This window comes from Gordonia sp. UCD-TK1, assembly GCF_001691435.1.
Taxonomy (GTDB): Bacteria; Actinomycetota; Actinomycetes; order Mycobacteriales; family Mycobacteriaceae; genus Gordonia; species Gordonia hongkongensis.
In genome coordinates, this window is sequence record NZ_LZMP01000046.1 from 57,672 (window position 1) to 173,014 (window position 115,343).

A 115,343-nucleotide genomic window follows, 5' to 3' on the forward strand; every position below is an offset into this window, starting at 1 on the left:
GGATGTCGCGACAAACAACGGCCGCTACCACCGAACGGCTGGGACCACCAACGGCTAGGACGAAACCCACAGTGCAGACGCATGACATCCGGAAGCGCTTTCTGGACCACTTCATCAAAGCCGGGCACACCGAGGTGCCGAGCGCTTCGCTGCTCCTCGACGACCCCAATCTGTTGTTCGTCAATGCCGGCATGGTCCCGTTCAAGCCGTTCTTCCTGGGTGAGCAGACGCCCCCGTACTCGCGGGCGACCAGCGTGCAGAAGTGCGTCCGCACCCTCGACATCGACGAGGTCGGCATCACCACCCGCCACAACACCTTCTTCCAGATGGCGGGCAACTTCTCCTTCGGCGACTACTTCAAGCGCGAGGCCATCACCTTCGCCTGGACGCTGCTGACCAACAGCGTCGACGACGGCGGTTTCGGTATCGACCCGCAGAAGCTGTGGCCGACGGTCTATCTCGACGACGACGAGGCCGAGGCCATCTGGCGCGACGAGATCGGCGTGCCGGCCGAGCGCATCCAGCGACGGGGCATGAAGGACAACTACTGGTCGATGGGCGTCCCGGGTCCCTGCGGGCCGTGCTCGGAGATCTTCTACGACCGCGGACCCGAGTACGGCGTCGAGGGTGGGCCGGAGGCCGACGAGGACCGCTACATCGAGATCTGGAATCTCGTCTTCATGCAGAACGTCCGCGGTCCCGGGGGCGGCAAGGACAACTACGAGATCCTGGGCCCGCTGCCCAAGCAGAACATCGACACCGGTATGGGCGTCGAGCGCGTGGCCTGCATCCTGCAGGGCGTCGACAACGTGTACGAGACCGACCTGTGCAAGCCGATCATCGACCTCGCCGCGGAATTGTCCGGACGTGCATACGCCGCCGGTTCGCATGCCGACGACGTCCGGTTCCGGGTCGTCGCCGACCACGCGCGGACCTCGGCGATGCTGATCGGCGACGGCGTGCTGCCCGGCAATGACGGCCGCGGGTACGTCCTGCGCCGCCTGCTGCGTCGGGTCGTCCGGTCGATGCGGTTGCTCGGCGCCGGTGACAATCAGCCGACCATGGGCACGATCATCGGCAAGGTCATCGACCTGATGTCACCGTCATACCCCGAGCTGGAGACGCAGCGCCGGCACATCGTCGACGTGGCCGTGGGCGAGGAGACCTCCTTCTCCAAGACCCTGGCCGCGGGGTCGAAGCTGTTCGCCGACGCGGCGACCGCCACCAAGAGTGCGTCGCGTACGACCATCACCGGTTCCGACGCGTTCACGCTGCACGACACCTACGGCTTCCCGATCGACCTCACCCTGGAGATGGCCGCCGAGGCCGGTCTCTCGGTGGATCAGGAGGGCTTCACCGCCCTGATGGCCGAGCAGAAGCAACGCGCCAAGGCCGACGCGACCGCCCGCAAGACCGGGCACGCCGACCTGAGCGTCTACCGGGACTTCCTCGATCGCGGGCCGACCGAGTTCACCGGCTTCGACGAGCTGGTGTCGGAGGCACGGGTGCTCGGCCTCGTCGCCGACGGCGCACGGCTGCCGGCGGCGTCGGCCGGCCAGGAACTGACGGTCGTCCTCGACCGCACCCCGCTCTACGCCGAATCCGGTGGGCAGATGGCCGACGTCGGCACCATCACGACCGGGTCGGGAGTGCGCATGTCGGTGACCGACGTGCAGAAGGTCGGCAAGTCGGTGTGGCTGCACAAGGTCCGCATCGACGAGGGGGAGATCGAGGAGGGCGACGAGGTCCTCGCGGCGGTCGACACCGCGTGGCGTCACGGCGCCACGCAGGGCCATTCCGGCACCCACATGGTCCACGCCGCGCTGCGCGAGGTCCTCGGCCCCGGCGCGACGCAGGCCGGTTCGCTGAACCGTCCCGGTTATCTGCGCTTCGACTTCAACGCCAGCGGCCCGGTGACCGAGGCCCAGCGTCGGGAGATCGAGGAGATCAGCAACGCCGCGGTCGAGGCGAACTATCAGGTCAACACGTTCGAGACGGGTCTGTCCGAGGCCAAGGCGATGGGCGCGATGGCGCTCTTCGGCGAGAACTACGGTGACGTCGTCCGCGTCGTGGAGATCGGCGGGCCGTTCTCCATGGAGCTGTGCGGCGGCACGCACGTGGCGTCGTCGTCGCAGATCGGACCCATCACGCTGATCGGGGAGTCCTCGGTCGGTTCGGGTGTCCGGCGCGTCGAGGCTTACGTCGGCATGGACTCGTTCCGGTTCCTGTCGAAGGAGCGTGCGTTGCTGGCCGGCCTGGCGTCGTCGCTCAAGGTCCCGTCGGAAGAGGTGCCCGGCCGCGTCGAGCAGCTCGTCACCAAGCTGCGTGACGCGGAGAAGGAACTCGAGCGGGTACGTGCCGAGGCGGCCCGGGCCGCGGTGTCCGGTCTCCTCGACACGGCGACGACCGTCGGTGCCACCCTCGTCGTCGAGGGACGGGTGCCGGGCCTCGACGCCAACGGGTTGCGCTCGGTGGTGACCGACCTCCGCGGCCGGGTCGCCGACCGCCAGGCGGTGATCGCGCTGTTCTCGCCGAACGGTGACGGACCGGATGCCAAGGTGCCGTTCGTGATCGCCACCACGGCGGCTGCCCGTGACGCCGGGGTCAAGGCCGGTGACCTCGTCAAGGAGGTCGCGCCGTTGGTGGGCGGTCGTGGCGGTGGCAAGCCGGATCTGGCCCAGGGCGCGGGCACCGATCCCGCGGGGATCGACGCGGCACTGACGCGAATCCGCGAGTTCGTCGCCTGATGCCGCATCCGCACACCCGGGCCGACGGTCACCAGCGGACCCGCGGGCGACTCCTCGGGATCGACGTCGGGAGCGTCCGGATCGGCGTCGCCGTGTGCGACCCCGACGGCATCCTCGCCACACCGGTCGAAACGGTGCGTCGAACCCCTTCGCGCACAGACGATCTCGACCGCATCGCGGCGCTGGTCGTGGAGTACGAGGCTGTCGGCGTCGTCGTGGGGCTGCCGAAGACGCTCAAGAACACCGCGGGGGCGGCGGCCGAGACCGCACAGGAATTCGGGGACCGTCTCGCGACCCGGATCGACCCGGTGGCCGTGCACTGGCACGACGAACGTTTCACGACGGTGACCGCACAGCAGGCACTGCACGCCAGCGGCCGGACGGTGAAGTCCTCGCGCGCGGTCATCGACCAGGCCGCGGCGGTCGCTATTCTGCAGGGGTGGTTGGATGCGCGACGGTGAGTCAGGGGAGCCTCCGGTGACCGATGATCGGCGTCGCACCCGGCACCGAGACGGCCAGGGACGCCGTGCCGAGGGCATGGATCCCGAGCGTCTGCGGTACTTCACGCAGTCGGCCGACGGGTCGCCCCACACGCGGCACCGCCGCCGGCGCGCCGGTGGCGAGAATGCCGAACCGGCTCCCCGGCGCCCGGCCCCGCCGAATGTCCCGCCCGCCGAACAGGCGCGGCCGGTATCCGGCACGCCCGGCCCCCGCGCGACGCCGGTCCGCATCCCGCCGGGGCAGCCGCCCACCCCGCCGCCGCCGGTGGCACCACCGCGGCCCGGTCCGCCGCAGCCCGGTCCGCCGCAGCCCGGTCCATCAACGGCTGCCGGGGGTCCGGTCGAAGACGACGTCGACACCGACTTCACCATGGCCCGTCCGGCCGCTCCGGCGCCTCCGGCCCGGGGTCCTCGCCCCGACGAATCTCGTTCTTTCCCGGACGATCACGCCGCGGAGGAGTTCACCGCTGCCGACTACGAGCCGGCGGGTCACGAGACAGAACGCCATGACGCCGAGCTGTACGACACCGGGCGCTACGACACCGGTGGCCACGAGACCGGGCGTTTCGAGACCGGGCGTTACGAGACGCCGGGCACCGCACGCCCGATCCGCGACGACGATCGCGTCGCCCGACGAGACCGGCGCTTCGACGAGCACGACGAGCACGACGACTGGTGGCCCGGCGCCGACGACACCGAGTCCGACCAGCAACAGCGCCGTACGCCGCGCCGCAAGCGCAGCCGGGGCAAGCGTCGTGCGGTCCTCGCCGTCGCGATCGTCTTCATGCTCGCGCTGATCACCGGGGTCGGCTACTACGGTGTGCGCGCCACCGGCCTGCTCGAGTCGCGCAAGGACTACACCAACGCCGCCGGTTCCGGCGATGTCGTCGTCGACATCCCGGACAACTCCACGCTCGCCGACTTCGGCCGCATCCTCGTCGACGCCGACGTGGTGGGCAGCGTGCGGGCGTTCGTCGACGCCGCCGGTGGACAGCCGATGTCCGGCGGCCTCTACAAGATGCGCACCCAGATCCCGGCCACCACGGCCGTGGAGATGCTGACCGCCGACGGCGCCGTGCACCGCGTCGGGCGGGTGGTGATCCCGCCAGGGCTGCAGCTCGACTCGAAGACCGGTATCGACGGCAAGGTCACCCCGGGCATCTTCCAGCTCATCGAGAACGCCACGTCGTTCTCGTTCAACGGGCAGCAGGAGGGGGTGACGGTCGCCGACCTCGAGAAGGCCGCCGCCGAGACCACCCCGGCCGAGCTCGGTGTGCCCGAGTGGGCCGAACAGAACGTCGCCGAGATGACGGGCGATCACCGCCGGATCGAGGGGCTCATCGCGCCGACCACCTGGGAGCGCATCGAACCCGATCACACCGCCACGCAGATCCTGCGGGAGATGATCTCCAGCAGCGCGACGATGTTCGAACAATGGGGACTGCTCGACCGCAACAACTCCGGACTCGAGCCGTACGACACCCTGATCGCGGCGTCGATCGTCGAGCGCGAGGTCCGGCATGTCGAGGATGCGCCGAAGGTGGCGCGGGTCATCCGTAACCGCCTCGACCGCGACCAGCTGCTGCAGATGGACTCGACGCAGAACTACACCGCGGACATCACGAACATCGATGTCGACGGCGAGGCGTACAAGAACGACAACGAGTGGAACACCTACCGGTACAAGGGGTTGCCGCCCACGCCCATCGCGGCGGTCGGGGTGCCCGCCCTGGAGGCGATGCTCGACCCGGCACCGGGCGGATGGCTGTACTTCGTCACCGTCGACACCGCCGGGACCACGTTGTTCGCGAACACCTTCGAAGATCACATCCGCAACCGCCAGGTCGCCTGCCGCAACAAGCTGGTGGCCACCGGCTGCAGCCAGTGAGCAGCAGCGGACCCGCCATGAACACCGTGCCCGCCGGCATCCGCTCACCGCACGGTGACCGCCGTCGGGCCGCGGTTCTGGGGTCGCCGATCACGCACTCGCGCTCGCCGCGTGTCCATCTGGCCGCCTACCGGGCACTCGGGCTCGTCGACTGGCGGTACGACCGGATCGAGTGCACCGCCGACCGTCTGCCCGAGATCGTCTCGGGAGCCGACGTCGACTTCATCGGGTTCTCGGTCACCATGCCCAACAAACGCGCTGCCCTCGAGTTCGCCACCGAACGCACCGAACGCGCCGAACTGGTCGGGTCGGCGAACACCCTGGTGCGCGTGGCGACCGGTTGGCGCGCGGACTGCACCGACATCGACGGCGTGTCGGGAGCGCTCACCGACCTCGCGGTCGACGCGGACCTCGCCGCCGGGACCTCACCGGTCGCCGTGGTCGTCGGAGCGGGTGGCACGGCACTTCCGACCATCATGGCGCTCGCCGAGACGGGCATCACCGACGTCACGGTGGTCGCCCGCGACGCCGGCCGGGCCGCGGCCGTCCTCGAACTGTGTGAGCGGTTGGGGATGAACGGAGACGTCGTGCCCTTCGAACCCGCCGAGGCGCTGGCCCGAAGGTGTCGCGAGTCCGCGGTCGTCGTGTCGACGGTGCCGGCCGACGCGGCCGTGGTCCTGACGCCCGCCGTGGCGCGGGCACGCAAGGTCGTGGACGTGATCTACGACCCCTGGCCGACTCCGCTCGCGTCCGCGGTCGACGCGGCCGGTGGAACCGTGGTCGGCGGTCTGGTCATGCTCGTCAACCAGGCATTCCGGCAGGTCGAGCAGTTCACCGGGCTGCCCGCACCCCGCGACGTGATGGTCGCGGCACTCACCGCCGACTGATCCCGGGGGAGCTCCGACTCCGTCCACAGGACGTGCCGGTTGTGGACGGGCGAACGGTGCCGGTCGATCACCCCGACATGCTCGACCGATGGCCGAGTGCGTGATCCTGATCTGGCTGTCGGTCATCGCGGTGACCGACGCCGACACCCGCCGGATCCCGAACGTGCTCGTCTGGCCCGGTATCTGCGGTGCGGTGGGCGCGTGCGCAGTCCACCCCGGCGCGGCGGTGGCCGCGCTCGTCGCCGCGGCCCCGTACGCGCTCGCCTTCGGGATGCGATGGTGCGGCGGTGGGGACGTCAAGCTCGCCATCGCGTGCGGTGCGCTCGCCGTACGGTGGGACGCCGCCCTGCTCGTGGTGGCGCTCGCCTCGGTCATCGCGGTGGGCACGGTGGTCGGGCATCGCGTGGGTCGCCGGGACCCCGCCGGCCGCGGGGCTCATCCGCACGGACCCGCGCTCGTCGCCGCCACGATCGTGGTCGCCGGTCTGTTGTGACGCGTGCTACGCGTGGTTCGGCGGCGCCGCCGTCGGTCCGGGCTCGGCAGCATGGAACAATCGATCACTGTGTTGCGCTGGATAACTGCCGGAGAATCCCACGGTCCCGCCCTGGTCGCCATCGTCGAGGGCATGGTGGCCGGTGTCGAGGTCACCTCGTCCGACATCGCCGGGCAACTGGCACGCCGCCGGCTCGGCTACGGCCGCGGTGCGCGGATGAAGTTCGAGGCCGACCAGGTCACCGTGCTCGGCGGGGTTCGTCACGGCCAGACCATGGGCGGCCCGGTCGCGATCGAGATCGGCAACACCGAGTGGCCCAAGTGGGAGACGGTGATGGCGGCCGATCCCGTGGACGCGGCCGAACTCGAGGGGAGTGCCCGTAACGCACCGCTGACGCGTCCCCGCCCCGGGCACGCGGACTACTCGGGAATGCTCAAGTACGGCTTCGACGACGCCCGTCCGGTGCTGGAGCGCGCGAGCGCCCGGGAGACCGCGGCGCGTGTCGCCGCGGGCACGGTCGCTCGCAACTTCCTCCGCCAGGTACTGGGCGTCGACGTCATCTCCCATGTCATCTCCATCGGCGCGAGCGATCCCTACGTCGGCCCGCCGCCGCGCATCTCCGACCTCGAGGCCATCGACGCCAGTCCGGTCCGGGCGTTCGACGCCGATGCCGAGACGTCCATGATCGCCGAGATCGAGGCGGCGAAGAAGGACGGCGACACCCTCGGCGGCGTGGTCGAGATCGTCGCCACGGGGGTGCCCGTCGGCCTCGGCTCGCACGTCAGCGGCGACACCCGCCTGGACGCCAAGCTGGCGGCCGCCCTGATGGGCATCCAGGCGATCAAGGGCGTCGAGGTCGGCGACGGCTTCACCACCGCCCGCCGGCGTGGCAGTGAGGCCCACGACGAGATGGTGCCCGGTGCCGACGGTGTCCTGCGATCGACCAACCGCGCGGGCGGACTCGAGGGCGGCATGACCAACGGCGAGGACCTGCGCGTCCGCATCGCGATGAAGCCGATCTCGACGGTGCCGCGAGCGCTGTCCACGATCGACATGTCGACCGGGGAGACGGCCAGCGCCATCCATCAGCGTTCCGACGTCTGTGCCGTGCCCGCGGCGGGCGTCGTCGCCGAGGCGATGGTCGCGCTCGTCGTGGCCCAGGCCGCTCTCGAGAAGTTCGGCGGCGACTCGGTGACCGAGACCGGCGCGAACCTCGCCGCCTACCGGGCTGCCGTCGACGCGCGTCCGCCCCGGGCATGACCCAGCCCCCGGCACCCCCGACCCCGACGCGTCCGACGACCGGTCGCCGCCCGGCGGCCGTACTGATCGGTTTCATGGGAGCCGGGAAGTCCACCGTCGGTCGCATGCTCGCCGACCGGCTCGGCGTCGACTTCATCGACACCGACATCGAACTCGTCCGGCGCACCGGCCGCAGCATCCCGGAGATCTTCGAATCCGACGGTCTCGAGGGATTCCGGACGATCGAGGCGAACGTCGTCACCGATGTCCTGGACAATCACGGCGGGGTGGTGTCGCTCGGCGGCGGCGCGGTGACGACCGCCGGGATCCGCGAGGCACTGGCCGACCAGCGCGTCGTATACCTGCGGGTGTCGCCCGATCGCGGGTACGACCGCGTGTCGGGTACCGACCGCCCGCTCCTGGGGACGGACGACCCCGCCGCTCGGTACGCCGAACTGCTCGCCGAGCGGATACCCGTCTACGAGGCGGTCTGCACCTTCGACGTCGACGCCGACCCCGACCCCGACGCGGTGGCGGACGCCGTGGTCGTCCAACTCGCCCGTGAACTGATGTGAGGAAGCCGAGTATCACCGTGAACGAACAGGCAGCGAACGAACCCATCGCCATCCGGGTCAACGCCGGCGCACCGTACGACGTGACCATCGGCCGGGGACTCCTCGGTGAGGTGGCCGCGGCCGCGCAGGGCGCCGACCGCATCGCGATCCTGTATCAGCCGCCGCTGGCCAAGACCGCCGAACAGATCCGAGAGTATCTGGCGGACAAGGGGTTCGACGCCCATCGCGTCGAGATCCCCGACGCCGAGGCGGGCAAGGACCTCTCTGTCGCGTCGTTCTGCTGGGAGGTGTTCGGCCGGATCGGCCTCAAACGTAACGACAAGGTCATCAGCCTCGGCGGGGGAGCCGCCACCGACCTCGCCGGGTTCGTCGCGGCGACCTGGATGCGCGGCATCGGGGTCATCCACATCCCGACGACCCTGCTGGCGATGGTCGACGCCGCCGTGGGCGGCAAGACCGGCATCAACACCGAGGCGGGCAAGAACCTCGTCGGCTCGTTCCACGAACCCGACGCCGTCCTGATCGACACCGGCACGCTCGAGACCGTCCCGCGCAACGAGATCGTCGCCGGACTCGCCGAGGTCATCAAGACCGGGTTCATCGCCGATCCGACGATCCTCGACATCATCGAGGCCGACCCCGAGGCCGCCCTCGACCCGACGTCGCCGGTACTGCCCGATCTCATCCGGCGCTCGGTGCAGGTCAAGGCCGACGTGGTGTCCGCGGACCTCAAGGAGTCGTCGCTGCGCGAGATCCTCAACTACGGGCACACTCTCGGCCACGCGATCGAGCGCCGCGAGCGTTACCGCTGGCGTCACGGCGCGGCGGTGTCGGTGGGTCTCGTGTTCGCTGCCGAACTCTCGCGCCTGGCCGGCCGCCTCGACGACGCCACGGCGGATCGGCACAAGGCGATCCTGGATCTCGTGGGGCTGCCGACGACCTATGACCCGGATGCGTTCGCCGATCTCCTGCAGGGGATGGCGGGGGACAAGAAGAACCGTTCCGGCGTGCTGCGTTTCGTCGTGCTCGACGGACTCGCCAAGCCGGGCCGGCTCGAAGGGCCCGACCCCGGCTTGATCGCCGCTGCCTACTCGGCAGTGGCCGGTGGCTCAGCGGAGAAGAGTACGTCGGTGCTGCTCTAGTCCAGCGCTGCACAAACCCACCCCTTTTCCGCAAACCCAGCCCGTCCGAGCGTGGTGAGTTTGTGGAAAAGGGGTGGGTTTGCGGGTAGACGGACGGTCAAGGCAATGTCAGCGGATCTCCCGAGTTGGAGCATCCGTGTCGGCATGACGATCCTCGTGCACCGACCAGTCGTCGTCGGCTGCGCCCTTGTTCTGGTCGCGCCGGACGAGGAAACGGCCGATCGCAGCGCCGACGAAGGCCGGGACGAAGACGAGCAGTGCGGTGAACGACGCCCCGGCGATGAGCTCGATGAACAGGCTGGCCTGCCCGATGCCGGCCAGGACGACCGTGCCGAGGATCCAGGAGATCAACCCGGCGAGGACGCCGGCGAGGACACCGGCCTGCAGCCAGCGCACGGTCAGATCCTCGTAGTCATCGGGATCCGGGTTGGCGCGGGCGTCGCGGATGCCGTCGTAACCACCCCACACCAGGGCGATGAGCACGACGACCGCGATCGCGATGGTGCGCCAGATCGTCGAGTTCAGTGGCGCCTGCACCACGGCGAATCCCAGCAAGACGCGGGCAAGGACGTGAACTGCGGTCATCGTCAGACCGCGCACCAACCACGAAGACATGCGCGTCATCTTACGCACGGGGGTGGTGACAGCGGACACACCTGGTCGAAGTGGCCGGGTTTCGCGGGTCGGGCGGGTTCGCGCGGCTGGGGCGCCGGCCGTAGCGTGGCCAGGGTGCCGATCAACCATGACACCGCAGGCCGCCGCGCCCGGCTGCGTGCCGAGCTGCGTACCGCGGACGACCCGGTCTCGTTCTTCGTCGTCTCCGACCTCGTCAACGTCCGCTACCTGACCGGGTTCACCGGCTCCAACGCCGCCGTGCTGATCGACGTCGACGATCCGGCCGGCGACCGGATCGCCACCGACGGCCGGTATCTCACCCAGGTCGCCGAACAGGTGCCGGACGTCGAGCCGATCATCGAACGCGCGGCGGCGCGTGCCCTCGTCGACCACGCCCGGGCCGCCGGGGCGGGTCGCGTCGGCTTCGAAGCCGACACCGAGACCGTGGCCGCCCACCGAGCGCTGTCCGCGGCTGTCGGGGACTCCGGGATCGAACTCGTCAGCACGACCRGTGTCGTGCAGAACCTCCGCGCGGTCAAGGAACCGGGGGAGATCGAGCTGCTCCGGGCGGCGTGCGCGATCGGGGATGCGGCCCTGGCGCAGATCATCGCCGACGGCGTCCTGCGGGCCGGGACGACCGAGCGGCAGGTCGCGCGTGCGCTCGAGTGGGAGATGTATCGCCTCGGGGCCGACGGGATCGCGTTCGAGACCATCGTGGCCGCCGGCGCCCACTCGGCGATCCCACATCATCGGCCCACCCACACGGCTCTGGCGGACGGCGATCTGGTCAAGATCGACTTCGGCTCGGTGGTCGGCGGGTATCACTCCGACATGACCAGGACCTTCGTCCTGAGGCGCGCGGCGTCGTGGCAGCGGGACCTCTACGAACTCGTCGCCACCGCACAGGCCGCCGGCCGCCGGGCCCTCACGCCCGGGGCCGACCTGCGGGCGGTCGACGCCGCGGCCCGCGACGTGATCGCCGACGCCGGCCACGGCGAGAACTACGTGCACGGTCTCGGTCACGGAGTGGGGTTGGAGATCCACGAAGCGCCGGGAATCGGCAAACTCGCGGCGGGTACACTGCCATGCGGTGCTGCGGTCACCGTGGAGCCCGGTGTCTACCTACCCGGATGGGGTGGGGTCCGGATCGAGGACACATTGGTGGTCACCGACGGCGACCCCGACCTGCTGACCGCCACCGACAAGACATTCACCGTCATCTGACTGCAAGGGAACGAAAACCACATGGCATCCACCGCCGACTTCAAGAACGGCCTCGTGCTGCGCATGGACGACCAGCTCTGGCAGATCATGGAGTTCCAGCACGTCAAGCCGGGCAAGGGCCCCGCGTTCGTGCGCACCAAGATCAAGAACGTGCTGAGCGGCAAGACCGTCGACAAGACCTTCAACGCGGGCGTCAAGGTCGAGACCGCGACCGTCGACCGTCGCGACATGACCTTCCTCTACAACGACGGCACCGACTACGTGTTCATGGACGCGCAGGACTACGAGCAGTTCTCCTTGCCGCCGGCCACCGTCGGCGACGGCGCCCGCTTCCTGCTGGAGAACATGACCGTGCAGGTCTCGCTGAACGAGGGCAACCCGTTGTTCGTCGAACTGCCGGTCACGGTGGAGCTGATCGTCGCCCAGACCGATCCCGGACTCCAGGGCGACCGTTCCACCGGCGGCACCAAGCCCGCCACGCTCGAGACCGGCGCCGAGATCCAGGTTCCGCTGTTCATCAACACCGGTGACAAGCTCAAGGTCGATTCGCGCGACGGCAGCTATCTCGGCCGCGTCAACTCCTGACCTGTGAAACAACCCGGAACCCGACACAAGGCGCGGCGGCGCGCGGTGGACCTTCTCTTCGAGGCCGAGGCCAAGAAGGTCAGTCCCGCGCAGCTCGTCGCCGAACGTCGTGAATACGTCCGCTCGGACGAGAGCGTCGGCTCGATCCACGACTACACCGCGACCGTGATCCAGGGACTCGCCGAGGACCAGGGTCAGGTCGACGCGGTCATCTCGTCGTATCTGCGTGACTGGACCCTCGAACGCCTCCCGGCCGTCGACCGCGCCATCATGCGACTGGCGACGTGGGAGCTGTTCAACTCCCTCGACGTCGACACGATCGTCGTCGTCGACGAGGCGGTCGAACTCGCCAAAGAACTCTCGACCGACGACTCGCCGGCCTTCGTGAACGGCGTGCTGGCCAAGATCGCCGAGCTCGCGCCGCAGGTCCGGGCAGCCGCTTCCGCCGAACCCGGTGGGGCCGCACCCGGACGGCCGGAGCCCAACTGATCCGCACCGGGTGTGGCGTACGTCGCGGGAATTCGTCGGCGTCGCCGCCCGGTGTAGAGTGTCGCGAGACAGACATCCTTTAACGATCCGTCCTGCGAGGCGGAGAAGGAGGTCGGCCTTGGCCAGCCCCGCTCCCAGGGTGCTGCTCGATGCCGCTGACGTGTCGCGCACGATTGCCCGTGTCGCACACCAGGTCATCGAGAAGACTGCTCTGGACTCGCCCGACGCACCTCGCGTCGTCCTCATCGGAATCCCCACTCGCGGAACATCTCTCGCCACCCGGCTGGGTGCCAAGATCGGCGAATTCGCGGGCGTCGACGTGCCGGTGGGATATCTCGACATCACGCTCTACCGCGATGATCTGCGCGGCAAGCCACACCGCCCGCTCGAGCGGACGATGGTGCCGGCCGGTGGCGTCGACAGCGCCATCGTGATCCTGGTCGACGATGTCCTCTACTCCGGACGGACGGTCCGTGCCGCGCTCGATGCACTGCGCGATCTCGGTCGTCCCGCGGCCGTGCAACTCGCGGTCCTCGTCGACCGTGGCCATCGCGAACTCCCGTTGCGCGCAGACTATGTCGGCAAGAACATCCCGACGGCCCGCGACGAACAGGTCTCGGTCCATCTCGTCGAACACGACGGCATCGACGAGGTCGTCCTCGCCTCGGCGTCGAATCCGATTGCCGCGGAGAGTGATTCATGATGCGGCATCTGTTGTCGACGCAAGACCTCAGCCGTGACGATGCCACCGCCCTCCTCGACGACGCCGAGCGTTTCGAGCAGGCCCTGACCGGGCGTGAGGTGCGCAAACTGCCGACGCTGCGCGGTCGGACGGTGATGACCGTGTTCTACGAGAACTCCACCCGCACCCGGGTCTCCTTCGAAGTCGCGGGCAAGTGGATGAGTGCCGACGTCATCAACGTCAGTGCTTCGAGTTCCTCTGCGGGCAAAGGGGAGTCGTTGCGCGACACGGCCAAGACCCTGCACGCGGCGGGCGCCGACGCGCTGATCGTCCGGCATCCGGCGTCGGGTGCGCCGGCCCAGATCGCCGACTGGACGACCACGCCCGACGGTGACGGTCCCGCGGTGATCAACGCCGGCGACGGAACGCACGAGCATCCCACGCAGGCGCTCCTCGACGCGCTGACCCTGCGACAGCGGCTCGGTTCGCTCGAGGGCAGGCGGATCGCGATCGTCGGCGACATCATCCACTCCCGCGTCGCGCGGTCGAACGCCCACCTGCTCTCGACGCTCGGCGCCGAGGTCGTCCTGGTGGCGCCCCCGACGCTGCTGCCGGTCGGGGTGGACCAGTGGCCGGTGAGCGTCTCGGGAAGTCTCGACGCCGAGCTGCCGGCCGTCGACGCCGTCATGATGCTCCGCGTCCAGGCCGAACGCATGAACGGGGGGTTCTTCCCGAGCGCCCGCGAGTACTCCGTCCGGTTCGGGCTCAACGACCGGCGACTGGGATTGCTGCACGACGACGCGGTGGTCCTGCATCCCGGTCCGATGTTGCGCGGTATGGAGATCGGCTACTCGGTGGCCGACTCGCCGAAGGCGACCGTTCTCGAACAGGTCCGTAACGGCGTGCACGTCCGCATGGCGGTTCTGTTCCGGCTGCTCGTCGGCTCTGATTCCGCGGGAGCACGCCTGTGACCGCCCACGACATCGTGTCAGGAGATGTGAAGTGACCGCCCGCACCGGATCCGTTCTTCTCCGCGCCGTCCGTCCGTACGGCGAGGGAGAGCCGATCGACGTCCTGGTCGTCGCCGGCGTCATCAGCGAGATGGGTTCCGCGGTCACAGCGCCCGACGGCACCGAGACGATCGACGGCAAGGGCGGCGTGCTGCTGCCGGGGTTCGTCGACCTCCACAGCCACCTGCGGGAGCCGGGCCGCGAGGACACCGAGACCATCCGGTCGGGTTCGGCAGCCGCCGCGCTCGGCGGTTACACCGCGGTCTTCGCGATGGCCAACACCAGCCCGGTGGCCGACAACTCGACCGTCACCGACAACGTGTGGCGGTCCGGGCGCGAGGTCGGACTCGTCGACGTGTACCCGGTCGGCGCCGTGACCGTGGGTCTGGGCGGCAAGCAGCTCGCGGAGATGGGCATGATGGCCGCCGGTGCCGCCGGCGTGCGGATGTTCAGCGACGACGGCAAGTGCGTCGACGATCCGCTCCTGATGCGCCGTGCGCTCGAGTACGCGACCGGGCTCGGCGTCCTCATCGCACAGCACGCCGAGGAGCCGCGACTGACCGTCGGTGCCGTTGCCAACGAGGGGCCGACGGCCTCGCGCCTCGGTCTGGCGGGCTGGCCGCGTGCGGCCGAGGAGTCGATCGTCATCCGCGACGCCCTGCTCGCGCGCGACGCGGGTGCGCGCATCCACATCTGCCACGCCTCGACCGTGGGTACTGTCGAACTGCTCCGCTGGGCCAAGGACCAGGGGATCGCGATCACCGCCGAGGTGACCCCGCATCACCTGCTGCTCGACGACTCGCGGCTGGAGACGTACGACCCGGTCAACAAGGTGAATCCGCCGCTGCGCGAGGTCCGCGACAAAGAGGCGTTGCGACAGGCGCTGGCCGAGGGGATCGTCGACTGTGTGGCCACCGACCACGCCCCGCACGCCGCGCAGGAGAAGTGTTGCGAGTTCGCCCAGGCCAAGCCCGGCATGCTCGGCCTGCAGACCGCCCTGCCGATCATCGTCGAGACCCTCGTCAAGCCCGGCCTGCTCGACTGGCGCGGCGTCGCGCGAGTGATGAGCGAGCGGCCCGCGCAGATTGTCGAACTCACCGATCAGGGTCGTCCGATCGAGGTCGGCGAGCCGGCGAACCTGGCCGTCGTCGACCCGGACACGTCCTGGGTGGTGCACGGTCCCGAGCTGGCGAGCTTGTCGGCCAACACCCCGTTCGAGTCGATGACCATGCCCGCCACCGTCACCGCGACGGTGCTGCGCGGCGTGGTGACGGCCCACGACGGGCAGGTGACCCGATGACCGCGAGACCCAGGCGTGGACTGGTACCGGCGATCCTCGCGGTGCTGGTGGTCGCCTCGGTGCTCGCGTCGCTGCTCGGATACGGCAAAATCGTCTTCAACGCCTGGTTCATCGGCGTGGTCGCACTGCTCGCCCTCGGGGTGGCGTCGGTGTTCTACCTGCTGGCGACCGGGAATCGGAAGAAGACCGCGGCGCAGGCCGACGTGATCGGCACGCTGCCGACGATCCCCACCGAGCCGGGCGCGGTACTCAGAGGTCCAGATACCGGCCTCTACCTCGGCAGCACCATCGCGCCGAGCTGGCAGAACCGGGTGACCGTCGGTGACATCGGCGACCGGGCGTCCTCGGTGCTGACCGAGTTCGAGACGGGCATCCTCATCGCGCGTCAGGGAGCCAGTGACCTCTGGATTCCCCGGGAATCGATCACCGCGGTCCGGACCGAACGCGGCATCGCGGGCAAGGTGATGACCGCCGACGGCGTCCTCGCCATCCGCTGGGTCCTGCCCAGCGGCACCGAGATCGACTCCGGGGTGCGCGCCGACGACAAAACGATCTACCCCGGCTGGGTGAGCGCCTTCGCCGGGACGCATGACAGTGGACACGGGCCACAGGGACAAGGGGCACAGGAATGAACACAGCGGTCTTGGTGCTGGAGAACGGCCAGGTGTTCACCGGCCGGAGCTTCGGCGCAGTCGGCCAGACCCTTGGCGAGGCGGTGTTCTGCACCGCGATGACCGGCTATCAGGAAACCCTGACCGATCCGAGCTACCACCGGCAGATCGTGGTCGCCACGGCGCCGCAGATCGGCAACACCGGCTGGAACACCGAGGACGGCGAGAGCACGGGCAGCGCCGGGAGCACCGGCGTCGACGGTGACTCGGGCAAGATCTGGGTCGCGGGGTATGCGGTTCGCAACCCCACCCGACGCGTCTCCAACTGGCGCGCGACGACCTCCCTCGCAGAGGAGCTGGACCGTCAGGGCATCGTCGGGATCGGCGGTATCGACACCCGCACCGTGGTGCGCATCCTCCGCGACCACGGGTCGATGAAGGCCGGGATCTTCTCCGGCCCGGCGCTCGCCGACACCGACGAACTCGTCGCCCGCGTGCGCAACCAGCCGGACATGAAGGGCGCCCGGCTGGCCGACGAGGTCACCACCGACAGCGGTTACGTGGTCGAACCCCTCGACCAGCACCGGTTCACGGTGGCCGCCATCGACCTGGGCATCAAGACCAACACGCCGCGGATGTTCGCCGAACGCGGCGTCCGCACCCACGTGCTGCCCGCGACCGTCGCGCTCGACGCCATCGCCGACCTCAAGCCCGACGGGGTGTTCCTCTCGAACGGTCCCGGCGACCCGGCCACGGCCGACGACATCGTCGAACTCACCCGCGGGGTGCTCGGCCAGGACATCCCGCTGTTCGGCATCTGCTTCGGCAATCAGATCCTGGGCCGCGCGCTCGGCCGGTCGACCTACAAGATGAAGTTCGGCCACCGGGGCATCAACATCCCGGTCGTCGACCACGCCACCGGCAAGGTCTCGATCACCTCGCAGAACCACGGCTTCGCGCTCGAAGGCGAGGCGGGCGAGGAGTTCGACTCCGACTTCGGCCGCGCCCGGGTCAGCCATGTCTGCGCCAACGACGGCACCGTGGAGGGCGTCGAGCTGCTCTCCGGCCGCGCCTACTCGGTGCAGTACCACCCCGAGGCGGCCGCCGGTCCCCACGACGCCGCCTACCTGTTCGACAAGTTCGTCACCCTGCTCGAAGGGGACAAGTCCCAAGGAGCGAGTGCCTGATGCCGCGCCGCGAAGACATCAACCACGTCCTGGTCATCGGGTCCGGGCCGATCGTCATCGGTCAGGCCTGCGAGTTCGACTACTCCGGCACGCAGGCCTGCCGGGTCCTCAAGGCCGAGGGCCTGCGGGTCAGCCTGGTCAACTCGAACCCGGCCACGATCATGACCGATCCGGAGTTCGCCGACGCCACCTACATCGAGCCGATCACAGCCGAGTACGTGGAGAAGGTCATCGAGGCCGAGCGCGACGCCGGGCATCCCATCGACGCCGTGCTGGCGACCCTCGGCGGTCAGACCGCGCTCAACACCGCTGTCGCACTGCACGATCGCGGCTCGCTGGAGAAGTACGGCATCGAGCTGATCGGCGCCGACTTCGACGCCATCCAGCGCGGCGAGGACCGGCAGATGTTCAAGGACATCGTCGAGAAGGTCGGCGGGGAGAGCGCGCGGTCCCGCGTCTGCCACACGATGGACGAGGTGCGGGACACCGTCGCCGAGCTCGGGTTCCCGGTCGTCGTCCGGCCGTCGTTCACCATGGGCGGTCTCGGCTCGGGAATGGCTTACGACGACGAGGACCTCGACCGGATCGCGGGCGGCGGTCTCGCCGCCTCCCCGACCGCGAACGTCCTCATCGAGGAGTCGATCCTCGGGTGGAAGGAGTACGAGCTCGAGCTCATGCGCGACAACCGCGACAACGTGGTGGTCGTCTGCTCCATCGAGAACCTCGACCCGGTCGGCGTCCACACCGGCGACTCGGTGACCGTCGCCCCGGCGATGACGCTCACCGACCGCGAGTACCAGATCATGCGCGACCTCTCCATCGACATCCTGCGCGAGGTCGGCGTCGACACCGGCGGCTGCAACATCCAGTTCGCCCAGGACCCACGCGACGGCCGCCTCGTCGTCATCGAGATGAACCCGCGCGTGTCGCGGTCGTCGGCGCTCGCGTCGAAGGCCACCGGCTTCCCGATCGCCAAGATCGCCGCGAAGCTCGCCATCGGGTACAGCCTCGACGAGATCGTCAACGACATCACCAAGGAGACGCCGGCCTGCTTCGAGCCGACGCTCGACTACGTCGTGGTGAAGGCTCCGCGGTTCGCGTTCGAGAAGTTCCCGGGCGCCGACGACACGCTGACCACCACGATGAAGTCGGTGGGCGAGGCCATGAGCCTCGGTCGCAGCTTCGCCGAGGCGCTCGGCAAGGTCATGCGGTCGCTGGAGACGAAGGCCGGCGGCTTCTGGGCCGAGCCCAACCGCCCCGACCCGGCGACCGTTGACCTGCCCGCACTGCTCGAGGACATCAAGACCCCGCGCGACGGCCGGTTGTACAAGCTGATGCTCGCCTTCGAGGCCGGCGCGACGATCGAGGACCTCTACGAGGCCACCGCGATCGATCCCTGGTTCCTCGCCGAGATCGGCGGGATCGCTGCGCTCGGAGCGGAGATCCGCGACGCCGACACACTGGACGAGCCGTTGCTGCGCGAGGCCAAGTCCACCGGCTTCTCCGACCGTCAGATCGCCGCTCTGCGTTCGGATTTCGCCGACGAGGCAGCCGTTCGCGCCCACCGGATCGGGCTGGGCGTGCGGCCGGTCTACAAGACCGTCGACACCTGCGCGGCTGAGTTCGAGGCGAAGACGCCGTACCACTACTCGAGCTACGAACTCGACCCCGGGGCGACCAGTGAGATCGCGCCCCAGACGGAGCGCCCCAAGGTCCTGATCCTCGGTTCGGGCCCCAACCGCATCGGTCAGGGCATCGAGTTCGACTACTCGTGTGTGCACGCCGCGCTGACCCTGTCCGACGCCGGGTACGAGACCGTCATGGTCAACTGCAACCCGGAGACGGTGTCGACGGACTACGACACCGCCGACCGCCTCTACTTCGAGCCGCTGACGTTCGAGGACGCGCTCGAGGTCTACCACGCCGAATCGCAGTCGGGAACCGTCGAAGGTGTCATCGTCCAGCTCGGCGGCCAGACGCCACTCGGTCTCGCGCACCGTCTGGAGGAGGCCGGGGTGCCGATCGTCGGCACCAGCCCGGCGGCCATCGACCTCGCGGAGGATCGCGGCGAGTTCGGGAAGGTGCTGACCGAGGCGGGGCTTCCGGCTCCAGCGTTCGGTACCGCGACGAGCTTCGACGAGGCCCGCGACACCGCCGCCCGGATCGGGTACCCGGTGCTCGTCCGGCCGTCGTACGTCCTCGGTGGACGCGGCATGGAGATCGTCTACGACGAGAAGTCCCTGGAGGACTACATCTCTCGCGCGACCGAGCTGACCCCGGATCATCCGGTACTGGTCGACCGGTTCCTCGAAGACGCGGTGGAGATCGACGTCGACGCCCTCTGCGACGGCGACGAGGTCTACATCGGCGGCGTCATGGAGCACATCGAAGAGGCCGGAATCCACTCCGGTGACTCGGCGTGCGCGTTGCCGCCGGTCACTCTCGGCCGCGCCGACCTCGAGATGGTGCGGACCTCGACCGAGGCGCTGGCCAAGGGCATCGGCGTCAAGGGTCTGCTCAACGTCCAGTACGCGCTCAAGGACGACATCCTCTACGTTCTCGAGGCCAACCCGCGTGCGAGCCGAACGGTCCCGTTCGTCTCCAAGGCCACCGCGGTGCCCCTCGCCAAGGCGTGTGCGCGCGTCATGCTCGGCGCGTCGATCGCCGATCTGCGGGAGCAGGGCATCCTGCCCGCCACCGGCGACGGCGGAGAGGCTCCGGCGACTGCGCCGATCTCGGTGAAGGAAGCTGTGCTGCCGTTCAACCGGTTCCGTCGCCATGACGGCAGCGGGGTCGACAACCTGCTGAGCCCCGAGATGAAGTCGACCGGTGAGGTCATGGGCATCGACGCCGACTTCGGTCGCGCATTCGCCAAGTCGCAGACCGCCGCCTACGGCTCGCTCCCGACCAGCGGCAAGATCTTCGTGTCGGTGGCCAACAAGGACAAGCGGGCGCTGATCTTCCCGGTGAAGCACCTCGCCGATCTGGGGTTCGACATCCTGGCCACCGAGGGGACCGCGGACGTGTTGCGCCGCAACGGGATCAAGTGCGAGACGGTGCGCAAGCACTTCGAGGCCGCCGAGGGGCAGCGCACGATCGTCGACATCATCCGGGCCGGCGAGGTGACGATGGTGATCAACACCCCGTATGGCAACTCGGGGCCCCGCGTCGACGGCTACGAGATCCGGAGCGCCGCGGTGTCGGTGAACATCCCGTGTATCACCACGGTGCAGGGTGCCTCGGCCGCCGTGCAGGGCATCGAGGCCGCGATGACCGGCGACATCGGGGTGAGGTCGCTGCAGAACCGGCACGCCGACCTGGCCGGCCGCTCGTGACGGACGCGTCCGGGTTCGGCGGCCGCTACACGAGGGCGGTCGCCGAGCGCGGGCGTCTGTGCGCCGGGATCGATCCCCACGCCGCGTTGCTCGAGGAGTGGGGCCTCTCGGTGGACATCGACGGACTGTCGGCGTTCGCCGACATCTGCGTCGAGGCGCTGGGTCCGGTGGCCGCCGTCATCAAACCTCAGGTCGCCTTCTTCGAGCCGTTCGGGTCCGCGGGGTTCGCGGTACTGGAACGCGTCATCGCGGGCTGCCGCGAGGCGGGCGCCCTCGTCATCGCCGACGCCAAGCGCGGTGACATCGGTTCGACGATGGCCGCCTACGCGCAGGCCTGGTTGTCCGAGTCGTCGCCGCTGTGCGCCGACTCGGTCACCGCGTCTCCCTACCTGGGTTACGAATCCCTGCGCCCTGCACTGGATCTCGCGCGGTCCGGCGAGCGCGGCGTCTTCGTGCTGGCGCGGACGTCGAACCCGGAGGGCGGCGAGCTCCAGCGGGCGCAGGTGGGGGAGCGGACGGTCGCGCAATCGATCGTCGACGCCGCGGCCGCCGAGAACACGGACGGGACCGCGACCGTCGGTCTGGTCGTCGGGGCGACACGTGAGCACGGGCTCGATCTCGCCGGCTTCCGCGGCCCGATCCTGGCCCCCGGGCTGGGTGCCCAGGGTGCGACGGCCGCCGACCTGCCGATTGTGTTCGAGGGGGCCGACCCGGCCTGGGTGCTGCCCGCCAGTTCGCGCGGCGTGCTCCGAGCCGGGCCCGATCCCATCGCCCTGCGCGACGCTTTCGTCCGCGCCCGGGACGAGGTCGAGGCCGCGCTGGGCTGAGGTGCGGTCAGGAGTCGCGGGTTCGGGAGACAACCGGCGGTCGCCACGGCGAGGCCCGCTCCGGCGACCGCCAGTATCGACGACGATCGAATCGATCGATGCGGATCACTGCCCACCGGCGATAACTCTCCGCAGCACCGGCCGTTTGATCGACGTATCCGAATAGAGGGTTTCGTCACGACCGAGCGCTGCGATCTCATCGGGCGCGATGACAGGCTGAGATCCCGCACCTGCCGTTTGTACCGGATTCGGTCCGTTGAAGAAGACGTAGTAGCCGTCCGAGCCGCGGTCGGGATCGCTCGTAATGAACCCTCGGTAGCAGATGTTGGTCGTACCGGCCGCGGCGTTGAGCACTGAGCTGTCACTGGACATTGCGATGTAGATGAGGCGGTCCCAACGTCCGGATGGGGACCAGCCCGCGCGTCGGGCTATGTCGTCCAGACTTGTCGTGATGCCGGCGGTCGCTGCGAGTTCGTCAGCCACCCTGAAGAAGTCGGCCGACGGACCCAATGGGGCATCGTTGCTCCACAGGAAGAACTCGCGCGAGCACTCCTCCTGGGGCTTTTCGCCGAGCCTCGGGATCGGAAGGCACGCGGCCGCACCCAGGGCGGTCATCACAATGACGACGACGAGTGTCACACTGCGGATGCGTTGTGCAGTGAGCGTAATCTGCCCGGTCACGTGGTCGGCGCCGGCAACGGGATGTCTGTCTTCAACGCAATTCCTGTCTCATGTTTCGCGACCTTGTCGCTCCACTCGATCTCTCCGTTCTCGTCCAAGACGACCGTGCGGCCTTCGGTTATGGCTTTGTCCACCAGCTCGGCGAGCCTTTGCGGGTCTGCGTCCGGATTCTCGGTCGCGATCCGTCGTCCCACCTCGTTGTTGTAGAGATCCATGGCCTCACGGCTGGCTGGGTTTCCGCCTAGGCCTTCATGAGCAGTCGCGAACCTCGTCGTCCACTCCTGACCGAAACGGTCGGTCATGAGCGCGTTCCAATACGTGTGGCGGAACGCGTCACCGTGGCCGTCTGCCAGTGAGTTCTCCCGCCTGTCACGATTCGGATGCCGTGCGGTGGCAACGGCATCCGCCTTCCACTGGATCTGGAAGAAGTCGTAGACGGCTCGCCAGCCCGTCACCGGTGTCGCCCCCATCTCGGCGAGCATGGTGACTTCCTCGGGCGTCATGAGGGTGGGCTTGAACGTCGGATCGAACCTGCGGATCGTGTCGAGCAGGTCGCCCGACGGCCACAGGCGCGCTCCGCCCTTGGACGCGTCGACCTGATACTCGCGGAGGATCTCGGCGAGCCGGGGATCGGAGTGGTGACCCGCCGCTCCTGCTTTCACGGAGTCGGGGAGTTTCTCGAGGATCCGTCGCAGCCCTTCGGACCCGACCTTGTCGATCTCCTCGATGCGCCGCAGAGAACCGCGGATCTCCTTGGTGAGGTAGCTCTCCAGTGACTCCTTCTGCACGATCTTGACCTGGTAGGCCAACTTCCAGGTCTTCAGCCATTCGAGGTTCGACTTCGTCGAGTAGACCTCCCCGTCACCGGCGACGGCGAGTTCGAATTCCGAGCCGAGTGCCTCGGCCTTCTTTGACCTCACGTTCGCGATCTCGCCCTCCATCGACGCCAAGAGGGAATCGAACTTCCCGGCCAGCGACTCGATCACGGTGGCACTGCGATCGGCAGCGTCCGCGTGCGCGTTCGACGACTCCCGGGCGTCCCGTCCGCCGTCACTGCGCCAGGTACTCCAGTGAGCCGTCGAAGGTCGTTGCAGCTGCTCTGGCCGTACCCCTCAAGTCGGCGGACTTCGACGTCAACCGGCCACTGACCGTCTTCGCGCTGCCGAAGTCCCACGCCAGCACCTTCTCGACGGTGTACGCGACTTCATCCGACACCGCTCAGCCTCCCGCACGCATCTTCTCGCCCAGTTCGCGCACCCGCGCCGGAACCACCTTCATCAACCGCCCCCGATCAGCTACTTCCCCGAAAGTCAGATCATGCTAGCCGCGTGCACCGACGACGGCGGGCAGCTCTCCCCAGGGATGCCGTGGGACCGCCCGCGACACGCGCGGTGCCTCGGCCCAATCCCAGAATTTCCGGCCACATCACTGGTGTCACACGCGTCTCAGTCGAGGGACGTCCGGGCGAGAGGTCGTTCGCTTTGCTATCGACCACCTTGTCGCACGATGTTGCCCTGACCTGCGAGAATGTCACGAAACACGTAGTCAGCGCGGTGGGGGAGGCACTGAATCGGTGCTGTGCTCCCGTGAACGCACACGAGGCCCTACAACATGAGAAAACGCTCCGAAAACGGGGGGTCGCACTCGCAAATGCCTGCTCACGTGGGTACGGTCGCATTCGCCGCCAACATTTTGATGGCGTCGGCCGGGTGAAGACCCGGCTGACAGGCCGGCGATGGCGATCCAGCCTCGGTCGCACGGCAACAGAGCCTCGGACGCCCCCGGGCGAACGATGCAGTCCCACTCGAGAACGAAAGACGGAGGAACCCCGTGGCCCTTCCCCAGTTGACCGATGAGCAGCGCGCCGCTGCGTTGGAGAAGGCAGCTGCCGCTCGTCGCGTCCGCGCGGAGCTCAAGGAGCGCCTCAAGCGCGGTGGCACCGATCTCCAGCAGGTGCTCAAGGATGCCGAGAACGACGAGATCCTGGGCAAGATGAAGGTCTCGGCCCTGCTCGAGGCCCTGCCCAAGGTCGGCAAGGTCAAGGCGCAGGAGATCATGACCGAGCTCGAGATCGCCCCGACCCGCCGCCTGCGTGGTCTCGGCGACCGTCAGCGCAAGGCTCTGCTCGAGAAGTTCAGCTCCTGAGCGTGAGCAACCGAACCGGATACGGCAGCGGAACGAACCCGTGGACGCGGCGGTGAACCACCGCCCGGACCACGAGGGAACCGGACGCACGAGGGGTCGACTGATCGTTTTGGTCGGCCCCTCGGCCGTCGGCAAGTCCACCGTGGTCGCAGGGGTCTGCGCCGCGGTACCCGATGTCTACTTCAGCGTCTCGGCGACAACCCGGGACCCACGGCCCGGCGAGGTCGACGGCCGCGACTACCACTTCGTGTCCGCGGGCGACTTCGACAAGATGATCGCCGCCGACGAACTCCTGGAATGGGCCGAGATCCACGGCGGGCTGCAGCGCTCGGGCACCCCCATCGCCCCTGTGCTCGCCGCTCTGGAAGCCGGCAAACCGGTTCTGGTCGAGGTCGACCTGGTCGGTGCGCGCAACGTGGTGGCCCGGCTCCCCGAGGCGATCACCGTCTTTCTCGCGCCGCCCAGCTGGGACGAACTCGTCGCCCGCCTGACCGGGCGGGCCACCGAGACGCCCGAGGCGATCGAGCGCCGACTCGCCACCGCGCGCACCGAGATGGCCGCGCAGGACGAGTTCGACCACGTCATCGTGAACAGCGAAGTCGACCGCGCCGTCGATGAGTTGGTATCCTTGCTGGTCGGACCTGAACAGCCGGCCGCATCTGCGACCTGACCGGCCCTTTCCGACACCCAGACCTCGACGCAGGAGTTCGTGTGAGCACCCCGACCAATTTCGACATCACCGAGATCGCCGACGCACCGGCCTACGACACGCCGCTGGGGATCACCAATCCGCCGATCGATGATCTCCTCGACCGCGCGTCGTCGAAGTACGCACTCGTCATCTACGCAGCCAAGCGTGCGCGCCAGATCAACGACTACTACAACCAGCTCGGCGACGGCATCCTCGAGTACGTCGGCCCGCTGGTCGAGCCCGGCCTCCAGGAGAAGCCGCTGTCGATCGCGATGCGTGAGATCCACTCCGACCTGCTCGAGCACACCGAGGGCGAATAGTCGTCGTCGGTGATGACCAAACCGACCGGAACCCGGCGCCGCATCCTGATCGGCGTCGGCGGCGGGATCGCGGCCTACAAGGTCTGCTCGGTGATCCGACACTTCACCGAGTCCGGCCATGACGTCCGCGTCGTGCCGACCCCGGCTGCGCTCGAGTTCGTCGGCAAGGCGACCTTCGAGGCGCTGAGCGGTAACCCCGTCTCCACGACCGTGTTCGACGACGTCGACGAGGTCGCCCACGTCCGGCTCGGGCAGGGCGCGGACCTCGTGGTCATCGCCCCGGCCACCGCCGACCTCATGGCCCGCGCCGCACAGGGGCGTGCCGACGACCTGCTGACCGCGTCGCTGCTGACCGTGCGGTGCCCGGTGCTGTTCGTACCCGCGATGCACACCGAGATGTGGGAGCACCCCGCCACGCAGGCCAACATCGCAACGCTGCGGTCGCACGGCTCGGTCGTGATGACACCCGCGTCGGGCCGTCTCACCGGCACCGACTCGGGCCGCGGTCGTCTACCGGATCCGCAGGAGATCGCCCTGGTGGGCGAGCTGTTGCTCGATCGCGCCGACGCACTCCCGTACGACCTTGCCGGCGTCCGCGTGCTCATCAGCGCCGGCGGAACCCGGGAACCGCTCGACCCGGTCCGGTACCTCGGCAACCACAGCTCCGGCAAACAGGGCTTCGCGCTGGCCCGCGCCGCGGCCCAACGCGGCGCGAGCGTCACCGTCGTCGCCGGGTCCACCGCCGACCCGGGCGACCCGGCCGGGGTCACCATCGTGCGGATCTCCACCGCCGAGCAACTCGCCGACGAGATGACCAAGCGCGCCGCCGACGCCGATGTCGTGATCATGGCCGCCGCGGTCGCCGACTTCCGACCGGTTGCGGTCGCCGAGTCGAAGATCAAGAAGGGCGACGAKGGGCCGGCGCCGATCCACCTCACCACCAATCCCGACATCCTGCGCGGACTCGTCACCGCACGCGACGAGGGCCGCATTCCCACTGCCACCGTGATCGTCGGGTTCGCCGCCGAGACCGGCGATGAGACCGGCGGTGTCCTCGACCACGGCCGCGCCAAGCTCGCCCGCAAGGGCTGCGACCTCCTCGTCGTCAACGCCGTCGGCGACGGCAAGGCCTTCGGGACCGAGGACAACACCGGCTGGTTGCTCGCCGCCAACGGCGACGAGACCGCCTTGCCCTTCGGGTCGAAAACACTCATGTCGAGTCGGATACTTGACGAAGTGCGGCAACTGGTGCCTGATGGTCGAGGAGCTCGACCGACCGATTAGGTTGGAAACATCCCCGGCCAGTCGGACTGGCCGACACCGCCAGCGGCGCGGCGACCATCGACGCGCGTAGATCTCGAGAGGATCTGATGACCACCTCGTCACGCCTGTTCACGAGCGAATCCGTCACCGAGGGACACCCCGACAAGATCTGTGACGCGATCAGCGACTCGATTCTCGACGCCATCCTCACCGACGATCCGAAGGCGCGTGTCGCGGTCGAGACCCTCGTGACCACCGGACAGGTGCACGTCGCCGGCGAGGTCACGACCACCGCCTACGCCGACATCCCCAAGATCGTTCGCGACAAGGTCCTGGAGATCGGGTACGACTCGTCGACCAAGGGCTTCGACGGCGCATCGTGCGGCGTGAACGTCGCCATCGGTGCGCAGTCCCCGGACATCGCGGGTGGCGTCTTCAACTCGCACGAGAGCCGCAGCGGCATCTCGGAGGACGAGATCGACAGCCAGGGTGCCGGCGATCAGGGCCTCATGTTCGGCTACGCCACCAACGAGACCCCGGAACTCATGCCGGTTCCCATCGCGCTGGCCCACCGCCTGTCGCGGCGCCTCACCGAGGTGCGCAAGAACGGCACGCTCCCGTACCTGCGCCCCGACGGCAAGACGCAGGTCACCATCGAATACGACGGTGACACCCCGGTCCGCCTCGACACCGTGGTCCTGTCGACGCAGCATGCCGCCGACATCGACCTCGACAATCTCCTCGCGCCGGACATCAAGAAGCAGGTCGTCGACGCGGTGCTCGCCGAGATCGATCTGCCGACCCTCGACACCACCGACTACCGTCTGCTGGTCAACCCGACCGGCAAGTTCGTCCTCGGCGGTCCGATGGGTGACGCCGGTCTGACCGGCCGCAAGATCATCGTCGACACCTACGGCGGCATGGCCCGTCACGGCGGCGGCGCGTTCTCCGGCAAGGACCCGTCGAAGGTCGACCGCAGCGCGGCCTACGCGATGCGCTGGGTGGCCAAGAACGCCGTGGCCGCGGGACTGGCGAACCGCATCGAGGTCCAGGTCGCCTACGCGATCGGCAAGGCCGCACCGGTCGGCCTGTTCGTCGAGACGTTCGGCACCGAGAAGGTCGATCCGGCCGTCATCGAGCGGGTCATCACCGAGAACTTCGACCTGCGTCCGCTCGCGATCATCCGCGACCTCGACCTGTTGCGCCCGATCTACGCACCGACCGCCGCGTACGGCCACTTCGGTCGCACCGACGTCGACCTGCCGTGGGAGCGGACCGACCGCGCGGAAAAACTGCGGGCCGCCGCGGGTCTGTAGACCCTCTGCGGAAGTACTCTCACTGACACCCAAAGGAGCACGGGTCCCGGCCGCCGAGCTGCCGGTGGCCCGTGTTCTTCCTGTTCTGGGGCTCGCGCACCTCGACCGCCCCTTCGATTACCTGATCGACGTCGACCAGGACGTGGACGCCCAGCCCGGTGTTCGTGTCCGCGTGCGATTCTCGGGTCGGCTCGTCGACGGCTACCTCCTCGAGCGCATCGAGAAGAGCGATCATCCCGGCAAGCTGGGCTGGCTCGACCGGGTCGTGTCCGCCGAGCCGGTACTGACCCCGCAGCTGGCGACGCTGTGCCGCGTGGTGGCCGATCGGTATGCGGGCACGATGGGTGACGTCGTGCGCCTGGCCATACCGCCGCGGCATGCGCGTACCGAGAAGGAGACGACGCCCGACCCGGCTCCCGTCGTCGCATCGCCCGAACTCGCCGACTGGCATCGATATGCACTGGCCGACTCCTACGTGGAGAACCTGGCCGACGGTCATCCGCGGGCCGTCTGGCAGGCCCTACCGGGGGAGGACTGGCCGCGCCGTCTCGCCGAACTCGCCGCGGCGACCCTCGCAGCGGGACGCGGGTGCATCCTCGTCGTCCCCGATCAGCGTGACCTCGATCGGGTGTGGGCCGAGTGTGAGCCGTTGATCGGCGACCGTGGGGTCGCGCTGTCCGCCGGACTCGGACCCACCGTGCGCTACCGCCGATGGCTGGCCGTGCGCCGCGGTGCCGCGCAGCTGGTGATCGGTACCCGAAGCGCGGTGTTCGCGCCGGTCAAGGACCTGGGCCTGGTCGTCGTGTGGGATGACGGCGACGACAGCATGGCCGACCCGCGGGCGCCCTACCCGCATCCCCGCGAGGTGGCGGTGCTGCGGTCGCACCACGAGCGGTGCGGCCTGCTGCTCGGCGGGTTCGCCCGGACCGCCGAGGCGCAGGCGCTGGTGGTCTCGGGCTGGGCGCACGACCTCGTCGCCGACCGCACGACGGTCCGCACCCGCAGCCCCCGTGTCCAGGCCATCTCCGACGACGACCGGCAGATCGCCCGCGACCCCATGGCCCGGTCGGCGCGCATCCCCGAAGTCGCGTTCGACGCGGCGCGGTCGGCGTTCGCCGCCGATCGTCCGGTGATCTTCAGCGTCCCGCGCCGGGGTTACGTGCCGTCGCTCGCATGCACCCGCTGCCGCGAACACGCGCGGTGCCGGGCCTGTCACGGACCGTTGCAGCTCGATGCCGACCAACGACTGAGCTGCCGCTGGTGCGGACGGCCCGAACGGTCCTTCCGTTGCCCGGAGTGCGGCAACACCTCGGTGCGCGCGACGGTGACCGGTGCACGCCGGACCGCCGAGGAGCTGGGACGTGCCTTCGCCGGCGTGCCGGTGCTGACCAGCGGCGGCAACACGATCCTCGACGAGATCGAACCCGGCGCACGGCTCGTCGTCGCGACGCCCGGCGCGGAACCGGTGGCCCCGGGCGGATACGGCGCCGCGATCGTCGTCGACACCTGGGCCCAGCTCGACCGGGCCGACCTGCGTGCCGAAGAGCACGCGGTCCGGCGGTGGATGGCGCTCGCCGCGATGGTGACCCCGCACGGTGACGGTGGGCGAGTGGTCATCGTCGCCGACTCGGCGCTCGCACCCGTGCAAGCCCTGATCCGTTGGGACCCGGTGGGTTTCGCCTCGATCCAGTTGCAACAGCGCGTGGAACTCGGATTCCCCCCGGCGGTGACGATGGCCTCGGTCGACGGGCCGACCGGTGTGATCACCGACTTCGTCGAGCACCTCGAGTTACCCTCCGACGCCGATGTTCTCGGCCCGGTGCCGTTGCCGCCCGGCGTCCGCCCACCGGCCGGCAGTGCCGAGTGGGAGGCCGCCGCGGACGACGAGATGGATCGCATCCTGGTGCGGTTGCCGCGCAAGCACGGACGGCTCCTCGCCGAGGCGCTCGTCGCGGGCCAGGTGCGCCGCAACACACATCGACAGACCGGGCCGATCCGGGTGCAGATCGACCCGCCTACGATCGGATGAATGCGCATCGTTTTCGCCGGGACCCCCGAGGTCGCCGTGCCGTCGTTGCAGGCCCTCATCGACTCGCCCTCACATGAGGTGGTCGGGGTCATCACCCGGCCCGACGCCGTGTCCGGCCGCGGCCGCAAGGTGATGCGGTCACCCGTCGGACAACTCGCCGACAAGCATGCGCTTGAGGTGATCACCCCGCGCCGGCTGTCGGAGCCGGAGGTCGACGACGTGCTCCGGCGCTGGGCTCCCGACTGCGGTGCCGTCGTGGCCTACGGCGGGCTCGTATCGCCCGGACTGCTGGACCTGCCGCGCCACGGTTGGATCAATCTGCACTTCTCGGTGCTGCCCGCCTGGCGCGGTGCCGCTCCGGTCCAGGCCGCCATCGCCGCCGGCGACGAGGTGACCGGGGCCAGCACGTTCCGGCTCGAGAAGGGTCTCGACACCGGTCCGGTCTTCGGGGTGCTCACCGAGACCATCCGACCCACCGACACCAGCGGTGATCTACTCGGGCGTCTCGCCGATGCCGGGTCGGGACTGTTGCTGTCCACGCTCGACGGCCTCGAGGCCGGTGAACTCGCCCCCGAACCGCAGCCCACCACGGGGGTGAGCCACGCGTCCAAGGTCGAGGTCGAGGACGCGCGGATCCGCTGGGAACTGCCGGCACACATCATCGATCGCCTGGTTCGCGCGTACACACCAGCACCCGGACCGTGGACCAGCCTCGACGACGCGCGGATCAAGGTCGGGCCGGTGTCGGTCGCGTCGGCCGACGATCCCGGTCTGCCCGATGCGGCGCGGGACGGCGGCCTGGCGCCCGGTGCACTCGCCGTCACGAAGAAGGCGGTGTTCGTCGGAACCGGTTCGCAGCCGGTGAGACTCGGCACCGTACAGCCGCCGGGGAAGAAGCCCATGCCCGCCGCCGACTGGGCTCGTGGCGCGCGCCTGACCGACGGGACGGTCCTGGGATGAGCGGCAAGTTCCGGCAGAAGGACCTCGATCCCGCGCGCGTGGCCGCCCGCGACACCCTCCGCGCGGTGCGCGAACGCGACGCGTATGCCAACCTCGTCCTGCCGAAGATGCTGCGCGAAAAAAAGATCGAGGGACGAGACGCCGCCTTCGCCACCGAGCTGGCCTACGGGGCCGCGCGGGCCCAGGGTCTGCTCGACGCGGTGATCTCCTCCGCCGCGAAACGGCCGGTCGCCGACATCGACGGCACGGTGCTCGACGTCCTGCGACTCGGCACCTATCAGCTGTTGCGGACGAGGGTCGGCGCACATGCGGCGGTCTCCACGTCGGTTGACCTGGTGCGCGCCGAAAACGGGATGGGGCCGTCCGGTTTCGTGAACGCGGTGCTGCGCAAGGTCTCCCAGAAGGACGAGGGCATGTGGGTGGAAGAGCTCGCACCGTCGCCCGCGGACGATCTCGTCGGCTATCTCGCCTTCCAGTACGCACATCCGCGCTGGATCGCGGAGGTGTTCCGCGACGCTCTCGGTGGTTCGGCGGGACAGCTGCAGGCGGCACTCGCCGCCGACGACGAGCGACCGCCGGTACATCTCGTCGCTCGTCCGGGGTTCATGACCGCCGAGGAACTCGCCCTCACCAGCGAGGGGGAGGTCGGCGACTACTCCCCGTACTGCGTGTACCTCCCGGGCGGCGATCCCGGCGACGTCGCCGCGATCCGTGAGGGGTACGCGGGTGTCCAGGACGAGGGCAGTCAGCTGATCGCCCGTGCGGTGACCGTGGCCGAGGTCGCCGACGACGGTGGGCGGTGGCTCGACATGTGCGCCGGCCCCGGCGGGAAGGCCGCATTGATCGGTTCGCTCGCCGAGATCGACGGTGCCCGACTCGATGCGGTCGAGGTGTCCGAGCATCGCGCCGGCCTGATCTGCAAGGTCGTGTCCGACCTCCCGGTCACCATCCATGTCGCCGACGCCCGGTCCAGTGGGCTCGACGCCGGTTACGACCGCATCCTGCTCGACGCTCCGTGCTCGGGGCTGGGCTCGCTTCGCCGACGACCCGAATCCCGCTGGCGCCGGACCACTGCCGACGTCGACGAACTCGTCGTCCTGCAGAAGGAGCTCCTCGCCGAAGCGCTGCGTCTCGTGAAACCCGGTGGCATCGTGGTCTATTCGACATGTTCGCCGCACCCGGCCGAGACGACGGCGGTGGTGGCCGACGTCCTGGCGTCGACGGACGGTGTGCGCCAACTCGACGCCCGCCCGTTGGTGACGGTGGGCAAGCTCGGCCCGGACCTGTTGGGCGACGGACCCCACGTTCAACTCTGGCCGCATGTCCACGGCACCGACGCCATGTTCCTGGCGGCGTTGACGCGGGACTAGTTCCGGGTCAGGACGTTCTGCTTTCCACGAGGGTGGCGAGCGCAGCGGTGACCGAACGCCAGCCGTCGTAGAACCCGAGTTCCTCATGGCGGTCACGATCGGACGGACTCCGATGGCGCACGACGACGCTGTACTCGGTTCCGTCTGCGTGCTCGGCCAGCGTGATCTCGGCGGTCATGGGGACCGGAGCCGGTTCGGCAGGGCGCCACGAACTGTCGACGGCATTCGTGAACACCAGGCGCTCGTGGAGATCGACGACGAGGAAGACGGCATCCATGTGCGGGACGAAAGTGGTTCCGTCGTCGCTCATCCGGGTCACGAGCCCACCGCCCGGTTCGGGTTCGAGGCGGTCGACGCGGGTGACGGTCGGAGCCGGTGTCCACCACTTGGCGAAGTTCTCCGGCTGGGTCCACGCCTCCCAGATGCGTTGTCGCGGAGCACCGATCACCCGGTGCAGGGTCAGGTCGAGTTCTGGGTCGATCATGGTGTCTCCTCGGTGTCGGTCACGAAGTCTTCGAGACGGTCGGTGCGTTCGGTCCACACGGTGCGCTGATGTTCGAGCCACGTCGACAGACGGCGCATACGGCGCTTGTCGAGGGTGCACATCCGTGTGCGTCCGACCTTTCTGGTCAAGACGAGCCCGCTGTCCTCGAGCACGCGCAGGTGCTTCATGAACGACGGCAGGGTGATGGGGAAGGGTTCGGCGAGCTCGCCGACGCTGGCCGGCCCACGCCCCAGGCGTTCGACGACGGCGCGACGCGTGGGATCGGCGAGCGCGCCGAAGATCTCGTCGAGTGCGCCCGAACTATATGCCATGTGGCTAAGTGTTGCAGGTCCCATCGCTTAACTCAATGGCTAAGCGAAAATCTGGCATCGGCCTTGTGGAAAGTGCATCGCAATGTGCTGCTTTTCAGATACCATCGAATGTATGTACGAGGACTATTCGGACGCAACTGGCCTCTTGGCTACCGAGCATCTACGGTCCATCGTGGGTGGGCTGTCGGCAATGCCCGTGGGTCTCGAGGAGGCGGAGTCGGTGGATCGGCTCACTCTTCTAGAAGAGATCAAGTCGGCATGCACGGCGGCCCAGGTGCGTCAGACCGCGAATCTACGCGCTGCGCGCAGCCGACGAAGCCGCACGGAACGTACCGGAGCGCCGGCGCGGTCGCGGACTCGCCGCCGAGATCGGTCTTGCGCGCAAGGTCTCGCCCCGAAAGGGAAGCCGGTGCCTCGGATTCGCCCGCGCCCTGGCGCACGAGATGCCCCATACGATGGCGGCACTGACTTCCGGTGTGCTCACCGAGTGGCGGGCCACGATCCTGGTACGCGAAACCGCTTATCTGACACGTGAAGCGCGTGAGGAGATCGACCGCCGGATCTGCGCCGATCCCGCAGCGCTGGTGGGGGTGTCCGACCGCGAGATCGAGGCATCGGCCAAGCGCCACGCCTACGAGTTGGAGCCCGAAGCGGTGGTGGCACGTAAATCAAAAGCCGAGGAGGACCGCCGCGTCAGTGTGCGACCCGCGCCGGATCTGATGACGCAACTGTCGGTGCTGCTGCCGATGGCGGACGGGATCGCGGTGTACGCCGCGTTGAAGAAGCACGCCGACTCAGTGGTCGGACAGGACGACCGAAATCATGCACAGGTCATGACCGACACCCTGGTCGAACGTGTCACCGGACGCGCTGTCGCAGAGCCGACACCGATCGCGCTCAATGTCGTTCTGTCCGAACGGTCCTTGTTCGGCGTAGACGATTCGGCCGCCGACGTCCACGGATACGGACCGATCCCGGCGACGGTCGCGCGGCTACTGGTGGCCGATTCGGTGTCGCCCGAGGGGGACACCGCCTCGACGATGCGGAAGTTGTACGCGAGACCGTCCGACGGCGCGTTGGTGGCGATGGAGTCACGGGCACGAGCTTTCCCAACCACCCTCGCCCAGTTCATCCGGATGCGTGACCAACGGTGCCGGACTCCCTACTGCGGTGCACCGATCGTCGAGGTCGACCACGCCACACCCCATCGGCGCCACGGCCCGACGAGCGCGGTCAACGCTGATGGAACCTGCGTCCTGCACAACCGCGCCAAGGAGGCCCCCGGTTGGTTCTACGACGTGAAGATGGTCGACGGCGTCCGCGTCATCGACGTGATCACCCCGACCGCGCGACGACACCGCAGTGTCGCTCCACCCGCGATCGGGCATCAACCGCCAGGACGCAGCGGCGTCGAAACCAGCCTGATCCAGATACTCGCAGCGGCGTCATTGTGGATGGCGAACGCACAGTCCGGTGATGCTGTACTAGGTTGTTCGTCGTGGCGGTCCGCCACGTCGTTGTCGGTGCAAACTCGGGGGTTTGTATGGCTGAGCGGTTCGGTGTCGAGGAGCTGGGTGTCATCACCGGCGTGGGCGATGCGCTTGCTCGATGCTCCTCGGAGGCGCGAGCCCTGTGGAGTGGGAGGTCCGCCTTCGACGATGCGTCGGGGGCGATGCCGGCGTCGGCCATCGGTGGTGCGTGCGCCGGCAAAGACGACACCGTCCGTTCACTGCTGGGCCGCGCGGCGGCGAGGATGGACCAGGTGTCGCAGACCTGCTACCAGGCCGCCGGTGACGTCGCTGATACCGAGGAGTCCCTGGCCAGCGGCTTCCGTGCCATCAGCGAGTTCTGATGTCGCGTCCGTCGCGTTCCGTCGTCAACGGCTGGGACCTGATGTCTCTGGATGCGGTCGCGACTGCGCTCGACGCGGCCGTGGATGACCTGAGGGATCTCACCCAGAGGATGGCCGAAGCGCCGATGAAAGCGGGTGACTCCAAAGGGTGGGTGGGGGACTCCCAGCGGGGTTGTGAGACGCGCACCGACTCCGATCGAACCGAGATCAACAAACTCGGGGCCGACATCACCCGCGCCGCCACTGCGCTCCGGGATACGTCGTCTGCGATCAGTCCGAATCGCACCACCGCACTGGTTCGAGCGCTCGGGCTGGAACGGGACGAGTTCAGCGTTGCCGACGACTGGACGGTACGAGACACCCGAGACTATGCGGCCGAGCTCAAGGGCGTGGAGGCGGGAAGTGCGACCGAGCGCTCGATTCTCGACGCTCAGGCCGCCCGAGCGGAGGAGGCGAAGACGGCGACCCTCTCGTTGCATTCCCTGGCCGATCAGATGGGCGAGGACGATCGCAACGGGGCGAGAGTTCTCGCGGCAGCCTTTGGCGATGCCGAAGGTAATGCGCCACTCGCGTCGAGCTACTCGCCCGGCCAGGCGAGCATCGATGTCCAGGCCATCATGAGTGGTAGTGCCACGAAGGAGCAGAAAGATCGGTTCTTCCGTGCGACCAGCCTGACCGCGGAACAGCGGGCCGCGTTGGCCCGCGGGGACTTCGCGGAGATTTCGAAGGAGCAGTTCGATTACCTGAAAGCGATCTACACACCGAGTTGGGGTGGCGGACCCGAGGGGCAGCCGCTGTCTCTTGATGCGCTGAAGTCGTTCGGCGACAGATACATCGGCGCAGAGCGAGAGAACCTGAAACGAGGTCTCGGCGACGGCGTCTATCTGCTGGGGAACCCGAACTTGCGGACCAGACAGACCGATTCGAATTCGATCGCCGAGGTCTTGGGGACAAATACGCCACTCGTGGCAGGAGGATTGAACCAACTCCCAGCGCCGATACGGGACCTTCTGAGTGGTCCGGCAGCGTCGAAGGCGAGCATCTCCAACGATCCGTCTGGCGTAGACGGTAGCCGGATGATCGAGGTCACCCGGCTCGGCTCTGTTGACGACTTCAACGACCTCATGGATGTCCTGGAGCACCGGTCAGAGGACTCGGGTCTCGCCTCGTACGGGTCGCAATCTGTCCAGCTCGGGAGCGACGTCGACAGGGCGATCATTGCTCGTGCGAGCGAGATTGCCGGCGGGGACGTAAACGAGCGTTACATCACCGACCGGAACGAAACCATCTCGCACCCGTCCGTCGAGAGGCTGCTCGACAGAATGCTGGGAGTCGCTGGGTCCGACCACATTGCCGTCCACGATGCGGTGGTGGGGGCCACAGGCGGCTCGCACTCGTCGATGCCGGCAGTTCACAGTCTTGATGGGGGCGAGAAGCCCTACGACCCATCGCTGGCAATGAAAGAGCTATTCCAGTTCGACTGGGCAGACAAGGCAGGACGTGAACACGACGGGATCAACCGGTTGTTCAATTGGATGCCCGAGGTCGCCAGCACCCCAGATGGTGTGTCTGCCGAGCGCATGGCCGACGGCGTCAGATCCGGTCAGATCGCGAGCGAGCTGGCAAGGATCATCGCCGAGAACAAGAGTGACTTCGAAGACATGAACGGCGGGTCCGCTTCATTGGGTGAGGTCAACCCCGAACTGACGAGAACGCTTGCGCGAGCAGTCAGTCCGTTTCTGGCCGAACTGGCCGAGGTGGACCCGACGCTGTTCGACACTCGCGGTGTAACCGCCCTCGGCGAGGCGAATCAGTTCAAGTCGTTGTTCCAAATCCTCACCTCGGACCCGGAAGCCGGGCGCGTGATGAACACAAGCGCGCTCTGGCAAGCCAATGTGCTTGAACAGGTGTTCGGTAGCGACCCAGAGCGCACTGATCTCGGGGAAAAGGTGGCTCGACTACACGGTGGAATGACCGCCGGTATGAACGCGATGCTAGACGAAGATACTGCCGACCGGCGTTATGACGCGGCGCGCGACTACGCCCTGCACGGCGCCGCGTTCGATTCCGTGAAGTCGCTCGCAACAGGTATTCCCGGGTTGAGCCCGGCTATCAAGGGTGCGATTGACATAGCGGCTCCCTCGCTCAAGCTCGATGTCACCGGCTTACCGCCGAATCCTGAGGATGTTGGTTCAGCGACTGAATTCGCTTCTTTGCGCGCTAGCTTGTACAAGAACACAGACCTGGACCTGGTGTACCGAGAGATGCTCGAGGGCTACATATCCAGTCATCCGGAGTTTCTCGAGACGGATTCGTTCCGGTCCATCTATGGATCTCAAGCCTATGATCAGGATTTTCTGGACTCAGTTGCAAAGGACGGCCTACCGCCAGGCTGGGACGGAATCGCTCTCAAATCGGTTGTTCAGGAGCTTGTCGGAGCCCGCGGCAGCTATTTCTTCACCGACTACAACAACCAACTGGCAAGGATGAACGATAAAAACTTCGCGGACGGCGCGGGCTGGTGAGGCGATCCGCGCCACCCGCTGCAGTTGGCATGGCCGTGATGATGGCCCTCGCAATCTCGTCTTGCGGTTCGAGCGACAGTCCGGATGTGGGCGTGACCACGCCCGCGCATAGCGCTGTTCGGCCACCCGGATTCGATGTCACCTTCCGCTGGGTGGGGAACGACGAGTTCGATCCACTCTCTGCTGAAGGAACCTTCGTGCGCGCGTACGTGGAGTCGTTCTACCTTGCGCGAGAGGGGCAGTCCACGAAGTGGGCGTATCCGGGGTTCGTGAACGCATCGGCACCGGGGATTGAGCAACGAGTTCGCGCGATCCCGAGCGAAAGCGCTGAGGGCGGTCTCGTGGGGACGTCCGTATTCGTCGCGTCCAGGCGGGAGCGACTGGGTCCGCAAGACGAGATCGTTCTGTGCGAGTACGGTTACGCCTCTAGTGACAACTCAGGCGGGGCGGGAGCCTGGACCACTTACCCAAAAAGTGCAGTCCCATCCGTGATCACCTTCACTCGGTCGGGACAGGCGCCGCCCGCTCGGCAACGTGGCGCCGCTCGTGAGGCACGACTGGACGTATTCGGGGGGTGGCGAGCCGACCACTTCGAATTCGCAGCCGTCGGGCGCGACAACTCTGCGGAACTGGAGATCTGTCGAACGCACCCGGTCCCCGAAGGTGTGCTGCCTGAAGACGCGGTTAGGGGAACCGGCCCAACCCCGCGCCCGCCTGAGCCCCCGTCCCCCGGCTGGCCGGCGAACGGCGTCTGAGACGCCGGCACGCTTTCGTCCGTAGCGGAACCCGCGTCCTACACTTGTCGACCATGTGCACCGCCGGTACCGCGCCCATGATCGCCCCGTCCATCCTGTCCGCGGACTTCGCGAATCTCGCAGCCGAGGCCGCTGCGGTGGCGCAGCCGGGGGAGACCCGCGCCGACTGGTTGCACGTCGACGTGATGGACGCGCACTTCGTGCCGAACCTGACCCTGGGACTGCCGATCGTCGAGAGCCTGTTGAAGGCCACCGACATCCCGCTCGACTGCCACCTGATGATCGAGAACCCGGAGCGATGGGCGCCGCCGTACGCCGAGGCCGGAGCGCACAACGTGACCTTCCACGCCGAGGCCACCGAGAACCCGATCGGCGTCGCCCGCGACATCCGCGCCGCCGGGGCCAAGGCCGGGCTGTCGATCAAGCCTGGTACCGCGCTCGAGCCGTACCTGGAGATCCTGCGCGACTTCGACACCTTGCTGATCATGAGCGTCGAACCGGGGTTCGGCGGTCAGAAGTTCATCCCCGAGGTCCTCGACAAGGCCCGCGCCATCCGGAAGTTCATCGACGCCGAAGACCTGCGGCTCCTCGTCGAGATCGACGGAGGCATCAACGCCGACACCATCGAGGAGGCCGCCGAGGCCGGCATCGACTGCTTCGTCGCCGGTTCGGCCGTCTACGGCGCGAACGATCCCGGACAGGCCGTCGCCGCACTCCGCGAGTCGGCCGCCGCCGCACGGGCACAGACCCAGGGCTGAGCCGATGGACATCGCCGCCGCCATGGAACGCGCCATCAGCGCGTCCCGGGAGGCGATGGGGATCAGTTCGCCCAACCCACCCGTCGGCGCGGTCATCCTCGCGGCCGACGGCACCGTCGCCGGCGTCGGGGCGACACAACCACCCGGCGGGCCGCACGCCGAGGTGATGGCACTGCGAGCCGCAGGCGAGTCGGCGCGCGGCGGAACCGCGATCGTCACTCTCGAACCGTGCAACCACACCGGCCGGACCGGCCCGTGCGCGCAGGCGCTCATCGAGGCCGGGATCGCCGAAGTCCATTTCGCGGTGAGCGACCCGAATCCCGTTGCCGCCGGTGGTGCCGAGACGCTACAGGCCGCCGGGGTGCGCGTCACCGGGGGAGTTGCCGCAGAAGACGTCGAGAACGGACCACTCCGTCCGTGGCTCACCCGGCAGGATCTGGGCCGTCCGCACGTCACCGCGAAGATCGCGTCCGGTGTCGACGGCCGGATCGCAGCGCCCGACGGCACCAGTCAGTGGATCACCGGCCCGGAGGCCCGCGAGCACGCGCACACACAGCGCGCCCGGATCGACGCCATCGTCATCGGTACCGGTACTGCGCTGGCCGACAACCCCACGCTCACCGCGCGCACCGCCGCCGGCGCACTGCACCCGCACCAGCCCGCGCGCGTGGTCCTCGGTCACCGCGACATCCCGGCCGACGCCCGGCTCCGGGATCCGGCCGGCGGACCGCTGGTCCGCATCGACTCCCACGACCCCGCCGACGTCCTCGCCGCGCTGCCCGACGCGCTGTGGGTGCTGGTCGAAGGCGGGCCACACATCCTCGGCGCGTTCTTCGCGGCGGGCCTCGTCGACGAGGTGCACGCCTACGTCGCCCCGCTGGTGCTGGGTGCCGGTCGCAGTTCGGTCGAGATCCCGGGCGTGACCACCCTCGACGACGGCCAGCGGTTCAGCACGAGATCGGTGACCCGACTCGGAGAGGACGTCCTCGTCACACTGTCGCGACCGTCGACCACCCCGCGCGACAGCTGAGCGGGACGACATGCCCCCGATGCATTTCGCTCACCGGAATCGCAATGCGACTGACATCGCCGACCGTGCTAGCGTCGATGTCACCAGTTCTCGGGGCGGGGTGGAAATCCCCACCGGCGGTGATGAGGGTGCGGTGGATCCGCATCGTCCAGCCCGCGAGCGCCTGCCACCAGGCAGGGACAGCAGATTCGGTGCGAATCCGAAGCCGACGGTCACAGTCCGGATGCGAGAGAACAGGCGACACGAGGCCGCCCTGTCTGCTCCGAGCGAGCAGGAGGAGTGCGTGTTCACCGGAATCGTGGAAGAACTCGGCGTCATCGCCGACCGCGAGGATCTTTCCGACGCCGCCCGATTCACCGTCCGCGGGCCCGTGGTCACCGCCGACGCCGGTCACGGCGACTCCATCGCCGTCAACGGCGTGTGTCTGACGGTCGTCGACCTCCGTCCCGGTGAGTTCACCGTCGACGTGATGGGCGAGACCCTGCGCCGGAGTTCGCTGTCCGACCTCGCCGCCGGAAGCACCGTCAACCTCGAACGCGCAATGCCCGCGAACGGCCGCTTCGGCGGCCACATCGTGCAGGGACACGTCGACGGCACCGGCACGATCGCCGCGGTCAACCCGTCGGAGAACTGGACGGTCGTACGGATCGCCGTGCCCGCGGCGCTCACCCGGTATCTCGTCGAGAAGGGTTCCATCACCGTGGACGGGGTGTCCCTCACCGTGTCCGCGGTCGGCGGGTCCGGCGACGACTCCTGGTTCGAGATCTCCCTGATCCCGACGACCCTCAACGAGACCAACCTCGGCGCCGCCCGACCCGGCACCGTGGTCAACCTCGAAGTCGACGTCATCGCCAAATACGTCGAGCGCCTTCACCTGGGTTCGGACACGACTGGTACTCCTGATGTAGCGGGGGCGAAATGAGCACAACGAGTGAGGTTCTGATGAGCGAGTCACCGCGCGAGGGGAACGACGCGACGGCAACCGAGGGTGGCGGCGCCGTCGCCTTCGACACGATCGAGCGCGCCATCGCCGACATCGCCGCCGGCAAGGCGGTCGTCGTGGTCGACGACGAGGATCGTGAGAACGAGGGCGACCTGATCTTCGCGGCGGAGAAGGCGACCCCCGAACTGGTGGCGTTCATGGTGCGCTACACCTCCGGCTACCTGTGCGTCCCGCTCGACGGCGACGCCTGCGACCGGCTCGGCCTGCCGCCGATGTACTCGATGAACCAGGACAAGCACGGCACCGCCTACACCGTGACCGTCGATGCCCGGGAGGGCATCGGTACCGGTATCAGCGCCGCCGACCGCGCCACCACCATGCGTCTGCTGGCCGACCCCGACGCCGCGGCGGCCGACTTCACCCGACCCGGCCACGTCGTCCCGCTGCGAGCCAAGGAGGGCGGCGTGCTGCGTCGTCCCGGGCACACCGAGGCCGCGGTCGACCTCGCCCGCCTGGCCGACCTCGCCCCGGCCGGCGTGATCTGCGAGATCGTCAGCCAGAAGGACGTCGGCTCGATGGCGCAGACCGACGAGCTGCGTGTGTTCGCCGACGAGCACGACCTCGCACTGATCTCGATCGCCGACCTCATCGCGTGGCGCCGCCGTCACGAGAAGCACGTGGTCCGCGTCGCCGACGCCCGGATTCCCACCCGGCACGGCGACTTCCGTGCCGTCGGCTACTCCAGCGTCTACGACGACGTCGAACACGTCGCGCTCGTCAAGGGAGACGTCACCGGCGAGGACGGCGAGGGCCACGACGTCCTGGTCCGGGTGCACTCGGAGTGCCTGACGGGCGACGTCTTCGGGTCGCTGCGCTGCGACTGCGGCCCGCAGTTGGACGCCGCGATGGAGATGGTGGCCGACGAGGGCCGCGGGATCATCCTGTACATGCGCGGGCACGAGGGTCGCGGGATCGGGCTGTTGCACAAACTGCAGGCCTACCAGCTGCAGGACGCGGGGTCCGACACCGTCGACGCCAACCTGGAACTGGGCCTGCCCGCCGATTCGCGGGACTACGGACTCGGTGCCCAGATCCTCGTCGATCTCGGCGTACGGTCGATGCGTCTGCTGACCAACAACCCCGCCAAGCGCGTGGGGCTCGATGGATACGGTCTGCACATTGTCGACCGGGTCGCGATGCCGGTGCGCGCCAACGCCGAGAATCTGCGGTACCTGCGTACCAAGCGTGACCGGATGGGCCACGATCTGATCGGGCTCGACGATCACGTCCAGCCCACCGACGGCGCGTCCGAAGGAGCACCTGCATGAGCGGCCACGGAGAGCCGACCCTCGAACTCGCCGACGCCGGCTCGCTGCGTCTGGCGATCGTCTCGTCGCAGTGGCACGAGGTCGTCTGCGGCGCGCTCCTCGACGGTGCCATCCGGGCCGCGCGCGACAACGGCGTCGTCGACCCGACCATCGTGCAGGTGGCCGGCGCCATCGAGCTGCCCGTCATCGTGCAGGCACTCGCGCGGACGCACGACGCGGTCGTCGCGCTGGGCGTCGTGATCAAGGGTGAGACACCGCATTTCGAGTATGTGTGTGACGCGGTGACCGCCGGCCTGACACGGGTGTCGCTCGACGAGTCGACCCCGGTCGGCAACGGAGTCCTGACCGTGCTCACCGAGGACCAGGCGATCGCACGGGCCGGACTCCCGGGCTCGACGGAGGACAAGGGCGCACAGGCGACGGTCGCCGCGCTGGCGTCGGCGCTGACCCTGCGCGCGCTCGCGCGCGGCGAAACCCTCCCGGTGGCGGTCGGAGGAGCATCGGCGTGAGTCCCGCGGACACCCCGCCGACCGACTCCACCGGCTGGGACCTGGTCTACCGGCCCCGCAACCTACCGCGGTGGGCCATCGCCGCCGCGGTCGTGGTGATGGCCATCCACATCACGTTCGGTCTGCTGCTCACGATCGACGACGTCGGAGTCCGCAATCTCGGCGGTTCCGACCAGATCGCGATCATCCTCATCGGCGTGCTCATCTCGGCAGCCATCCTGCTGTTCACCCGCCCGCGACTGCGCGTCGGAGCCGCCGGCGTCGAGGTGCGCAACCTGGTGTCGGCGCGGCTCTTCGAATGGGACCGTGTTCTCGGTCTCACCTACCCGGAGCAGGGTTTCGGGGCGTGGCTGCTCTTCCCGGCCGATGAACACATCACCGTCCTGGCCGTTCAGGCCGGTGACGGTCAGCGCGCCATCGACGCGATGGGTCGATTCCGCGAACTCGAGGAGCGCTACCGCGGGACTGTCCGGCCCGGACACTAGCCTGGAACACGTGGCCGACCCGACTACCTACCGACCCGCCCCGGGGTCCATCCCGACCGATCCCGGGGTGTACAAGTTCCGCGACGAGCATCGTCGTGTCATCTACGTGGGCAAGGCCAAGAACCTCCGGTCGAGGCTGACGTCGTACTTCGCCGACATCGCCTCGCTGCACCCCCGCACCCGTCAGATGGTGACGACGGCCGCCTCCGTCGAGTGGACGGTGGTCGGCACCGAGGTCGAGGCGCTGCAGCTCGAATACAACTGGATCAAGGAATTCGACCCGCGCTTCAACGTCCGCTACCGCGACGACAAGAGCTACCCGATGCTCGCGGTCACCCTGAACGAGGAGTACCCGCGCCTGTTCGTGTACCGGGGTCCGCGCCGGCGTGGCGTGCGCTACTTCGGTCCGTACGCGCACGCGTGGGCGATCCGCGAGACGGTCGACCTGCTGACCCGGGTCTTCCCGGCCCGGACCTGCTCGGCCGGTGTGTTCAAACGGCATCGGCAGATCGACCGCCCGTGTCTGCTCGGCTACATCGACAAGTGCTCCGCCCCCTGCGTCGGGCGGGTGGATGCCGAGGAACACCGGGAGATCGTCGAGGACTTCTGCGATTTCCTCGCGGGCCGCACCGACCTGATGATCCGCAAGATGGAACGGGACATGAACGTCGCGGCCGAGGAGCTCGACTTCGAGCGTGCCGCGCGGTTGCGTGACGACATCGGTGCGATGCGACGCGCCATGGAGAAGCAGGCGGTCGTGCTCGGCGACGGCACCACCGCCGACGTGATCGCGCTCGCCGGCGATCAGCTCGAGGTGTCGGTCCAGGTGTTCCACGTCCGCGACGGACGGGTGCGCGGCCAGCGCGGATGGGTGGTCGAGCGCAGCGACAACGGCACCGACGGCGATGTGGTGGGGGAGTTCATCACCCAGTTCTACGGCGCCCAGGTCGATTTCGACGCCACCGTCGACGTCGGGACCGATCGGGCACACGGGGAGTCGATACCTCGTGAGGTGCTGGTGCCGGAGTTGCCGTCCGACGCCGAGGAGCTCGAGGAGTGGCTGTCCGGTCTCCGCGGCAGCCGGGTGCGGTTGCGGGTGCCCCAGCGCGGCGACAAGAAGGCGCTGTTCGAGACCGTCGCCCGCAACGCCGGCGAAGCTCTTGCGCAGCACAAACTCCGACGCGCGGGCGATCTCACGACCCGATCGGCGGCGCTCACCGAACTGCAGGAGTCGCTACTGCTCGATCAGGCGCCGCTGCGCATCGAGTGCGTCGACATCTCGCACGTGCAGGGCACCGATGTGGTCGCCTCCCTCGTGGTCTTCGAAGACGGTCTGCCGCGTAAGTCCGACTATCGGCACTACTCGATCCGGCACGCCGCTGGCGAGGGCCGATCCGACGACGTCGCGTCCATCGCCGAGGTCACTCGACGCCGGTTCCTGCGCCACCGCACCGACCGCGATGCGCCGCCACCGGTGTCCGGCGAGATCAGCGCGGCGGCCGACACCACGGCGCAACCGCGGAAGTTCGCCTACCCGCCGAACCTCTTCGTCGTCGACGGCGGTGCGCCCCAGGTGCACGCCGCCGCGGCGGTCCTCGACGAACTCGGCATCACCGACGTCTCGGTGATCGGGCTCGCCAAACGCCTCGAGGAGGTGTGGGTGCCCGGCGACGACGACCCGATGATCCTGCCGCGCAACAGCCAGGCACTGTTCCTGCTGCAACGGGTGCGCGACGAGGCCCATCGGTTCGCCATCACGTTCCACCGCAGCAAGCGCAGCAAGCGCATGACCGAGTCGGTGCTCGACGGGGTCCCCGGCCTCGGCCGAACCCGCCGCACCGCGCTGGTGACCCACTTCGGTTCGGTTGCGCGCCTGCGCGAGGCATCGTTGGATGAGATATCCCAGGTGCCCGGGATCGGCCTCACCACGGCGCGTGCGGTCCAGACCGCGCTCTCCGGCGAGGTGGCGGCGCCCGACCAGACCCCGAACCCGGCCCCGATCCCGGAGCGGGCCGAGAAGGAGATGACGGTGGCGACCGGTGACGCGGGACGAGGTGCCGATGAGTGACCACACCGAAGTGCAGAGCGCGGCGATCGCCGAGGCGAACGACACCGACTTCACCGTCCTGTTCGTGACGGGGATGTCCGGCGCGGGACGCTCCACCGCGGCGAACGTGCTCGAGGACGACGGCTGGTACGTCGCCGACAACGTGCCTCCCTCGCTGATCTCGACGATGGTCGGGATGGTCCGCGAAGACGATCCGGCGATCACCCGGCTCGCCATGGTCTTGCGCGCGTCCGACGCCAACCTGGCCCATCAGCTCGAACAGCTGCGGGACCGTCTCGAAGAGTCCGGGATCCGGACCCGGCTCCTCTACCTCGACGCCAGCGACCAGGTGCTGGTTCGCCGTTTCGAGCAGGTTCGTCGCCGACATCCGTTGCAGGGCAAGGAAACCCTCGTCGAGGGGATCGCCCGCGAACGGGCGATCCTCGCCCCGATCAAGAACGTGGCCGATCTGGTGGTGGAGACGTCGGCGCTGACGGCGGCCAAACTGCGCGCGATCGTCGAGGGCGTCGCGCCGGGCGACACCGAACCGCGGCTGTCGATCGCGGTGCAGTCGTTCGGCTTCAAGTACGGTCTGCCCATCGATTCCGATCTCGTCGCCGACGTCCGCTTCCTGCCCAATCCGCACTGGATCGACGAACTGCGCGATCACAACGGCCGGGAGGCGCCGGTCCGCGACTACGTCCTCGGCCAGCCCGACGCCGACGGATTCCTCGATCTCTACACCGGCCTGGTCTCGATCGTGGGCCGCGGTTACCTGCGAGAAGGCAAGCGCTACATGACCATCAGCGTCGGCTGCACCGGCGGCAAGCACCGCAGCGTCGCCATCGCCGAGGAACTGTCGGCTCGGTTGCGCCGCGCCGTCGACGACGCCGGCCACGCGTCCTATGACGTCCGGGTCATGCATCGCGATCTGGGGCGCGAATGAGCTCCCGGGAACCCCGGATCGTCGCCCTCGGCGGCGGTCACGGCCTGTACGCGACGCTGACCGCGATGCGCTATTTGAGCGCCGACATCACGGCGGTGGTCACCGTCGCCGACGACGGGGGGTCGTCGGGACGGTTGCGCGCCGAACTCGGACTCATCCCGCCCGGTGACCTGCGAATGGCGCTCGCCGCGTTGATGAGTACGCCCGACGGGTTGCCGGACCCACAGGCCGCCGACGGCCCCGCGGCCCGCCGCCGGCACGAACTGTGGGCCGAGGTGCTCCAGCACCGCTTCGGCGGCCGTGGGGCGCTCGCCGGGCACCCCATCGGCAATCTGCTCCTCGCCGGACTCACCGAGGTGCTCGGCGACACCGTGGGGGCCCTCGCCGAGTTGCGGGAGATCTTCGGCATCACGGGGCACGTGCTGCCGATGTCGACCGTGCCCCTCGACATCGAGGCCGACGTCTCGGGACTCGAGGCCGATCCACGCATCAGTCGCGAGATCCGGGGACAGGTCGCGGTGGCCACCACGCCCGGCAAGGTGCGCCGCGTCCGGCTGTTGCCCGGCGACCCACCGGCCTGCGAATCGGCGCTGACCGCAATAGAATCGGCCGACCTGCTGATGCTGGGGCCGGGCTCCTGGTTCTCGAGCGTGATCCCGCACGTGCTCGTCCCCGAACAGTTGAAGGCCTTGCAGCGCAGCAGCGCTCGCAAGGTCCTCGTGGTCAATCTGGCCCCCGAGCCGGGGGAGACCCCGGGGTTCTCGGTCGAGCGCCACCTCCACGTCCTGCACGCCCATGCGAACACCTTCCGCGTCGACCACGTCCTCGTGGACGCGTCGTCGGTGCCCGCGGGACGGGAACGCGATCACCTCGTGCGTGCGGCCGGATTGTTCGGCGCGGAGCTGAATGTCGGAGACGTCGCGGTGCCGGGCCGGCAGGTCCATGACCCGGCGAAAGTCGCCGCCGTGGTGAACGAACTGTGCGAAGGTGAACTGACCCGTTACTCTGACCGAGCGGACGCCTGATTCGGGCGATGTCTCCGCGATTTTCACTCGAGGGACGTGTGGTCTGTTGACAGGAGGACAGGTACCGGTGGCGATGACGGCGGCGGTGAAGGACGAACTCAGTCGCCTGTCGGTGACTCAGGTGAGTTGCCGGAGAGCCGAGGTGTCCGCGCTGCTGCGTTTCGCCGGCGGTCTGCACATCGTCGCGGGTCGCGTGGTGGTCGAGGCCGAGGTGGACATGGGCAACGTGGCGCGCCGGTTGCGCCGCGAGATCCACGACCTCTACGGCTACGCCTCGGACGTCCACGTCCTGCGCGGTGGCGGGCTGCGGAAGTCGGCGCGCTACATCGTGCGGATCACCAAGGACGGCGAAGGCCTGGCACGACAGACCGGGCTGCTCGACCTGCGCGGCCGCCCGGTGCGCGGCCTGCCCGCCCAGGTCGTCGGCGGTAGTGTCGCCGACGCCGAGGCCGCCTGGCGCGGAGCATTTCTCGCGCACGGCTCGCTCACCGAGCCGGGCCGGTCGTCGGCCCTGGAGGTCAGCTGTCCCGGGCCGGAGGCGGCGCTCGCCCTCGTCGGCGCGGCCCGACGCCTCGGTGTCACGGCCAAGGCCCGCGAGGTCCGCGGGGCCGACCGCGTCGTCATCCGCGACGGCGAGGCCATCGGGGCGTTGCTGACCCGGATGGGGGCCCACGACACGAGGCTCGTGTGGGAGGAACGCCGGATGCGGCGCGAGGTGCGCGCCACCGCCAACCGCCTGGCCAACTTCGACGACGCCAATCTGCGTCGATCGGCGCGTGCGGCGGTCGCCGCCGCGGCCCGCGTGGAACGCGCGCTGGACATCCTCGGCGACGAGGTGCCCGACCATCTGATCGCGGCCGGACAGCTCCGGATCACCCATCGGCAGGCGTCGCTGGAGGAGCTCGGTCAGCTCGCCGACCCGCCGATGACCAAGGACGCCGTCGCCGGGCGCATCCGCCGCCTGCTGTCGATGGCCGACAAGAAGGCCCGCCAGGACGGCATCCCCGACACCGAATCCGCGGTGACCTCCGAGCTGCTCGACGAGGCCTGACACGGACCTGCGGTGTGCCGAGCCGAGGGTCGCCTACTAGGCTGGTGGCGACGTGGGCGAAGGCGTGACCACTCAGGTGTGCTTCGCTGACCGCTCACGCGCGGCCAGACCGGGCTTGACCACCAGGCCCGACCATGAATACCGCTAAGGAGCACAACTGTGACTGTTCGGGTAGGCGTCAACGGATTCGGCCGGATCGGCCGCAACTTCTTCCGTGCCGTCGAAGCGCAAAAAGCTTTGGGCACCACCGACATCGAGATCGTCGCGGTCAACGACCTGACCGACAACGCGACCCTCGCGCACCTGCTGAAGTTCGACTCCATCCTCGGTCGCCTGTCCGACGACGTCACCCTCGAGGGCGACGACACCATCGTCGTCGGGGAGCAGAAGATCAAGGCCCTCGAGGTCAAGGAAGGTCCGGCCGCCATCCCGTGGGGCGACCTGGGCGTCGACGTGGTCGTCGAGTCGACCGGCATCTTCACCGCCCGCGCCAAGGCTCAGGGACACCTCGATGCCGGCGCCAAGAAGGTCATCATCTCCGCCCCCGCCTCGGACGAGGACATCACCATCGTGATGGGCGTCAACGACGACAAGTACGACGGCAGCCAGAACATCATCTCGAACGCCTCGTGCACCACCAACTGCCTCGGCCCGCTGGCCAAGGTCCTCAACGACGAGTTCGGCATCGTCAAGGGCCTCATGACCACGATCCACGCCTACACCCAGGACCAGAACCTGCAGGACGGCCCGCACAAGGACCTGCGTCGCGCCCGCGCCGCCGCCATCAACATCGTGCCGACCTCGACCGGTGCCGCCAAGGCCATCGGCCTGGTGCTCCCGGAGCTGAAGGGCAAGCTCGACGGCTACGCGCTGCGTGTCCCGATCCCCACCGGTTCGGTCACCGACCTCACCGCCCAGCTGTCGAAGACCGCCACCGCCGAGCAGATCAACGCCGCGCTCAAGGCCGCTGCCGACGGTCCGCTCAAGGGCATCCTGAAGTACTACGACGCACCGATCGTCTCGTCCGACATCGTCACCGACCCGCACAGCTCGCTGTTCGACGCCGGCCTGACCAAGGTGATCGACGACCAGGCCAAGGTCGTGTCCTGGTACGACAACGAGTGGGGCTACTCCAACCGCCTCGTCGACCTCATCGGTCTCGTCGGCAAGTCGCTCTGACCCACCCCCAACGACCTTAGGAGTCAACGCCTCATGGGTGTTCCCACTCTGAAAGACCTTCTGGACGAAGGTGTTTCGGGCAGGGGTGTGCTGGTCCGGTCGGATTTCAACGTCCCGCTCGACGGGTCGACGATCACCGATCCGGGTCGCATCCTCGCGTCCCTGCCGACGCTCAACGCGCTCATCGACGCCGGTGCCAAGGTGATCATCACCGCGCACCTGGGTCGTCCGAAGGGCGAGCCGGATCCGAAGTTCTCGCTGGCACCGGTGGCCGCCCGCCTCGGTGAGGAACTCGGCCGCAACGTGCAGCTCGCCGGTGACGTTGTCGGCACCGACGCGCTGGCCCGCGCGGAAGGACTCACCGACGGCGACGTCCTGCTGCTGGAGAACATCCGCTTCGATCCGCGGGAGACCGCCAAGGACGACGCCGAGCGCGAGGCGCTCGCCAAGGCGCTGGTCGAGCTCGTCGGCGACGACGGCGCGTTCGTCTCCGACGGCTTCGGAGTGGTGCACCGCAAGCAGGCCTCGGTCTACGACGTCGCCAAGCTGCTCCCGCACTACGCGGGCGAGCTGGTGGCGGCCGAGGTCGACGTGCTGTCCAAGCTCACCGAAGAGGTGACGCGACCCTACGCCGTCGTCCTCGGCGGATCGAAGGTGTCGGACAAGCTCGGTGTCATCGAGGCGTTGGCCCCCAAGGTCGACACGCTGGTCATCGGCGGCGGTATGGCGTTCACCTTCCTTGCCGCACAAGGGCATTCGGTGGGGTCCTCGCTGCTGCAGGAAGATCAGATCGACGTCTGCAAGAGCCTGCTCGAGCGGTTCGGTGACGTCATCCACCTGCCGGTCGACGTCGTGGTGGCCGACAAGTTCGCCGCCGACGCCGAATCGGACACGGTGGCCTCGGACGCCATTCCCGACGGCTGGATGGGTCTGGACATCGGGCCGGAATCGGTGAAGCGGTTTGCCGCGGTCCTCTCCGGCGCCAAGACCATCTTCTGGAACGGCCCGTCGGGTGTGTTCGAGTTCGAGAAGTTCTCGGCGGGCACCCGCGGTGTCGCCGAGGCGATCGCCGGTGCGACGGGCAACGGTGCGTTCACCGTGGTCGGTGGCGGCGACTCGGCGGCCGCGGTCCGCACTCTGGGTCTGCCCGACTCCGATTTCTCGCACATCTCCACCGGAGGTGGCGCATCGCTGGAGTACCTCGAGGGCAAGGAACTCCCCGGACTGAAGGTTCTGGAGAGCTGATCCATGGCGACTCGTAAACCGCTCATCGCGGGCAACTGGAAGATGAATCTGAACCATCTCGAGGCCATCGCGCTGGTTCAGAAGATCGCCTTCGCCCTCCCGGCGAAGTACTTCGACAAGGTCGACGTGACGGTCATCCCGCCGTTCACCGACATCCGCAGCGTGCAGACGGTCGTCGACGGCGACAAGCTCCTGCTCACCTACGGTGCGCAAGACCTGTCGGCGCACGACTCGGGCGCCTACACCGGCGAGATCAGCGGTGCGTTCCTCGCGAAGCTCGGCTGCACCTTCGTGGTGGTCGGGCACTCCGAGCGGCGCACCCTGCACAACGAGACCGATGAGGTCGTGCTGGCCAAGACCAAGGCCGCGCTCAAGCACGAACTCACCCCGATCGTGTGCATCGGTGAGGGGCTCGACGTCCGCGAGGCCGGCGACCACGTGGCCTACAACGTGGCGCAGCTCAAGGGATCGCTCGCCGGTCTGTCCGCGGCCGAGATCGCTCAGACCGTCATCGCGTACGAGCCGGTCTGGGCGATCGGCACCGGCCGGGTGGCGAGTGCGGACGACGCCCAGGAGGTGTGCAAGGCGATCCGTGAGGCGCTGGTCGAGATCGCCGACGCCGAGACCGCGGCATCGGTGCGGATCCTCTACGGCGGATCGGTCAACGCCAAGAACGTCGGCGACATCGTCGGACGTCCCGACGTCGACGGCGCCCTGGTCGGCGGCGCATCGCTGAAGTCCGACGAGTTCGCGACGCTGTCGGCGATCGCCGCGGGTGGCCCCTTGCCCTGACGGGTCGCACCCACGCGTACACTGTGGCAGGTTGGCCTCTTTTCGGGGGTTGACCTGCCACAGCTGTATGTAGGGGCTTTACGGAAGGGCGTTGCGACTCGTGACTGTGCAAGGTGCACTCGACATCGGATTGATCGTGACCAGCGTGTTGCTGATCGTGCTCATCCTGCTGCACCGCGGCAAGGGTGGCGGTCTGTCGTCGCTGTTCGGCGGCGGTGTCCAGTCCAGCCTCTCGGGCTCGAGCGTCGTCGAACGCAACCTGGACCGGTTGACGATCTTCGTCGGGCTCATCTGGGTGATCTTCATCGTCGGCGTGGGCGTCGACATCAAACTGTCCGGCTAGCCACCGTACGCGCCTCGGGATGCCGCGCCCGTGAGTTGCCGGGATACTTGACGGCATGAGTGAAACCGTCCCCGCGCGGGGAGTCCCGGACTGGCGCCCATCGATCTCCATCGTCGACCACATCGTCGTCGACGACGAGGGCCGAGCACTCACCGAACCCCTACGGGAGGACATCCGCCTTCTCGGCGGGATCCTGGGTGACGTCGTCCGCGAGCACTCCGGCAGCGACGTCTTCGATCTCGTCGAAGCCGCCCGCGTGGCCGCATTCCGGGTGCGCCGCAACGAGATCGACCGCACCGAGCTCGCCGACATGTTCGTCGATCTGGACATCTCCACCGCGGTCCCGGTCATCCGCGCGTTCAGCCACTTCGCCCTGCTGGCGAACCTGGCCGAGGACATCCACCGTGAGCGGCGCCGCGCCATCCACGTCCGGGCCGGAGACCCGCCCCAGGACAGCAGCCTCGCCGCCACCTACCGCAAGCTCGCCGAGGCGGGACTCGGCGACGACGAGGTCGGCCGGGCGCTGGCCGATGCCGCCGTGGTGCCGGTCATCACCGCTCACCCCACCGAGACCCGCCGACGCACCGTCTTCGAGGCCCAGAACCGCATCACCGAGCTGATGCGGTTCCGCGGCCGGACCGAGCTGATGCCGGACGAGGACGCGGCGGTCACCGAGTCGATCCGGCGGCAGATCCTGACGCTCTGGCAGACCGCCCTCATCCGGCTCGAACGTCTCACGATCCAGGACGAGATCCGTTCCGGGCTCCGCTATTACGACGCCTCGTTCTTCGAGGTCGTGCCCGCCATCAACACCGCGGTACGCACCGCGCTGCGCTCGGCGTACCCCGACGCCGGACTCGCCGACGAACCGATGATCCGGATGGGGTCCTGGATCGGCGGCGACCGCGACGGCAATCCGTTCGTGAACTCCGAGGTGGTGACCCTAGCCACCACGCTCGCCGCGCAGACCGCAGTCGGACATCACCTGGCCGAACTCGAGAGTCTCGCACAGGAACTCAGCATGTCGGCCCGGCTCATCGACGCCAGCGACACCCTGTTCGACCTCGCCGGGGCCGACGCCGACGACCCGGGGGCCGACGAACCCTTCCGGCTCGCCCTGCGCGCCATCCGGTCCCGTCTGGTGGCGACCGCCCGGGAGATGTTCGACGACGACTTCCTCACCTCGAGCGACCTCTTCCTCATCGACGGGAAACAGCCGTACGGCGACGCCGCCGAACTCCTCGCCGACCTCGATGTGATCGACGGCGCGCTGCGCGCGAACAACGACGACACGATCGCCGACGACCGGTTGCTCGCCCTGCGAGAAGCCGTGCGCACCTTCGGGTTCCACCTGTCCGGACTGGACATGCGGCAGAACTCCGACATGCACGAGGAAGTGGTCGCCGAGCTGCTCGCGTGGGCGGGTGTGCATCCGGACTATGCGTCGCTCGACGAGTCCGAGCGCGTCGAGATCCTCTCCGCGGAACTGCGTGCGCGTCGACCGTTGACCAGTCCCGACGCCGAGCTGAGCGAGCTGGCCACCAAGGAACTCGGAATCGTCCGGGCCGCCGCCAGGGCGGTCGCGACCTTCGGTCCCGCGGCCGTGCCCAACTATGTGATCAGCATGTGCACGTCGGTCAGTGACATGCTCGAGGCGCTGATCCTGCTCAAGGAGGCAGGCCTCTACGACGCGAATGACGGTTCTCCACGCTGTACGGTCCGCGTGGTTCCGCTGTTCGAGACGATCGAGGATCTCCAGCAGGGCGCAGCGACCCTCCTCGCCGTTCTCGACGTCCCGTTCTATCGGGCGATGGTCGAGTCCCAGAACGGGATTCAGGAGATCATGCTCGGCTACTCGGACTCGAACAAGGACGGCGGCTACATGGCCGCGAACTGGGCGCTCTACCGCGCCGAGCTCGATCTGGTCGACGTGGCGTCGCGGTCGGGCATCAGGTTGCGTCTGTTCCATGGGCGCGGCGGGACCGTCGGGCGCGGCGGTGGTCCCAGTTACGACGCCATCCTGGCCCAGCCGCCCGGCGCGGTTCAGGGCTCGCTGCGCATCACCGAGCAGGGCGAGATCATCGCCGCGAAGTACGCCGAACCGGTCACGGCGCGGCGCAACCTGGAGACGCTGCTCGCCGCGACCATCGAGTCCTCACTCCTGGACACCGAAGGCCTCGGCGACGAATCCGACTCGGCCTACGAAATCATGGACGACATCGCGGCGAAAGCGCGAGCCGCATACAGCCGGCTGGTTCACGAGACACCGGGATTCGTCGAGTACTTCACCACCTCGACGCCCCTGTCGGAGATCGGTGCCCTCAACATCGGCAGCCGGCCGGCGTCGCGCAAGCAGACCGAGAAGATCTCCGATCTGCGGGCGATCCCGTGGGTGCTCTCGTGGACGCAGTCGCGCGTGATGCTGCCCGGCTGGTACGGCACGGGCTCGGCGTTCGAGGAATGGGTCGGGGACGATCCGGAGCGGCTGGAGACGTTGCGGCGGTACTACGCCAAGTGGCCGTTCTTCCGCACCGTGATGTCGAACATGGCTCAGGTACTGGCGAAGTCGGACATGGGCCTGGCCCACCGGTACGCGCAGCTGGTGCCCGACGAGGAGCTGCGCGAGCGGGTGTTCGGCATGATCGTCGACGAACACGAGCGGACGATCGCGATGTGCGCGAAGATCACCGGCACCGACGACCTGCTCCACGACAACGCCGCGCTGAAGCGGTCGGTCTACAACCGCTTCCCGTATCTCGAGCCGCTCAACCTGCTGCAGGTCGAGCTGCTGCGGCGCTTCCGCGCGGGGGAGGACACCCCGATCGTGCGGCGCGGGATCCAGCTCACCATGAACGGCCTCGCCACCGCGCTGCGGAACTCGGGCTAGCGGACGGTCACCGGATGTCGGCGGCGGCCGCGTCGTCGAGGAACCAGATGGTCTCCTCGGTGCCGCGCGCCCCGGCGGCGGGCCAGTCGGCCGGGTCCGCGCCACCGTGTGCGGCACCGACCGCCTCGGCCTTGTCGGCGCCGGCGACCAGGAACCACACCTGCCGGGAACGGTTGACGACGGGCAGGGTCAGGGTGATCCGGCGCGGCGGCGGCTTCGGCGAATCCTCGACGGCGACCACCGACTTCGTGGTCTCCGCGGTGGCCGCAGTGTGCGGGAACAACGAGTTGATGTGTCCCTCACCGCCCATGCCGAGCAGATGGAGATCGAACTCCGGCGCCACGCCGTCGCTCGACCGGCCGGCGAGAATCGCGGCGTAATCCGCGGCGGCGGCCTCGATGTCGTCGCCGAGCGGTCCGTCCGACGGCGCCATCGGGAACACCCGCGACGGGTCGACGGGCACGGTGTCGAGCAGCGCCTCGCGCGCCTGACCCGAATTGCGTTCCGGATCGTCGGCGGGGACGAAACGGTCGTCGCCCCAGTAGATGTCGACCTTGGACCAGTCGATGGTGCCGCTGTCGGCGGCGAGCGCCGACAGCAGGCCGATCCCGTTGCTGCCGCCGGTCAGCACCACACTCGCGACGCCGCGTTCGGCTTGGGCTCGGGTCACGAGATCCACGAACCGGGTCGCGGCGGTCTCGACGAGTTCCTGCTTGGAGTCGAAGACGAGGGTCTCGGTGGTCATCGGGCGGCAACTCCTTCGGTGTCATCTGTGAACTCGACCTCGGGGACACCCTTGAGTGCTTCGAAGTACACCTCGTCGGTGTCGAGTCGTCGTAGCTCCTCCGCGATACACGCGGGAAGTTCACGCCGGCCCATGGCGACGCGTCCATCGGGTTTGCCGGGCATCGTCAGCACGGCGTTGTTCTCCTCGTCGACGGCGAGGATGGTCGGACCCTCGTCGCGGTGGAGTCGGATCTCGAAACTGCCGCGGCGGCGTCGCGTCGGGACGTTCAGGGTGGACCGCAGCCAACCGGCGATCAGGTCCACCGAGGGCGAGTTCTGCGACCCGGTGACCACGACCTCGGTGATCGGGGTGTGCGGCGGTCGGTCGACCGCGGACGCGAGGATCGCGCGCCAGTGGGTGATGTGGGTCCAGGCGAGGTCGGTGTCGCCGGGGGAGTAGGTCTCGAGGCGCTGCGCCAGCACCGTGAGCGAGTCGCCCGCCTTGCTCGCGTCGACGATGCGCCGGTGCCCGAGTTTGCCGAGCGGATCGTCGGCGGGGCGTCGTGGTCCCTTGCCCGGCCACCAGGTGACGACCGGGGTGTCGGGGAGGAGGAAGGGGGTCACCACGCTGTCCGGATGGTCGGCGAGTTCGCCCTGCAGCGACAGCACGACCACCTCGGAGGCGCCGGCATCGCCGCCCACGCGGATCTGCGCATCGAGCCGTGAGTCGCCTTCACGCACACCGCGATACACGACGATGACGCGGCTGGGGTGCTCGCGGCTCGCGCCGACCGCCGCCTCGATGGCCCCTTCCATCGGCTCACCGAGTTCGACGCACACGACCAGGGTGAGCACGCGACCCAGACTCAGCGCGCCGCCTGCGGCGCGCACCTCGATGATCTTCTTGGCGACCTTTCCGGTCGACGTGTCGGGCAGTTCGACGATCATCGGGAGGCCTCCTGAACGGATCGGACGGTGCGGGCGTACGGACGTCTCGTCACGGCCGGCGCCACGCGCGACCGGTGCGGGCCATCATCTCCTCGGCCGAACGCGGCCCCCACGTCCCGGACTCGTAGGTGTCGGGCGACCCCGACTCGGCCCAATGGTCGAGCACCGGATCGAGGATGCGCCACGACAATTCGACTTCCTCGTTGACGGGGAACAGCGAGGGTTCACCCAGCAGGACGTCGAGGATGAGACGCTCGTACGCCTCCGGCGAGGCCTCGGTGAAGGCGGTGCCGTAGCTGAAGTCCATGTTGACGTCCCGGACCTCCATGCTCGACCCGGGGACCTTCGACCCGAATCGGAGGGTGATGCCCTCGTCCGGCTGGACCCGGATCACGAGCGCGTTCTGGCTCAGTTCCTCGGTCATGGTCTGGTCGAACGGCAGGTGCGGAGCGCGCTTGAAGACGAGTGCGATCTCGGTGACGCGACGGCCCAGGCGCTTTCCGGTGCGCAGATAGAACGGGACCCCTGCCCAGCGGCGGGAGTCGACCTCGAGGGCGATGGCGGCGAAGGTCTCGGTCTTCGAGTCCTTCGCGAAACCCTCCTCCTCCTTGAGGCCCGGCACCTTCTCGCTGCCCTGCCAACCCGGTCCGTACTGACCGCGGGCGGTGTTCTCGTCGATCGGCAGGACGTTGCGCGTCGCGGCGAGGACCTTGATCTTCTCGGCCTGTAACTGCTTGGGCTCGAAGGAGATCGGCTCCTCCATCGCGACCAGGGCCATGAGCTGCAGCAGGTGGTTCTGGATGACGTCGCGCGCCGCGCCGATCCCGTCGTAGTAACCCGCCCGGCCGCCGAGTCCGATGTCCTCGGCCATGGTGATCTGGACGTGGTCGACGTAATGCGAGCTCCACAGCGGGTCGAAGAGCTGATTGGCGAACCGCAGGGCCAGGATGTTCTGGACGGTCTCCTTGCCCAGATAGTGGTCGATCCGGAACACCGACGACTCGGGGAAGACGTTGTTGACGATCGCGTTGAGTTCACGCGCGGACTCGAGATCGTGGCCGAACGGCTTCTCGATCACCACCCGTCGCCAGCTGTCGCCAGTCGGCGTGGCGAGACCGCTGCGCTCGAGCTGCTCGCAGACCGTCGGGAAGGCCCCCGGCGGAATCGACAGGTAGAACGCGTGATTGCCGTCGGTCCCGCGTTCGACGTCGAGTGACTTGAGCGTGTCGCGCAGCCTGTCGAAGGCGGCGTCGTCGTCGAATGCGCCCTGCACGAACCGGAATCCCTCGGCGAGGCGTTCCCACACCTCTTCGCGGAATCCGGTCCGTGCGTGTTCGCGGACGGCGTCGTGGACGATGGCGCCGAAGTCCTCGTCGGTCCAGTCGCGCCGAGCGAAGCCGACGAGGGCGAACGACGGTGGCAGGAGGCCGCGGTTGGCGAGGTCGTAGACCGCCGGCATCAACTTCTTGCGGGCGAGGTCGCCGGTGACCCCGAAGATGACCAGGCTGCACGGTCCCGCGATGCGCGGCAGCCGTTTGTCCTGCGGGTCACGGAGCGGATTGGTCCACGAACCGGTCCCGGTTGACTCCTCGCCTCCCGCCACCTGCGGTCAGCCCTTGTTCGCCGCGGACAGTTGCTCGGCGGTCGCGCTGAGCAGATCGTTCCACGCGTCCTCGAACTTGCTGACGCCCTCGTTCTCCAGGACCAGGAAGACGTCGGTCAGGTCGACGCCCACCGCGACGAGCTTGTCGAAGATCTCCTGCGACTCGGCCGCGAGACCGATGATCGACTCGGTGTTGACCCAGCCGTGGTCGGCGAAGGCGTCCATCGTCTTGCCCGGCATCGTGTTGACCGTGTTGGGCGCGACGAGCTCGCTCACATACAGGGTGTCCGGGTAGTCGGGGTTCTTGACGCCCGTCGACGCCCAGAGTGCGCGTTGCGGGCGGGCGCCCTTGGCGAGCAGCTCGGGGAACCGCGACTCGACCTCGAAGACCTGCTGGTAGGCCGAGTAGGCGAGACGTGCATTGGCCAGTGCGGCCTTGCCCTTGAGCTCGGTGGCCTCCGGGGTGCCGATGGCGTCGAGTCGCTTGTCGATCTCGGTGTCCACCCGCGACACGAAGAACGAGGCGACGGAGTGGATGCGGGAGAGGTCGTGGCCGGCCTGGGCGGCGGCGTCGAGGCCGTCGAGGTAGGCGGCGATGACCTTCTCGTAGCGCTCGACCGAGAAGATCAGCGTCACGTTCACGCTGATGCCCTCGGCGATGACCTTGCTGATCGCGGGGAGCCCGGCCTCGGTGGCCGGGATCTTGATGAGCAGGTTCGGCCGGTCGACGATCTTCCACAGCTCGACGGCCTGTGCCACCGTGGCGTCGGTGTCGTGGGCGAGGCGCGGATCGACCTCGATCGACACGCGTCCGTCGACGCCGTCGGTCGACTCGTAGGTCGCGGCGAGGACGTCACAGGCGTTGCGCACGTCGTCGGTGGTGACCGTCCGGATGGTGGCGTCGACGTCGGCGCCCCGTGCGGCCAGTTCGTTGACCTGGTCGTCGTAGGCATGGCCCGACGACAGCGCGGCCTGGAAGATCGACGGGTTGGTGGTCACCCCGACGACCGACTTGGTGCTGATGAGTTCGGCAAGGTCACCTGAGCTGATCAGGTCCCGGGACAGGTCGTCCAGCCACACCGAAACTCCGGCGGCGGACAGTTCGGCGAGCTTCTCGTTCTGGGTCACGATTCTCTCCTTGTGGGTTGTTGGCGCTCAGCCCGCGACGACGCGCTCGGCGGCCGCGGTCACGGCCTCGGCGGTGATGCCGAACTTGGTGAACAGCACCTTGTAGTCGGCGGAGGCCCCGAAGTGTTCGATCGACACGATCTCGCCACCGGCGCCGACGATGCGGTACCACGGCATGGCGATACCGGCTTCGACGGCGACGCGCGGAACCGACGGCGGCAGCACGTGGTCGCGGTACCCCTGCGGTTGCTCATCGAACCACTCGACACAGGGCATCGAAACGACTCGCGCCTTGATTCCCTTCTCCGCCAGCGCCTTCTGTGCATCGACGGCGAGGTACACCTCGGAGCCGGTGCCGATGAGCACGACGTGGGGATCACCCTCGGAGTCGCTCAGGACGTATCCGCCGTTGGCGACGCCCTGCGCCGAGGTGCCCTCCAGGATCGGGATGTTCTGGCGGGTGAGCGCCAGGCCGACCGGATGGTTCCGGCGGGTGAGCAGGTGCTGCCAGGCGTACGCGGTCTCGTTGGCGTCGGCCGGCCGGACGACGTCGAGGTTCGGGATCGCGCGCAGCGCGGCCAGGTGCTCGATCGGCTGATGGGTCGGGCCGTCCTCACCCAGACCGATCGAGTCGTGGGTCCAGACGTAGATCGGATCGATCTCCATCAGCGCCGCGAGGCGGACCGCGGGACGCATGTAGTCGGCGAACTGCAGGAACGTACCGCCGTAGGCGCGGGTCGGCCCGTGCAGCGCGATGCCCGACAGGATCGATCCCATGGCGTGCTCACGGACACCGAAGTGCAGGGTGCGGCCGTAGGGGTTGGCCGACCACTTCTTGGTGCTGATCGAGGTCGGTCCGAACGACGGCTCGCCGTCCATGGTGGTGTTGTTGGAGCCGGCCAGGTCGGCCGAACCGCCCCACAGCTCGGGCAGCACGGGCGCGAGCGCGCCGAGCACCTTGCCCGATGCGCTGCGGGTCGCGACATCCTTGTCGCCGACGTTCCAGCTGGGCAGCACGTCGGTCCAGCCCTCGGGCAGTTCGTGGGCGGTGAGCCGGTCGAACAGCTTCTTGGCGTCGGGGTTCTTCTCCGCCCAGGCATCGAACGACGACGTCCACGCCGTGCGTTCCTCGGCGCCGCGGTCGATGAGCTTGCGGGTGTGGCCGATCACCTCGTCGGTGACCTCGAAGTTCTTCTCCGGGTCGAAACCGAGGACCTTCTTCGTCGCCGCGACCTCGTCTTCGCCGAGCGCCGCGCCGTGGGCCATGCCGGTGTTCATCATGTTGGGGGCGGGGTAGCCGATGATGGTGCGCAGGCAGATGATCGACGGCCGGTCGATGACCTGCTGGGCCGCCTCGATCGCCGCCTCGATGGCGACGATGTCCTCGCCGCCCTCCACGGTCTGCACGTGCCAGCCGTAGGCCTCGTAGCGCTTCGCGACATCCTCCGACAGCGCGATGTCGGTGTCGTCCTCGATCGAGATCTGGTTCTGGTCGTAGAACACGATCAGGTTGCCGAGCTGCTGGGTGCCTGCCAGCGAGCTGGCCTCCGACGTCACGCCCTCTTCGATGTCGCCGTCGGAGGCGACGACGTAGATGTAGTGGTCGAACGGGCTCTGTCCGGGCGCCGCATCGGGGTCGAACAGGCCGCGTTCGCGTCGGGCGGCCATCGCCATGCCGACCGACGAGGCGAGACCCTGACCCAGCGGGCCGGTGGTGATCTCGACGCCGCGGGTGTGGCGGAACTCGGGGTGGCCCGGCGTGAGAGAGTCCCAGGTCCGCAGCGCCTCGATGTCGGACAGCTCGAGACCGAACCCGCCGAGGTAGAGCTGGATGTAGAGCGTCAGGCTCGAGTGTCCGCACGAGAGGACGAAGCGGTCGCGCCCGGCCCAGTCGGTGTCGGTCGGGTCGTGACGCATGACTCGCTGGAACAAGGTGTAGGCGAGCGGAGCGAGGCTCATCGCGGTACCGGGGTGCCCGCTTCCGCACTTCTGCACTGCGTCGGCCGCCAGGATCCGGGCCGTGTCGACGGCGCGGGTGTCGAGGTCGGTCCAGTCGTCCGGGTGGCGGTGGGTGGTCAAAGCGCGGATCTCGTCTGTGTCGGCCACGATGCTGAAGGTCTCCTGTGCCTGCTCGGTGCGATTCGTACTCGGTCGGAGGTCGTAGAAGGGGCGATGGGTACCAGGGCGACCGGTACCAGCGTGATCGGTGTAGGCGTTGATCGGTATCGGCGCTGACCGGTGTCGGCCACCGACGATCGTCGGCGCGTACGCGTCCAGAGTAATCGGCGCCGGCCGCGCGTTGCGCGCCGACCGATGGTTACCGGCGAGTTCTGGCGTCATCGCCGGTCGAGAGCTCGCGCATGGCGGTGCCATGCCTCGATTCACGGTTCGCAGAGGCAAACGTCTACCATGCTCCGTAGTAGCCCGCGGGCGTCTGTGCGGGCGGACGAGGAGTGTTCGTGAGGATAGGGGAGCGTGTGAGCGGGAACAGTTCCGCCGCATCTCACTCGACCGACACCGCATCGAATCCGCAGGTATCGACCGAAACGGTCGCACCGGCCGATCAATCGTGGGCCGGGCGTGTGCGTGCGACGGTGCTCGCCTACATCGCGCTGACCAAGCCGCGTGTCATCGAGTTGCTTCTCGTCGCGACGATCCCGGTGATGCTGCAGGCCGACCGCGGCCACGTCGACATCGCGGTCATCGCCTTCACCCTGATCGGTGGCTGGCTCGGCGCAGGCAGCGCCAACACCCTTAACATGGTGGCCGACGCCGACATCGACAAGAAGATGAAGCGCACGGCCCGGCGTCCGCTGGCCCGCCGCGCGGTCGCGCCGCGGAGCGCGCTCATCTTCGGTCTCGCGTTGTGGGCGGCGTCCTTCGCGGTCCTGTACTTCGCCGCCAACCTCCTCTCGGCGCTGCTCGTCTCGGCGACGATCCTCTTCTACGTCGGCGTCTACACGCTGATCCTCAAGCGTCGGACCTGGCAGAACGTGGTCTGGGGCGGCGCCGCGGGTTGTATGCCGACCCTGGTGGGTTGGGCCGCGGTCACCGGGTCGCTGAGCTGGCAGCCGATCGTCCTCTTCGCGGTCATCTTCTTCTGGACGCCGCCGCACACCTGGGCGCTGGCGATGCGCTACAAGGAGGACTACAAGGCGGCCGGTGTGCCGATGCTCCCGGTCATCGCGACCGAAGAACGCGTCACCCGCCAGATGCTGATCTACACGGTCCTCACCGTGGTGACCTCACTGCTGCTGATCCCGGCGACGAGCTGGATCTACACCGTGATCGCGCTGACCGCCGGTGGCTGGTTCCTGGAGCGGGTGACCAAGCTGTACCGCGACACCAAGCGCGGTGCCGAGGTGGCACCGCTGAAGGTGTTCCTGCAGTCCAACGAGTACCTCGCCATCGTGTTCTGCGGACTCGCGATCGACGCGGTCGTCGGACTGCAGACCATCTCGTCCTACTTCTGAGCGCGGCTCACGTCCCGGCCGGCAACAGCACCGTCGAACCCGTGGTGACACGTGCCTCCAGGTCGGTGTGTGCGGCAGCCGCATCGGCCAATCGGTAACGCTGGCCGACGCGCACCTCGACACTGCCGTCGACGATCGCCTCGAAGTACTCGCCGGCCCGGCGGTTCAGTTCCTCGGCCGTGTCGGTGAAGTGCGCCAGTGTCGGCCGCGTCACCGACAGCGATCCCGCCGCGTTCAAACGTTGGAGGTCGAACGGCGGAACCGGCCCGCTCGCCGCCCCGAAGAGCACGATGATCCCCCGGACCGCGGTCGAGGCCAGTGACTGCTCGAACGTGTCGGCGCCGACGCCGTCGTAGACCACCGGCACGCCGCGTCCGTCGGTGAGGTCACGGACGCGGGAACTCAGGTCCTCCCCGTAGCGCAGGACGTGATCCGCCCCCGCGGCGCGCGAGAGTTCCGCCTTCTCGTCGGACGAGACCGTCGTGATGACCGTCAGTCCGCGGCGCTTGGCGAGCTGGGTGAGGATCAGGCCGACACCACCGCCACCGGCGTGCACCAGGATCGTGTTGCCGGCTTGGGGATGAGCACTCCCGTCGAGGAGGTAGTGCGCGGTGAGACCGCGGAGAAGCGACGACCCGGCCACCGCGTCGTCGACCGCGTCGGGTACCGGGACCGCTTTCGAGGCCGGGACCGCGACAAGCTCCGCATACGAACCGGGGGCCGCACACCACGCCACCCGCTGACCTTCCTGCAGCGACGTCACATCCGAGCCGGTCGCGACGACGACGCCCGCGCCCTCGGTGCCGGGGATGTAGGGCGGTGTGGAGGGATAGAGGCCCCGGCGCAGATAGGTGTCGATGAAGTTCACGCCCACCGCTGCGGTCCGGACGATCACCTCGTCGGAGGCGGGGATGGGATCGTCGACGCTGCCGAAGGTCAGGACGTCGGGTCCGCCGTGGCGGGTCACCTGGATAGCTCGCACGACACCGTTCTACACGCCGGAATCGCCCCGGTATGCTGACCCCCATGACGAACACCACCGACGGCGAGAACTCGGGCACGCAGCAGAAGGTCGAGGCACCCACCGAGGTCGTCGCCTCGGTACGCAAGTTCGTCGAGCGCGAAGGTGGCAGCGCGAAGGTCGTCCTCCAGGCGATCGGGGACGCCGGTGTGCGGATCACGCTCGTCGGCGACGCCAACGGCATCCTCGGGGACCGGGTTGTGCCCGATCTCGCGACCGCGCAGGCCGTGGTCGACGCCGTCGACGGTCTCGAGATCGCCGAATGGGACCGTGACCTCACCTCGGAGACCACGGTGTCGACGTCGCACTACCGCAAGATGGCGGGTTGGGTCGCGCGGCAGAAGCGCTTCCCGCGTGCGCGCAACCGCGCCATCCTCTGAGGCCGGAGTTCGATCAGGCAGACTCGCGCAGCGGGTCTGCCTTTTTCGTCGCCGGATCCTTGACGATCGGGTTCCGCGCGATCAGGAGCTGCCAGGTGGCGCCGATGAGCAGGACCGCACTGCCGAACATGTGCGCGATGACGAGGGCGATGGGCAGATCGGTGGCGAACTGCACGAACCCGATCAGGCCCTGGAGCAGCAGGAGCAGCATGAACACCACTGCCGAGCGCTGTTGCGGCCGCGCGAACACCCGTGCGTAGACGAGGGCCGCGATCGCGAGCCCGACGAGGGTGAAGACGGCGTCGGCGTGCAGCTGTGTCGCGTTGCCGGGGTCGAGACCGTTCCGCGGGGCGTCCACATCGCCGGCGTGCGGGCCGGAGCCGGTCACGACCGTGCCGAGGTAGATCGTGCCCCAGGTGACGAGATAGACCAGCCAGGCGAGGTAGATGCCGAGTCGGCGTGTGGCGGTCGAGGGAGCGTCGGCGTCGTGCGATCCGGGCGCGGTCGGCGTCGGATACGGACGCATCCGGTAGACGAGCACGGTGGATGCGGAGACCAATGCCATGGACAGCAGGAAATGCAGCGCGACGACCCACGGGTTGAGCTGGGTCAGGACCGTGATCCCGCCGATCACCCCCTGGAACGGGATGCCGAGCGCGATGAGGGTGACCAGCCACTTGTCCCGGCGCGCCGCTCCGGCCAACCGCAGGACGGCGACCCAGGTCGCGATGGCGATGACGATCAGCACGAAGGTGAGCAGACGGTTGCCGAACTCGATCGCGCCGTGCATGCCCAGTTCGCCGTGCGGCACGAACGACTCGTCGGTGCACCGCGGCCAGGTCGGGCAACCGAGGCCCGAGGCGGTCACGCGCACGGCGCCGCCGGTGGCCACGATGCCCACGTTCGAGACGAGCAGGGCGATGGCCCAGCGATGCACGAATCGTGCGGTCGGCCGGCCGAAGCCGGGGACGAACCGCCACGGACCGGTCAGCGGCCGGCGCGCGTCGCCGGCGGCCGCGGGATGATCGCCCGACCGGGCCGTCGCCGGGGCGTTCGAAGTATCGGATGTCATCGGAATCGGAACCACCTCACCGCCAAGGTGCCGGCCACCGCGGCCCACACCAGCAAGACACCCACCCCGAAGGCGTCGAACGAACCTTCCGAGGCCATCTCGAGCGCCTCGCTCAATGCCCCCGACGGGATGCACCGCGCGATCCAGTGCACGGCGTCGGGGATGTTGGAGTCGACGACGACCAGACTGCCGAGGCCGATGAACGCAAACCACAGCAGGTTCGCCAGTGCCAGCACGACCTCGGCCTTCAAGGTGCCGCCGAGCAGCAGCCCGAGAGCCGCGAAGCACGCGGTGCCGACCGCGAGGACCACCGCACCGATGAGCAGACCGAGGGGGCTCGGTCGCCAGCCGAACGCGGCGCCGATTCCACCGAGGATCACCGACTGCAGCGCGACCACCACGAGGACCGCGATCGACTTGCCGGCGATGATGCCCCAGCGCGGTATCGGCGTCGCGCCGAGGCGTTTCAGCGCGCCGTAGCGACGGTCGAACCCGACGGCGATCGCCTGTCCGGTGAACGCCGTCGACATCACCGCGACGGTCAGGATCGCCGGGACGAACAGCGCCGCCCGCTCGGCGGGGCCGTCGCCGAACCCGGTGTCGATCGGCAGCAGGCACAGACCGACGAGCAGCGTGATCGGGATGAACATCGTGAGGAGCAACTGCTCGCCGTTGCGCAGCAGGAGCTTGAGTTCGAGGCCGCTCTGCGCGGCGATCATCGCCGGCAGCGACGCCGCCCGGGGAGCGGGGCGGAACAGACCGTCGGGGAATGTTCCGGCAGCACGGTCGGCGGGGCGGGGGAGCCCGGTGGGTGCGGATGAGGTCACGGTCGAAGGGTCCGTCCGGTGAGATCGAGGAAGACGTCTTCGAGGCTGCGGGTCTCCACGCGCAGATCGGTCGCGAGGACGTTGATCTTGGCGCACCAGGCGGTCACCGTGGCCAGCACCTGCGGCGTCATCGGACCGATGACCAGATACGAGCCGGGGGTGGCCTCCGTGCAGTGGTAGTCCTCGGGCAGGGCCAGCACCAGCATCGACAGGTCGAGTCCACGTGGTGCGGTGAAGCGCAGTTCGTTCTCGGCGCCGGTGCTGGTGAGATCGGCGGGTGTCCCGTCGGCGACGACGCGGCCGTGATCGATGATCGCGACGTGGTCGGCGAGTTCCTCGGCCTCGTCCATCAGATGAGTCGTGAGCAGGACGGATGCTCCGTCGGCCCGGAGCCGGTCGATGAGTTCCCACACGACGAGGCGGGCGTGGGCATCGAGGCCGGCGGTCGGTTCGTCGAGGAAGACCAGTTCGGGGCGGCTGACGACCGCGCAGGCGAGGGCTAGGCGCTGCTGCTGGCCACCGGACAGACGTCGGTAGGACGTACGACGCACCTCGGTCAGGCCGAGAGCGTCGAGCAGGAATTCGGGATCGATGGGATCGGCCGAATACGCGGCCACCAGGCGCAGCATCTCCTCGGCCCGGGCTCCCGGGTAGGCGCCACCGCCTTGCAGCATGACGCCGATGCGGCGCCGGAGCGCGTCGTTGTCGGCGATGGGATCGAGACCCAGGACGCGGACGCTGCCGGCGTCGGGTGCGGTGAAGCCCTCGCAGATCTCGACGGTGGTGGTCTTGCCCGCGCCGTTGGGACCGAGCAGGGCGAGGATCTCGCCGCGTTCGAGGGTGAGATCGAGCCGATCGACCGCGGTGCGGTCACCGAAGCGCTTGACCAGACCGCGGACCTCGACGGCCGCCGCAGTGGCGGCCGGGGTGCCGGCGGAGGCGGCTGACCCGGGATCGCGGAGCCGACGATCGTTCACCCGATCGTCGTCGTTGATCTGCCGAGAGGTCGTGCTGCGCACACTGGTCAGACTAGGCGCTCGGAGCCCAGGGACGAAAAGCGGTGACCGGGCACACGGCGCATGCGCTCATCGTCGTGCCGACGCCGACCCGGCCGTGGCCTCGTCGTCGTCCGACACGGGCTCGCGGCGGCGTCGACGACGGGGCGCGCGGTCCTCGAAGAACAGGGCGGTGAGAACCGCGACCATGATCACGCCGGCCAGAAGTCCTTGTGCCAGAACCACTCCGCTCGTGTTCGAACTCGTGGGCATCACCACGATGGCGATGATCGCCGACGCCGCGATGGTGGAGATCCGGAACCAGGCGCCGGTGGCCCACGCGGCCAGCGGGATCACGGCCCACAGGAGGTACCAGGCCTGCACGAACGGGAAGAACAGCACGACTGTGGCCATCGACACACCGAGTGCGCCGAGTGGGTGGAGCCGGCCGCCGAGGGTGGCGAGCATCCACCGGACGATGAACAGGGCGGCGACGAGCTGGCCGATGGGACGGGCCACCTCGAGGATCGCCTGCGTGTGCTCGCCGAGGCCGAGGGTGACGCCGATCCGGCCGGTGGTCACCGACAACAGGGTCGGCATCGACATCCACGAGCGGACAATCTCGCCCGTCGACAACGTGCCCGTCCAGCCGAAGCCGAGCCCGGTGCCGAGGGAGATCCCCATCATCACGATGCCCAGGACCACCACGTAGAAGGCCGCCGACGCGCTCAGCATGTACACCGACCACCGGGAGCGACCCCACCATTCCCGGATCGGCGTGTGCCGGAGCACGGGCAGGGTGGCGCCCCACCGCATGGCCAGGGCGATGCCGACGAAGCCCAGGGCGAGCATCGAGGTGACCTTGATCATCGCCGAGGCTGCGAGCACCGCACCGCCGCCGATGAGCAACCAGCCCGCTCGGGTGGGGACGAGGGTCCCGGGTCGGCGGAGTCGTTCGGCGCCGTAGATGGCGCGGAAACTCAACTCGAGACCGACCAGCATCAGGCCGAGCATGAGGGCCTCGTTGTGGATGCCCCCGACGAGATGCAGGATGACCAGCGGGTTCATCGCGCCCAGCCAGAGTGCGGCCACCGACGAGACCCCGCAGCGGCGGGCCAGGCGGGGGAGTGCCCAGACGATGAGCGCGACGCCGATCAGTGCGACGACGCGGTGCAGGAAGATCGCGGCGGTGATGTTGTCGCCGGTGACCTTGGTGATGCCCTCGCCGATCCACAGGAAGAAGGGGCCGTAGGGCGCGGGGGTGTCGCGCCAGAGGTTGGGCACCGACCTGGTCAAAATGTGGTCCACGCCGAGTCCGCGGACCGGACTGACCGAGTACGGATCCATGCCCCGGAAGGCGATGGCGCTCTGCGCGAGATACGAGTAGATGTCCTTGCTCAGCAGCGGCGGCGCCACGATGATCGGGGCGATCCACAGCATGAGGGTCCGGTCGGCCTGGCGGCGGCTCATGCGGCGCTCCGGGCTCCGGCCGTGGCGGACCTCGACGCTGAACCGGCCGACTGCGAACCGGCCGAGCAACAACCACGCGACGACCAGGGTGATCGCGCCGCCGATGGAAAGCGCGAGGGCGGTGCCGAACATGCGTGACGGCAACGACAGGACGCGCATCCCGGCAACGGGGTTCTGCAGTACGGGTACCGCACCGGTCCCGAGGGCGCCGATGAGGATCAGTACCGAGCCGGTGGCGCCGAAGAGCTTGATCCGGCGGAGCCGGCGGGTCTCCTCGGCGTTGAGCGGGCCGACCTCGCGCTCGTCGTCGTGCAGGCGGGCCACGGTCTTGCCGTAGTCGCCGGGTTCGGCGCCGGCAGCCGCAGGGCGCTGTTTGCGCAGTCCGAGATAGTCGAGCAGGGCGACCAAGCGGGTCCACACGAGTCCGAAGTAGTCCGGCACGCGGCGCGGAGCTGTGGTTTCGGGCACACGACGACTGTAATCGCCGGACGTGGTGGCCTCACGACCCCCTGCGATAAGGGCACCCTTGCTGGCAGCAGGGAAGTAATTACGTCACACTCGTGTTGTGAAAACCATGCGGAACGATGTTGTGCTGCCTTCTGGCAGTGCCGGCGCCGTGCCCTCCGCTGGTACGGGTGCCGGAGTGACCGGAGGTGTCGACGCGCACCACGACGGTCAGACCCGGGAGGCCGTGGTCACCCTGCTCGTCGAAGACGGCCCGCTCACCGCCGGCGACATCGGCGAGCGGCTCGGCATCTCGGCGGCCGGCGTCCGTCGCCATCTCGACGCCCTGACCGGCGCCGGGGACATCGAGGTCGCCTCGCCGGGGTTCGGCCAACGCGGCCGGGGCCGACCCGCCAAGTACTTCCAGCTCACCGCTTCCGGACGCGGCAAGATGCGCCACGCCTACGACGACCTGGCCGGTGCGGCGATGCGTAAGCTGCGTGATCTCGGCGGCACCGACGCGGTCGCCGAGTTCGCGCGCGAGCGCGTCGAACGCATCGTGGCCGGCGTCCGTCCCAGCACCGGTCCGGTGACCGTCGCCGACACGGTCGACGAGATCGCCGACGCGCTCACCAGCGCGGGGTACTCGACCAACACGCGTCAGGTCGGGACCGGCATGCAGATCTGCCAGCACCATTGCCCGGTGGCGCACGTCGCCACCGAGTTCCCGGAGCTGTGTGAGGCGGAGACCGCGGTCTTCACCGAACTGCTCGGCACGCACGTGCAGCGTCTGGCGACCATCGCCAACGGTGACTGCGCCTGCACCACCCATGTGCCGATCCACCCACCGCCGGGTGGGACCACCGAAGACCGACCCGGGGCCGTCGCGGACCCCGATACGCAGCCCGTATCGCCCCGCGCCACCCCCAACCAGACACCGACCGCCACGACAACCCGAAAGGCCACGCGATGACTGTCACCGATCCGGCCACCCCGACCCCAGCGGCGCCCCTCACCCAAGAGGAGACGATCGCCGCCCTCGGCAAGTACGGCTACGGCTGGGCCGATTCCGACGTCGCGGGCGCGAGCGCCAAGCGCGGACTGTCCCCGGCGGTCGTCGCCGACATCTCGGCGAAGAAGAGCGAGCCCGAGTGGATGCTCGAGCAGCGCCTCAAGGCCCTCAAGATCTTCGACAAGAAGCCCATGCCCGGCTGGGGTGCGGGGCTCGAGGGCATCGACTTCGACAACATCAAGTACTTCGTGCGCTCCAGCGAGAAGCAGGCCGCCACGTGGGACGACCTGCCCGAGGACATCAAGAACACCTACGACAAGCTCGGCATCCCCGAGGCGGAGAAGCAGCGTCTCGTCTCCGGTGTCGCGGCGCAGTACGAGTCCGAGGTCGTCTACCACTCGATCCGTGAGGACCTCGAGAAGCAGGGCGTGATCTTCCTCGACACCGACACCGCGCTCAAGGAGCACCCGGAGATCTTCCAGCAGTACTTCGGGACCGTCATCCCCGCGGGCGACAACAAGTTCTCCGCGCTCAACACCGCGGTGTGGTCGGGTGGGTCCTTCATCTACGTGCCGCCGGGTGTCCACGTCGACATCCCGCTGCAGGCCTACTTCCGGATCAACACCGAGAACATGGGCCAGTTCGAGCGCACGCTGATCATCGTCGACGAGGGTGCCTAWGTGCACTACGTCGAGGGCTGTACCGCGCCGATCTACAAGACGGACTCGCTGCACTCCGCGGTCGTCGAGATCATCGTGAAGAAGGGCGGCCGCTGCCGCTACACGACCATCCAGAACTGGTCGAACAACGTCTACAACCTGGTGACCAAGCGCGCGAAGGCCGAGGCCGGCGCGACCATGGAGTGGATCGACGGCAACATCGGTTCCAAGGTCACCATGAAGTACCCGGCGGTCTGGCTGACCGGCGAGCACGCCAAGGGAGAGGTCCTCTCGGTCGCGTTCGCGGGTGAGGGCCAGCACCAGGACACCGGCTCCAAGATGGTCCACCTCGCGCCGAACACCTCGAGCAACATCGTCTCGAAGTCGGTGGCCCGTGGCGGTGGCCGGGCGTCGTACCGCGGTCTGATCAAGATCAACAACGGTGCGCACGGCAGCCGGTCGACGGTGAAATGCGATGCGCTGCTGGTGGACACCATCTCGCGCAGCGACACCTACCCGTACGTCGACATCCGCGAGGACGACGTGACGATGGGTCACGAGGCGACCGTCTCGAAGGTCAGCGACGACCAGCTCTTCTACCTGATGAGTCGCGGTCTGACCGAGGACGAGGCGATGGCCATGGTGGTCCGCGGCTTCGTCGAGCCGATCGCCAAAGAACTGCCGATGGAATACGCGCTCGAGCTCAACCGCCTGATCGAGCTCCAGATGGAAGGAGCTGTCGGCTGATGGCCGATCCCACATTGCCCGTGACCACTCCCGGCTCGGCGGCGCCCGTCGTCAACAAGGGTGAGATGTTCACCTCGTTCGACGTCGACGCCTTCGAGGTGCCGAGTCCCCGCGAGGAGGCGTGGCGGTTCACCCCGTTCCGTCGTCTCCGCGGGTTGCACGACGGGTCCGCGCAGCGGTCCGGCGAGGCGACCGTGGAAGTGACCGGAGCGTCCGAGGGCGTCGAGGTCGAGACCATCGGTCGCGACGACAAGCGCCTCGGCGAAGGCGGCGTGCCGTTCGACCGTGTTGCCGCGCAGGCGTATTCGTCGTTCACGCAGGCGACCGTGGTGACCGTCGGCCGCGAGGTCGAGCTCGCCGAGCCGGTCACCGTCACGGTCACCGGCCCCGGCGAGGGCGAGACCGCCTTCGGCCACACCCAGATCCGGCTCGAGGCGTTCGCGCGCGCCGTCGTCGTCCTCGATCAGAAGGGCAGCGGCACGTTCGCGGAGAACGTCGAATTCGTCGTCGGCGACAGTGCCGCACTGACCGTCGTGAACATCCACGACTGGGAGGACGACGCCGTCCACGTCGCGACGCATCACGTGCGCGCCGGCCGTGACTCCGTGGTCCGCCACTTCGCGATCAGCTTCGGCGGCAACCTGGTTCGGCTGTCGCCGATCGTCCATTACGACGCGCCCGGCGGCGACGTCGAGATGTGGGGTCTGTACTTCGCCGACGCCGGTCAGCATCTCGAGCAGCGCCTCCTCGTCGACCACAGCCAGCCGCACTGCCGCTCGAACGTCGTCTACAAGGGCGCGCTGCAGGGCGACGTCTCCGGCGATCGCAGCCGTGAGGCCCACACCGTGTGGGTCGGCGACGTGCTGATCCGCGCCGAGGCCGAGGGCACCGACACCTTCGAGCTCAACCGCAACCTGGTGCTCACCGACAACGCGCGCGCCGACTCGGTGCCCAACCTCGAGATCGAGACCGGCGAGATCGTCGGCGCCGGACACGCCAGTGCCACTGGACGTTTCGACGACGAGCAGCTGTTCTACCTGCAGGCCCGCGGTATCCCGGAGGATCAGGCCCGCCGCCTGGTTATCCGCGGCTTCTTCGGCGAGGTGATCGCGAAGATCGGTGTGCCCGAACTGCGCGAGCGTCTGTCCGCCGCGGTCGAGCAGGAACTCGAACTCGCCGGCGCCTGACCGCCGGACATCAGCCACACGAACTTCCCCAGCCCGGAGAAAGAATTCTAAGACTATGACCACACTGGAAATCCGCGATCTGCACGTCGACGTCGCGCAGACCGACACCGACGCCGAGCCCATCCACATCCTCAAGGGTGTCGACCTGACCGTGAAGTCGGGGGAGACCCACGCGATCATGGGCCCCAACGGTTCCGGCAAGTCGACGCTGTCGTACGCCATCGCCGGCCACCCCAAATACGAGGTGACCTCGGGCTCGATCACCCTCGACGGTGAGGACGTCCTGGAGATGAGCGTCGACGAGCGCGCCCGCGCCGGGCTGTTCCTCGCCATGCAGTACCCCGTCGAGGTGCCCGGCGTCTCGATGTCGAACTTCCTGCGGACCGCCGCCACCGCCGTGCGCGGTGAGGCGCCGAAGTTGCGCCACTGGGTCAAGGAGACCAAGGAGGCGATGACCTCGCTCGACATCGATCCGTCGTTCTCCGAGCGCAGCGTCAACGAGGGTTTCTCCGGCGGTGAGAAGAAGCGTCACGAGATCCTCCAGCTCGATCTGCTCAAGCCGCGGATCGCGATCCTCGACGAGACCGACTCGGGACTCGACGTCGACGCCCTGCGGGTGGTCAGCGAGGGCGTGAACCGGTACAAGGAGCGCGACAACGGCGGGATCCTGCTGATCACGCACTACACGCGCATCCTCCGCTACATCAAGCCGGAGTTCGTGCACGTCTTCGTCAACGGTCGCGTCGTCGAATCCGCCGGTCCCGAACTCGCCGATGAGCTCGAGGAGAAGGGTTACGAGCGTTTCACCTCGGCTGCCAAGGCCGGCTGAGACCGCCCGACCGATCCGAGCCGACCAGCACAGGAGGTGTATCAGGTGACACTCTCGACAGAGGTTTCCACCGCCCTGGACGTCGATTCGCTGCGCGCCGACTTCCCGATCCTCTCGCGCACCGTCCGCGACGGAAAGCCGCTGGTGTACCTGGATTCCGGGGCGACCTCGCAGCGTCCGGTCCAGGTGCTCGACGCCGAACGGTACTTCCTCACGCACCACAACGCCGCGGTGCATCGCGGCGCGCATCAGCTCGCCGAGGAGGCGACCGACGCGTATGAGGACGCCCGGGAGGTCATCGCGGCGTTCGTGGGGGCGTCCGCCGACGAGCTCGTGTTCACCAAGAACGCAACTGAGGCACTCAACCTCGTGACCTACACCCTCGGCGACCCGCGGTCTGCGGATCTCCTCGGGGGTTCGGCGCTCGGCCCCGGCGACACCGTCGTCATCACCGAGCTGGAGCATCACGCCAATCTCGTTCCGTGGCAGGAGCTCTGCGGCCGCACGGGCGCGACGCTCCGCTGGTTCGGGGTGACCGACGAAGGTCGAATCGACCTGGATTCGCTGACCCTCGACGAGTCGGTGAAGGTCGTGTCCTTCACACACCAGTCGAATGTGACCGGGGCGGTCGCCGACGTGGCCGAGCTGGTCTCCCGCGCACGCGCGGTCGGCGCACTCGTCGTGCTCGACGCCTGCCAGTCGGTGCCGCACATGCCGGTCGACTTCCGTGCTCTCGACGTCGACTTCGCCGCCTTCTCCGGGCACAAGATGTTCGGACCCAGTGGCGTCGGAGCGCTGTACGGCAAGTCCGATCTGTTGAATGCGTTGCCGCCGTTCATCACCGGCGGCTCGATGATCGAGACCGTGACCATGGAGGGGTCGACGTACGCTCCGCCGCCGCAACGGTTCGAGGCGGGCGTGCCGATGACCTCGCAGGTCGTCGGACTCGGTGCCGCGGTGCGTTACCTGACCGTTCTCGGCATGGACGCCGTCGCCGCGCATGAGCATGCGCTGACCGCGCGGGCGCTGGAGCAGCTCGGCGACATCGAGGGTGTGCGGATCATCGGGCCGTCGACCCCGGAGAGCCGCGGCGGCGCCGTGGCCTTCCTCGTCGACGGCATCCACGCCCACGATCTCGGGCAGATCCTCGACGACGAGGGCGTGGCCATTCGGGTGGGTCACCACTGCACGTGGCCGCTGCACCGGCGCTTCGGCGTCGCCGCCACCGCACGTGCGTCGTTCGCCGCGTACAACACGTTCGCCGAGGTCGATGCGCTCGCCGCCGCGATCGTCACGGCGCAGAAGTTCTTCGGGACGGTCTGAGCCATGCGGATGGAACAGATGTACCAGGAAGTGATCCTGGACCACTACAAACACCCACACGGGCGCGGACTCCGTGAACCGTTCGGTGCCGAGGTCCACCACGTCAACCCGACCTGTGGTGACGAGGTCACCCTGCGCGTGGCGGTCTCCGACGACGGTTCGAGCATCGACGACGTGTCCTACGACGGGCAGGGATGCTCGATCTCGCAGGCGTCGACGTCGGTGTTGCACGACCTCATCGTCGGCCGGCCGGTCGGGGAAGCACTGGCCACCGTCGAGTCGTTCAACGCGATGATGACCTCCCGCGGCAAGGACGCCGGTGACGAGGACGTCATCGGCGACGGGATCGCCTTCGCCGGGGTGAGCAAATACCCGGCACGCGTCAAATGCGCGCTCCTGGGCTGGATGGCCTTCAAGGACGCACTCGCGCAGACGATGGACAGCCACGAGACACGAGCGGAGACAGCATGAGTGACGACACTGCCACCACGGACACACCGACGACCGCGGCCACCGACACCGGCGTGACGGGGACACCCGCCGCGCCCGCGACGTCGCTGCCGGCCATCGAGGACGTCGAGGAGGCGATGCGCGACGTGGTCGACCCCGAACTGGGGATCAACGTCGTCGACCTCGGTTTGGTCTACGGCATCGAGGTGACCGACGACGCGGTCGCGAAGATCGACATGACCCTCACCTCGGCGGCCTGTCCGCTGACCGACGTGATCGAGGACCAGTCGCGCGGTGCGCTGGTCTCCAGCGGTCTGTGCACCGACATGGAGATCAACTGGGTCTGGCTGCCGCCGTGGGGCCCCGACAAGATCACCGACGACGGTCGCGAGCAGCTCCGCGCCCTCGGCTTCACCGTCTGACCGACGATCGGACACACCACTGCGCCGGCCCCGGTCATGATCGACGACCGGGTCCGGCGCTTGTTCGTCGGTAGGGCACTTCCGTGCGGGGAGTTGATCGCATGAGGCGTTTCGAGTCGCGGGTCGAGCGGATGATCCGAGAGGCCACCGAACGCGGCGAATTCGACAACCTACCGGGCGCGGGGAAGCCGTTGGATCTGACCGACAGCGACGATCCCGACTGGTGGGTCAAGCGCAAGATCCGCGAGGAAAACCTCGACTCGTCGGCGTTGCTCCCCGCGCCGCTGGTGTTGCGCCGGGAGGCACAGGATTTCCCGGAGTCGCTGCGCCACATCGCCGACGAGGACGCGGTCCGTGACATCCTCGTCGACTTCAATCGCCGTGTGCGCGAGGCACATCTCGCCTCTCGCCAGATGGCGTTGCCGCACAGTGTCGTCGCGCACACAGTCGATGTCGACGACATGATCCGGCGGTGGCGAGTGCTGCGGCGCTGATCAGCCGGCGTCGCCGGCCCACGCCGGGGTGGACATCGCGCCCCGTGCCACCACGACGCGAGTACGCATGTCGACCGCAGCGATGACCCTGGTCATCGCGCTCATCGTGCCGGTCAGATCGTCCCGCTTGCTCAGGTAAGTGCGTTGTGCGGCAACGGGCATCGTGAAGAACGCCTCGAAGAAGGCGACCGTCTGCGACGGACTGAGCCCCAGCAGCGCGCTGAGCCCACGAAGACGCAGGTTGTGCACCGCACGGGTGGACGGCGGCCACAGATCCGCGGCGGGGTCGCGGCCTGCTGCGAGCGCCGCCACGACCGCGTCCGTGCACATCAGCGACGTCGCCACGCTGTAGCCGGTCGTCGGGTTCTTGAAACCGCCCGCGGCGCCGAACCGGAAAACGGGATCGCGCCAGGGGTGTGGTGACGAGCCGGTCAGCGGGAAGTCGACGTGCTCGACCCGCCGGATCCCCGACGGCATCCCACCGAGCCGCGCGGCCAGGCGGCGTTCGAGTTCGTCGAGACCGAGGGCGGGATGCCCGGCGAGACAGGTCTCCTCGAGGAGGTACTCGCCCCCGCCGAGCGGCACGACATACAGAAAGGACGGCAGCGCCCGGCGATCTGTCGCGCCACCCCGCCAGTCCATGAGCAGTGCCTCGTGCCCGTCCAGCACGGGTGCGGCCACCTCTGCGTCGACGACGATCCCGTACGCGGTCTGTCGAGGTGCGTCGTGGGGGAGCGCACCGCGACAGTCGACCACGGCATCGCCGGTCAGGACCGAACCGTCATCGAGATGCACACGCGCGCCGTCGATCTCGACCACCCGGGCGGAACGGGTCGGAACCCCGTCGAGGGTCAGTGACCGTTGCAGGCCGGGGGTGTCGAAGACGGTGTAGCCGCGGGCCACCTCCTCGAGTTCGCGGCCCGCGATCCCGATGCGCGCGGTCCGGGCGGCGACGGCGGACGGGTCGACCCACTCGGGCAACTCGTCGGACCAGCATGCGAACGTGGACCGCCAGACCCGGTCGGGAGACGGATCGACCAGGGTGACCGATACGCCGGCACGGGCCAGGCGGTGGACGAGGGCGCGGCCGGCCGGCCCGGCCCCCGCGACGATGACTCCGGAACTCACATCCTGTCCTTCGGCGCGGGCGACGATCCGGACGGTGACGCGTCGTCGGGCTGGGACGTCACGAACCGCCGGTGGCGAGCATGCCACCGTCGACGGCCAGGGTCTCGCCGGTGATCCACGCCGACTCGTCGCTCGCGAGGAAGGCGACCGCCCGGGCGACGTCCTCGGGTTCCCCGATCCGCTTCATCGGGTACGAGTTCGCCGCGCGGGCCTCGTTGTCGCCCTCGGTGAACACGGATGCGAACTTGGTCCGGACGATCGAGGGGGCGATCGCGTTGACCCGGATGTTCGGTCCGAGTTCCCAGGCGAGCTCGGCGGTCAGGCGGATCAGCGCCGCCTTCGACGTGCCGTACGCCGCGATCACGCCCGTCGACCGCAGGCCCGCGACCGAGGAGATGTTGACGACCGACCCGCCGGTGTCCTTCATGCCCGCCCGGTAGGCCTCCTGGACGAACCCGAGCGCGGCGACGACGTTGGTGTCGAACGTCTTGCGGTACGCGGCGAGGTCGGCCCCCATCAGCGGGCCGGCCAGCGGCGCGATCCCGGTGTTGTTGACCAGGATGTGGATTCCGCCGCCCTGTGCGACGGCCGCGGCCACGGCGGCCGCCCGGTCGTCGGCGTCGCCGGTGTTGCCCGCACACGCCGAGACCGTCGCTCCGGGCACCGCCGTCCGGATCCGGCCGGCCGCCTCCTCGAGTGGCTCGGCCTTCCGGCTCGTGATGACGACCGAGGCGCCGCGACGGGCCAGTTCCGTCGCGATCGCCTCACCGATGCCGCGACTGGCACCGGTGACGAGCGCGGACCGGCCGGTCAGGTCGGAGGACTGCGGGAAGTTCTGCGGAATCGTTGTGGAGTGCGTCACGTCCCACACCGTATCGGTCCACCGTGACGGGGGTGGTCGACTCGGCCGCACGGCGCCGGGGTCCGCACGTGGAAAAAGCAGTGGCGCGGCACCGGTAGAATCGACCGTCGTGATCACCGCGACCGACCTGGAGGTACGAGCGGGCGCTCGGACCCTGTTGGCGGCGCCCGGCGACGCCTTACGCATCCAGCCCGGCGACCGGATCGGCCTCGTGGGCCGCAACGGTGCCGGCAAGACCACCACGCTGCGCATCCTGGCCGGCGAGACCGAACCCTACGCGGGATCGATCCGCCGGTCCGGTGAACTCGGTTACCTCCCGCAGGACCCCAAAGAGGGCGACCTCGACGTCCTGGCCAAGGACCGGGTGCTCTCCGCGCGCGGTCTCGACGAGATCCTGCGCGACATGGAGAAGCAGCAGGCGCAGATGGCCGAGGCCGCCGACGACAAGCTGCGGGACAAGGCCGTGGCGCGGTACGGCCGCCTCGAAGAGCGCTTCGCCGCCCTCGGCGGATACGTCGCCGAATCCGAGGCCGCGCGGATCTGCAACAGCCTGGGTCTGCCCGATCGGGTTCTCGAGCAGCCGCTGCGGACACTCTCCGGGGGTCAGCGCCGACGGATCGAACTCGCACGCATCCTGTTCGCGGCGTCCGACGGTTCGGGGAAATCCGACACCACCCTCCTGCTCGACGAACCGACCAACCACCTCGACGCCGACTCGATCGCCTGGCTCCGCAGCTTCCTGCAGAACCACGAGGGGGGTCTCGTCGTGATCAGTCACGATGTCGACCTGCTGGCCGACGTGGTGAACCGGGTGTGGTTCCTCGACGCGGTGCGCGGTGAGGCCGACATCTACAACATGAGCTGGAAGCGGTACCTCGATGCCCGGGCGACCGACGAGCAGCGCCGTCGTCGCGAACGGGCCAATGCCGAGAAGAAGGCGTCCGCCCTGCGCGCGCAGGCCGCGAAGCTCGGTGCCAAGGCCACCAAGGCGACTGCCGCGCAGAACATGCTGAAGCGCGCGGAGCGGATGATCGACGCCCTCGACGAGGAGCGGGTGGCCGACCGCACCGCGCGGATCCGGTTCCCCGAACCGGCCGCATGCGGCAAGACACCGTTGATGACGTCCGGACTCTCGAAGAGCTACGGCTCGCTGGAGATCTTCACCGGGGTGGACCTCGCGATCGACAAGGGCAGTCGCGTCGTCGTCCTGGGCCTCAACGGCGCGGGCAAGACGACGCTGCTGAGGATGCTTGCCGGAGTGGAGAAGCCGGACACGGGCTCGATCGAGCCGGGATTCGGTCTGAAGATCGGCTACTTCGCGCAGGAACACGACACCCTCGACGACCGGGCGTCGGTGTGGGAGAACATCCGGCACGCGGCACCCGACGCGGGCGAGCAGGACCTCCGAGGCCTGTTGGGCGCGTTCATGTTCAGCGGCGCTCAGCTCGATCAGCCGGCCGGCACGCTGTCCGGCGGTGAGAAGACCCGGCTCACGCTGGCCGGGCTGGTGTCCTCGGCGGCGAACGTCTTGCTCCTCGACGAGCCGACCAACAACCTCGACCCGATCTCGCGCGAACAGGTCCTCGACGCCCTGCGCAGCTACACCGGGGCCGTCGTCCTGGTGACGCACGATCCGGGCGCCGCCGCCGCGCTCGATCCGCAGCGTGTGATCCTGTTGCCCGACGGCACCGAGGACCACTGGAGCGAGGAGTATCAGGAGCTCATCGAGCTCGCCTGATCGCCTCGATGACCCGATCGGTCCCGGCGCGGTCGGGCACCGTCAGTCGGTGACCGTGTCCGGCGAACTCCCGGCCGACGACCCCCGCGTCCCGCAGTCGCCGCCCGAACTCGATGCCGTCGGGGCCCGGCACGAACACGAAATTCGCCTCGCTCGGCAGCGCCGGGTGGCCCGAGTCGCGCAGCGCGTCGGCGATTCGATCGCGTTCGCGGCGCATCGCCGTGACCCGTCCGGCCAGCTCGTCGGACGCGGCAAGTGCCACTGGCGCAGCGTGTTCGGCGGCCGCGGTGATCGAGAAGGGGACCTCGTGACGGCGGGCACCGCCGACGGACGTCGCCGACCCGATCGCATATCCGACCCGCAGTCCCGCGAGACCGTGGGCCTTGGAGAGGCTTCGCACCGCGATCAGGTTGGGGTACTCGTCGACCAGCGTCCGGACATCGGGTGCGATCCGGCAGTACTCGACGTACGCCTGGTCGAGGATCACCGGGATCGCCGGGTCGACAGCCATGAGCAGATCACGGATCTCCGTGTCGGAGAGGACCGATCCGGTCGGGTTGTGCGGGCTGCAGACGATGACGGCCGCGGTGTCCGGACGCGCGGCCGCGGCGAGCGCACCGATATCGGGACGCCCGTCGTCGAACAGCGGGGTCGTGTCGATCCCGAGCCCGATCATCTCGGCGAGCAGCGCGAAACCCTCGAATGTCGGTGCGGGGGTGACAATCCGAGGTTCGGAGCGACCCCTGGCCCGGGCCCGTGCAGCCGAGTCCTGCAGGATCGCGGAGAGTACGGCCGTCGCCCCGGCGCCGACGCTGATGTGCGCTGCCTCGACACCGGTGTGCTCGGCGATCGTCGCGCGCAGACCGTCGGGACGAAACGACGGGTAGCGGTGGGCCGATGCCGCCGTGTCGCGCAGCGCGGACACGACCGCGGGCAACGGGGGATAGGCGGACTCGTTCCGGTCGCATCGCACGACGACGTCGGTGCGCACGCCGGCGAGGTCCGTGGCGCGCTCGGAGACCGGAGCCGGCAGCAGAACCGTCACGAACGCCCACTCCACCGGATCGCTCCGGCAGCGGCGAAGTCGCCGGCATGGGCAAAGGCCGACATCATCACGATGTCACCGGGACGCACGCGTCCGTCGTCGATCGCCGCGTCCAGAGTCATCGGAATCCCGACCGCGAACAGGTTCCCGCAGTCGTCGAACGTGTCCGGGTGTCGCGACTCGGGCAGTTCGAGGGCCTCGCGCCAGTTGCGCAGGAAGATCCGGTTGGGCTGGTTGGTGACGAGCAGGTCCAGGTCGGACGGACGTACCCCGATTCGATGTGCAAGCGCCGCAGCCACTTCCGGGACCATCCGGTTCCCGCGGGCGAGTACTTTCGCGATCTTGGCCTCGGTGAAGCCGACATGGATCTGACCCGGGCCCGCCTCCCAGTACTTGCGTTCCGGCTGTGCGACGGCGGTCATGTCCGCCGAGAACTGGCCGAAGGACCGGCATTCGGTCCCCAGCACCGGGTTACCCGCGTCGCCGAGGGTCAGGATCGCCACGGCCGCGCCGTCACCGGGTATCGCGGCCTGCGCCTTCACCCGTACCTGCTCCTGGGTGAAGATCTGTCCGGCGCTGTTCTGCGCCAGCGCGATCAGGGCCTTGCGGCCTCCGTTCGCGCGCAGGAGCGCACCGGCGATCTCGATGAGGTGGAAGAAGGCCGCACAGCCGCCGTTGTGCACGTCGAGCACGGTTCGCGGGGCGAGGCCGAGGCGGTATGCGACCTCGCCGACACACCCGCGGACCGGGACCTCCGGCAGCTGGCTGTGGGTGAGCACGACGTCGACATCGTCGAGATATCCGTCGCCGTGACGCTCGACGAGACGCCGTGCGGCGGCGGCGATCATGTCCGCCGACGTCTCACCGTCGGTCGCGTGGTGGCGGAAGGACGGTGCCCGGAACATGACGTTGCCGGCGAGTTCGTCGTCCTCGGCGTACTGCGCGAAGAACTCCGCCGGCACCCGGGCGGTAGGTGGCGAGGTCGGCGAGCGAGACGGCGGGGGCGTCGGCGGTCATGAGCGCATCCATTCGGGGGTCAGCGGAAGTCCATGGCGATGGCGGTGTTCGGCGATGGCGGCGAGGTTGTCGAGTTCGATCTGATGTCCGGCATCGAACATGTCCCACAGGTCGCCGACCCACTCCTCCCGGCCGGCCGGAGCGGTCTCGGGAAAGGGGTTCTCGTCGTAGAACGGGTGGTGGCAGTTGTTCCACAGGACCACCGAACCCGGACGGTCGAGAACGAGTTGCGCGTCGACGACGCGCATCAGGTAGATCATCCAGAGGTGCTTTCCCTGATCCCAGGCACAGTGGTAGTCGACGGTCATCGCGTCGGCGTTCGCCACGGTCCGGACGTACATCTTGGTGTCCTCGTTCAGGCGGTCGTATCCGACCCACAGGTCCGGCTCCCCGGTCGGCTCGAAACCTCGTGTGCTGTAGGTCCATTCCTCGAGCGAGCGCGTGTCGGCCAGCCATTCGTACAGTTCGCGCGGCGGTGCGTCGACGTAGCCCTGCACGGGGCAGAAGTCGCCGAACACCTGGTGATGGGGATACACCGAGCGGACCTTGTCGACGACGAGTGCCGTGTTGGCGGAACGGGGGTGGGTCTCCACCCGGACCACGCCGTCGAGCGTGGCCGCGGTGTCCCCGAGATCGGACAGCGCGGAGGAGTGCGTGGTCATGGGGTACCTCTCGAGATCAGTAAGGCGAACGGGGGTTCTTCGTCGGGATCCACTTCCACGACGAGGCAATTCGGTCCGGTGTGCGAGAACAGTTCGTCGCATGCCGAGCGCAGGGTGAGGAGATCGCCGGCGGTGCGCACCGGGAGGCCGGCGAACATCGCGGCCAGCCCGCCCGCGATGTCGGTGTGGCGGAACCGGTTGACGCTCGGCGCGCCGGGGAAGAATCGCGCCTCACGTGTGACACACATGCCGTGCGCGTCGTTGTTGAGCACGATGAGGGTGATCGGCGCATCGTGTTCGATCGCGGTGTGGATCTCCATGCCGTGCATGAGGAACGAGCCGTCGCCGGCGATGACGATGACCCGACCGTCCGGACGGATGTCCCGCGCGGCGATCGCGGACCCGATCCCCGCCGCGATGCCCCATCCCATCCCGCCCATGCCCAATGCGACGACGAACCGCCCGTCGCCGAACGGGAGATGGTGGATCGCCGCCGCGCCGGTGTTCCCGGCGTCGGCGAACACCGCGCACCCCGCGGGCAGGGCGGCGCCGATGGTGACGAGCACGTCGCGCATCCCGAGGGCGTGAGCCGAGGGTGCGACGGACAGGTGGTCGAGCGGATGGACCCGGGGTGGGCGGCGTCCGGGGAGCCGGTCGGCGAGCGACCGCTGGAGCGCACCGATGGTCTCGGTGAGACGTGCCGTCCCGATGTGCTCGACGTCGGCCGGGGTGCGCGGCGGCGCGCTGCCGAGACGCACGACCGGGATCGCCGCGAGGGCGTCGTCGAGGCCGGCGCGATCGGTCATCGACATGCGGCAGCCGATCACCAGGATCAGCTGTGATTCCCGCACGGCCCGATGGGCCGACRGGTGCCCCATCACCCCGGTGACGCCGGAGCAGGACCCGCGCCCGATGTCGCGACCGCCCGGTGAGACCACGACGCCGGCGCCGAGGAGTTCCGCGAGATCCTCGACGGCACCGTGCAATCCGAGCCGCGATGCCTCCTCGCCCGCCCAGATGCACACCGACCCGCCGTCGCGCGCCACCCCGACGAGTCGGTCGGCGAGTCCGTCGACGACCGCCGGGGGCATCGACCGGAGTTCGGTCGGTGCGCCCGAACGCAACGGTGTGGCGTACCCGGGTGAGGACTGCACGTCTTTGGGCAGGATCACCGCGGCCGGCAGACCTCGTGCGAGGGTGGCGAACGCCTCGTCGAGGACCTGATCGAGACGAGCCGGCTCGTCGACGAACCCGCAGAATCCGACGACGCCGGACACCACGGCACGCAGGTCCACGGTGTCCGGCGGGTCGAGCATGTCTTGAAAGCCACCGCGCCCCACCGCGGCGGTCGACGCCGAACCGATCACGGCGAGCAGGGGTACGCGGCTGTCATAGGCCTCGCCCAGCGCCGGGATGACGTTCAGCGCACCGCCACCCGACGTCGTCAGGACCGCGGTCGGCTCGGCGGTGAGCCGTGCTGCCCATCGGCCATCGCGCCGGCACCGAACTCGTGTTTCGCGACGACCGGGGTGAGCAGCGGGTGCCGCACCGCCGCATCGAAGACGTCTTCGATGTTGGCGCCGTGAACGCCGAAGACGGTCCCCCGCACCCCGGCGTCGACGAGTCGCGCGACGAGGAGGTCGGCCACCGGCACGGCCGCCCGTCCCGGATCGTCATCGGGCACAAGCCCGCCTACCGCGTCCAAACCCTGCATTCCCCAGCTCCGAACAGCGGTGCGGCACCGGCCGATTCGCCGGTGTCCGTAACCGGACCAACTCAGTGTGAGTTAGCTTAGCGTAAGCTAACGTTCGGCGTCAGGGGGTGGGGTGTCAGGCCTCCGGCCAATACCGCTTGCGCAGATCGCCTTTCACGAGCTTCCCGGTGGGCGTGCGCGGAAGGTCGTCGACGAAGTCGACCGACCGGGGCGCCTTGTAGGCCGCGATGTTCTCGGTGGTGAACGCGATCAGCTGCTCGGCGAGCCGATCGGTGGGTTCGTGGCCGTCGGCCAGCTGCACGCAGGCCTTCGCGACCTCGCCGAGGTCGGGGTCGGGGACACCGATCACCGCGACGTCGAACACCGCCGGGTGATTGATGAGGACGTTCTCGGCCTCCTGCGGGTAGATGTTGACGCCGCCGGAGATGATCATGAACGCCTTGCGGTCGGTCAGATACAGATAACCCTCGTCGTCGACGTATCCGACATCCCCTGTGGTGGACCAGTTCTCGTGTTCGGGGTGCTGGGCCTTGCGGGTCTTGTCGGGGTCGTTGTGGTACTGGAACGCCACGTCCTCGCGTTCGAAGAAGACCTGGCCGACCTCGCCGGTCGGGAGTTCCTTGCCGTCCTCGTCGCAGATGTGGACCACGCCGAGCAGCGGTTTGCCCACCGAGCCGGGATGATCGAGCGCCTCCTGCGGGCCGATGAACGTCGCGCCGGCGGCCTCGGTCGATGCGTAGTACTCGTGGATGACCGGGCCCCACCACTCGATCATCGCCCGCTTCACCTCGACCGGGCAGGGCGCGGCGGCGTGGACGGCGATCTTCATGCTGCTGACGTCGTACTTCGAGCGGACGTCCGCGGGCAGCTTCAGCATCCGGATGAACATGGTGGGCACCCACTGGCTGTGGGTCACGCGGTACTTCTCGATAGCGGCGAGGGCCGCTTCGGGATCGAACCGGTCCATCATGACGACGGTCCCGCCGACCGAGTTGGTCATCCCGCAATAGCGCAGCGGCGCCGCGTGATACAGCGGCGCGGGGGAGAGGTAGACCGCGGAGTCGTCGTAGCCGTACATGGGTGCGAAGATCGCGGTGTAGGCGTCGGGCACCTGGTCGACCTGCCCTTCGGGCATCGGTGTCTTGATGCCCTTCGGACGGCCGGTGGTCCCGGAGGAGTAGAGCATGTCGGTGCCGCGCGGCTGGTCGGTGCGGGGCTCTGCCGACGCATTGGCCAGGACCTTGTCGTAATTCTCGAAGCCGTCGAGATCGCCACCCCACACGATGCGGCGACCCGGGCCGGCAAGGGCCTCGATCTCGCCGGCGGCCGACACGGCCTCGACGACCGAGGCGCCGGCGAACAGGACCTGCGCGTTGCAGTCGGAGAGAATGTAGTTGGTCTCCGCCGCGGTGAGGTGGTGGTTGACCGCGGTCACGTACAGACCGCTGCGCAGGGCCGCCCAGTACACCTCGAAGACGTGGAAGTCGTTGGCGGAGACCACGGCGATGTTGTCGCCGCGTCGGAGTCCGAGGGAGTCGAGGTAGTTGGCGAGCCGGGTCGAGTTCTCGTCCAGTTGTCGGTAGGTCAGTACCTCGCCGGTAGCGGCCCGGATGACGGCCGGCTTGTCGGGGGTGTATTTCGCGAAGACTCCAGGAAACAAGAGTGACGCTCCTCGTGACGAAGGGGATGGCCACCCCGAACGATCGTATCTAACGCTCGTTCGGGGTGTTGCGAGTCACAGTACCCTAGCGTCGTGTCCGATTTCGCAGTTCCTCAGTGCGTCGAGAGAAACCTGTCCATGGTTCGCTCCGCGAGCGCGGTGATCGTCAGCGCGGGATTCACCAGGCCGACTGCGCCGGGGACGAAGGAACCGTCGACGACCCACAGGTTGTCGTAGCCCCGGATTCCGCCGTCAGCGTCGGCCGCGGCACCCATGACGACGCCGCCGAGCCCGTGATAGGTACTCGCGGAACCGAATCCGAGCGCGCGAGACGACACGTGGGTTCCGTTGGCGGCGAAGCCGAAACGGCCCTCGGTGCGTTCGTGGAAACGCTTGATGAAGGCGTTGCTGCGGCGGTCGAGGTCGTTGCGGTCGGCGGGGTGGGGATAGTTCAGTTGCGCCCGCCGGGTGCGATGGTCGTAGTCGATCGTGCCGCGTTCGTCGGTGTGGGCCTGCACGAGGTGGGTGGTCGCGGCCTTGCCGAGCGGTGCCGGCAGCGGGGTGGCCTGATAGACCATCGAGACCCGTCCGCCGGGCAGGTTGTCCTCGTAGATCCGTGCGTAACCCGGTCCGCCCTGGACGGCGCCGAAATCCTCGCGGGGGTTCGCCCGGATGGTGAGGAAGTCGCCGTTCACGCCGAAGCCGTCGCCGATTCGCGGTGACAGTCGCGGCAGGCGCCCCTGCGCGCGCGCTTCGACGAGCAGCCGGGTGGTGTGGAAGGAGCCCGCGGCCATGAAGAGGTGATCGGCCTCGGTGGTCACGGTGCGTACCGTGCGGCCCTGCTCGTCGAGAACCCGTGCGGTGACGACGAATCCGGCGCGGCGCGAGCGAGGCCGGATGTCGAAGACCTCGTGCATCGGCTTGACGGTGACGTTTCCGGTCCGTTCGGCGGCGAGGAGGTAGCTGCGGTCGAGAGACTTCTTGGCGCCGCTGTTGACGCCGTAGCTCAGTTCGCCCGCGGTCACCGACGGGGTGGCTCGGCCGGCCAGTTCGTCGCGGACGATGTCCCAGTCGATGGCGAAGTCGAAGAAGTGCGGTGACGCGCCGTAGCGCTCGATCACCTTCAGCCGGGACCGGGCCCCGACGTACTCGGGGTGCGCGAGGATGTCCGCGGGCAGCGGCAAGACGCCGAGCCCGGCCTTCGCGCGCGGGAAGTTGGTCTGGGCGAGCTGCGCGTAGTCGGCGGCCGCCGGGACATGTGCTCGAAGTCCTGTCGGCGGGGGACGGGCGTGAAGGAGCCGAACACGAGCGACCCGCCGCCGACGCCTGCGCCGTACACGGCCTCGACGCCGTTGCCCATCACATGGTCGAGCACGCCGGGATACGGCTCCACCGGGAGGCCGCTCGCCGCACTCGCGCCGGCGGGGCTGCCGAACCACGCGGCGCGCTTGTCCGGGGTGGTCGTCGTGGCGAAGGTGTTGCCGTCCGGCCGGATCGGCCACCGGCGCCCGTGCTCGAAAACCGTTGTCGTGTAGCCGGCCTCGCCGAGGCGACGTGCCGCCACCGCGCCGCCGAAGCCGGTGCCGATGACGATCGCGGTCTGCCCCGGTGCCGCCTGCGCCGGGGTGACGGTCGCGCCGAGCGCGGCGAGGGCGCCGACGCCGGCCGCAGAGCGCATGAGGGTCCGGCGAGAGACGGCGGGACCGGGTTTGTCGAGTCTCACCCGGGAACCTTAGCGTGAGCTAAGTAAGGTTAGGCCTTAGCGGCAGCAACTATGTGGGATGGATCACGGCCGGCTTGATCCGGCCCGGCAGCCGCGGTGCGCGATCGGCGAGTCGGCCGGGGCCGCGGGACGTTAGGCTCCGGGGTGTGACGGCTGCGCTGCAGATCGAGGTGGACCGCGACAGCGTGGCGATGGGGGATGACGTCGCTTCCCACGCACACTCACTCCTTGTGGAGCCGGGTACGGCGCTGAGTGTCGTCCTCGCCGCGGCGGCGCCCGAGATCCGTTCTCGGGGCTGGTCCTGGGTGGCCGACGTCGACGGCCGGGTCGCCGCCGTCTGGTCGGCCGACCACGGTGTGCAGATGCTCGTCGGGGACGGACCGGTGACCGCGGACGACGTGCCGTGCCGGATTCATTACCGGTATTTCCTGCAGATCGACCCGGCGTGGCTGCATCGGCGCCTCGCCGAGGGGGCCGCGGCGGACCGGGGCGCCCTCGAACGCGAGTACCGCCCGATCGGTGATCGGCGACGCGAGGAGGACGAGCGTCGCCGCGAACGCGATTCGGCGACAAGGTATCTGACCGGCGAGTGCACCGCGGCGCTGCGCGGCTTCGGTGCGGAGTTCGATCTGCACAACGACCGGATGGCACGGTTCGACCTGGTCGGCTCGATGTGGCGGGTACAGCGCGCCGACACCATGACCATGACCTTCGACGGGGCGAATCAGGTCCTGTCGTCGATCCGACCCGTCGGCGTCGCCGAGTGCTGGCTGGTCGCGGCCGTCGGAATGCGTATGCGACAGGTGCAGGGACTCACGCCGGTCCCGAACGACCCCCGTTTGCCGGTGCCGGAGCTGCGGCCGATGGGATCAGGGGTGGCCGGATCGCCACGCTGGACGACGAGAGGTACGAGAGGCGATCCCGTCGTCCAGCTGACCGGCGATGAGGCGGTGCGGGCCTACCGGTTGTCGGCGAATCGTTCGATCGACGAGGTCGTGTCCCTGCTGGCCCCGGACTGAGGTCAGTCGTGTGCGCGCACGGACTCCTCGACGAGGTCGAGCACCGCGTGCAGATCGTCGGTGGGCTGGCCGGTGGCCAGCCGGGTGATCAGACCGTCGAGCACGAGGTCGAGGTAGTTGAGCAGAACGTCGGTCGGGACGTCGTCGCGCAGGCGCCCCGCCTGCCGACCCCGCTCCAGCCGACTGAGTGTCGCCTGCTCGACCTCGGCCGCGTAGGACACCCACTCCGCGCGGAAGCCGTTGTCCGTCCGTAGTTTCCGCGCGATCTCCAGGCGCGTGCCGAGCCAGTCGAAATCCTGAGGCCGCGTGAGCATGTCGCGCATGACCTGCACCAGGCCCTGCTCGGCCGCCACGTCGGCCATGCGCTCGGCATCTTCCCGCGCGAGCGCGAGGAACAGCGCCTCTTTGTCCCGGTAATGGTGGAAGATCGCACCCCGGGACAAGCCGGTGGACTCTTCGATCCGTTTGACGGTCGCGCCGTCGTATCCGTACTCCGCGAAGCAATGCCGCGCGCCGTCGAGAATCTCCCGACGACGCGCGGCAAGCCGGTCATCGCTGACCTTGGGCACGTCGAGTGCCTCCTGTCAGCTCTTGATCATGTTGCGCAGCACGTACTGCAGGATGCCTCCGTTGCGGTAGTAGTCGGCCTCACCCGGGGTGTCGATGCGGACCTTGGCGTCGAACTCCACCGTCGAGCCGTCTTCCTTGGTGGCGGTGACGTGCACGGTCGACGGCGTCGTCCCGTTGTTGAGCTCCTCGATGCCCGCGATGTCGTAGGTCTCGGTGCCGTCGAGGCCCAGCGACCTGTGCGACTCGCCCTCGGGGAACTGCAGCGGGATGACGCCCATGCCGATGAGGTTCGAGCGGTGGATGCGCTCGAAGCTCTCGGTGATGACGGCCTTCACGCCGAGGAGGCTGGTGCCCTTGGCCGCCCAGTCACGCGACGATCCGGTGCCGTACTCCTTGCCGCCGAGCACGACGAGCGGGATGTTCTGCTCGGCGTAGTTCTGCGCGGCGTCGTAGATGAACGACTGCGGTGCACCCTCCTGGGTGAAGTCGCGGGTGTAACCGCCGGTCACACCGTCCAGCAGCTGGTTCTGCAGGCGGATGTTGCCGAAGGTCGACCGGATCATCACCTCGTGGTTGCCGCGGCGGGCGCCCAGCGAGTTGTAGTCCTTGCGGGCCACCCCGTTGGCATCGAGGTACTGCGCGGCGGGGGTGCCGGGCTTGATCGTCGACGCGGGGGAGATGTGGTCGGTGGTCACCGAGTCGCCGAGCTTCGCGAGCACGCGTGCGCCCTTGATGTCGGAGACGGGCGACGGCTCACGCTGCATGCCCTCGAAGTACGGAGGCTTGCGGACGTAGGTGGACTCGTCGTCCCACTCGAAGGTCTTGCCCGACGGGGTCGGCAGGTTCTGCCAGCGCTCGTCACCCTTGAAGACGTCGGCGTAGTCCGAGGCGTACTGCTCCGGCGAGATCGACGAGGCGATGGTCGCCTCGATCTCCTCGTTGGTCGGCCAGATGTCCTTGAGGAACACGTCGTTGCCGTCGGTGTCCTTGCCCAGCGCGTCGGTCTCGAAGTCGAAGTCCATCGTGCCGGCCAGGGCATAGGCGATGACCAGCGGCGGCGACGCGAGGTAGTTCATCTTCACGTCGGGGTTGATGCGACCCTCGAAGTTGCGGTTGCCCGACAGCACCGCGGTGGCGGTGAGGTCGTTGTCGTTGATCGCCTTCGAGATCTCCTCCGGCAGCGGGCCGGAATTGCCGATGCACGTGGTGCAGCCGTAGCCGACGAGGTAGAAGCCGAGCTTCTCCAGGTACGGCCAGAGACCGGACTTGTCGTAGTAGCCGGTGACGACCTGCGAGCCCGGTGCCATCGACGTCTTGACCCACGGCTTGGACGACAGGCCCTTCTCCACGGCCTTCTTGGCCAGGAGCGCCGCGCCGAGCATGACCGACGGGTTGGAGGTGTTGGTGCAGCTGGTGATCGAAGCGATGGTCACGATCCCGTGGTCGAGGATCATCGATCCTCGTTCCTCGGAATCCACCCGGACCGGATTGGTCGGCCGGCCCTCGGCGCCGTTGGCGGCCGAGTGCAGCGGCTCGGCGTCGTCGTCGGCGAAGGACAGGGTCGCGGGGTCGGACGCCGGGAAGGTTTCCTCGACCGCCTCGTCCAGCTTGGTCTGCGGAGCGGAGTTGCCGTTCTCGACGTAGTTGTGGATGTCCTTGCGGAACGCGTTCTTCGCGTCCCACAGCTCGATGCGGTCCTGCGGACGCTTCGGGCCGGCGATCGACGGGACGACGTCGGCCAGGTCGAGCTCGAGGTACTCCGAGTACACGGCCTCCTCGGCGTCCTTCTCCAGCCACATGCCCTGTTCCTTGGCATAGGCCTCGACGAGCGCGAGCGTCTCCTCGCTGCGCCCGGTGAGTCGGAGGTAGTTGACGGTCTCGCCGTCGATCGGGAACATCGCGCAGGTCGAGCCGAACTCGGGGCTCATGTTGCCGATGGTGGCGCGGTTGGCGAGCGGGACCTCGCCGACACCGTTGCCGTAGAACTCGACGAACTTGCCGACCACGCCGTGCTTGCGCAGCATCTCGGTGATGGTGAGGACCACGTCGGTCGCGGTGACGCCCGGCTTGGTCGCGCCGGTGAGCTTGAAGCCGACGACGCGGGGGATGAGCATGGAGACCGGCTGACCGAGCATCGCGGCCTCGGCCTCGATGCCGCCGACGCCCCAGCCCAGGACGCCGAGGCCGTTCTCCATCGTGGTGTGCGAGTCGGTGCCGATGCAGGTGTCGGGGTAGGCGACGCCGTCACGGACCATCACCGAGCGCGCGAGGTGCTCGATGTTGACCTGGTGCACGATGCCGGTGCCCGGCGGCACGACGCGGAAGTCGTCGAAGGCGCCCTGACCCCAGCGGAGGAACTTGTAGCGCTCCTCGTTGCGCTGGTACTCGATCTCGACGTTGCGCTCGAACGCCTGGGCATTGCCGAAAGCCTCGATGATGACGGAGTGGTCGATGACCATCTCGGCCGGCGCGAGCGGGTTGACCTTGTCCGGGTCGCCGCCGAGTTCCTTGACGGCGTCGCGCATGGTCGTGAGGTCGACGATGCAGGGCACGCCGGTGAAGTCCTGCATGATCACGCGGGCAGGCGTGAACTGGATCTCGACGCTCGGTTCGGCGTTCGGGTCCCAGTTCGCCAGGGCCTCGATGTGCTCCTTGGTGATGTTCGCGCCGTCCTCGGTGCGCAGGAGGTTCTCGGCGAGGACCTTCAGAGCGTAGGGGAGCTTGGCGGTGCCCTCGACAGCGTTCAGACGGTAGATCTCGTAGCTGTTGTCACCGACGTCCAGCGTGCCGCGGGCGCCGAAGGAATTGATACTCACGTCTAAATCCACTCTCCTCGTGTGCCGGCGGGCTGCGCCGGCGATTACTCGATGATCCACTTGCGGTCGGGCGGGGCTGGTCGATCCGGCGCAGTCGTGCCGCACCGGCTGACGTTCTGCACCGGCGGGCTGCGCCGGCACCATCGGATGTCCGCGAGGGCCACCCGCGACAACGTCGTCCAGTCTAACAGTACGAGCGTACTGTTACCAAGCTCGGGCCGGGACACGCCGGATCGGACCTGCCGACACCGGAATACCCAGACGAGTCCATTGTGTCGTACGGTGCAGGGCGGGGTTCGGCGAGGAGACACTCGACGCCGGCGCGATACCGCCCGTCAACGTGCACGCAACCCCGGGTGATCTCGAGAGGCAGGGGTGGCGGATGGGTCCGCAGGCGACGACGCTGGTGCTGGCAGCTCCCGCGGAGAACAACGAACTCACCGGACTCGTCGGGGTCGACATGGGTGAGCTGTCGCGGGACATCGCCGACGACGGCGTGGCGGGGGCGACGCCCGAACAGTTGCCCGGCATGCTCGAGGTCGTCGAATACGCCCAGTCGAAGGGCCATGACGTCAGCTTCGTGGTCATCGACCAGGTTCAGCCCCGGTTCACTCTCTACCGCGACGTCGCGAACCAGTTGCAGGAACAGGTCGGCGGCACCGTCATCGTGCTCGGCCCCAACTCGGTCGGCAGCTCGTCGCCCGAATTCAGCCGGGTGGTGCAGGAACAGGCCACCGACGGCCTGACCCTCACCGACCCCGCGGGTGCGGCGCGACAGATGATCGACACGATGACCGGTCCCAACGTGGACTGGACGATCGTGGGCCTCCTGCTGATCCTGGTCGTCGCGGGCGGAGCCGTGCTCGCCCGGCTCCGGCAGGTCCGCACCCGCAAGAACCTGGCCGCCGGTCCGCTGGGACCCGTGCGGGCCACCGCCGCGGAGTCGGATGACTCGTCGGCACCACGTCGCGAGCCGACCGCTTCCGGCCGGTAGTACGCAGGCCAGGGCCGCCTCGGCCGGCCGGCGATGCGGCGGGCGGGCCCGGCTCCTGGCACCTCGTTCTCGCGCGGCGGGGACCCTTCACGGCGTGTCTTCCGGTCTGTTGCCAATTCGAGACCTTGACGACCGTTCGATCTTTCGCCAGTTCACGGCATTTTCGCAGGTAATCACGCCTTTGTAATTCGCGAACACGGTTTTCTCGTGTGGTTGATGTGACGTACGGTTCTGATGTCGCGTGTGATGCCTGTGTTCTCTACAGGGTCCGATGTGGCGGAAGTGCAGTGCGTGATCGCCGCGGGTTCAGACACCCCGGACGGTCGCCGGACCGGGGATCGGAAGATCCCCGCGAATCGCGAGGAGTTCCAGGTGAGGCGAGGAAGAACTGGTGCGTCATGGCCGGCGCGCGTCTCGGCGGCCCTTGCTGTCGCACTCGTCTGCGCGGTCGGCGCGGGTCATGCCGACGCGGCGCCCAAGAAGACGCCCGAGTCGCCCATCTCCGGTCTGATCAACCGGATCGCGACGGTCAACCAGGACATCGCCGACCTCGACCAGGCGCTCGCGTCCCGCCAGGAGAACGTGAACCGATCGATCGTCGACTTCCAGAACTCGCTCGCGCAGCAGCGCCTCGCCACGGTGGCCGCGCGTGGAGCACGCACCGAACTCGACCGATCGAGCAAGGCCGTCGTCGACGCGCAGAAGGAGTTCGACCGGTTCGCCCGCCTGGCGTACCAGCAGGGGCCCGAGCAGGGTTCGATGTCGAACTACGTTGCCTCCGAAGACCCGCAGGGCGTCCTCGACCGCATGAAGCTGATCGATCAGGTCGGCAAGAAGCAGCAGGAGATGATTCGACGGCTGCAGGTGGCCCGCAACCAGAAGGCCAACCGACTCGCCGCCGTCGAGGCCACCCGCCGGCAGGCGTCGTTCGCGGCCAAGAGCGCCGAACAGCGCAAGACCGACGCCATGGCGGCGGTCACCGAGGCGAAGGCCGCCATCGCTTCGCAGCAGAAGCGCAAGGCCACCCTGATCGGGGAACGCGACCGGGTCCAGAAGCGCCTCAACACGATTCGCGGATACGTGCCGAAGAAGACGGTCGAGGGGCCGTCGGCGAGCGATCTGCTCTCGAACCTGTTCCCGACGGAACCGTCGGCCGAGGGGGCGCTCAAGGCGCTACCCGCCACGCCCGCCACCGACAACCAGGCACTGGCCGTCGCGGCGGAGGCCGCCGCGCGCCTCGCCATCGACGTCGGTTCGTCGATCCTCGCCGGTCTGGTCGGGCAGCAGCAGTTGCCCCAGTCCGAGTTGCTGAACGAGCTCGGCATCGGTGGTGCGGACATCACCGGCAGCAGCGGTGGCGACACCCTCAGTGCGCGACTCGGTTCGGGAAGCCTCGGCTCTCTGTTCGGCAGTTCCTCCGGCGGCGGCGGGGGCGGGGGCGGCGTCGTCCGACCCGGGCTGCGCGGTCCGCAAGCCGTCGAGATCGCCGTCAACCGTGCGCTCTCGCAGCTGAACGTGCCCTACGCCTGGGGCGGTGGCGACGCGAACGGCCCGACGCAGGGAATCCGCGACGGCGGTGTGGCCGACAGCTACGGCGACTACAACAAGATCGGTTTCGACTGCTCCGGCCTGATGATCTACGCGTTCGCCGGCGTCGGGATCGAACTGCCGCACTACACCGGTTACCAGTACACCTCGGGACCGCAGTTCCCGCTGTCACAGATGCGACGCGGCGACATGATCTTCTACGGCCCCAACGCGAGTGCGCACGTCGCGCTGTACCTCGGCGACAACAAGATGGTCGAGGCACCGCAGTCGGGTGACGTGGTCAAGGTGTCCCCGCTGCGCACCAACGGTGCGATGCCGAACGTGGTCCGTCTGCTCTGAGGCGTGGTGGTTCCGGCGGCAGCTGTGAACGACCGACACCCGTCGAGTCTTCTTGGCACCTTTTCAGCCGGCACGGCTAGGCTGGCACAGACACGCGGGGTCGACGCCTGCGCGCTGCGCGTTCGCGCCGCCCGTGGGCCCTCGCGGTTCGACGGAACAGCAGTTCAGAGGAACAGGAGCACGGGTTGACCGAATCGCACTCCCTCGGCAAGGCGGCCACGGGGGATCCCGCGGCGGCAGGAGCGGACGGCTCGGTGCTGAGCGACGCCGACGTCGCCCTGCTCGAGCGGGCCATCTACGAGGTCAAGCGCGTCATCGTCGGCCAGGATCAGCTCGTCGAGCGCATTCTCGTCGGTCTCCTCGCGCGCGGACACATCTTGCTCGAGGGCGTGCCGGGTGTCGCGAAGACGCTCGCTGTCGAGACGTTCGCCCGCGTCGTCGGCGGGTCGTTCTCGCGAGTGCAGTTCACCCCTGACCTCGTGCCCACCGACCTGATCGGTACGCGTATCTACCGTCAGGGCCGCGAGGAGTTCGACACCGAGCTCGGCCCGGTGGTCGCGAACTTCCTGCTCGCCGACGAGATCAACCGCGCACCCGCGAAGGTGCAGTCGGCACTGCTCGAGGTGATGGCCGAGCGGCACGTCTCGATCGGCGGCAAGACGTACTCGATGCCGGATCCGTTCCTGGTCATGGCGACGCAGAACCCGATCGAGAACGAGGGTGTCTACCCGCTGCCCGAGGCGCAGCGGGACCGCTTCCTGTTCAAGGTCCTCGTCGACTACCCGTCAGTGGAGGAGGAGCGCGAGATCGTCTATCGGATGGGCAACGTCCCGCCGACCGCCTCCCAGGTTCTCGACCCCGCCGCGATGCTGCGCCTGCAGCGGACCGCGGCGAACGTCTTCGTCCATCACGCGCTCGTGGACTACGTCGTCCGGGTCATCAACGCCACCCGCCGGCCGGCCGAGCTGGGCCTGAACGACGTCGCGTCGTGGCTGTCCTACGGCGCGTCGCCTCGTGCGACGCTGGGCATCGTGGCCGCGGCCCGCGCCCTGGCGCTGGTCCGCGGACGCGACTACGTGATCCCGCAGGACGTCGTCGAGATCATGCCCGACGTGCTGCGGCACCGCCTCGTGCTGTCCTACGACGCACTGGCCGACGAGATCGATGCCGACCAGGTCATCGCCCGCGTCCTGCAGACCGTCGGACTGCCGCAGGTCGGCGCGCAACCGGTGCCGCAGGGGCAGTACCCGCCCGGACAGCAGCACGCGCCCAATCCCGGACACGGGCCGAATGGGTATGCGGGACAGCAGGTCCCGCAGTCCGCCGGTCCGATGGACCCGAATTCGGCCCCGGCGAACCGGAATTCACCTCAGTATGGCGGCTAATCGGGACCTACCGCGTCTCGGCGCCGGGCTGCGCGACGAGGCGCAGCTGACGGCGGCGCTGAAGATGCTCGAGCTCACCGTGCGGCGCAAACTCGACGGCGTGCTCCAGGGCGAGCACCTGGGTCTGATCCCCGGACCGGGTTCGGAGCCGGGGGAGGCGCGGGCCTATCAGCCGGGCGACGACGTCCGGCGGATGGAGTGGTCGGTCACCGCACGCACGACCCAGCCGCATGTCCGGCAGATGATCGCCGACCGGGAACTCGAGACCTGGCTCGTCGTCGACGCCTCGGCCAGCCTCGACTTCGGCACCGTCGACTGCACCAAGCGCGACCTGGCCGTCGCCGCGGCCGCGGCTCTGGTCCACCTCACGACCGGCGGCGGCAACCGGCACGGCGCGCTGGTGGTGACCGGTGACGACGTGGTGCGGGTACCGGCCCGTGCCGGGCGCGCGCACGCCCAGAACCTCCTCAAGACCATCGCCACCACGCGACGCAGCTCGCCCGGCGTCCGGGGTGACCTGAAGGCGGGGATCGAGGCGCTCCGACGGCCCCAGCGCCGTCGCGGCCTCGCGGTCGTCATCAGTGACTTCCTCGGCCCGATCGACTGGGAGCGCTCGCTGCGCGCCATCGGCGCACACCACGAACTCCTCGCGGTCGAGGTCCTCGACCCCCGCGATCTCGACCTCCCGGCGATCGGGGAGGTCACCCTGGCCGACGCGGAGTCCGGGGAGATCCACGACGTGACGATCACCGACGACCTCCGGCGCGACTTCGCGGCCGCGGCGCGCGCACACCAGCAGCGGGTCCACCGCACTCTGCGCAGCTGTGGCGGCGCGATCCTGACGTTGCGCACGGATCGGGAGTGGATCGCCGACACCGTCAAGTTCGTCGCACAACGCCGCCGCGGTCTCGCGGCGGGGGTGGGGTAGGTCGATGCTGTCCAGTCCCTGGTGGTTGCTCCTGCTCCTGGTCGTGGCGCTGCTCGGCGCCGCGTACGTCTACATGCTGCGCCGGCGGCGGCAGCGTGCGCTGACCTTCGCGAACCTGGACCTGCTGAAGTCGGTCGCGCCCGCGGACCGTAGTCGTCTGCGGCACCTGCCGATCGCACTGCTGATCGTCTCGCTGATCCTGTTGACGGTCGCGCTGTCCGGGCCGCAGGCCGATCGCAAGGTGCCGCGCAACAAGGCGACCGTCGTCCTGGTGATGGACGTGTCGCGGTCGATGAACGCCACCGACGTGTCGCCGTCGCGGATCCGCGCGGCGCAGGAGGCGGCGAAGAAGTTCGCCGACGAGCTGACCGAGGGCATCAACCTCGGACTGATCTCCTTCGCCRGTACCGCCGCCAGCCTTGTGTCGCCGACGCCGGATCACAACGCCACCAAGGTCGCGGTGGACAAACTGCGGCTCGACGACAAGACGGCAACCGGGGAGGGCATCTTCGCGGCCCTGCAGCAGATCAGCACGTTGAACGCGGTGCTCGGCGGGACCGAGGGCGCACCACCTGCGCGGATCGTACTGCTCTCCGATGGTAAGGAGACCGTCCCGGACGACCCCGACGACCCGCGGGGTGCCTTCACCGCGGCCCGGAAGGCCAAGGAGGAGAAGATCCCGGTCTCCACGATCTCCTTCGGTACCCGGACCGGCACCGTCGAACTCGAGGGCGACCGGGTGCCGGTGCCGGTCGACGACGACTCGCTGCGCAAGATCGCCAACCTGTCCGGTGGCGACTTCTTCACCGCGGCCAGCCTCGACGAGTTGAACAAGGTCTACGAGCAGCTCCAGGACGAGATCGGTTACGAAACCCGTCGAGGGGACAATTCGAAGCCGTGGCTGGTCGCCGGTACGTTGTTCGCGCTGGTGTCGGCGTTCGCCGCGCTGGCCATCAACCGCCGGCTGCCCTGACGCGGACGTGTCCGGGGTGTGCCGCCGTGCGCCCCGCCCCCCGACCGCGTGTCACCCCCGCAACGAGAACGGATAAGTTGAACACCCATGACGGCAGCTAGCAACGAAGCGCAGAATCCCTCCCGCTCGGTCCTGGTGACCGGCGGCAACCGCGGAATCGGCCTGGCCGTGGCCCAGCGACTGGCAGCCGACGGTCACCGGGTGGCGGTGACGCACCGCGGTTCCGGAGCCCCGGACGGACTGTTCGGCGTCAAGTGCGATGTCACCGACTCGGAGTCGGTCGACCGCGCCTTCGCCGAGGTCGAGGCGCATCAGGGTCCCGTGGAGATCCTCGTCGCCAACGCGGGGATCACCGAGAACATGCTCCTCATGCGACTGTCCGAGGAATCCTTCGAGAAGGTCCTCGACGCGAACCTCACCGGCGCGTTCCGGTGCGCCAAGCGCGCCACCAAGGGGATGCAGCGCGCCAAGTGGGGCCGGATGATCTTCCTCGGCTCGGTGGTCGCGATGTCCGGCATCCCCGGCCAGGTGAACTACGCGGCCTCGAAGGCGGGCCTGATCGGGATGGCGCGCTCGATTGCGCGTGAGATCGGCTCGCGCAACATCACCGCGAACGTCGTGGCGCCCGGGTTCATCGAGACGGACATGACCGCGTCGATGGAGGACCGCTACATCGAGATGGCCAAGCAGGCGATCCCGCTCGGCCGAACCGGCAAGCCCGAGGACGTCGCGGCGGCCATCAGCTTCCTCGCCTCCGACGAGGGCGGTTACATCTCCGGTGCGGTCCTGCCCGTCGACGGCGGGATGGGCATGGGGCACTGAAACTGCCGAGCGCGGTCGCACGGCTACTGACCCGCACAGCGCAGTCGTAAGGCACGTCAATCAACGTCGAACTCAGGAGCACATCTTCGTGAGCGGAATCCTGGACGGGAAGACCGTCCTCATCACGGGCATCATCACCGATGCGTCGATCGCCTTCCACGCCGCCGCCATGGCGCAGGAGCAGGGCGCCACGGTCCTCATCACCGGCATCCCGGAACGGCTCCGGTTGATCGACCGGATCGCCAAGCGGTTGCCGAAGGAGGTGCCGCCGGCCATCGGGCTCGACGTCACCAACGAGGGCGATCTCGGCGCGCTCGCCGGGAAGCTCGCCGAGCTGGCGCCGCAGGGCATCGACGGCGTCATGCACTCGATCGCCTTCGCGCCGCGCACCTTGATGGGTCCCGAGGCCAAGCCGTTCCTGGAGGGGCCGGGCCCCGACGCCGCCAAGGCCTTCGAGATCTCGGCGTGGAGCTACGCCTCGCTCGCCCGCGCCGTGCTCCCCGCCATGAACGAGGGCGGCTCCATCGTGGGCATGGACTTCGATCCCCGCACCGCGATGCCGTACTACAACTGGATGGGTGTGGCGAAGGCCGCGCTCGAGTCGGTGAACCGGTACGTGGCGCGCGAAGTGGGCAACGCGAAGAACATCCGGTCGAACCTGGTGGCCGCCGGCCCGATCAAGACCCTGGCCGCGAAGGCGATCGCGGGTACCGCGACCGATGACGCCAAGCAGCTCAACATGCTCAACGAGTACTGGGACGGCGCGTCCCCGATCGGCTGGGACGTCGACGATCCCACCGTCGTCGCGAAGTCGGTGTGTGCGCTCCTCAGCGACTGGCTGCCGGCGACCACCGGTTCCATCGTCTACGTCGACGGTGGCGCCAGCCACAACACCTGGTTCCCGGAGGGCATGACCACCGGCTCATGAGTTCGCCAGCACCGGGGGACACCGCGCCCGTCGATCCCGCTCCGTTCGATGCCGTCCTGTTCCTGTCGTTCGGCGGACCGGACGGGCCCGAGGACGTGATGCCGTTCCTGGAGAACGTCACTCGCGGTCGGGGAATCCCGCGCGAACGGCTCGAGTCGGTGGCCGAGCACTACCTGCACTTCGGCGGCGTCTCACCGATCAACCGGCTCAACCTCGAGATGATCGATGCCCTGCGTGCCGAGCTCGACCGACGTGGTGTCGACCTCCCGGTGTATTTCGGCAACCGCAACTGGCACCCGATGGTCGAGGACACCCTGGCCGAGATGTACCGCGCCGGTCATCGCCGGATCCTCGTGTTCCCGACCTCGGCGTGGGGCGGCTACTCGGGGTGCCGGCAGTATCACGAGGACATCGACCGGGCGGTGACGGCGCTTGCCGACCGTGAACCGACGAGCCGCGAACCCGACGGTGCGGTGGTGCTCCGCAAGCTCCCGCAGTACTGGTCGCATCCGGCGTTCGTCGCGGCCGGGGCCGACGCGGTGAGCCGCGCTCTGGACGCACTCGGGCCCGGCGAGGAGCCGCCACGGCTGGTGTTCACCGCCCATTCGGTCCCGACCTCGGCCGATGAGGCGTCGGGTCCGGCGGCCGACGGCGGGAAGCTGTACTCGCGCCAGGTGCTGGCGGCGTCGCAGGCGGTCGCCGACGAGCTCGGCGTCGCCGACTTCGATCAGGTCTGGCAGTCACGGTCGGGTCCACCGCAGATCCCGTGGCTGGAGCCGGACATCTGTGACCATCTGGAGAGCCTTGCCGCGGAGGGTGTTCGACGGGTGGTCGTCTACCCGGTCGGGTTCATCTCCGACCATCTCGAGGTGATCTGGGATCTCGACAACGAGGCCGCGGAGGTCGCCGAGCGCCTCGGCCTGGACTATGTCCGCGCCGACACCGTGGGTCCCGATCCGCGGTTCATCTCGATGATCGGCGAATTCGTGGAGGCCTACGCCGGGGGCTTGGGCGACCTGTCGGCGATGGGATGCGGAGACAACGGCAGCACCTGTCGAGACCGGTGCTGTGTGCCCGCGGCGCGGCCTAGATCTGCGGCGAGGCCATCTGACCGCGCGTAGATTCACTGGCTTTGTTTGCCTTCATAACGATTTGATATAGGAACGGTCCATAATGTGATCTGCGCCTCAGTCGAAATGAAACTCTCGTGGCACGCGCATCTGAATCGGGGTGCGAACGTGAGAGAGAAATTTCCATGGCAGAAGGACCACTGAGGCTCGAGATCGATTTCCTCGGACCGATTCTGGAGACACTTTCCACCGGCTCCGCGGACGGTAGCAGCGAGCCCGTCAACTGAGATCCGTTTCCGCTGTGGGCTGCGTTGACGACGTAGCCCACAGCGGCGTGATCTCTCCTTTGTGCGCGTGTATCAACAGTGTTGACCGCGGAACGACTACTCATCCCAGTTGATCTCCGACCTGCTACGCAGCTACTCGCACGAGCGGTCGAGGACATTCCGTTGTATCGATGGGTGTTGGGTGACCACCTCCCGGATCTCACGCTGCGGGAATGGTTGGCCGAGATCTTGGTGCGGCCTTATCTCAACGCCGGCTGCATATTGGGTTCCTTCCAGAACGAGCATCTCGTCGGAATTCTGATCTGGCATCCCCACGATGTCGAATTGTCGCCCGACGGCGAACCGCCGCTCGGCCCGGCTGATTTCGTCCGGGTCGCGGCCATTCCCGGACTCCGCGAACGGCTGATCGAGTTCCTCGCCAGCCCACAATTGCCCTCCCCGGCATCGGATGCCGTCGATGTGCGGATCGCGGCGATTGTTCCCGAAGCTCGTGGTGGCGACGCTCTCGTTCGCATGATGCGCGAAGTGGAACGGTTCTGTGTCTCTGCGGCCCGGCCGTAGTACGCCTGGACCGGCTCCGCTCGGCTGCGGGACTGGTTCGTCCACGAATGGGGGGCGACGTTGTTCGCCACCGAACAGCGGAACGGACTCGATCTGTACGGCGTCGTGTCCGACCGTCCGCCGCGGCTCCGGGAGTGACCTTCCGGCGGTGGCGGCCCGGGTCCTAGCGTCGCAGTAGCTCGAGGATCGTGTGATTGACCGCCGCCGCCCGTGCGGTCCGCGTCAGCGCCTGGAGGCCCCGGAGCGTCGCGTCGCCGGAATCCCATTGTCCGGCACTGTCGCCGATCTCCACATTGCGCGCTCCGGCGAGGTCGACGATCGCCTCGACCTGTGCCGCCGTGTCGATCAGGCGGGTGGAGCGCGCGTCGAGGAGGTGCGGGGGCAGGGCGACCCGATGCCTCGAGGTGAGCGCCGCGAGTTCCGTACGGAGGTCGCTCGCGTCGGCCGACCGGCGTCCGCCGAGCCCGCCGATGATCGTGGTCGCCTCTCGAACTGCTTGCCGCAGCTCGTATTCCAGATCACCGGCACTGGGTCCCGCGGATACGAGATGACCGAGGTCGAGGGTCGCGTCGTAGCGGTAGGCCGACCACGTGCACGTGACGAACGGTGGATCGGCGGTGTCGGCGGCGAACTCCGGTACGAGCGCGAGCGTGCCGGCGCCCGCCGCGTCGTCGACGAGCAGCACCTCGCCCGCGCCGAGTGCGGCCGACGTCGCGACATGCGGTGGGAGTCCCTGCGGATCACCCGTGGAGGGCAGGCGGACGACGAGGCGTCGAGCGGGTCGCAGCAGCGCGAGCAGATCGAGCACCCCGTTCGCCGAACCCGTTGCGGGCGAATTCTGTTCGGCCCCGGCGACCCCGCCGTCGGGCCAGTGCAGGAGGTGCCGGTCGGCGGATTCCGCCAGGGCTTCGATCACGTCGTCAGGGGAGCACCGGCCGGTGAGCCAGGCGGCCGACCACGCGCCGAGGGCGCACGTCGGCCACGCGACGGTGGCGGAGAGCAGGCGGCTGCGTTTCATCAAGAAGCCAGGATACCGGCGAGGCCGGTGGGAGCCGGGCGTGGCAACCCCGCGGGCGGGCCCGCGGGGCATACGGTGTGTGCGCCGCCCGACCTGTCCATCGCGGCGGCGTGATCACGAGATGACCGATCGAGAGATGGTGGTGTGCGATGGATGACCGCTACGGACGCGATGTGCTCTCCCAGCCCCGTCGGGCGAAGCCGCGTCCCGCGGAGGTCGCCGCGGATCGCGATCTGGTCGTCGAGGACGCCGCCACCGGCTTCTGCGGTGCGGTCGTCGGGCTCGAGAAGAGCTACGCCGGCGATCTCGTCCGGCTGGAGGACCGGCGAGGTCAGACGCGGGTGTTCCTGATGCACCCCGGCGCGTTCCTCATCGACGGTCGGCCGGTGACGCTCGTACGGCCRCGCACCAGAGGCCCGCGGCAGCCGGCCATGACGGCGTCGGGATCGCGAGCCGCCCCTCGCGCCCGCGCGCGGACCGCGCGCGCCAGCCGGCTCTTCGTCGAGGGCGTGCACGACGCGACACTCCTCGAGCGGGTGTGGGGTGACGACCTCCGCGCGGAGGGCGTGGTCGTCGTCAGCCTCGACGGCCTCGACAACCTCGAGGCGGCACTCGATGAATTCCAGCCGGCACCTCATCGCCGGGCCGGTGTCCTCGTCGACCATCTGGTGGCGGGTTCCAAAGAAGCACATCTCACCGCCGAGGTCGGGGAGCACGTCCTCGTGTGCGGGCATCCCTACATCGACGTCTGGGAGGCGGTGAAGCCGGCGTCGGTGAAGATCCCGGCGTGGCCGCACATCCCGCGGGGCACCGACTGGAAGACCGGTGTGTGTGCCGAGCTCGGCTGGGGGGACCCTCGTGACGGCTGGCGCCGGGTGTTGGGCGGGGTGAGCAGTTTCCGGGATCTCGAGGTCGATCTGCTGCGGTCGGTGGAAGAACTCATCGATTTCGTGACCGCGGCCGACGAGCCCAGGTGACGCACACGGCCTGACGCCCACCGGGGCCCACCCGCGTCGTGAGCGCCGAAGGCGGTTCGGACATCTCTGGCAGACTGGACCCATGAGCGCCCTGCTGTGGTTGGCGGCCGCGATCGTCCTGGTGGTCGCGGAGATGTTCGGTGGCGAACTCGTCCTGCTCATGCTCGCCGGGGGCGCATTCGCGGCCGCCGGTGTCGATTTCGCGTTCGAGACGCCGCTGTGGGTCGAGGGGCTGGTCTTCGCGCTCGTCTCGGTGCTGCTGCTGGTTGCGGTCCGTCCGATCGCCCGTAAGCACATGCTGAACCGTCCGGCGGTCCTGATGAACACCGAGGCGCTCGAGGGTCGGCCGGCGGTGGTGACCGAACAGGTCGACGCCCGTGACGGACGCGTCAAGATCGGCGGCGACGTGTGGTCGGCCCGCACGATGGACCCGACCCAGGTGCTCGAACCCGGAACCCACGTGACCGTCGTGGAGATCGACGGCGCGACCGCGGTGGTGTGGCGCGCCTGAGTGTGCCGCCGCGACACCGCCGAACGACAACGCTGGAAGGTGACCATGGAGTACGAGATCTTCGGCCTGACCGTCATCGTTTTGCTCGTGTTGCTCGTGGTGGTGATGCTGGTCAAGTCCGTCGCCCTCATCCCGCAGGCGGAGGCCGCGGTCATCGAGCGACTGGGCCGCTACACCCGCACCGTGTCCGGCCAGCTCACCCTGCTGTTGCCGTTCATCGACCGCATCCGCGCCCGCGTCGACGTCCGTGAACGAGTGGTGTCGTTCCCGCCGCAGCCGGTCATCACCGAGGACAACCTGACGCTGTCCATCGACACCGTCGTCTACTTCCAGGTCACCAATCCCCGCGCCGCCGTGTACGAGATCGACGACTACATCGCCGGCGTCGAGCAGCTGACGATCACGACGCTGCGCAACGTGGTCGGCGGGATGACGCTCGAGGAGACCCTGACCTCCCGCGATTCCATCAACGGCCAGCTGCGCGGAGTCCTCGACGAGGCGACCGGCCGCTGGGGCCTCCGGGTCGCGCGCGTCGAGCTGAAGTCGATCATGCCGCCGCCGTCGATCCAGGAGTCGATGGAGAAGCAGATGAAGGCCGACCGCGAGAAGCGGGCGACGATCCTCTCGGCCGAGGGCCAGCGCGAGTCGGCGATCAAGACCGCCGAGGGAAACAAGCAGTCGCAGATCCTCGCCGCCGAGGGTGCCAAGCAGGCCGCGATCCTTGCGGCCGAGGCGGATCGGCAGTCGCGCATCCTGCGGGCGCAGGGCGACCGCGCCGCGTCGTACCTCAACGCCCAGGGTGAGGCGAAGGCGATCGAGAAGACCTTCGCGGCGATCAAGGCGGCCAAGCCGACCCCGGAACTCCTGGCCTACCAGTATCTGCAGCAGTTGCCCGAGATGGCCAAGGGCGAGGGCAGCAAGGTGTGGGTGGTGCCGTCCGACTTCGGTTCGGCCCTCCAGGGTTTCGCGAAATCCTTCGGTGTCCAGGGAGACGACGGCGTGTTCCGGTACGAGCCGGCCGACTCGCCGCCCTCGCCGATCGACGACTCGGAGACCGAGGACTGGTTCTCGATGGCCTCCGATCCCAAGGTCGCCCAGGCCGTCGCCGAGGCGGAGGCGGTGGCCCGCACCCCGGTCGCGCCCGAGATCACCGCTCGTGCGTCGCGCGCGTCGCGCCATGCGTCGCCGGTGGGGTCCGAGCCGGCCGAGCTCACCGATGGTGCGTGGTCCCAGCCCGTACAGCCCGAGGAGCCGGGGCCGGCCGAGCCCACGACCTGAGAACGGCTCAGCGGATGAGGTGCTCGACGCCCGCCATGCCGACCGCCCACATCACCGAGGCGAAGGTGCCCATGATGAACTGCTCGGCCGCATGCGGGGCGCGCAGCTCGGGGTAGCGGGCGAGGCTTTTCACGGCCAGGATGATCGCGAGGCCTTCGGGCCACCCCGCCATCAACGTGGTGACGACCGCGAGGCGTTCGAGGTATCCGATCACCCGGCCGCCGCGCAACGGCCCGGCTTCGGCTGGGTCGGCCGGGTCGGCCGGGGCGGGCGCCGGGGAGTCGGGCGCGTCGGTGTCGTCCCCGGATCCGTCATCCGGCGACCCCTCCGGATCGGGTCCGGGCCCCGTGCGCTGGCCGACCCCGCCGGCGACGAGGACCGTCCGGACCACGGGTCCGCCGCCGGTGACCGCCGCGAGCGCGGCGACGACCGGGACGGCCGAGGCGAGGAAGCCCGTGGCGGGCGCGGCCACGGCGGCGAGGACGGCGGTCACCCCGGCCAGGACCAGCAGGACGACGGCTCCGATGACGTCGAGCCTGCGTACGACGGACACCGGCGCGTGGTTGCGCTTCTTCCGCGTCGCGAGCGCCCAGGTCGGCGTCGCCAGCGCGGTCAGGAGAAGAAGGGTGATCGCTGCGGTGGTCATGCCGATCCTCCGGACGGGCTGTGTCGGTCGGCCTCGGCGAGCGCGTCGGCGACGAGGCCGAGGGAATCGGATTCCAGATCCCATGCCGCGGTCCGCAGCCGCTGACTCATGGCCTGTGGCGTGATGTCGAGTTCGGCGGCGGCCTCGACCTGGGTGAGGCCGCGGCGCATCAGCTCCACCGCCTCCCGGCCGGCGGCACTGCGCGCGGTGATCACATCGGCGATGAGACGGCCGGCCGTCTGGGCGTGACGGGACCAGCGAGTCTCCGGGCCGCGGACACAGAGGGGGACCCGCTGCCGCTTGGCGGCCTCGACGGCGTCGCGAGCGTGGACGAAGGCGGGCCCGCGCCCGGCCCGGGTGGACGGGGGGAGAGGCTCGTCGACCGGTCCGGCGCCGATGCCGACACTCCAGTGACCCTCGGCGGTGAGTTCGACGGCCAGTCGGGCGGCCGTCACCGGATCGGCGAGGACTCCCTGGATCTCGTCGCCCGCGGTACGTTCGAAGGCCCGTACGGTCTGGACCGATGCGAGAGCGGTGAGGATGGCGTCCACCCGGTCGATGTCGCGGCGACTCCCGCGTTGGTCGACGGTGAGTACGAACATCACTCAAGGCTATGCACTTGATCGCGGTGAATCAAGTCCCCTGACTGGATGGGATCGCGCTGGGTGACTTGATCCCCGGGGATCAAGTCGCTGCGCTTGTCGCGTTCGACGACGAGACCGGCAGGCGGGAGTCGAGCACCAGACCGGCGATGCCGATCGCGAACAGGCCGCCGGTGACCGCGAGCTGGAGGGGATGCGTGTCACCGGTCAGGGAATCGCCCAGCATGACCACCGCCGCGGTGCCGGGGGCCATGCCGAGGATGCTGGCAATCGCGTACGGCACGAGACGCACCGAGGACAGTGCCGAGCAGTAGTTCGCCACCGAGAACGGGCATGCCGCGATGAACCGCAGCGACCCGACCGCCAACCAGCCACGACGCTCGAGCCGGTACTCGACGGCACGGACCACCGGTGCCTTCAGGTACGGCTGCACGCGGTCGCGTCCGACTCGGCGGACCAGGACGAAGGCTGCCACCGCCGCCACCGACGAGGCGATCATCGCCCCCGCGAAACCGACCAGCGGTCCGAAGAAGATCCCGGACATGACCGTGAACGTCGACCGTGGGATCGGGGCGATGGTGATGACCGCGTAGGCGAGGAAGAACAACCACACGAAGGCCGGTCCCAGATCTGCGCCCCAGTCGCGGACGCTCGAGATCGAGGGCAGCGGGACGAAGTAGGACGCGGCCAGGACGGCGGCGAGGAGCACGGCGGCGACGAGAGCCCGGCGCAGGATCCGTCGATCGGCCCGACGACGGCCCGACGTCGGCGGGTGACCGTCTCCGGCGCTCGCCGCGTCCGCGATCTCCGCGTCGGCCGCGGTCGGGCCGGCGACATCCTCGCTGACAGTGGATCGATCGGGCACCCGGACACTCTACGCTGGGCCCAGCGGTGTATCGGGTCCCCGAGTGCGCCACGTCACGCCGACCTCGACGCCGAGCCGAGCGAGCGATCGGCTAGTGTCGTGTACGCGCTCATCACAGTGCATTCACGGAGGTGTGCTTCCCCACATGCCACAGCAAACTGACCAGCCCAAACCCGAGTCAGAACTCGACGACGCCTACCAGGCGTGGTCGACGGCCGCCGCGGCCGTTCTGGCGAAGTCGCGACGCGTCGACGTCGACGAGCTGCCCGACACACCCGAGGCGCTGCTCTCGACCGACACCGCCGACGGGCTGACCATCCGGCCGCTCTACACACGTCGCGACGAACTCGCCGAGCCCGGTGTCCCCGGTCGCTTCCCGTTCGTCCGCGGCGCCGACCCCGCGCGTGACGTCACCACCGGCTGGCGCGTCACGGAACGGTTCGGCGACGACGCGACGCCGGCGGCGGACCTCAACGAGCTCATCCTGGAGGCGATGGCCAACGGGACGAGCGGTCTCTGGCTCTCGGTGAGCAGGCCCGGTGACGGGCTGGGGGTTGCCGACCTCGCGACGGCGCTGCGCGGCGTCTACCTCGATCTGGTGCCGGTGACCCTCGATGCGGGCACCGAGGGTATCGCGGCGGCCCGCGAACTGCTCGGCCTGAAGGAAAAGGCCCAGGCCGCTCCGGTCGCCGCCGCTCCGACGGCGGCCACCGTCCACTCCTTCGGCCTGTCGCCGCTGACGGCCGCGTTCTCGGGCCGGGCGACCGTCGATCCCGACGAGGCCACGGCCCTCGCCGCATCCGGGCTGCCCGACGGGGTCCGTACCTTCCGGGTGGACGGCAGCGACTTCGCCACCGCCGGTGCCGACAACGGCCTCGAACTCGCACTCACGGTGGCGGCCGCGGTCGCCCACCTCCGTGATCTCACCGCGGCCGGCCTCTTACCCGAGGCCGCGCTGCGTCAGATCACCTTCGGCGTCTCCGCCGACGACGACCAATTCGCCACGATCGCGAAATTCCGTGCGCTGCGCAAGATCTGGGCTCGGGTGGCCGAGGTCGTCGGCGCACCCGAGGTCGGCGGAGCGCTGACCCACGGCGTGACCGATCTGTCGATGTACTCCCAGCGGGACCCGTGGGTCAACATGCTGCGCAGCACCATCGCGGCATTCGGCGCCGGGGTCGGCGGCGCCGACCAGCTGACCGTCCTGGGCTACGACGCGACCATCCCGGCGGACAAGCGCACCTCGAGCGCGTCCTTCTCGCGACGCATCGCCCGTAACACCCAGCTGCTGCTGCTCGAGGAGTCCAACATCGGACGCGTCCTCGATCCGGCCGGCGGCTCGTGGTTCGTCGAGTCCCTGACCGACGATCTCGCCACGAACGCCTGGACGGTGTTCACCGAGGTCGAGGCCGCCGGCGGTTACCGTGTCGCGCTCGACACGGGCTGGATCGCCGAGAAGGTCGACGCCTCCCTCGCTCGCCGCGACACCGAGGTCGCGCATCGCCGCATCTCGGTCACCGGCGTCAACGAGTTCCCCAACATCGACGAGCGCGCACTGTCGGAGACGACGGGGGCCCCGGCTTCCGCGGTCACCGACGTTGTCACCGGTACGCCGCGCCTCGCGCGGATCGGACGCGCCTTCGAGGAACTGCGGGACCGGTCCGATGTCGTGCTCGCCGAGCACGGTGCACGGCCGTCGATCCTGCTCATCCCGCTCGGCAGCGTCGCCGAACACAACGGCCGCACCACCTTCGTCGCGAACTTCCTGGGTGCCGGCGGCATCACCGTCGTCAACCCCGGTCCGCTGACCGCGGACAAGGTCGGCGACGCGGTGGCCGGGGCGAACACCCCGATCGCGGTCCTCTGCGGAACCAAGGCGCGCTATGCCGAAGAGGGGCCCGCCGCACTCGCGGCCGCTCGCGCGGCCGGTCTGTCGACAGTGCTCCTCGCCGGACCGGACAAGGAATGGCCCGAGGGCGACGATCGTCCCGACGGTTCGCTGCGCGTCGGCATCGATGCGGTGAGCACCCTCGGCGACCTTCTCGACCAGCTGGTCTCGACATCCCCGAAGACGGCGGGAGCAACGGCATGACCCAGACCGAACCCGATCTGACACAGACGATTCCGAACTTCGCCGGAATCGGTCTGACATCGGACGACACCGGTGCGACGACCGCTGATGGTGCCGCGGCCGCGGTCGCCGAGGAACTCGCCTCGGCGCACGGATACTCGGTGGACCAGGTCACCTGGAGCACCCCGGAGCAGATCGACGTCACGCCGGTGTACACGCGCGCCGAGCGCGACGCCGTCCTCGACGATGCCGAACATCCGTACCCGCTCGATTCCGTTCCCGGTGCCGCACCGTTCATCCGGGGCCCGTACCCGACGATGTACGTCAACCAGCCGTGGACCATCCGCCAGTACGCCGGCTTCTCGACCGCGGCCGAATCCAACGCCTTCTACCGCCGCAACCTCGCGGCCGGCCAGAAGGGACTGTCGGTCGCATTCGACCTCGCGACCCACCGCGGCTACGACTCCGACCATCCGCGCGTCGCCGGTGACGTCGGCATGGCCGGTGTGGCGATCGACTCGATCCTCGACATGCGTCAGCTCTTCGACGGGATCGACCTCGGCAGCGTGTCGGTGTCGATGACGATGAACGGCGCGGTGCTGCCGATCCTCGCGCTGTACGTCGTGGCCGCCGAGGAGCAGGGTGTGCCGCCGGAGAAACTGGCCGGGACCATTCAGAACGACATCCTCAAAGAGTTCATGGTCCGCAACACCTACATTTATCCGCCGAAGCCGTCGATGCGGATCATCTCCAACATCTTCGAGTACACCAGCCAGAAGATGCCGAAGTTCAACTCGATCTCGATCTCCGGCTATCACATCCAGGAGGCCGGGGCGACGGCCGATCTGGAGCTGGCCTACACGCTCGCCGACGGCGTCGAGTACATCCGCGCCGGACTCGAGGCCGGCCTGGACATCGACAAGTTCGCCCCGCGACTGTCGTTCTTCTGGGGCATCGGCATGAACTTCTTCATGGAGGTCGCGAAGCTGCGTGCGGCGCGTCTGCTGTGGAGTGAGCTCGTCGCCGAGTTCGATCCGAAGAACGCGAAATCGCTGTCGCTGCGCACACATTCGCAGACCTCGGGCTGGTCGCTGACCGCCCAGGACGTGTTCAACAACGTGGCCCGCACCTGCGTCGAGGCGATGGCCGCCACGCAGGGTCACACCCAGTCGCTGCACACCAACGCCCTCGACGAGGCCATCGCGCTGCCGACCGACTTCTCGGCCCGCATCGCGCGCAACACCCAGCTGCTCCTGCAGCAGGAGTCGGGCACCACCCGTCCGATCGATCCGTGGGCCGGTTCGAACTACGTCGAGTGGCTCACGCATCAGCTGGCGCAGAAGGCGCGCAAGCACATCCGCGAGGTCGAAGAGGCCGGCGGCATGACGCAGGCCATCAACGAGGGCCTGCCGAAGCTGCGCATCGAGGAGGCCGCGGCGCGCACCCAGGCGCGTATCGACTCCGGCCAGCAGCCGTTGGTGGGCGTGAACAAGTACCAGGTCGCCGACGACGAGGAGATCGAGGTCCTCAAGGTCGAGAACTCGAAGGTGCGCGCCGAGCAGCTCGAGAAGCTGGACCGGCTTCGCGGACAACGCGATTCGGCTGCGGTCGAGGCGGCCCTGGCCGATCTCACCCGCGCCGCCGCGTCGTCGGAGGGTGGCCTGGAGAACAACCTGATGGCCCTGGCCATCGAGGCAGCACGGCACCAGGCGACGGTCGGTGAGATCTCCGAGGCACTCGAGAAGGTCTATGGTCGCCATCAGGCGGAGATCAAGACGATCAGCGGGGTGTACCGACATGAGGCGGGCGAGGTGAGCAACATCGACGCGGCCATCGAGGCCGTGCGCCAGTTCGCCGAGGCGGAGGGCCGCCAGCCGCGTGTCCTGGTCGCGAAGATGGGCCAGGACGGTCACGACCGCGGCCAGAAGGTGATCGCGACCGCGTTCGCCGACCTCGGCTTCGACGTCGACGTGGGCCCGCTGTTCGCCACGCCGGAGGAGGTGGCCGCGCAGGCCGCCGACAACGACGTGCACGTGGTGGGTGTGTCGTCGCTGGCCGCCGGGCACCTGACGCTGGTCCCGGCCCTGCGGGAGGCGCTGCGCGAGGTCGGCCGCGAGGACATCATGGTGGTCGTCGGCGGCGTGATCCCGCCCGGCGACTTCGCCGAACTGTACGAGGCCGGCGCCGCCGCGATCTTCCCGCCCGGATCGGTCATCGCCGACTCGGCCGTGGAACTCATCGGCAAGCTCGCCGACACCCTCGGCCTGGAACTGCCCGGGGCGACCGCGAACTGATGGCGGTCCAACCGCGACGTCCCATCGACGTCGACGCGCTGGCCGACGCTGTCCTGGCCGATCGCCGCGCCGATCTGGCGCGTGCGATCACGCTCGTCGAGTCCAAGCGCGCCGATCACCGGGCCGCCGCCCAGGAGCTGTTGCTGAAGCTGACGCCGCACGCGGGCAAGTCGTTCCGCGTCGGCATCACCGGCGTCCCCGGCGTGGGCAAGTCGACGACGATCGAGGCGCTCGGTATGCACCTGCTGGAGCTGGGCCACAAGGTGGCGGTGCTCGCCGTCGACCCCAGTTCGACGCGCACGCGGGGCTCGATCCTCGGCGACAAGACCCGAATGGGCCGGCTGTCGACGGCCGAGAACGCCTACATCCGGCCATCGCCGACGTCGGGCACGCTCGGCGGCGTGGCCAAGGCCACCCGCGAGAGCATCGTGCTCGTCGAGGCGGCCGGCTTCGACGTCGTGCTCGTCGAGACGGTGGGCGTCGGGCAGTCCGAGGTGACGGTCGCGAACATGGTCGACACGTTCACGTTCCTCACCCTGGCCCGCACCGGGGATTCGTTGCAGGGCATCAAGAAAGGTGTCCTCGAACTCGCCGACGTGGTCGTGGTGAACAAGGCCGACGGCAAACACCTCAACGAGGCGAAGAGCGCGGCACGCGAGTTGAAGAACGCGCTGAAGCTGATCTATCCGCACGACGCGCTGTGGATGCCGCCGGTGCTGACGATGAGCGCGATCGAGAACACCGGCGTCGACGAGTTCTGGAAGACCGTGGTACGCCACAACGAGACACTCACCGCGGCAGGAGAGTTCACCGCCCGCCGCAACCAGCAACAGATCGACTGGACCTGGGCGATGGTCAACGACATCGTGCTGTCCCGGCTCGGTGACTCACCCGCCGTGCGCGGGATCCGCGGCGACGTGGAGCAGCAACTGCGGGACGGGTCGCTGACCCCGGCACTCGCCGCGCAACGGATCGTGGACGCGTTCGACGAGCGCTCTCACTCTGCTCCCTAAACCGCAAGAACGACCTACTCCTGCTCCCTGAGGTGTGAGCGAAGCGAGCCACGAAGGGCTCGCAAGGTGCCCACCAGGCCCTTCGTGGCTCGTCGCTATCGCTCCTCGCACCTCAGGGACCAGTGCTTGTGCGGTTCTTCGGAKGAGGGGGAGGGATCAGCCGATGAGCGGTGCCAGCGTCTCGCCGAGTAGCGAGACCCGCCCCGGCACGTGGCCGTTGGCGGGAGCGTTCACCGTGACACCGTCGACACCGGTCGCGAGCAGTTCGGCGTACCGGGCGGCCACCTCGTCGGGATCCCCGACGATCGTCGATCCGCGGCGTGACTCGGCCGCCGGTGTGCGCTCCAGGTAGGCCTCCAGCTCCGCGGTCGCCTCGGCGGCGGTCGGCGCCACGCAGGCCGACGTCTGCACGGTCACGGTGATCTCCGAGCGGTCCCGGCCGAGTCGTTCGCAGTGTTCGGCGAGGGCGTCGAGTTTGCGGGGAATGTCGGCGGGTGTGCACAGCAGGTTCGATTCGTCGGCGTACTGCGCGACCATCCGCAACGTCTTGCGCTCGCCGCCGCCGCCGATCATCACCGGGATCTTCGACAGCGGCGCAGGCACATTGAGAGCCTTGGTGACCCGATAGCGGTCACCGTCGAGGCTGGGTGCCTCGCCGGCGAGCATGCCGAGGATGATCTGCAGCGCCTCCTCGAGGCGCTCGAACCGGTCGGTGAACGTCCCGAACTCGTACCCGAGCGAATCATGTTCCAGCTCATACCATCCCGCACCGATGCCGAGCTGGGCCCGACCACCCGACACCACGTCGAGAGCCGTGACCGTCTTCGCGAGCAGCGTCGGGTTGCGGTAGGTGTTGCCGGTGACGAGCGACGACAGACGGACCTTCGAGGTGTGCTGGGCGAGTGCCGCGAGCAGGGTGTAGCACTCGATCATCGGATCGTCGGGCTCACCGAGCATCGGCAACTGATAGAAGTGGTCCATCACGAAGACGGTGTCGAAACCGGAGTTCTCGGCTTCTTGCGCCTGCGCGACCACGGTGGGGAACAACTGGTCTGCGGCGACGCCGGGGTAGGTGAAGTTCGGGATCTGGTAACCGAGTCGAGTCACCCGTTCAGAGTAGTCCGGTGGACTCCTCCGGCGCGGTGCCGACGATTTCGGGTGCGCGACTGCGCGCGAACGCGCCGATCGTCTCGATCAATTCGTCGAACACGGCGTCGATGTCGGTGGAGGTCGCGATGCGGGCGTTGGGTCCGGGCGCGGTCATCGCGCGTTCGTCGGCCACGGTCATGCCCCGCGTCAGCGTCCCGGCGAGTTCGACGTCGACGCGCGCCGGGCGGGTCTCGACCGTGTCGGGGGCCAGCGCGACCAGTGCGGCGAACGGGTCGTGCAGGTGGGCGATGTAACCCTCGTCGTGATCGTCGTGGAACTCGAAATAGAACCGCAGGGCGTCGACGAGATGCCGGATGATCTCGTTGTCGGCGACCGAACGGAGTCCGCGTTCGTCGGTCGGGTCCGGGCACTCGACGGGCGTGCTGCCGGCCGCGGCGGCGAGTCGGACCACGTGATCGGGTGTCAGGACGACCGACTCGGTGAGGTCGAGCGCGCAGACGATCGGTTCCGGGGCGCCCGCGGTGCCGAAGGCGGTGAACACCTCGGCCGCTGCTTCCGGGTCGACGGCCACATTCCACTCCGAGGTGGGCGTCGTGTTGCCGTGGGTGTGGAAGGCGCCGCCCATGATGACCAGGCGCCGCAGGCGCGCCGGCAGGTCCGGGTCGCGTCGGATCGCGGTCGCCAGGGACGTGAGGGGGCCGGTCACCAGGCCGACGAGTTCGCCGGAGTGCGCCTGCGACGCCTCGATCCAGGCGTCGGCGGCGTCGAGATGGCTCGGCGTCGTGGTCGGGGCCGGCAGTTCGGCGTGTCCGACGCCCAGCGGACCGTGGGTGTCCTCGGTGGTCATCAGCGCGGCGACGAGGGGAGTGGCCGGGCCGGTGTGGACGGGCACCTCGGAGCGTCCGCACAGCTCCAGCCACGAGAGATTGTTGGCCGTCACGACATCGACGGGCACATTGCCGGCCGTGGAGGCCACTCCGACGAGGTCGACGTCGGTGCGCGCGAGCAGATAGATCAGCGCGAGTGAGTCGTCGATGCCGGTGTCGCAGTCGAAGAACAGGCGCTGGGTCACCGCACAATTGTGCCGGGTCCGCTGCGAACGCGGGTCCACCACCCCGTCGGGACCCTAGGCTCACGGCAGCCGGGGCGGACCGTCGTCGGCCCGATGAGCCCCGGAGGAACCGATGGCCCCGACACGACACACGCTGGCCGCCCTGGGTGCCGGTGCGGTCCTCCTGGTGAGCGCGTGCGGCGCGAACAGCGCCGAGCCCGAGGCTTCCTCGACGAGTGGTTCGGCCGGCGCTAGCGGTACGCCGTCGGCTCCCGTCGTCA

102 protein-coding genes, 4 pseudogenes and 1 riboswitch (1 of these 107 only partly in view) are annotated in these 115,343 nt (G+C 68.7%); of the genes and pseudogenes, 72 read left to right on the top strand and 34 right to left on the bottom strand.

Annotated features, from left to right (window positions below; genetic code table 11):
• The first annotated feature begins 71 nt into the window (after positions 1 to 71).
• From alaS to aroB, 8 genes are all read left to right on the top strand, one after another.
• Positions 72 to 2,747, top strand: a complete 2,676-nt coding sequence (gene alaS / locus A9310_RS20175; protein WP_065632122.1) for an alanine--tRNA ligase — start codon at positions 72 to 74, stop codon at positions 2,745 to 2,747.
• The gene (ruvX, locus tag A9310_RS20180) at positions 2,747 to 3,208 is read left to right on the top strand and encodes a Holliday junction resolvase RuvX (RefSeq protein WP_065632123.1); all 462 of its coding nucleotides are present in this window, start codon (positions 2,747 to 2,749) and stop codon (positions 3,206 to 3,208) included. Before alaS ends, ruvX begins: the two co-directional genes overlap by 1 nt.
• Complete coding sequence (gene mltG, locus A9310_RS20185) at positions 3,195 to 5,135, top strand: endolytic transglycosylase MltG (protein WP_065632124.1); 1,941 nt, start codon at positions 3,195 to 3,197, stop codon at positions 5,133 to 5,135. The genes ruvX and mltG overlap by 14 nt, the downstream gene beginning before the upstream one ends.
• A 17-nt stretch (positions 5,136 to 5,152) precedes the next feature.
• Positions 5,153 to 6,022 carry a shikimate dehydrogenase gene (locus A9310_RS20190; protein WP_065632125.1) on the top strand — a complete coding sequence of 290 codons (870 nt, stop codon included), beginning with the start codon at positions 5,153 to 5,155 and terminating at the stop codon, positions 6,020 to 6,022.
• Positions 6,023 to 6,110: 88 nt separating this feature from the next.
• Complete coding sequence (locus A9310_RS20195; protein ID WP_065632126.1) at positions 6,111 to 6,515, top strand: A24 family peptidase; 405 nt, start codon at positions 6,111 to 6,113, stop codon at positions 6,513 to 6,515.
• A 51-nt stretch (positions 6,516 to 6,566) separates the two neighbouring features.
• On the top strand, positions 6,567 to 7,775 hold the full coding sequence (gene aroC, locus A9310_RS20200; RefSeq protein ID WP_065632127.1) for a chorismate synthase: 1,209 nt from the start codon (positions 6,567 to 6,569) through the stop codon (positions 7,773 to 7,775).
• On the top strand, positions 7,772 to 8,329 hold the full coding sequence (locus tag A9310_RS20205) for a shikimate kinase (protein ID WP_065632128.1): 558 nt from the start codon (positions 7,772 to 7,774) through the stop codon (positions 8,327 to 8,329). Before aroC ends, A9310_RS20205 begins: the two co-directional genes overlap by 4 nt.
• A gap of 17 nt (positions 8,330 to 8,346) precedes the next feature.
• Positions 8,347 to 9,471, top strand: coding sequence for a 3-dehydroquinate synthase (gene aroB / locus A9310_RS20210; RefSeq protein WP_058250560.1), 1,125 nt, complete (start codon positions 8,347 to 8,349; stop codon positions 9,469 to 9,471).
• A gap of 108 nt (positions 9,472 to 9,579) precedes the next feature.
• Here the strand turns inward: aroB and A9310_RS20215 are convergent, their stop codons facing one another.
• Complete coding sequence (locus A9310_RS20215) at positions 9,580 to 10,086, bottom strand: B-4DMT family transporter (protein WP_065632219.1); 507 nt, start codon at positions 10,084 to 10,086, stop codon at positions 9,580 to 9,582.
• A gap of 114 nt (positions 10,087 to 10,200) precedes the next feature.
• Between A9310_RS20215 and A9310_RS20220 the strand changes: the two genes are divergently transcribed.
• The 10 genes from A9310_RS20220 to pyrF all read left to right on the top strand — a co-directional run bounded on the left by A9310_RS20220 (position 10,201) and on the right by pyrF (position 21,336).
• Positions 10,201 to 11,310 (top strand): aminopeptidase P family protein, encoded by a 1,110-nt coding sequence (locus A9310_RS20220; RefSeq protein ID WP_065632129.1) that lies wholly within the window; start codon positions 10,201 to 10,203, stop codon positions 11,308 to 11,310.
• Positions 11,311 to 11,331: 21 nt separating this feature from the next.
• Positions 11,332 to 11,895 (top strand): elongation factor P, encoded by a 564-nt coding sequence (efp, locus tag A9310_RS20225; protein ID WP_058250342.1) that lies wholly within the window; start codon positions 11,332 to 11,334, stop codon positions 11,893 to 11,895.
• A gap of 3 nt (positions 11,896 to 11,898) precedes the next feature.
• A complete protein-coding gene (gene nusB, locus A9310_RS20230; RefSeq protein ID WP_058250343.1) occupies positions 11,899 to 12,384 on the top strand; it encodes a transcription antitermination factor NusB in 486 nt (161 codons plus the stop codon).
• 118 nt (positions 12,385 to 12,502) lie between these two features.
• The gene (gene pyrR / locus A9310_RS20235) at positions 12,503 to 13,087 is read left to right on the top strand and encodes a bifunctional pyr operon transcriptional regulator/uracil phosphoribosyltransferase PyrR (protein ID WP_065632130.1); all 585 of its coding nucleotides are present in this window, start codon (positions 12,503 to 12,505) and stop codon (positions 13,085 to 13,087) included.
• Positions 13,087 to 14,037 carry an aspartate carbamoyltransferase catalytic subunit gene (locus A9310_RS20240; protein WP_065632220.1) on the top strand — a complete coding sequence of 317 codons (951 nt, stop codon included), beginning with the start codon at positions 13,087 to 13,089 and terminating at the stop codon, positions 14,035 to 14,037. Before pyrR ends, A9310_RS20240 begins: the two co-directional genes overlap by 1 nt.
• 31 nt (positions 14,038 to 14,068) lie before the next feature.
• Positions 14,069 to 15,376, top strand: a complete 1,308-nt coding sequence (locus A9310_RS20245; RefSeq protein WP_065632131.1) for a dihydroorotase — start codon at positions 14,069 to 14,071, stop codon at positions 15,374 to 15,376.
• Positions 15,373 to 16,008, top strand: a complete 636-nt coding sequence (locus A9310_RS20250) for a hypothetical protein (protein WP_065632132.1) — start codon at positions 15,373 to 15,375, stop codon at positions 16,006 to 16,008. The genes A9310_RS20245 and A9310_RS20250 overlap by 4 nt, the downstream gene beginning before the upstream one ends.
• Positions 16,005 to 17,174: a glutamine-hydrolyzing carbamoyl-phosphate synthase small subunit gene (carA, locus tag A9310_RS20255; RefSeq protein WP_065632133.1), complete on the top strand. Its 1,170-nt coding sequence runs from the start codon at positions 16,005 to 16,007 to the stop codon at positions 17,172 to 17,174. Before A9310_RS20250 ends, carA begins: the two co-directional genes overlap by 4 nt.
• A complete protein-coding gene (gene carB / locus A9310_RS20260) occupies positions 17,174 to 20,509 on the top strand; it encodes a carbamoyl-phosphate synthase large subunit (RefSeq protein WP_065632134.1) in 3,336 nt (1,111 codons plus the stop codon). The genes carA and carB overlap by 1 nt, the downstream gene beginning before the upstream one ends.
• Positions 20,506 to 21,336: an orotidine-5'-phosphate decarboxylase gene (gene pyrF / locus A9310_RS20265; protein WP_065632135.1), complete on the top strand. Its 831-nt coding sequence runs from the start codon at positions 20,506 to 20,508 to the stop codon at positions 21,334 to 21,336. The genes carB and pyrF overlap by 4 nt, the downstream gene beginning before the upstream one ends.
• Before the next feature lie 105 nt (positions 21,337 to 21,441).
• Here the strand turns inward: pyrF and A9310_RS20270 are convergent, their stop codons facing one another.
• The 3 genes from A9310_RS20270 to A9310_RS26040 form a co-directional block, all read right to left on the bottom strand.
• A complete protein-coding gene (locus tag A9310_RS20270; RefSeq protein ID WP_065632136.1) occupies positions 21,442 to 22,017 on the bottom strand; it encodes a hypothetical protein in 576 nt (191 codons plus the stop codon).
• Positions 22,014 to 23,003: a hypothetical protein gene (locus A9310_RS20275; protein WP_065632137.1), complete on the bottom strand. Its 990-nt coding sequence runs from the start codon at positions 23,001 to 23,003 to the stop codon at positions 22,014 to 22,016. The genes A9310_RS20270 and A9310_RS20275 overlap by 4 nt, the downstream gene beginning before the upstream one ends.
• 64 nt (positions 23,004 to 23,067) lie before the next feature.
• Positions 23,068 to 23,232 (bottom strand): hypothetical protein, encoded by a 165-nt coding sequence (locus A9310_RS26040; protein WP_159370731.1) that lies wholly within the window; start codon positions 23,230 to 23,232, stop codon positions 23,068 to 23,070.
• A 615-nt stretch (positions 23,233 to 23,847) separates the two neighbouring features.
• Here A9310_RS26040 and mihF point away from each other — a divergent pair.
• The 8 genes from mihF (at position 23,848) to A9310_RS20315 (ending at position 32,111) form a co-directional block, all read left to right on the top strand.
• Positions 23,848 to 24,162 (top strand): integration host factor, actinobacterial type, encoded by a 315-nt coding sequence (gene mihF, locus A9310_RS20280; protein ID WP_004021989.1) that lies wholly within the window; start codon positions 23,848 to 23,850, stop codon positions 24,160 to 24,162.
• Between the two features lie 40 nt (positions 24,163 to 24,202).
• Entirely contained in the window at positions 24,203 to 24,832 is a 630-nt protein-coding gene (gene gmk, locus A9310_RS20285) for a guanylate kinase (protein WP_139104698.1), read from the top strand.
• Positions 24,833 to 24,873: 41 nt separating this feature from the next.
• Positions 24,874 to 25,173 carry a DNA-directed RNA polymerase subunit omega gene (rpoZ, locus tag A9310_RS20290; RefSeq protein WP_004021987.1) on the top strand — a complete coding sequence of 100 codons (300 nt, stop codon included), beginning with the start codon at positions 24,874 to 24,876 and terminating at the stop codon, positions 25,171 to 25,173.
• Between the two features lie 12 nt (positions 25,174 to 25,185).
• Positions 25,186 to 26,457, top strand: a complete 1,272-nt coding sequence (coaBC, locus tag A9310_RS20295; RefSeq protein WP_065632138.1) for a bifunctional phosphopantothenoylcysteine decarboxylase/phosphopantothenate--cysteine ligase CoaBC — start codon at positions 25,186 to 25,188, stop codon at positions 26,455 to 26,457.
• A gap of 83 nt (positions 26,458 to 26,540) precedes the next feature.
• Positions 26,541 to 27,752, top strand: a complete 1,212-nt coding sequence (gene metK, locus A9310_RS20300) for a methionine adenosyltransferase (protein WP_211539986.1) — start codon at positions 26,541 to 26,543, stop codon at positions 27,750 to 27,752.
• 64 nt (positions 27,753 to 27,816) lie between these two features.
• Entirely contained in the window at positions 27,817 to 29,781 is a 1,965-nt protein-coding gene (locus A9310_RS20305; RefSeq protein ID WP_065632140.1) for a primosomal protein N', read from the top strand.
• Positions 29,782 to 30,741 (top strand): methionyl-tRNA formyltransferase, encoded by a 960-nt coding sequence (gene fmt, locus A9310_RS20310; RefSeq protein ID WP_065632141.1) that lies wholly within the window; start codon positions 29,782 to 29,784, stop codon positions 30,739 to 30,741.
• Entirely contained in the window at positions 30,738 to 32,111 is a 1,374-nt protein-coding gene (locus tag A9310_RS20315) for an RsmB/NOP family class I SAM-dependent RNA methyltransferase (RefSeq protein WP_065632142.1), read from the top strand. Before fmt ends, A9310_RS20315 begins: the two co-directional genes overlap by 4 nt.
• A gap of 7 nt (positions 32,112 to 32,118) precedes the next feature.
• Here A9310_RS20315 and A9310_RS20320 read toward each other — a convergent pair whose 3' ends face one another.
• Both A9310_RS20320 and A9310_RS20325 read right to left on the bottom strand, forming a co-directional pair.
• Entirely contained in the window at positions 32,119 to 32,595 is a 477-nt protein-coding gene (locus tag A9310_RS20320) for an SRPBCC domain-containing protein (RefSeq protein ID WP_065632143.1), read from the bottom strand.
• Entirely contained in the window at positions 32,592 to 32,927 is a 336-nt protein-coding gene (locus A9310_RS20325; RefSeq protein ID WP_065632144.1) for a helix-turn-helix transcriptional regulator, read from the bottom strand. The genes A9310_RS20320 and A9310_RS20325 overlap by 4 nt, the downstream gene beginning before the upstream one ends.
• A gap of 190 nt (positions 32,928 to 33,117) precedes the next feature.
• Here A9310_RS20325 and A9310_RS25335 point away from each other — a divergent pair.
• The 18 genes and pseudogenes from A9310_RS25335 to ppc form a co-directional block, all read left to right on the top strand.
• Positions 33,118 to 34,372 (top strand): annotated as a pseudogene (locus tag A9310_RS25335) (DUF222 domain-containing protein); the annotation flags it as partial.
• A 98-nt stretch (positions 34,373 to 34,470) separates the two neighbouring features.
• On the top strand, positions 34,471 to 34,779 hold the full coding sequence (locus tag A9310_RS20330; protein WP_065632145.1) for a hypothetical protein: 309 nt from the start codon (positions 34,471 to 34,473) through the stop codon (positions 34,777 to 34,779).
• A complete protein-coding gene (locus A9310_RS20335; RefSeq protein WP_065632146.1) occupies positions 34,779 to 37,304 on the top strand; it encodes a hypothetical protein in 2,526 nt (841 codons plus the stop codon). Before A9310_RS20330 ends, A9310_RS20335 begins: the two co-directional genes overlap by 1 nt.
• A gap of 808 nt (positions 37,305 to 38,112) precedes the next feature.
• Positions 38,113 to 38,817: a ribulose-phosphate 3-epimerase gene (rpe, locus tag A9310_RS20340; RefSeq protein ID WP_065632147.1), complete on the top strand. Its 705-nt coding sequence runs from the start codon at positions 38,113 to 38,115 to the stop codon at positions 38,815 to 38,817.
• A gap of 4 nt (positions 38,818 to 38,821) precedes the next feature.
• Positions 38,822 to 39,847: a bifunctional diaminohydroxyphosphoribosylaminopyrimidine deaminase/5-amino-6-(5-phosphoribosylamino)uracil reductase RibD gene (gene ribD, locus A9310_RS20345; RefSeq protein WP_065632148.1), complete on the top strand. Its 1,026-nt coding sequence runs from the start codon at positions 38,822 to 38,824 to the stop codon at positions 39,845 to 39,847.
• 82 nt (positions 39,848 to 39,929) lie between these two features.
• Positions 39,930 to 40,086: riboswitch (FMN riboswitch) on the top strand.
• Between the two features lie 44 nt (positions 40,087 to 40,130).
• A complete protein-coding gene (locus A9310_RS20350; RefSeq protein WP_058250564.1) occupies positions 40,131 to 40,769 on the top strand; it encodes a riboflavin synthase in 639 nt (212 codons plus the stop codon).
• 20 nt (positions 40,770 to 40,789) lie between these two features.
• On the top strand, positions 40,790 to 42,118 hold the full coding sequence (locus A9310_RS20355) for a bifunctional 3,4-dihydroxy-2-butanone-4-phosphate synthase/GTP cyclohydrolase II (protein ID WP_065632149.1): 1,329 nt from the start codon (positions 40,790 to 40,792) through the stop codon (positions 42,116 to 42,118).
• Positions 42,115 to 42,627, top strand: a complete 513-nt coding sequence (gene ribH / locus A9310_RS20360) for a 6,7-dimethyl-8-ribityllumazine synthase (RefSeq protein WP_058250361.1) — start codon at positions 42,115 to 42,117, stop codon at positions 42,625 to 42,627. The genes A9310_RS20355 and ribH overlap by 4 nt, the downstream gene beginning before the upstream one ends.
• Complete coding sequence (locus tag A9310_RS20365) at positions 42,624 to 43,112, top strand: PH domain-containing protein (protein ID WP_058250362.1); 489 nt, start codon at positions 42,624 to 42,626, stop codon at positions 43,110 to 43,112. Before ribH ends, A9310_RS20365 begins: the two co-directional genes overlap by 4 nt.
• 10 nt (positions 43,113 to 43,122) lie before the next feature.
• Positions 43,123 to 45,180, top strand: coding sequence for an excinuclease ABC subunit UvrC (uvrC, locus tag A9310_RS20370; protein ID WP_065632150.1), 2,058 nt, complete (start codon positions 43,123 to 43,125; stop codon positions 45,178 to 45,180).
• Positions 45,173 to 46,105, top strand: coding sequence for an RNase adapter RapZ (gene rapZ, locus A9310_RS20375; RefSeq protein WP_065632222.1), 933 nt, complete (start codon positions 45,173 to 45,175; stop codon positions 46,103 to 46,105). The genes uvrC and rapZ overlap by 8 nt, the downstream gene beginning before the upstream one ends.
• Positions 46,102 to 47,130, top strand: coding sequence for a uridine diphosphate-N-acetylglucosamine-binding protein YvcK (gene yvcK, locus A9310_RS20380; RefSeq protein ID WP_065632151.1), 1,029 nt, complete (start codon positions 46,102 to 46,104; stop codon positions 47,128 to 47,130). Before rapZ ends, yvcK begins: the two co-directional genes overlap by 4 nt.
• 73 nt (positions 47,131 to 47,203) lie before the next feature.
• Positions 47,204 to 48,181: a DNA-binding protein WhiA gene (whiA, locus tag A9310_RS20385; RefSeq protein ID WP_174316851.1), complete on the top strand. Its 978-nt coding sequence runs from the start codon at positions 47,204 to 47,206 to the stop codon at positions 48,179 to 48,181.
• Between the two features lie 159 nt (positions 48,182 to 48,340).
• Positions 48,341 to 49,360, top strand: a complete 1,020-nt coding sequence (gap, locus tag A9310_RS20390; RefSeq protein WP_058250365.1) for a type I glyceraldehyde-3-phosphate dehydrogenase — start codon at positions 48,341 to 48,343, stop codon at positions 49,358 to 49,360.
• 33 nt (positions 49,361 to 49,393) lie between these two features.
• A complete protein-coding gene (gene pgk / locus A9310_RS20395) occupies positions 49,394 to 50,605 on the top strand; it encodes a phosphoglycerate kinase (RefSeq protein ID WP_058250366.1) in 1,212 nt (403 codons plus the stop codon).
• A gap of 3 nt (positions 50,606 to 50,608) precedes the next feature.
• Positions 50,609 to 51,397 carry a triose-phosphate isomerase gene (gene tpiA, locus A9310_RS20400; RefSeq protein ID WP_065632152.1) on the top strand — a complete coding sequence of 263 codons (789 nt, stop codon included), beginning with the start codon at positions 50,609 to 50,611 and terminating at the stop codon, positions 51,395 to 51,397.
• Between the two features lie 106 nt (positions 51,398 to 51,503).
• The gene (gene secG / locus A9310_RS20405) at positions 51,504 to 51,740 is read left to right on the top strand and encodes a preprotein translocase subunit SecG (protein WP_010841002.1); all 237 of its coding nucleotides are present in this window, start codon (positions 51,504 to 51,506) and stop codon (positions 51,738 to 51,740) included.
• Between the two features lie 55 nt (positions 51,741 to 51,795).
• A complete protein-coding gene (gene ppc / locus A9310_RS20410) occupies positions 51,796 to 54,627 on the top strand; it encodes a phosphoenolpyruvate carboxylase (RefSeq protein WP_065632153.1) in 2,832 nt (943 codons plus the stop codon).
• A gap of 7 nt (positions 54,628 to 54,634) precedes the next feature.
• Here ppc and pgl read toward each other — a convergent pair whose 3' ends face one another.
• From pgl to tkt, 5 genes are read right to left on the bottom strand one after another with little or no spacing between them, the layout of a single operon-like run.
• A complete protein-coding gene (gene pgl / locus A9310_RS20415; protein ID WP_058250369.1) occupies positions 54,635 to 55,372 on the bottom strand; it encodes a 6-phosphogluconolactonase in 738 nt (245 codons plus the stop codon).
• Positions 55,369 to 56,301, bottom strand: coding sequence for a glucose-6-phosphate dehydrogenase assembly protein OpcA (locus tag A9310_RS20420; protein WP_065632154.1), 933 nt, complete (start codon positions 56,299 to 56,301; stop codon positions 55,369 to 55,371). The genes pgl and A9310_RS20420 overlap by 4 nt, the downstream gene beginning before the upstream one ends.
• A 49-nt stretch (positions 56,302 to 56,350) precedes the next feature.
• The gene (zwf, locus tag A9310_RS20425) at positions 56,351 to 57,904 is read right to left on the bottom strand and encodes a glucose-6-phosphate dehydrogenase (protein WP_065632155.1); all 1,554 of its coding nucleotides are present in this window, start codon (positions 57,902 to 57,904) and stop codon (positions 56,351 to 56,353) included.
• 6 nt (positions 57,905 to 57,910) lie between these two features.
• Entirely contained in the window at positions 57,911 to 59,032 is a 1,122-nt protein-coding gene (gene tal, locus A9310_RS20430; RefSeq protein WP_065632156.1) for a transaldolase, read from the bottom strand.
• Between the two features lie 27 nt (positions 59,033 to 59,059).
• Entirely contained in the window at positions 59,060 to 61,138 is a 2,079-nt protein-coding gene (tkt, locus tag A9310_RS20435) for a transketolase (RefSeq protein ID WP_065632223.1), read from the bottom strand.
• A gap of 371 nt (positions 61,139 to 61,509) precedes the next feature.
• Between tkt and A9310_RS20440 the strand changes: the two genes are divergently transcribed.
• Positions 61,510 to 62,505 carry a heme o synthase gene (locus A9310_RS20440; protein ID WP_065632157.1) on the top strand — a complete coding sequence of 332 codons (996 nt, stop codon included), beginning with the start codon at positions 61,510 to 61,512 and terminating at the stop codon, positions 62,503 to 62,505.
• A gap of 7 nt (positions 62,506 to 62,512) precedes the next feature.
• Here the strand turns inward: A9310_RS20440 and A9310_RS20445 are convergent, their stop codons facing one another.
• Positions 62,513 to 63,487, bottom strand: coding sequence for a quinone oxidoreductase (locus A9310_RS20445; RefSeq protein WP_065632158.1), 975 nt, complete (start codon positions 63,485 to 63,487; stop codon positions 62,513 to 62,515).
• 32 nt (positions 63,488 to 63,519) lie between these two features.
• On the opposite strand from A9310_RS20445, the gene A9310_RS20450 reads away from it, so the two are divergent.
• Entirely contained in the window at positions 63,520 to 63,906 is a 387-nt protein-coding gene (locus tag A9310_RS20450) for a hypothetical protein (protein ID WP_065632159.1), read from the top strand.
• A gap of 13 nt (positions 63,907 to 63,919) precedes the next feature.
• On the opposite strand, the gene A9310_RS20455 is transcribed toward A9310_RS20450, so the two are convergent.
• The 4 genes from A9310_RS20455 to mptB form a co-directional block, all read right to left on the bottom strand.
• A complete protein-coding gene (locus A9310_RS20455) occupies positions 63,920 to 64,978 on the bottom strand; it encodes a heme A synthase (protein ID WP_065632224.1) in 1,059 nt (352 codons plus the stop codon).
• Positions 64,975 to 65,736 carry an ABC transporter permease gene (locus A9310_RS20460; protein ID WP_238995089.1) on the bottom strand — a complete coding sequence of 254 codons (762 nt, stop codon included), beginning with the start codon at positions 65,734 to 65,736 and terminating at the stop codon, positions 64,975 to 64,977. Before A9310_RS20460 ends, A9310_RS20455 begins: the two co-directional genes overlap by 4 nt.
• A gap of 65 nt (positions 65,737 to 65,801) precedes the next feature.
• Positions 65,802 to 66,824: an ABC transporter ATP-binding protein gene (locus A9310_RS20465; RefSeq protein ID WP_065632161.1), complete on the bottom strand. Its 1,023-nt coding sequence runs from the start codon at positions 66,822 to 66,824 to the stop codon at positions 65,802 to 65,804.
• A 66-nt stretch (positions 66,825 to 66,890) separates the two neighbouring features.
• Positions 66,891 to 68,711, bottom strand: a complete 1,821-nt coding sequence (gene mptB / locus A9310_RS20470) for a polyprenol phosphomannose-dependent alpha 1,6 mannosyltransferase MptB (RefSeq protein ID WP_065632162.1) — start codon at positions 68,709 to 68,711, stop codon at positions 66,891 to 66,893.
• A 133-nt stretch (positions 68,712 to 68,844) separates the two neighbouring features.
• On the opposite strand from mptB, the gene A9310_RS20475 reads away from it, so the two are divergent.
• The 8 genes from A9310_RS20475 to A9310_RS20510 all read left to right on the top strand — a co-directional run bounded on the left by A9310_RS20475 (position 68,845) and on the right by A9310_RS20510 (position 75,837).
• Entirely contained in the window at positions 68,845 to 69,687 is an 843-nt protein-coding gene (locus tag A9310_RS20475; RefSeq protein ID WP_058250378.1) for a metalloregulator ArsR/SmtB family transcription factor, read from the top strand.
• A complete protein-coding gene (sufB, locus tag A9310_RS20480) occupies positions 69,684 to 71,132 on the top strand; it encodes a Fe-S cluster assembly protein SufB (RefSeq protein ID WP_065632163.1) in 1,449 nt (482 codons plus the stop codon). Before A9310_RS20475 ends, sufB begins: the two co-directional genes overlap by 4 nt.
• The gene (gene sufD / locus A9310_RS20485) at positions 71,132 to 72,319 is read left to right on the top strand and encodes a Fe-S cluster assembly protein SufD (protein ID WP_065632164.1); all 1,188 of its coding nucleotides are present in this window, start codon (positions 71,132 to 71,134) and stop codon (positions 72,317 to 72,319) included. Before sufB ends, sufD begins: the two co-directional genes overlap by 1 nt.
• A 55-nt stretch (positions 72,320 to 72,374) precedes the next feature.
• Positions 72,375 to 73,148 (top strand): Fe-S cluster assembly ATPase SufC, encoded by a 774-nt coding sequence (gene sufC, locus A9310_RS20490; protein ID WP_065632165.1) that lies wholly within the window; start codon positions 72,375 to 72,377, stop codon positions 73,146 to 73,148.
• Between the two features lie 45 nt (positions 73,149 to 73,193).
• Positions 73,194 to 74,471, top strand: a complete 1,278-nt coding sequence (locus tag A9310_RS20495; protein WP_065632225.1) for a cysteine desulfurase — start codon at positions 73,194 to 73,196, stop codon at positions 74,469 to 74,471.
• Between the two features lie 3 nt (positions 74,472 to 74,474).
• Positions 74,475 to 74,942 (top strand): Fe-S cluster assembly sulfur transfer protein SufU, encoded by a 468-nt coding sequence (gene sufU, locus A9310_RS20500; protein ID WP_058250382.1) that lies wholly within the window; start codon positions 74,475 to 74,477, stop codon positions 74,940 to 74,942.
• Positions 74,939 to 75,343 (top strand): metal-sulfur cluster assembly factor, encoded by a 405-nt coding sequence (locus A9310_RS20505; protein ID WP_082652858.1) that lies wholly within the window; start codon positions 74,939 to 74,941, stop codon positions 75,341 to 75,343. Before sufU ends, A9310_RS20505 begins: the two co-directional genes overlap by 4 nt.
• Before the next feature lie 101 nt (positions 75,344 to 75,444).
• Positions 75,445 to 75,837 (top strand): DUF1992 domain-containing protein, encoded by a 393-nt coding sequence (locus A9310_RS20510; protein ID WP_065632166.1) that lies wholly within the window; start codon positions 75,445 to 75,447, stop codon positions 75,835 to 75,837.
• Here A9310_RS20510 and A9310_RS20515 read toward each other — a convergent pair whose 3' ends face one another.
• A complete protein-coding gene (locus A9310_RS20515; protein WP_065632226.1) occupies positions 75,838 to 76,965 on the bottom strand; it encodes a lycopene cyclase family protein in 1,128 nt (375 codons plus the stop codon). It lies immediately after the preceding gene.
• 58 nt (positions 76,966 to 77,023) lie between these two features.
• Positions 77,024 to 77,836 (bottom strand): SDR family oxidoreductase, encoded by an 813-nt coding sequence (locus tag A9310_RS20520; RefSeq protein WP_065632167.1) that lies wholly within the window; start codon positions 77,834 to 77,836, stop codon positions 77,024 to 77,026.
• Positions 77,837 to 77,936: 100 nt separating this feature from the next.
• Here A9310_RS20520 and A9310_RS20525 point away from each other — a divergent pair, with 100 nt between their 5' ends.
• Positions 77,937 to 79,565, top strand: a complete 1,629-nt coding sequence (locus tag A9310_RS20525; protein ID WP_065632168.1) for an ABC-F family ATP-binding cassette domain-containing protein — start codon at positions 77,937 to 77,939, stop codon at positions 79,563 to 79,565.
• Here A9310_RS20525 and A9310_RS20530 read toward each other — a convergent pair.
• From A9310_RS20530 to A9310_RS20555, 8 genes and pseudogenes are all read right to left on the bottom strand, one after another.
• Positions 79,549 to 80,610, bottom strand: coding sequence for a histidinol-phosphate transaminase (locus A9310_RS20530; protein ID WP_065632227.1), 1,062 nt, complete (start codon positions 80,608 to 80,610; stop codon positions 79,549 to 79,551). The genes A9310_RS20525 and A9310_RS20530 overlap by 17 nt on opposite strands.
• A pseudogene (locus A9310_RS20535) lies at positions 80,607 to 81,627 on the bottom strand (3-oxoacyl-ACP synthase III family protein). Before A9310_RS20535 ends, A9310_RS20530 begins: the two are co-directional and overlap by 4 nt.
• A complete protein-coding gene (locus A9310_RS20540) occupies positions 81,624 to 82,289 on the bottom strand; it encodes a hypothetical protein (protein ID WP_065632169.1) in 666 nt (221 codons plus the stop codon). The pseudogene A9310_RS20535 and the gene A9310_RS20540 overlap by 4 nt, the downstream one beginning before the upstream one ends.
• Positions 82,286 to 83,656: a thiamine pyrophosphate-dependent enzyme gene (locus A9310_RS20545; protein WP_368072722.1), complete on the bottom strand. Its 1,371-nt coding sequence runs from the start codon at positions 83,654 to 83,656 to the stop codon at positions 82,286 to 82,288. The genes A9310_RS20540 and A9310_RS20545 overlap by 4 nt, the downstream gene beginning before the upstream one ends.
• Positions 83,657 to 83,737, bottom strand: a pseudogene (locus tag A9310_RS26655) (hypothetical protein); the annotation flags it as partial.
• Positions 83,734 to 84,003 (bottom strand): thiamine pyrophosphate-binding protein, encoded by a 270-nt coding sequence (locus A9310_RS26660; RefSeq protein ID WP_368072723.1) that lies wholly within the window; start codon positions 84,001 to 84,003, stop codon positions 83,734 to 83,736. The gene A9310_RS26660 and the pseudogene A9310_RS26655, both read right to left, overlap by 4 nt.
• A gap of 115 nt (positions 84,004 to 84,118) precedes the next feature.
• On the bottom strand, positions 84,119 to 85,663 hold the full coding sequence (locus A9310_RS20550; RefSeq protein WP_065632170.1) for an AMP-binding protein: 1,545 nt from the start codon (positions 85,661 to 85,663) through the stop codon (positions 84,119 to 84,121).
• 113 nt (positions 85,664 to 85,776) lie between these two features.
• Positions 85,777 to 87,341: pseudogene (locus A9310_RS20555) on the bottom strand (GMC oxidoreductase).
• Between the two features lie 191 nt (positions 87,342 to 87,532).
• On the opposite strand from A9310_RS20555, the gene A9310_RS20560 reads away from it, so the two are divergent.
• A complete protein-coding gene (locus A9310_RS20560; protein ID WP_065632171.1) occupies positions 87,533 to 88,405 on the top strand; it encodes a hypothetical protein in 873 nt (290 codons plus the stop codon).
• A gap of 2 nt (positions 88,406 to 88,407) precedes the next feature.
• Here A9310_RS20560 and A9310_RS20565 read toward each other — a convergent pair whose 3' ends face one another.
• Positions 88,408 to 88,974: a TetR/AcrR family transcriptional regulator gene (locus A9310_RS20565; protein WP_058250388.1), complete on the bottom strand. Its 567-nt coding sequence runs from the start codon at positions 88,972 to 88,974 to the stop codon at positions 88,408 to 88,410.
• Between the two features lie 15 nt (positions 88,975 to 88,989).
• Entirely contained in the window at positions 88,990 to 91,791 is a 2,802-nt protein-coding gene (locus tag A9310_RS20570; RefSeq protein WP_065632172.1) for an aconitate hydratase, read from the bottom strand.
• Positions 91,792 to 92,173: 382 nt separating this feature from the next.
• Between A9310_RS20570 and A9310_RS20575 the strand changes: the two genes are divergently transcribed.
• The 9 genes from A9310_RS20575 to A9310_RS26665 all read left to right on the top strand — a co-directional run bounded on the left by A9310_RS20575 (position 92,174) and on the right by A9310_RS26665 (position 101,626).
• Positions 92,174 to 92,785 (top strand): DUF6676 family protein, encoded by a 612-nt coding sequence (locus A9310_RS20575; protein ID WP_065632173.1) that lies wholly within the window; start codon positions 92,174 to 92,176, stop codon positions 92,783 to 92,785.
• 372 nt (positions 92,786 to 93,157) lie between these two features.
• Positions 93,158 to 94,672 carry an NlpC/P60 family protein gene (locus tag A9310_RS20580; RefSeq protein ID WP_065632228.1) on the top strand — a complete coding sequence of 505 codons (1,515 nt, stop codon included), beginning with the start codon at positions 93,158 to 93,160 and terminating at the stop codon, positions 94,670 to 94,672.
• A gap of 185 nt (positions 94,673 to 94,857) precedes the next feature.
• The gene (locus A9310_RS20585) at positions 94,858 to 96,057 is read left to right on the top strand and encodes a MoxR family ATPase (protein WP_065632174.1); all 1,200 of its coding nucleotides are present in this window, start codon (positions 94,858 to 94,860) and stop codon (positions 96,055 to 96,057) included.
• Positions 96,047 to 96,985: a DUF58 domain-containing protein gene (locus tag A9310_RS20590; protein WP_065632175.1), complete on the top strand. Its 939-nt coding sequence runs from the start codon at positions 96,047 to 96,049 to the stop codon at positions 96,983 to 96,985. The genes A9310_RS20585 and A9310_RS20590 overlap by 11 nt, the downstream gene beginning before the upstream one ends.
• A gap of 4 nt (positions 96,986 to 96,989) precedes the next feature.
• The gene (locus A9310_RS20595) at positions 96,990 to 97,958 is read left to right on the top strand and encodes a VWA domain-containing protein (RefSeq protein ID WP_065632176.1); all 969 of its coding nucleotides are present in this window, start codon (positions 96,990 to 96,992) and stop codon (positions 97,956 to 97,958) included.
• Between the two features lie 87 nt (positions 97,959 to 98,045).
• Positions 98,046 to 98,780 carry a 3-oxoacyl-ACP reductase FabG1 gene (fabG1, locus tag A9310_RS20600; protein WP_065632177.1) on the top strand — a complete coding sequence of 245 codons (735 nt, stop codon included), beginning with the start codon at positions 98,046 to 98,048 and terminating at the stop codon, positions 98,778 to 98,780.
• 88 nt (positions 98,781 to 98,868) lie between these two features.
• Positions 98,869 to 99,708 (top strand): NADH-dependent enoyl-ACP reductase InhA, encoded by an 840-nt coding sequence (gene inhA, locus A9310_RS20605; protein ID WP_065632178.1) that lies wholly within the window; start codon positions 98,869 to 98,871, stop codon positions 99,706 to 99,708.
• Positions 99,705 to 100,829, top strand: a complete 1,125-nt coding sequence (locus A9310_RS20610) for a ferrochelatase (RefSeq protein ID WP_065632179.1) — start codon at positions 99,705 to 99,707, stop codon at positions 100,827 to 100,829. Before inhA ends, A9310_RS20610 begins: the two co-directional genes overlap by 4 nt.
• Before the next feature lie 452 nt (positions 100,830 to 101,281).
• On the top strand, positions 101,282 to 101,626 hold the full coding sequence (locus A9310_RS26665; RefSeq protein ID WP_368072724.1) for a hypothetical protein: 345 nt from the start codon (positions 101,282 to 101,284) through the stop codon (positions 101,624 to 101,626).
• Between the two features lie 163 nt (positions 101,627 to 101,789).
• Here A9310_RS26665 and A9310_RS20620 read toward each other — a convergent pair whose 3' ends face one another.
• Positions 101,790 to 102,644 (bottom strand): serine/threonine protein kinase, encoded by an 855-nt coding sequence (locus A9310_RS20620; RefSeq protein WP_065632180.1) that lies wholly within the window; start codon positions 102,642 to 102,644, stop codon positions 101,790 to 101,792.
• A gap of 149 nt (positions 102,645 to 102,793) precedes the next feature.
• Between A9310_RS20620 and A9310_RS20625 the strand changes: the two genes are divergently transcribed.
• The 3 genes from A9310_RS20625 to A9310_RS20635 all read left to right on the top strand — a co-directional run bounded on the left by A9310_RS20625 (position 102,794) and on the right by A9310_RS20635 (position 105,410).
• Positions 102,794 to 103,621, top strand: coding sequence for a DUF3097 domain-containing protein (locus A9310_RS20625; RefSeq protein WP_065632181.1), 828 nt, complete (start codon positions 102,794 to 102,796; stop codon positions 103,619 to 103,621).
• An 82-nt stretch (positions 103,622 to 103,703) separates the two neighbouring features.
• Entirely contained in the window at positions 103,704 to 104,132 is a 429-nt protein-coding gene (locus A9310_RS20630; protein WP_065632182.1) for an NfeD family protein, read from the top strand.
• A gap of 45 nt (positions 104,133 to 104,177) precedes the next feature.
• Positions 104,178 to 105,410 carry an SPFH domain-containing protein gene (locus tag A9310_RS20635; protein ID WP_065632229.1) on the top strand — a complete coding sequence of 411 codons (1,233 nt, stop codon included), beginning with the start codon at positions 104,178 to 104,180 and terminating at the stop codon, positions 105,408 to 105,410.
• A 7-nt stretch (positions 105,411 to 105,417) separates the two neighbouring features.
• Here the strand turns inward: A9310_RS20635 and A9310_RS20640 are convergent, their stop codons facing one another.
• From A9310_RS20640 to A9310_RS20650, 3 genes are all read right to left on the bottom strand, one after another.
• Entirely contained in the window at positions 105,418 to 106,056 is a 639-nt protein-coding gene (locus A9310_RS20640; protein ID WP_065632183.1) for a hypothetical protein, read from the bottom strand.
• Positions 106,053 to 106,658, bottom strand: a complete 606-nt coding sequence (locus A9310_RS20645) for a hypothetical protein (RefSeq protein WP_065632184.1) — start codon at positions 106,656 to 106,658, stop codon at positions 106,053 to 106,055. The genes A9310_RS20640 and A9310_RS20645 overlap by 4 nt, the downstream gene beginning before the upstream one ends.
• Positions 106,659 to 106,740: 82 nt before the next feature.
• Positions 106,741 to 107,523 (bottom strand): TVP38/TMEM64 family protein, encoded by a 783-nt coding sequence (locus A9310_RS20650; RefSeq protein ID WP_065632185.1) that lies wholly within the window; start codon positions 107,521 to 107,523, stop codon positions 106,741 to 106,743.
• Between the two features lie 145 nt (positions 107,524 to 107,668).
• On the opposite strand from A9310_RS20650, the gene A9310_RS20655 reads away from it, so the two are divergent.
• The 3 genes from A9310_RS20655 to meaB are packed head-to-tail and all read left to right on the top strand — an operon-like array spanning position 107,669 to position 112,901.
• Positions 107,669 to 109,615, top strand: a complete 1,947-nt coding sequence (locus tag A9310_RS20655; protein ID WP_065632186.1) for a methylmalonyl-CoA mutase family protein — start codon at positions 107,669 to 107,671, stop codon at positions 109,613 to 109,615.
• Positions 109,612 to 111,888 carry a methylmalonyl-CoA mutase gene (scpA, locus tag A9310_RS20660; protein WP_065632187.1) on the top strand — a complete coding sequence of 759 codons (2,277 nt, stop codon included), beginning with the start codon at positions 109,612 to 109,614 and terminating at the stop codon, positions 111,886 to 111,888. Before A9310_RS20655 ends, scpA begins: the two co-directional genes overlap by 4 nt.
• Positions 111,888 to 112,901, top strand: coding sequence for a methylmalonyl Co-A mutase-associated GTPase MeaB (gene meaB, locus A9310_RS20665; RefSeq protein WP_065632188.1), 1,014 nt, complete (start codon positions 111,888 to 111,890; stop codon positions 112,899 to 112,901). The genes scpA and meaB overlap by 1 nt, the downstream gene beginning before the upstream one ends.
• A gap of 156 nt (positions 112,902 to 113,057) precedes the next feature.
• Here the strand turns inward: meaB and A9310_RS20670 are convergent, their stop codons facing one another.
• Both A9310_RS20670 and A9310_RS20675 read right to left on the bottom strand, forming a co-directional pair.
• Positions 113,058 to 114,008 carry an LLM class F420-dependent oxidoreductase gene (locus A9310_RS20670; RefSeq protein ID WP_065632189.1) on the bottom strand — a complete coding sequence of 317 codons (951 nt, stop codon included), beginning with the start codon at positions 114,006 to 114,008 and terminating at the stop codon, positions 113,058 to 113,060.
• Between the two features lie 4 nt (positions 114,009 to 114,012).
• Positions 114,013 to 115,083 carry a nucleoside hydrolase gene (locus A9310_RS20675; RefSeq protein ID WP_065632230.1) on the bottom strand — a complete coding sequence of 357 codons (1,071 nt, stop codon included), beginning with the start codon at positions 115,081 to 115,083 and terminating at the stop codon, positions 114,013 to 114,015.
• A 112-nt stretch (positions 115,084 to 115,195) separates the two neighbouring features.
• On the opposite strand from A9310_RS20675, the gene A9310_RS20680 reads away from it, so the two are divergent.
• On the top strand, positions 115,196 to 115,343 hold the 5' end (the start) of the coding sequence (locus A9310_RS20680) for a M23 family metallopeptidase (RefSeq protein ID WP_065632190.1). It continues 1,115 nt past the right edge of the window; the window shows 148 of its 1,263 coding nt (coding positions 1-148); its start codon is at positions 115,196 to 115,198; the stop codon falls past the right edge of the window.

Bases quoted from the DNA above. Each gene is read 5' to 3' on its own strand.
- ruvX (WP_065632123.1), top strand. From the start codon at position 2,747: ATGCCGCATCCGCACACCCGGGCCGACGGTCACCAGCGGACCCGCGGG.
- mltG (WP_065632124.1), top strand. From the start codon at position 3,195: ATGCGCGACGGTGAGTCAGGGGAGCCTCCGGTGACCGATGATCGGCGT.
- A9310_RS20190 (WP_065632125.1), top strand. From the start codon at position 5,153: ATGAACACCGTGCCCGCCGGCATCCGCTCACCGCACGGTGACCGCCGT.
- A9310_RS20195 (WP_065632126.1), top strand. From the start codon at position 6,111: ATGGCCGAGTGCGTGATCCTGATCTGGCTGTCGGTCATCGCGGTGACC.
- aroC (WP_065632127.1), top strand. From the start codon at position 6,567: ATGGAACAATCGATCACTGTGTTGCGCTGGATAACTGCCGGAGAATCC.
- A9310_RS20205 (WP_065632128.1), top strand. From the start codon at position 7,772: ATGACCCAGCCCCCGGCACCCCCGACCCCGACGCGTCCGACGACCGGT.
- A9310_RS20215 (WP_065632219.1), bottom strand. From the start codon at position 10,086: ATGTCTTCGTGGTTGGTGCGCGGTCTGACGATGACCGCAGTTCACGTC.
- efp (WP_058250342.1), top strand. From the start codon at position 11,332: ATGGCATCCACCGCCGACTTCAAGAACGGCCTCGTGCTGCGCATGGAC.
- A9310_RS20240 (WP_065632220.1), top strand. From the start codon at position 13,087: ATGCGGCATCTGTTGTCGACGCAAGACCTCAGCCGTGACGATGCCACC.
- A9310_RS20250 (WP_065632132.1), top strand. From the start codon at position 15,373: ATGACCGCGAGACCCAGGCGTGGACTGGTACCGGCGATCCTCGCGGTG.
- carA (WP_065632133.1), top strand. From the start codon at position 16,005: ATGAACACAGCGGTCTTGGTGCTGGAGAACGGCCAGGTGTTCACCGGC.
- carB (WP_065632134.1), top strand. From the start codon at position 17,174: ATGCCGCGCCGCGAAGACATCAACCACGTCCTGGTCATCGGGTCCGGG.
- fmt (WP_065632141.1), top strand. From the start codon at position 29,782: ATGCGCATCGTTTTCGCCGGGACCCCCGAGGTCGCCGTGCCGTCGTTG.
- A9310_RS20315 (WP_065632142.1), top strand. From the start codon at position 30,738: ATGAGCGGCAAGTTCCGGCAGAAGGACCTCGATCCCGCGCGCGTGGCC.
- A9310_RS20320 (WP_065632143.1), bottom strand. From the start codon at position 32,595: ATGATCGACCCAGAACTCGACCTGACCCTGCACCGGGTGATCGGTGCT.
- A9310_RS20325 (WP_065632144.1), bottom strand. From the start codon at position 32,927: ATGGCATATAGTTCGGGCGCACTCGACGAGATCTTCGGCGCGCTCGCC.
- A9310_RS20330 (WP_065632145.1), top strand. From the start codon at position 34,471: ATGGCTGAGCGGTTCGGTGTCGAGGAGCTGGGTGTCATCACCGGCGTG.
- A9310_RS20335 (WP_065632146.1), top strand. From the start codon at position 34,779: ATGTCGCGTCCGTCGCGTTCCGTCGTCAACGGCTGGGACCTGATGTCT.
- rpe (WP_065632147.1), top strand. From the start codon at position 38,113: ATGTGCACCGCCGGTACCGCGCCCATGATCGCCCCGTCCATCCTGTCC.
- ribD (WP_065632148.1), top strand. From the start codon at position 38,822: ATGGACATCGCCGCCGCCATGGAACGCGCCATCAGCGCGTCCCGGGAG.
- A9310_RS20355 (WP_065632149.1), top strand. From the start codon at position 40,790: ATGAGCGAGTCACCGCGCGAGGGGAACGACGCGACGGCAACCGAGGGT.
- ribH (WP_058250361.1), top strand. From the start codon at position 42,115: ATGAGCGGCCACGGAGAGCCGACCCTCGAACTCGCCGACGCCGGCTCG.
- rapZ (WP_065632222.1), top strand. From the start codon at position 45,173: ATGAGTGACCACACCGAAGTGCAGAGCGCGGCGATCGCCGAGGCGAAC.
- yvcK (WP_065632151.1), top strand. From the start codon at position 46,102: ATGAGCTCCCGGGAACCCCGGATCGTCGCCCTCGGCGGCGGTCACGGC.
- whiA (WP_174316851.1), top strand. From the start codon at position 47,204: ATGACGGCGGCGGTGAAGGACGAACTCAGTCGCCTGTCGGTGACTCAG.
- pgk (WP_058250366.1), top strand. From the start codon at position 49,394: ATGGGTGTTCCCACTCTGAAAGACCTTCTGGACGAAGGTGTTTCGGGC.
- tpiA (WP_065632152.1), top strand. From the start codon at position 50,609: ATGGCGACTCGTAAACCGCTCATCGCGGGCAACTGGAAGATGAATCTG.
- ppc (WP_065632153.1), top strand. From the start codon at position 51,796: ATGAGTGAAACCGTCCCCGCGCGGGGAGTCCCGGACTGGCGCCCATCG.
- pgl (WP_058250369.1), bottom strand. From the start codon at position 55,372: ATGACCACCGAGACCCTCGTCTTCGACTCCAAGCAGGAACTCGTCGAG.
- A9310_RS20420 (WP_065632154.1), bottom strand. From the start codon at position 56,301: ATGATCGTCGAACTGCCCGACACGTCGACCGGAAAGGTCGCCAAGAAG.
- A9310_RS20450 (WP_065632159.1), top strand. From the start codon at position 63,520: ATGCTGACCCCCATGACGAACACCACCGACGGCGAGAACTCGGGCACG.
- A9310_RS20455 (WP_065632224.1), bottom strand. From the start codon at position 64,978: ATGACATCCGATACTTCGAACGCCCCGGCGACGGCCCGGTCGGGCGAT.
- A9310_RS20475 (WP_058250378.1), top strand. From the start codon at position 68,845: ATGCGGAACGATGTTGTGCTGCCTTCTGGCAGTGCCGGCGCCGTGCCC.
- sufD (WP_065632164.1), top strand. From the start codon at position 71,132: ATGGCCGATCCCACATTGCCCGTGACCACTCCCGGCTCGGCGGCGCCC.
- sufC (WP_065632165.1), top strand. From the start codon at position 72,375: ATGACCACACTGGAAATCCGCGATCTGCACGTCGACGTCGCGCAGACC.
- sufU (WP_058250382.1), top strand. From the start codon at position 74,475: ATGCGGATGGAACAGATGTACCAGGAAGTGATCCTGGACCACTACAAA.
- A9310_RS20505 (WP_082652858.1), top strand. From the start codon at position 74,939: ATGAGTGACGACACTGCCACCACGGACACACCGACGACCGCGGCCACC.
- A9310_RS20510 (WP_065632166.1), top strand. From the start codon at position 75,445: ATGAGGCGTTTCGAGTCGCGGGTCGAGCGGATGATCCGAGAGGCCACC.
- A9310_RS20540 (WP_065632169.1), bottom strand. From the start codon at position 82,289: ATGACCACGCACTCCTCCGCGCTGTCCGATCTCGGGGACACCGCGGCC.
- A9310_RS26660 (WP_368072723.1), bottom strand. From the start codon at position 84,003: ATGCAGGGTTTGGACGCGGTAGGCGGGCTTGTGCCCGATGACGATCCG.
- A9310_RS20575 (WP_065632173.1), top strand. From the start codon at position 92,174: ATGGGTCCGCAGGCGACGACGCTGGTGCTGGCAGCTCCCGCGGAGAAC.
- A9310_RS20590 (WP_065632175.1), top strand. From the start codon at position 96,047: ATGGCGGCTAATCGGGACCTACCGCGTCTCGGCGCCGGGCTGCGCGAC.
- fabG1 (WP_065632177.1), top strand. From the start codon at position 98,046: ATGACGGCAGCTAGCAACGAAGCGCAGAATCCCTCCCGCTCGGTCCTG.
- A9310_RS20610 (WP_065632179.1), top strand. From the start codon at position 99,705: ATGAGTTCGCCAGCACCGGGGGACACCGCGCCCGTCGATCCCGCTCCG.
- A9310_RS20620 (WP_065632180.1), bottom strand. From the start codon at position 102,644: ATGAAACGCAGCCGCCTGCTCTCCGCCACCGTCGCGTGGCCGACGTGC.
- A9310_RS20630 (WP_065632182.1), top strand. From the start codon at position 103,704: ATGAGCGCCCTGCTGTGGTTGGCGGCCGCGATCGTCCTGGTGGTCGCG.
- A9310_RS20635 (WP_065632229.1), top strand. From the start codon at position 104,178: ATGGAGTACGAGATCTTCGGCCTGACCGTCATCGTTTTGCTCGTGTTG.
- A9310_RS20640 (WP_065632183.1), bottom strand. From the start codon at position 106,056: ATGACCACCGCAGCGATCACCCTTCTTCTCCTGACCGCGCTGGCGACG.
- A9310_RS20645 (WP_065632184.1), bottom strand. From the start codon at position 106,658: ATGTTCGTACTCACCGTCGACCAACGCGGGAGTCGCCGCGACATCGAC.
- A9310_RS20655 (WP_065632186.1), top strand. From the start codon at position 107,669: ATGCCACAGCAAACTGACCAGCCCAAACCCGAGTCAGAACTCGACGAC.
- scpA (WP_065632187.1), top strand. From the start codon at position 109,612: ATGACCCAGACCGAACCCGATCTGACACAGACGATTCCGAACTTCGCC.
- meaB (WP_065632188.1), top strand. From the start codon at position 111,888: ATGGCGGTCCAACCGCGACGTCCCATCGACGTCGACGCGCTGGCCGAC.